At 41.0% G+C, this 114,006-nt stretch carries 131 protein-coding genes, 24 tRNA genes, 2 rRNA genes, 1 pseudogene and 2 riboswitches (1 of these 160 only partly in view); of the genes and pseudogenes, 22 read left to right on the top strand and 136 right to left on the bottom strand.

Annotated elements, in window-relative coordinates; all coding sequences use genetic code 11:
• The 5 genes in view from tenI to tenA are tightly spaced (at most 12 nt apart) and all read right to left on the bottom strand, a layout consistent with a single transcriptional unit that may run on beyond the window.
• Nucleotides 1-101: the beginning of a thiazole tautomerase TenI gene (gene tenI, locus AT864_RS07885; RefSeq protein WP_066148024.1), read on the bottom strand. It extends 529 nt beyond the left edge of the window; only the first 101 of its 630 coding nucleotides appear in the window; its start codon is at nt 99-101; the stop codon falls past the left edge of the window.
• A 12-nt stretch (nt 102-113) separates the two neighbouring features.
• Entirely contained in the window at nt 114-899 is a 786-nt protein-coding gene (locus AT864_RS07880) for an energy-coupling factor transporter transmembrane protein EcfT (RefSeq protein WP_066148021.1), read from the bottom strand.
• Complete coding sequence (locus AT864_RS07875) at nt 874-2,364, bottom strand: ABC transporter ATP-binding protein (protein WP_066148018.1); 1,491 nt, start codon at nt 2,362-2,364, stop codon at nt 874-876. The genes AT864_RS07880 and AT864_RS07875 overlap by 26 nt, the downstream gene beginning before the upstream one ends.
• Nucleotides 2,365-2,376: 12 nt before the next feature.
• Entirely contained in the window at nt 2,377-2,964 is a 588-nt protein-coding gene (locus AT864_RS07870; protein WP_044745759.1) for an ECF transporter S component, read from the bottom strand.
• Entirely contained in the window at nt 2,933-3,646 is a 714-nt protein-coding gene (gene tenA, locus AT864_RS07865; RefSeq protein ID WP_066148015.1) for a thiaminase II, read from the bottom strand. The genes AT864_RS07870 and tenA overlap by 32 nt, the downstream gene beginning before the upstream one ends.
• A 103-nt stretch (nt 3,647-3,749) precedes the next feature.
• Nucleotides 3,750-3,857: riboswitch (TPP riboswitch) on the bottom strand.
• A 142-nt stretch (nt 3,858-3,999) separates the two neighbouring features.
• Between tenA and AT864_RS07860 the strand changes: the two genes are divergently transcribed.
• Nucleotides 4,000-5,184 (top strand): class I SAM-dependent rRNA methyltransferase, encoded by a 1,185-nt coding sequence (locus AT864_RS07860; protein ID WP_066148012.1) that lies wholly within the window; start codon nt 4,000-4,002, stop codon nt 5,182-5,184.
• A 27-nt stretch (nt 5,185-5,211) separates the two neighbouring features.
• Here AT864_RS07860 and AT864_RS07855 read toward each other — a convergent pair whose 3' ends face one another.
• The 5 genes from AT864_RS07855 to AT864_RS07835 form a co-directional block, all read right to left on the bottom strand.
• The gene (locus tag AT864_RS07855; RefSeq protein WP_066148009.1) at nt 5,212-5,739 is read right to left on the bottom strand and encodes a YfiT family bacillithiol transferase; all 528 of its coding nucleotides are present in this window, start codon (nt 5,737-5,739) and stop codon (nt 5,212-5,214) included.
• A 369-nt stretch (nt 5,740-6,108) separates the two neighbouring features.
• Nucleotides 6,109-7,776: an alpha-glucosidase gene (locus tag AT864_RS07850; protein ID WP_066148006.1), complete on the bottom strand. Its 1,668-nt coding sequence runs from the start codon at nt 7,774-7,776 to the stop codon at nt 6,109-6,111.
• A 476-nt stretch (nt 7,777-8,252) separates the two neighbouring features.
• Nucleotides 8,253-9,170, bottom strand: coding sequence for a ketopantoate reductase family protein (locus AT864_RS07845; protein WP_066148003.1), 918 nt, complete (start codon nt 9,168-9,170; stop codon nt 8,253-8,255).
• A 157-nt stretch (nt 9,171-9,327) separates the two neighbouring features.
• On the bottom strand, nt 9,328-9,531 hold the full coding sequence (locus AT864_RS07840) for a YbdD/YjiX family protein (protein WP_044745604.1): 204 nt from the start codon (nt 9,529-9,531) through the stop codon (nt 9,328-9,330).
• Complete coding sequence (locus tag AT864_RS07835; protein WP_066148000.1) at nt 9,524-11,602, bottom strand: carbon starvation CstA family protein; 2,079 nt, start codon at nt 11,600-11,602, stop codon at nt 9,524-9,526. The genes AT864_RS07840 and AT864_RS07835 overlap by 8 nt, the downstream gene beginning before the upstream one ends.
• 319 nt (nt 11,603-11,921) lie before the next feature.
• On the opposite strand from AT864_RS07835, the gene AT864_RS07830 reads away from it, so the two are divergent.
• From AT864_RS07830 to AT864_RS07820, 3 genes are all read left to right on the top strand, one after another.
• Entirely contained in the window at nt 11,922-12,383 is a 462-nt protein-coding gene (locus tag AT864_RS07830) for a hypothetical protein (RefSeq protein ID WP_044745602.1), read from the top strand.
• A 146-nt stretch (nt 12,384-12,529) separates the two neighbouring features.
• A riboswitch (cobalamin riboswitch) is annotated at nt 12,530-12,726 on the top strand.
• A 124-nt stretch (nt 12,727-12,850) separates the two neighbouring features.
• Entirely contained in the window at nt 12,851-15,091 is a 2,241-nt protein-coding gene (locus tag AT864_RS07825; protein WP_066147997.1) for a ribonucleoside-diphosphate reductase subunit alpha, read from the top strand.
• Nucleotides 15,092-15,108: 17 nt separating this feature from the next.
• Nucleotides 15,109-16,149, top strand: a complete 1,041-nt coding sequence (locus tag AT864_RS07820) for a ribonucleotide-diphosphate reductase subunit beta (protein WP_044745600.1) — start codon at nt 15,109-15,111, stop codon at nt 16,147-16,149.
• 217 nt (nt 16,150-16,366) lie between these two features.
• On the opposite strand, the gene AT864_RS07810 is transcribed toward AT864_RS07820, so the two are convergent.
• The 3 genes from AT864_RS07810 to AT864_RS07800 form a co-directional block, all read right to left on the bottom strand.
• Nucleotides 16,367-17,056, bottom strand: coding sequence for a TerC family protein (locus AT864_RS07810; protein ID WP_066147992.1), 690 nt, complete (start codon nt 17,054-17,056; stop codon nt 16,367-16,369).
• A gap of 19 nt (nt 17,057-17,075) precedes the next feature.
• Nucleotides 17,076-17,348, bottom strand: coding sequence for a YkvA family protein (locus tag AT864_RS07805; protein ID WP_066147989.1), 273 nt, complete (start codon nt 17,346-17,348; stop codon nt 17,076-17,078).
• A gap of 240 nt (nt 17,349-17,588) precedes the next feature.
• Nucleotides 17,589-18,038 carry a flavodoxin gene (locus AT864_RS07800; RefSeq protein WP_369815512.1) on the bottom strand — a complete coding sequence of 150 codons (450 nt, stop codon included), beginning with the start codon at nt 18,036-18,038 and terminating at the stop codon, nt 17,589-17,591.
• Between AT864_RS07800 and AT864_RS18670 the strand changes: the two genes are divergently transcribed.
• Nucleotides 18,019-18,078 carry a hypothetical protein gene (locus tag AT864_RS18670; RefSeq protein ID WP_369815511.1) on the top strand — a complete coding sequence of 20 codons (60 nt, stop codon included), beginning with the start codon at nt 18,019-18,021 and terminating at the stop codon, nt 18,076-18,078. The two genes, AT864_RS07800 and AT864_RS18670, sit on opposite strands and share 20 nt — an antisense overlap.
• 262 nt (nt 18,079-18,340) lie before the next feature.
• Here AT864_RS18670 and AT864_RS07795 read toward each other — a convergent pair whose 3' ends face one another.
• The 17 genes from AT864_RS07795 to AT864_RS07715 all read right to left on the bottom strand — a co-directional run bounded on the left by AT864_RS07795 (nt 18,341) and on the right by AT864_RS07715 (nt 29,749).
• Nucleotides 18,341-19,204 carry a VOC family protein gene (locus AT864_RS07795; protein WP_066147986.1) on the bottom strand — a complete coding sequence of 288 codons (864 nt, stop codon included), beginning with the start codon at nt 19,202-19,204 and terminating at the stop codon, nt 18,341-18,343.
• Between the two features lie 284 nt (nt 19,205-19,488).
• Nucleotides 19,489-20,271 carry a sulfite exporter TauE/SafE family protein gene (locus AT864_RS07790; protein WP_044745594.1) on the bottom strand — a complete coding sequence of 261 codons (783 nt, stop codon included), beginning with the start codon at nt 20,269-20,271 and terminating at the stop codon, nt 19,489-19,491.
• Between the two features lie 67 nt (nt 20,272-20,338).
• Nucleotides 20,339-21,469, bottom strand: coding sequence for an MBL fold metallo-hydrolase (locus tag AT864_RS07785; RefSeq protein ID WP_082741657.1), 1,131 nt, complete (start codon nt 21,467-21,469; stop codon nt 20,339-20,341).
• Nucleotides 21,470-21,519: 50 nt separating this feature from the next.
• Nucleotides 21,520-22,089, bottom strand: a complete 570-nt coding sequence (locus AT864_RS07780) for a sulfurtransferase TusA family protein (protein WP_066147980.1) — start codon at nt 22,087-22,089, stop codon at nt 21,520-21,522.
• On the bottom strand, nt 22,086-22,400 hold the full coding sequence (locus AT864_RS07775; RefSeq protein ID WP_066147977.1) for a rhodanese-like domain-containing protein: 315 nt from the start codon (nt 22,398-22,400) through the stop codon (nt 22,086-22,088). The genes AT864_RS07780 and AT864_RS07775 overlap by 4 nt, the downstream gene beginning before the upstream one ends.
• A gap of 21 nt (nt 22,401-22,421) precedes the next feature.
• Nucleotides 22,422-22,787 (bottom strand): rhodanese-like domain-containing protein, encoded by a 366-nt coding sequence (locus tag AT864_RS07770; protein ID WP_066147975.1) that lies wholly within the window; start codon nt 22,785-22,787, stop codon nt 22,422-22,424.
• Between the two features lie 10 nt (nt 22,788-22,797).
• Nucleotides 22,798-23,280, bottom strand: a complete 483-nt coding sequence (locus tag AT864_RS07765; protein WP_066147970.1) for a DsrE/DsrF/DrsH-like family protein — start codon at nt 23,278-23,280, stop codon at nt 22,798-22,800.
• A gap of 56 nt (nt 23,281-23,336) precedes the next feature.
• On the bottom strand, nt 23,337-23,564 hold the full coding sequence (locus AT864_RS07760) for a sulfurtransferase TusA family protein (protein ID WP_066147968.1): 228 nt from the start codon (nt 23,562-23,564) through the stop codon (nt 23,337-23,339).
• Nucleotides 23,565-23,668: 104 nt separating this feature from the next.
• Nucleotides 23,669-23,929, bottom strand: a complete 261-nt coding sequence (locus AT864_RS07755) for a metal-sensitive transcriptional regulator (protein ID WP_066147965.1) — start codon at nt 23,927-23,929, stop codon at nt 23,669-23,671.
• A gap of 201 nt (nt 23,930-24,130) precedes the next feature.
• Nucleotides 24,131-24,367 (bottom strand): glutaredoxin family protein, encoded by a 237-nt coding sequence (locus AT864_RS07750; protein WP_044745587.1) that lies wholly within the window; start codon nt 24,365-24,367, stop codon nt 24,131-24,133.
• A 589-nt stretch (nt 24,368-24,956) separates the two neighbouring features.
• Nucleotides 24,957-25,331 (bottom strand): YidH family protein, encoded by a 375-nt coding sequence (locus AT864_RS07745; RefSeq protein WP_044745586.1) that lies wholly within the window; start codon nt 25,329-25,331, stop codon nt 24,957-24,959.
• A 133-nt stretch (nt 25,332-25,464) separates the two neighbouring features.
• Complete coding sequence (locus tag AT864_RS07740) at nt 25,465-25,689, bottom strand: hypothetical protein (protein ID WP_066147962.1); 225 nt, start codon at nt 25,687-25,689, stop codon at nt 25,465-25,467.
• Nucleotides 25,690-25,757: 68 nt separating this feature from the next.
• Complete coding sequence (locus AT864_RS07735) at nt 25,758-27,176, bottom strand: SpoVR family protein (protein ID WP_066147960.1); 1,419 nt, start codon at nt 27,174-27,176, stop codon at nt 25,758-25,760.
• Nucleotides 27,177-27,297: 121 nt separating this feature from the next.
• Nucleotides 27,298-28,149 (bottom strand): hypothetical protein, encoded by an 852-nt coding sequence (locus AT864_RS07730; protein ID WP_066147957.1) that lies wholly within the window; start codon nt 28,147-28,149, stop codon nt 27,298-27,300.
• 17 nt (nt 28,150-28,166) lie between these two features.
• Nucleotides 28,167-29,045 (bottom strand): M56 family metallopeptidase, encoded by an 879-nt coding sequence (locus tag AT864_RS07725; RefSeq protein ID WP_066147953.1) that lies wholly within the window; start codon nt 29,043-29,045, stop codon nt 28,167-28,169.
• Nucleotides 29,042-29,461, bottom strand: a complete 420-nt coding sequence (locus tag AT864_RS07720; RefSeq protein WP_066147952.1) for a BlaI/MecI/CopY family transcriptional regulator — start codon at nt 29,459-29,461, stop codon at nt 29,042-29,044. Before AT864_RS07720 ends, AT864_RS07725 begins: the two co-directional genes overlap by 4 nt.
• A 108-nt stretch (nt 29,462-29,569) precedes the next feature.
• Nucleotides 29,570-29,749, bottom strand: a complete 180-nt coding sequence (locus AT864_RS07715) for a small acid-soluble spore protein H (RefSeq protein ID WP_044745583.1) — start codon at nt 29,747-29,749, stop codon at nt 29,570-29,572.
• Nucleotides 29,750-29,995: 246 nt separating this feature from the next.
• Between AT864_RS07715 and AT864_RS07710 the strand changes: the two genes are divergently transcribed.
• Both AT864_RS07710 and AT864_RS07705 read left to right on the top strand, forming a co-directional pair.
• Nucleotides 29,996-30,457 (top strand): ferritin-like domain-containing protein, encoded by a 462-nt coding sequence (locus AT864_RS07710; protein WP_044745582.1) that lies wholly within the window; start codon nt 29,996-29,998, stop codon nt 30,455-30,457.
• 439 nt (nt 30,458-30,896) lie between these two features.
• Nucleotides 30,897-31,505 (top strand): DedA family protein, encoded by a 609-nt coding sequence (locus AT864_RS07705; protein WP_066147948.1) that lies wholly within the window; start codon nt 30,897-30,899, stop codon nt 31,503-31,505.
• An 81-nt stretch (nt 31,506-31,586) separates the two neighbouring features.
• Here the strand turns inward: AT864_RS07705 and AT864_RS07700 are convergent, their stop codons facing one another.
• Complete coding sequence (locus AT864_RS07700) at nt 31,587-31,826, bottom strand: hypothetical protein (protein ID WP_044745580.1); 240 nt, start codon at nt 31,824-31,826, stop codon at nt 31,587-31,589.
• A 182-nt stretch (nt 31,827-32,008) separates the two neighbouring features.
• Here AT864_RS07700 and AT864_RS07695 point away from each other — a divergent pair, with 182 nt between their 5' ends.
• Nucleotides 32,009-32,272: a YhdB family protein gene (locus AT864_RS07695; RefSeq protein ID WP_044745579.1), complete on the top strand. Its 264-nt coding sequence runs from the start codon at nt 32,009-32,011 to the stop codon at nt 32,270-32,272.
• 202 nt (nt 32,273-32,474) lie between these two features.
• Here the strand turns inward: AT864_RS07695 and AT864_RS07690 are convergent, their stop codons facing one another.
• From AT864_RS07690 to AT864_RS07655, 8 genes are all read right to left on the bottom strand, one after another.
• Nucleotides 32,475-33,689 carry an MFS transporter gene (locus AT864_RS07690; RefSeq protein WP_066147945.1) on the bottom strand — a complete coding sequence of 405 codons (1,215 nt, stop codon included), beginning with the start codon at nt 33,687-33,689 and terminating at the stop codon, nt 32,475-32,477.
• Nucleotides 33,682-34,212 carry an NADPH-dependent FMN reductase gene (locus tag AT864_RS07685; protein WP_066147943.1) on the bottom strand — a complete coding sequence of 177 codons (531 nt, stop codon included), beginning with the start codon at nt 34,210-34,212 and terminating at the stop codon, nt 33,682-33,684. Before AT864_RS07685 ends, AT864_RS07690 begins: the two co-directional genes overlap by 8 nt.
• 113 nt (nt 34,213-34,325) lie before the next feature.
• Complete coding sequence (locus AT864_RS07680) at nt 34,326-34,958, bottom strand: response regulator transcription factor (RefSeq protein WP_066147941.1); 633 nt, start codon at nt 34,956-34,958, stop codon at nt 34,326-34,328.
• Nucleotides 34,955-36,091 (bottom strand): GAF domain-containing sensor histidine kinase, encoded by a 1,137-nt coding sequence (locus tag AT864_RS07675; protein WP_066147939.1) that lies wholly within the window; start codon nt 36,089-36,091, stop codon nt 34,955-34,957. Before AT864_RS07675 ends, AT864_RS07680 begins: the two co-directional genes overlap by 4 nt.
• 447 nt (nt 36,092-36,538) lie before the next feature.
• The gene (locus tag AT864_RS07670; protein ID WP_066147937.1) at nt 36,539-37,261 is read right to left on the bottom strand and encodes an SDR family oxidoreductase; all 723 of its coding nucleotides are present in this window, start codon (nt 37,259-37,261) and stop codon (nt 36,539-36,541) included.
• 55 nt (nt 37,262-37,316) lie between these two features.
• Entirely contained in the window at nt 37,317-39,065 is a 1,749-nt protein-coding gene (locus AT864_RS07665) for a phospho-sugar mutase (protein ID WP_066147934.1), read from the bottom strand.
• Nucleotides 39,066-39,196: 131 nt separating this feature from the next.
• Nucleotides 39,197-39,637: a CBS domain-containing protein gene (locus AT864_RS07660; RefSeq protein WP_044745572.1), complete on the bottom strand. Its 441-nt coding sequence runs from the start codon at nt 39,635-39,637 to the stop codon at nt 39,197-39,199.
• A gap of 349 nt (nt 39,638-39,986) precedes the next feature.
• Nucleotides 39,987-41,669, bottom strand: a complete 1,683-nt coding sequence (locus AT864_RS07655) for an alpha-glucosidase (RefSeq protein WP_066147930.1) — start codon at nt 41,667-41,669, stop codon at nt 39,987-39,989.
• A 401-nt stretch (nt 41,670-42,070) separates the two neighbouring features.
• Here AT864_RS07655 and AT864_RS07650 point away from each other — a divergent pair, with 401 nt between their 5' ends.
• Nucleotides 42,071-42,511: a disulfide oxidoreductase gene (locus tag AT864_RS07650; RefSeq protein WP_066147927.1), complete on the top strand. Its 441-nt coding sequence runs from the start codon at nt 42,071-42,073 to the stop codon at nt 42,509-42,511.
• Nucleotides 42,508-42,972, top strand: coding sequence for a co-chaperone YbbN (locus AT864_RS07645; protein ID WP_066147924.1), 465 nt, complete (start codon nt 42,508-42,510; stop codon nt 42,970-42,972). Before AT864_RS07650 ends, AT864_RS07645 begins: the two co-directional genes overlap by 4 nt.
• A 28-nt stretch (nt 42,973-43,000) precedes the next feature.
• Here AT864_RS07645 and AT864_RS07640 read toward each other — a convergent pair whose 3' ends face one another.
• Nucleotides 43,001-43,384 carry a DUF5365 family protein gene (locus tag AT864_RS07640; RefSeq protein WP_311975544.1) on the bottom strand — a complete coding sequence of 128 codons (384 nt, stop codon included), beginning with the start codon at nt 43,382-43,384 and terminating at the stop codon, nt 43,001-43,003.
• 397 nt (nt 43,385-43,781) lie between these two features.
• Here AT864_RS07640 and AT864_RS07635 point away from each other — a divergent pair, with 397 nt between their 5' ends.
• Entirely contained in the window at nt 43,782-44,705 is a 924-nt protein-coding gene (locus AT864_RS07635) for an RluA family pseudouridine synthase (RefSeq protein ID WP_066147918.1), read from the top strand.
• Nucleotides 44,706-44,867: 162 nt separating this feature from the next.
• Here AT864_RS07635 and AT864_RS07630 read toward each other — a convergent pair whose 3' ends face one another.
• From AT864_RS07630 to AT864_RS07600, 7 genes are all read right to left on the bottom strand, one after another.
• On the bottom strand, nt 44,868-46,214 hold the full coding sequence (locus AT864_RS07630) for a hemolysin family protein (RefSeq protein WP_066147915.1): 1,347 nt from the start codon (nt 46,212-46,214) through the stop codon (nt 44,868-44,870).
• Between the two features lie 59 nt (nt 46,215-46,273).
• Entirely contained in the window at nt 46,274-46,963 is a 690-nt protein-coding gene (locus AT864_RS07625; protein WP_044745564.1) for a zinc metallopeptidase, read from the bottom strand.
• A 750-nt stretch (nt 46,964-47,713) separates the two neighbouring features.
• Entirely contained in the window at nt 47,714-48,541 is an 828-nt protein-coding gene (locus AT864_RS07620) for an aldo/keto reductase (protein ID WP_044745561.1), read from the bottom strand.
• Nucleotides 48,542-48,684: 143 nt separating this feature from the next.
• Nucleotides 48,685-49,299 (bottom strand): NAD(P)H:quinone oxidoreductase, encoded by a 615-nt coding sequence (gene wrbA / locus AT864_RS07615; protein WP_066147913.1) that lies wholly within the window; start codon nt 49,297-49,299, stop codon nt 48,685-48,687.
• 42 nt (nt 49,300-49,341) lie between these two features.
• Nucleotides 49,342-50,046 (bottom strand): pirin-like bicupin family protein, encoded by a 705-nt coding sequence (locus tag AT864_RS07610; RefSeq protein WP_066147910.1) that lies wholly within the window; start codon nt 50,044-50,046, stop codon nt 49,342-49,344.
• 361 nt (nt 50,047-50,407) lie between these two features.
• Complete coding sequence (locus AT864_RS07605; protein WP_044745222.1) at nt 50,408-51,670, bottom strand: dicarboxylate/amino acid:cation symporter; 1,263 nt, start codon at nt 51,668-51,670, stop codon at nt 50,408-50,410.
• 152 nt (nt 51,671-51,822) lie between these two features.
• Entirely contained in the window at nt 51,823-52,854 is a 1,032-nt protein-coding gene (locus tag AT864_RS07600) for a TRAP transporter substrate-binding protein (RefSeq protein ID WP_066147907.1), read from the bottom strand.
• Nucleotides 52,855-53,095: 241 nt separating this feature from the next.
• Between AT864_RS07600 and AT864_RS07595 the strand changes: the two genes are divergently transcribed.
• From AT864_RS07595 to AT864_RS07585, 3 genes are all read left to right on the top strand, one after another.
• On the top strand, nt 53,096-54,673 hold the full coding sequence (locus AT864_RS07595) for a sensor histidine kinase (protein ID WP_066147904.1): 1,578 nt from the start codon (nt 53,096-53,098) through the stop codon (nt 54,671-54,673).
• 19 nt (nt 54,674-54,692) lie between these two features.
• The gene (locus tag AT864_RS07590) at nt 54,693-55,364 is read left to right on the top strand and encodes a response regulator (RefSeq protein ID WP_066147901.1); all 672 of its coding nucleotides are present in this window, start codon (nt 54,693-54,695) and stop codon (nt 55,362-55,364) included.
• Between the two features lie 652 nt (nt 55,365-56,016).
• Entirely contained in the window at nt 56,017-56,742 is a 726-nt protein-coding gene (locus AT864_RS07585) for a hypothetical protein (protein ID WP_044745218.1), read from the top strand.
• 48 nt (nt 56,743-56,790) lie between these two features.
• On the opposite strand, the gene AT864_RS07580 is transcribed toward AT864_RS07585, so the two are convergent.
• From AT864_RS07580 to AT864_RS18305, 12 genes and pseudogenes are all read right to left on the bottom strand, one after another.
• On the bottom strand, nt 56,791-58,014 hold the full coding sequence (locus AT864_RS07580) for a cell wall metabolism sensor histidine kinase WalK (protein ID WP_066147898.1): 1,224 nt from the start codon (nt 58,012-58,014) through the stop codon (nt 56,791-56,793).
• An 11-nt stretch (nt 58,015-58,025) separates the two neighbouring features.
• Complete coding sequence (locus tag AT864_RS07575; RefSeq protein ID WP_066148364.1) at nt 58,026-58,697, bottom strand: response regulator transcription factor; 672 nt, start codon at nt 58,695-58,697, stop codon at nt 58,026-58,028.
• Nucleotides 58,698-58,770: 73 nt separating this feature from the next.
• Complete coding sequence (locus AT864_RS07570; RefSeq protein WP_231734612.1) at nt 58,771-59,940, bottom strand: ABC transporter permease; 1,170 nt, start codon at nt 59,938-59,940, stop codon at nt 58,771-58,773.
• The gene (locus tag AT864_RS07565; RefSeq protein ID WP_066147892.1) at nt 59,918-60,628 is read right to left on the bottom strand and encodes an ABC transporter ATP-binding protein; all 711 of its coding nucleotides are present in this window, start codon (nt 60,626-60,628) and stop codon (nt 59,918-59,920) included. Before AT864_RS07565 ends, AT864_RS07570 begins: the two co-directional genes overlap by 23 nt.
• Before the next feature lie 4 nt (nt 60,629-60,632).
• Nucleotides 60,633-61,577: an efflux RND transporter periplasmic adaptor subunit gene (locus tag AT864_RS07560; protein ID WP_231734611.1), complete on the bottom strand. Its 945-nt coding sequence runs from the start codon at nt 61,575-61,577 to the stop codon at nt 60,633-60,635.
• Nucleotides 61,578-61,936: 359 nt separating this feature from the next.
• Nucleotides 61,937-62,491 carry a signal peptidase I gene (gene lepB / locus AT864_RS07555; RefSeq protein WP_066147887.1) on the bottom strand — a complete coding sequence of 185 codons (555 nt, stop codon included), beginning with the start codon at nt 62,489-62,491 and terminating at the stop codon, nt 61,937-61,939.
• Between the two features lie 454 nt (nt 62,492-62,945).
• A pseudogene (locus AT864_RS18310) lies at nt 62,946-63,092 on the bottom strand (sporulation protein YhbH); the annotation flags it as partial.
• Nucleotides 63,093-63,204: 112 nt separating this feature from the next.
• Nucleotides 63,205-63,429: an HTH domain-containing protein gene (locus AT864_RS07550; RefSeq protein ID WP_066147885.1), complete on the bottom strand. Its 225-nt coding sequence runs from the start codon at nt 63,427-63,429 to the stop codon at nt 63,205-63,207.
• A complete protein-coding gene (locus tag AT864_RS07545; protein ID WP_066147882.1) occupies nt 63,417-63,644 on the bottom strand; it encodes a hypothetical protein in 228 nt (75 codons plus the stop codon). The genes AT864_RS07550 and AT864_RS07545 overlap by 13 nt, the downstream gene beginning before the upstream one ends.
• Before the next feature lie 80 nt (nt 63,645-63,724).
• Nucleotides 63,725-64,240 carry a replication-relaxation family protein gene (locus AT864_RS07540; protein ID WP_231734617.1) on the bottom strand — a complete coding sequence of 172 codons (516 nt, stop codon included), beginning with the start codon at nt 64,238-64,240 and terminating at the stop codon, nt 63,725-63,727.
• A gap of 34 nt (nt 64,241-64,274) precedes the next feature.
• Nucleotides 64,275-65,447: an FtsK/SpoIIIE domain-containing protein gene (locus AT864_RS07535; protein WP_066147878.1), complete on the bottom strand. Its 1,173-nt coding sequence runs from the start codon at nt 65,445-65,447 to the stop codon at nt 64,275-64,277.
• A 133-nt stretch (nt 65,448-65,580) separates the two neighbouring features.
• Nucleotides 65,581-66,144 (bottom strand): hypothetical protein, encoded by a 564-nt coding sequence (locus tag AT864_RS18305; protein WP_231734610.1) that lies wholly within the window; start codon nt 66,142-66,144, stop codon nt 65,581-65,583.
• Between the two features lie 219 nt (nt 66,145-66,363).
• On the opposite strand from AT864_RS18305, the gene AT864_RS07525 reads away from it, so the two are divergent.
• Nucleotides 66,364-66,576, top strand: a complete 213-nt coding sequence (locus tag AT864_RS07525) for a helix-turn-helix transcriptional regulator (RefSeq protein WP_369815510.1) — start codon at nt 66,364-66,366, stop codon at nt 66,574-66,576.
• 53 nt (nt 66,577-66,629) lie between these two features.
• The gene (locus tag AT864_RS07520; protein ID WP_066147873.1) at nt 66,630-67,181 is read left to right on the top strand and encodes a hypothetical protein; all 552 of its coding nucleotides are present in this window, start codon (nt 66,630-66,632) and stop codon (nt 67,179-67,181) included.
• 80 nt (nt 67,182-67,261) lie between these two features.
• Here AT864_RS07520 and AT864_RS07515 read toward each other — a convergent pair whose 3' ends face one another.
• The 46 genes from AT864_RS07515 to AT864_RS07315 all read right to left on the bottom strand — a co-directional run bounded on the left by AT864_RS07515 (nt 67,262) and on the right by AT864_RS07315 (nt 98,289).
• The gene (locus AT864_RS07515) at nt 67,262-67,951 is read right to left on the bottom strand and encodes an N-acetylmuramoyl-L-alanine amidase (protein ID WP_066147871.1); all 690 of its coding nucleotides are present in this window, start codon (nt 67,949-67,951) and stop codon (nt 67,262-67,264) included.
• A complete protein-coding gene (locus AT864_RS07510) occupies nt 67,948-68,205 on the bottom strand; it encodes a hypothetical protein (protein ID WP_066147869.1) in 258 nt (85 codons plus the stop codon). The genes AT864_RS07515 and AT864_RS07510 overlap by 4 nt, the downstream gene beginning before the upstream one ends.
• Nucleotides 68,206-68,219: 14 nt before the next feature.
• The gene (locus tag AT864_RS07505) at nt 68,220-68,486 is read right to left on the bottom strand and encodes a hypothetical protein (RefSeq protein WP_066147865.1); all 267 of its coding nucleotides are present in this window, start codon (nt 68,484-68,486) and stop codon (nt 68,220-68,222) included.
• Between the two features lie 21 nt (nt 68,487-68,507).
• The gene (locus AT864_RS07500; protein WP_066147862.1) at nt 68,508-69,653 is read right to left on the bottom strand and encodes a siphovirus ReqiPepy6 Gp37-like family protein; all 1,146 of its coding nucleotides are present in this window, start codon (nt 69,651-69,653) and stop codon (nt 68,508-68,510) included.
• 41 nt (nt 69,654-69,694) lie between these two features.
• Nucleotides 69,695-70,360 (bottom strand): hypothetical protein, encoded by a 666-nt coding sequence (locus AT864_RS07495; protein ID WP_066147859.1) that lies wholly within the window; start codon nt 70,358-70,360, stop codon nt 69,695-69,697.
• 14 nt (nt 70,361-70,374) lie between these two features.
• The gene (locus AT864_RS07490; protein WP_066147858.1) at nt 70,375-71,322 is read right to left on the bottom strand and encodes a hypothetical protein; all 948 of its coding nucleotides are present in this window, start codon (nt 71,320-71,322) and stop codon (nt 70,375-70,377) included.
• Nucleotides 71,323-71,503: 181 nt separating this feature from the next.
• A complete protein-coding gene (locus AT864_RS18130; protein ID WP_197431008.1) occupies nt 71,504-71,641 on the bottom strand; it encodes a hypothetical protein in 138 nt (45 codons plus the stop codon).
• A gap of 1 nt (nt 71,642) precedes the next feature.
• Nucleotides 71,643-71,963: a hypothetical protein gene (locus AT864_RS07485; protein ID WP_066147857.1), complete on the bottom strand. Its 321-nt coding sequence runs from the start codon at nt 71,961-71,963 to the stop codon at nt 71,643-71,645.
• A 20-nt stretch (nt 71,964-71,983) separates the two neighbouring features.
• On the bottom strand, nt 71,984-73,078 hold the full coding sequence (locus tag AT864_RS07480) for a hypothetical protein (protein WP_066147854.1): 1,095 nt from the start codon (nt 73,076-73,078) through the stop codon (nt 71,984-71,986).
• Nucleotides 73,078-74,028, bottom strand: coding sequence for a hypothetical protein (locus tag AT864_RS07475; RefSeq protein ID WP_066147851.1), 951 nt, complete (start codon nt 74,026-74,028; stop codon nt 73,078-73,080). Before AT864_RS07475 ends, AT864_RS07480 begins: the two co-directional genes overlap by 1 nt.
• Before the next feature lie 11 nt (nt 74,029-74,039).
• Entirely contained in the window at nt 74,040-74,903 is an 864-nt protein-coding gene (locus tag AT864_RS07470) for a phage tail family protein (protein WP_066147847.1), read from the bottom strand.
• 1 nt (nt 74,904) lies between these two features.
• The gene (locus tag AT864_RS07465; RefSeq protein WP_066147843.1) at nt 74,905-80,514 is read right to left on the bottom strand and encodes a phage tail tape measure protein; all 5,610 of its coding nucleotides are present in this window, start codon (nt 80,512-80,514) and stop codon (nt 74,905-74,907) included.
• A gap of 19 nt (nt 80,515-80,533) precedes the next feature.
• Nucleotides 80,534-80,698: a hypothetical protein gene (locus AT864_RS18125; RefSeq protein WP_197431007.1), complete on the bottom strand. Its 165-nt coding sequence runs from the start codon at nt 80,696-80,698 to the stop codon at nt 80,534-80,536.
• Nucleotides 80,699-80,700: 2 nt separating this feature from the next.
• On the bottom strand, nt 80,701-81,030 hold the full coding sequence (gene gpG / locus AT864_RS07460; protein WP_066147841.1) for a phage tail assembly chaperone G: 330 nt from the start codon (nt 81,028-81,030) through the stop codon (nt 80,701-80,703).
• A 68-nt stretch (nt 81,031-81,098) separates the two neighbouring features.
• Nucleotides 81,099-81,677: a major tail protein gene (locus tag AT864_RS07455; protein ID WP_066147838.1), complete on the bottom strand. Its 579-nt coding sequence runs from the start codon at nt 81,675-81,677 to the stop codon at nt 81,099-81,101.
• 11 nt (nt 81,678-81,688) lie between these two features.
• Entirely contained in the window at nt 81,689-82,057 is a 369-nt protein-coding gene (locus AT864_RS07450; RefSeq protein WP_066147836.1) for a DUF3168 domain-containing protein, read from the bottom strand.
• 14 nt (nt 82,058-82,071) lie between these two features.
• Nucleotides 82,072-82,458 (bottom strand): HK97-gp10 family putative phage morphogenesis protein, encoded by a 387-nt coding sequence (locus tag AT864_RS07445; protein ID WP_066147834.1) that lies wholly within the window; start codon nt 82,456-82,458, stop codon nt 82,072-82,074.
• Nucleotides 82,451-82,792: a phage head closure protein gene (locus AT864_RS07440; RefSeq protein ID WP_066147831.1), complete on the bottom strand. Its 342-nt coding sequence runs from the start codon at nt 82,790-82,792 to the stop codon at nt 82,451-82,453. Before AT864_RS07440 ends, AT864_RS07445 begins: the two co-directional genes overlap by 8 nt.
• Entirely contained in the window at nt 82,764-82,967 is a 204-nt protein-coding gene (locus AT864_RS07435) for a hypothetical protein (protein WP_066147828.1), read from the bottom strand. The genes AT864_RS07440 and AT864_RS07435 overlap by 29 nt, the downstream gene beginning before the upstream one ends.
• The gene (locus tag AT864_RS07430; protein WP_066147824.1) at nt 82,964-83,236 is read right to left on the bottom strand and encodes a head-tail connector protein; all 273 of its coding nucleotides are present in this window, start codon (nt 83,234-83,236) and stop codon (nt 82,964-82,966) included. The genes AT864_RS07435 and AT864_RS07430 overlap by 4 nt, the downstream gene beginning before the upstream one ends.
• A gap of 17 nt (nt 83,237-83,253) precedes the next feature.
• Nucleotides 83,254-84,387 carry a phage major capsid protein gene (locus AT864_RS07425; protein ID WP_066147820.1) on the bottom strand — a complete coding sequence of 378 codons (1,134 nt, stop codon included), beginning with the start codon at nt 84,385-84,387 and terminating at the stop codon, nt 83,254-83,256.
• Nucleotide 84,388: 1 nt separating this feature from the next.
• Nucleotides 84,389-85,111 carry a head maturation protease, ClpP-related gene (locus AT864_RS07420; RefSeq protein ID WP_066148362.1) on the bottom strand — a complete coding sequence of 241 codons (723 nt, stop codon included), beginning with the start codon at nt 85,109-85,111 and terminating at the stop codon, nt 84,389-84,391.
• A 16-nt stretch (nt 85,112-85,127) separates the two neighbouring features.
• Nucleotides 85,128-86,348: a phage portal protein gene (locus AT864_RS07415; protein WP_066147817.1), complete on the bottom strand. Its 1,221-nt coding sequence runs from the start codon at nt 86,346-86,348 to the stop codon at nt 85,128-85,130.
• A gap of 17 nt (nt 86,349-86,365) precedes the next feature.
• Nucleotides 86,366-88,096 carry a terminase large subunit gene (locus AT864_RS07410; protein ID WP_369815509.1) on the bottom strand — a complete coding sequence of 577 codons (1,731 nt, stop codon included), beginning with the start codon at nt 88,094-88,096 and terminating at the stop codon, nt 86,366-86,368.
• Nucleotides 88,071-88,385 (bottom strand): phage terminase small subunit P27 family, encoded by a 315-nt coding sequence (locus tag AT864_RS07405; protein WP_066147814.1) that lies wholly within the window; start codon nt 88,383-88,385, stop codon nt 88,071-88,073. The genes AT864_RS07410 and AT864_RS07405 overlap by 26 nt, the downstream gene beginning before the upstream one ends.
• Nucleotides 88,386-88,492: 107 nt before the next feature.
• Nucleotides 88,493-88,939, bottom strand: coding sequence for an HNH endonuclease (locus AT864_RS07400; protein ID WP_066147811.1), 447 nt, complete (start codon nt 88,937-88,939; stop codon nt 88,493-88,495).
• A 39-nt stretch (nt 88,940-88,978) separates the two neighbouring features.
• Entirely contained in the window at nt 88,979-89,401 is a 423-nt protein-coding gene (locus AT864_RS07395; RefSeq protein ID WP_066147809.1) for a hypothetical protein, read from the bottom strand.
• 315 nt (nt 89,402-89,716) lie between these two features.
• Complete coding sequence (locus AT864_RS07390; protein WP_066147807.1) at nt 89,717-90,490, bottom strand: hypothetical protein; 774 nt, start codon at nt 90,488-90,490, stop codon at nt 89,717-89,719.
• A 229-nt stretch (nt 90,491-90,719) separates the two neighbouring features.
• Nucleotides 90,720-91,262 carry a site-specific integrase gene (locus AT864_RS07385; RefSeq protein ID WP_066147805.1) on the bottom strand — a complete coding sequence of 181 codons (543 nt, stop codon included), beginning with the start codon at nt 91,260-91,262 and terminating at the stop codon, nt 90,720-90,722.
• A complete protein-coding gene (locus tag AT864_RS07380) occupies nt 91,259-91,726 on the bottom strand; it encodes an ArpU family phage packaging/lysis transcriptional regulator (protein ID WP_066147802.1) in 468 nt (155 codons plus the stop codon). The genes AT864_RS07385 and AT864_RS07380 overlap by 4 nt, the downstream gene beginning before the upstream one ends.
• 13 nt (nt 91,727-91,739) lie before the next feature.
• Entirely contained in the window at nt 91,740-91,931 is a 192-nt protein-coding gene (locus AT864_RS07375) for a hypothetical protein (protein WP_066147800.1), read from the bottom strand.
• 343 nt (nt 91,932-92,274) lie between these two features.
• Nucleotides 92,275-92,418, bottom strand: a complete 144-nt coding sequence (locus AT864_RS17880; RefSeq protein ID WP_156450510.1) for a hypothetical protein — start codon at nt 92,416-92,418, stop codon at nt 92,275-92,277.
• A 76-nt stretch (nt 92,419-92,494) separates the two neighbouring features.
• On the bottom strand, nt 92,495-92,617 hold the full coding sequence (locus AT864_RS18500; RefSeq protein ID WP_255357499.1) for a hypothetical protein: 123 nt from the start codon (nt 92,615-92,617) through the stop codon (nt 92,495-92,497).
• 1 nt (nt 92,618) lies between these two features.
• Nucleotides 92,619-92,828, bottom strand: a complete 210-nt coding sequence (locus AT864_RS07370; protein WP_066147797.1) for an XtrA/YqaO family protein — start codon at nt 92,826-92,828, stop codon at nt 92,619-92,621.
• A gap of 96 nt (nt 92,829-92,924) precedes the next feature.
• Nucleotides 92,925-93,146, bottom strand: a complete 222-nt coding sequence (locus AT864_RS07365) for an ASCH domain-containing protein (RefSeq protein WP_369815502.1) — start codon at nt 93,144-93,146, stop codon at nt 92,925-92,927.
• A 16-nt stretch (nt 93,147-93,162) separates the two neighbouring features.
• Nucleotides 93,163-93,978 carry a DNA adenine methylase gene (locus AT864_RS07360; protein WP_066147794.1) on the bottom strand — a complete coding sequence of 272 codons (816 nt, stop codon included), beginning with the start codon at nt 93,976-93,978 and terminating at the stop codon, nt 93,163-93,165.
• Nucleotides 93,979-94,031: 53 nt separating this feature from the next.
• The gene (locus AT864_RS18120) at nt 94,032-94,199 is read right to left on the bottom strand and encodes a hypothetical protein (RefSeq protein ID WP_197431006.1); all 168 of its coding nucleotides are present in this window, start codon (nt 94,197-94,199) and stop codon (nt 94,032-94,034) included.
• Between the two features lie 68 nt (nt 94,200-94,267).
• Nucleotides 94,268-94,459, bottom strand: a complete 192-nt coding sequence (locus AT864_RS17520; RefSeq protein ID WP_082741656.1) for a Fur-regulated basic protein FbpA — start codon at nt 94,457-94,459, stop codon at nt 94,268-94,270.
• A 14-nt stretch (nt 94,460-94,473) separates the two neighbouring features.
• A complete protein-coding gene (locus AT864_RS07350; protein ID WP_066147790.1) occupies nt 94,474-94,677 on the bottom strand; it encodes a hypothetical protein in 204 nt (67 codons plus the stop codon).
• Between the two features lie 5 nt (nt 94,678-94,682).
• Entirely contained in the window at nt 94,683-95,654 is a 972-nt protein-coding gene (locus tag AT864_RS07345) for a DnaD domain-containing protein (protein WP_066147788.1), read from the bottom strand.
• 222 nt (nt 95,655-95,876) lie between these two features.
• The gene (locus AT864_RS07340) at nt 95,877-96,263 is read right to left on the bottom strand and encodes a zinc-finger domain-containing protein (protein WP_066147787.1); all 387 of its coding nucleotides are present in this window, start codon (nt 96,261-96,263) and stop codon (nt 95,877-95,879) included.
• Entirely contained in the window at nt 96,256-96,522 is a 267-nt protein-coding gene (locus AT864_RS07335) for a hypothetical protein (protein ID WP_066147784.1), read from the bottom strand. Before AT864_RS07335 ends, AT864_RS07340 begins: the two co-directional genes overlap by 8 nt.
• Before the next feature lie 245 nt (nt 96,523-96,767).
• Nucleotides 96,768-97,046: a hypothetical protein gene (locus tag AT864_RS07330; protein WP_066147781.1), complete on the bottom strand. Its 279-nt coding sequence runs from the start codon at nt 97,044-97,046 to the stop codon at nt 96,768-96,770.
• A gap of 191 nt (nt 97,047-97,237) precedes the next feature.
• Nucleotides 97,238-97,759: a helix-turn-helix transcriptional regulator gene (locus tag AT864_RS07325; protein ID WP_156450508.1), complete on the bottom strand. Its 522-nt coding sequence runs from the start codon at nt 97,757-97,759 to the stop codon at nt 97,238-97,240.
• 42 nt (nt 97,760-97,801) lie between these two features.
• On the bottom strand, nt 97,802-97,969 hold the full coding sequence (locus AT864_RS18115; protein WP_197431005.1) for a hypothetical protein: 168 nt from the start codon (nt 97,967-97,969) through the stop codon (nt 97,802-97,804).
• A gap of 122 nt (nt 97,970-98,091) precedes the next feature.
• A complete protein-coding gene (locus AT864_RS07315) occupies nt 98,092-98,289 on the bottom strand; it encodes a helix-turn-helix transcriptional regulator (protein WP_066147776.1) in 198 nt (65 codons plus the stop codon).
• A gap of 152 nt (nt 98,290-98,441) precedes the next feature.
• On the opposite strand from AT864_RS07315, the gene AT864_RS07310 reads away from it, so the two are divergent.
• From AT864_RS07310 to AT864_RS07290, 5 genes are all read left to right on the top strand, one after another.
• Entirely contained in the window at nt 98,442-98,855 is a 414-nt protein-coding gene (locus AT864_RS07310) for a helix-turn-helix domain-containing protein (protein ID WP_066147774.1), read from the top strand.
• Nucleotides 98,856-99,106: 251 nt separating this feature from the next.
• Entirely contained in the window at nt 99,107-100,654 is a 1,548-nt protein-coding gene (locus tag AT864_RS07305) for an HIRAN domain-containing protein (RefSeq protein WP_066147771.1), read from the top strand.
• 81 nt (nt 100,655-100,735) lie between these two features.
• Entirely contained in the window at nt 100,736-101,221 is a 486-nt protein-coding gene (locus AT864_RS07300; RefSeq protein ID WP_066147768.1) for an ImmA/IrrE family metallo-endopeptidase, read from the top strand.
• Between the two features lie 26 nt (nt 101,222-101,247).
• Nucleotides 101,248-102,123 (top strand): hypothetical protein, encoded by an 876-nt coding sequence (locus AT864_RS07295; protein ID WP_066147761.1) that lies wholly within the window; start codon nt 101,248-101,250, stop codon nt 102,121-102,123.
• Nucleotides 102,124-102,213: 90 nt separating this feature from the next.
• On the top strand, nt 102,214-103,767 hold the full coding sequence (locus tag AT864_RS07290; protein WP_066147758.1) for a recombinase family protein: 1,554 nt from the start codon (nt 102,214-102,216) through the stop codon (nt 103,765-103,767).
• Here AT864_RS07290 and yhbH read toward each other — a convergent pair.
• The 5 genes from yhbH to queG form a co-directional block, all read right to left on the bottom strand.
• A complete protein-coding gene (gene yhbH / locus AT864_RS07285) occupies nt 103,757-104,929 on the bottom strand; it encodes a sporulation protein YhbH (protein ID WP_066147755.1) in 1,173 nt (390 codons plus the stop codon). The two genes, AT864_RS07290 and yhbH, sit on opposite strands and share 11 nt — an antisense overlap.
• Nucleotides 104,930-105,136: 207 nt before the next feature.
• Entirely contained in the window at nt 105,137-107,032 is a 1,896-nt protein-coding gene (locus AT864_RS07280; protein WP_044745212.1) for a PrkA family serine protein kinase, read from the bottom strand.
• Between the two features lie 306 nt (nt 107,033-107,338).
• Nucleotides 107,339-107,812: a tRNA (uridine(34)/cytosine(34)/5-carboxymethylaminomethyluridine(34)-2'-O)-methyltransferase TrmL gene (gene trmL, locus AT864_RS07275; RefSeq protein WP_044745211.1), complete on the bottom strand. Its 474-nt coding sequence runs from the start codon at nt 107,810-107,812 to the stop codon at nt 107,339-107,341.
• Nucleotides 107,813-107,852: 40 nt separating this feature from the next.
• Nucleotides 107,853-108,716, bottom strand: coding sequence for an amidase domain-containing protein (locus AT864_RS07270; RefSeq protein ID WP_044745210.1), 864 nt, complete (start codon nt 108,714-108,716; stop codon nt 107,853-107,855).
• A 32-nt stretch (nt 108,717-108,748) separates the two neighbouring features.
• Nucleotides 108,749-109,918, bottom strand: a complete 1,170-nt coding sequence (gene queG, locus AT864_RS07265; RefSeq protein ID WP_066147752.1) for a tRNA epoxyqueuosine(34) reductase QueG — start codon at nt 109,916-109,918, stop codon at nt 108,749-108,751.
• A gap of 68 nt (nt 109,919-109,986) precedes the next feature.
• Between queG and AT864_RS07260 the strand changes: the two genes are divergently transcribed.
• Nucleotides 109,987-110,652: a B3/4 domain-containing protein gene (locus AT864_RS07260; protein ID WP_066147749.1), complete on the top strand. Its 666-nt coding sequence runs from the start codon at nt 109,987-109,989 to the stop codon at nt 110,650-110,652.
• Between the two features lie 81 nt (nt 110,653-110,733).
• Here the strand turns inward: AT864_RS07260 and AT864_RS07255 are convergent.
• The 26 genes from AT864_RS07255 to AT864_RS07130 all read right to left on the bottom strand — a co-directional run.
• Nucleotides 110,734-110,807, bottom strand: a tRNA-Gly gene (locus tag AT864_RS07255).
• Between the two features lie 277 nt (nt 110,808-111,084).
• Nucleotides 111,085-111,171 (bottom strand) — tRNA-Leu (locus AT864_RS07250).
• A gap of 95 nt (nt 111,172-111,266) precedes the next feature.
• Nucleotides 111,267-111,337: transfer RNA gene (locus AT864_RS07245), tRNA-Cys, on the bottom strand.
• Between the two features lie 5 nt (nt 111,338-111,342).
• Nucleotides 111,343-111,414, bottom strand: a tRNA-Gly gene (locus tag AT864_RS07240).
• Nucleotides 111,415-111,417: 3 nt separating this feature from the next.
• Nucleotides 111,418-111,492: transfer RNA gene (locus tag AT864_RS07235), tRNA-Gln, on the bottom strand.
• 21 nt (nt 111,493-111,513) lie between these two features.
• Nucleotides 111,514-111,586, bottom strand: a tRNA-His gene (locus tag AT864_RS07230).
• A gap of 12 nt (nt 111,587-111,598) precedes the next feature.
• Nucleotides 111,599-111,672, bottom strand: a tRNA-Trp gene (locus tag AT864_RS07225).
• Between the two features lie 3 nt (nt 111,673-111,675).
• Nucleotides 111,676-111,760, bottom strand: a tRNA-Tyr gene (locus tag AT864_RS07220).
• Nucleotides 111,761-111,780: 20 nt separating this feature from the next.
• Nucleotides 111,781-111,853 (bottom strand) — tRNA-Thr (locus AT864_RS07215).
• Between the two features lie 265 nt (nt 111,854-112,118).
• Nucleotides 112,119-112,194: transfer RNA gene (locus AT864_RS07210), tRNA-Phe, on the bottom strand.
• 11 nt (nt 112,195-112,205) lie between these two features.
• Nucleotides 112,206-112,281 (bottom strand) — tRNA-Asp (locus AT864_RS07205).
• Between the two features lie 8 nt (nt 112,282-112,289).
• A tRNA-Met gene (locus AT864_RS07200) sits at nt 112,290-112,366 on the bottom strand.
• Between the two features lie 25 nt (nt 112,367-112,391).
• Nucleotides 112,392-112,484 (bottom strand) — tRNA-Ser (locus tag AT864_RS07195).
• Between the two features lie 14 nt (nt 112,485-112,498).
• Nucleotides 112,499-112,575: transfer RNA gene (locus AT864_RS07190), tRNA-Ile, on the bottom strand.
• A gap of 13 nt (nt 112,576-112,588) precedes the next feature.
• Nucleotides 112,589-112,662: transfer RNA gene (locus tag AT864_RS07185), tRNA-Met, on the bottom strand.
• Between the two features lie 13 nt (nt 112,663-112,675).
• Nucleotides 112,676-112,751, bottom strand: a tRNA-Ala gene (locus AT864_RS07180).
• 11 nt (nt 112,752-112,762) lie between these two features.
• Nucleotides 112,763-112,839: transfer RNA gene (locus AT864_RS07175), tRNA-Pro, on the bottom strand.
• A gap of 2 nt (nt 112,840-112,841) precedes the next feature.
• A tRNA-Arg gene (locus tag AT864_RS07170) sits at nt 112,842-112,918 on the bottom strand.
• Between the two features lie 3 nt (nt 112,919-112,921).
• Nucleotides 112,922-113,007 (bottom strand) — tRNA-Leu (locus tag AT864_RS07165).
• A 5-nt stretch (nt 113,008-113,012) separates the two neighbouring features.
• A tRNA-Gly gene (locus AT864_RS07160) sits at nt 113,013-113,087 on the bottom strand.
• Between the two features lie 22 nt (nt 113,088-113,109).
• Nucleotides 113,110-113,194, bottom strand: a tRNA-Leu gene (locus AT864_RS07155).
• A 7-nt stretch (nt 113,195-113,201) separates the two neighbouring features.
• Nucleotides 113,202-113,274: transfer RNA gene (locus AT864_RS07150), tRNA-Lys, on the bottom strand.
• Between the two features lie 19 nt (nt 113,275-113,293).
• A tRNA-Thr gene (locus tag AT864_RS07145) sits at nt 113,294-113,369 on the bottom strand.
• Nucleotides 113,370-113,543: 174 nt separating this feature from the next.
• Nucleotides 113,544-113,619: transfer RNA gene (locus tag AT864_RS07140), tRNA-Val, on the bottom strand.
• 10 nt (nt 113,620-113,629) lie between these two features.
• Nucleotides 113,630-113,746 (bottom strand): 5S ribosomal RNA (rrf, locus tag AT864_RS07135).
• A 141-nt stretch (nt 113,747-113,887) separates the two neighbouring features.
• Nucleotides 113,888-114,006, bottom strand: a 23S ribosomal RNA gene (locus AT864_RS07130); the annotation flags it as partial.

Below are 114,006 nucleotides of genomic sequence, written 5' to 3'. Positions count from 1 at the left end.
ATATGAATCGCATCCACATGCGAATGAATGAGCGAAGAAATGGCAGCAAACTCTTCAAGCGACTGAGTTCCCGTTGAGATGACATGAAGCGCTTTCTTCATCAAAATCCCTCACTAACGCACATCTGTTACTGGAATATACGGCAAAACGATTCCTGTATAGCAGGCAAGGGCCGTTATGCCAATGATGATCAGCAAAAAGATAACATCATATTTGCTAAAGCCAATTTGATAATAAAACGTTCGATTGGTCTGATTAGAAAACCTCTTCGCCTCCATTGCCACCGCAATGCGCTGTGCTCGGCGAATGCTTTGCGATAAAAGCGGAATCGCGTATCGCTTTAGCTTGGTGTTGAGCCCGCGCTCCGCATCCGCTCCACGTACTTTTAAAGCATTACGCACGGTCTGAAATTCCTCCAGCATAATCGGCAGCAAGCGAATTCCTGCCAAAAAGCTGTACGCATATTTGGGCTTCAGCTTTAACTGCTGCATCAGCGAATAAAACAAGTAAACAGGACGCGTGGTTAAGGAAAAAAGCAAGCCTAAAAGCGCAAATGATAAAGCGCGAAAACCGAGATGCATTCCCCTTAAAAAGCTTTCTTTCGTAACATGCACAAGTCCCCATTGAAACCAAGTCGTTGTTCCCTCCCCAAACATCGTCATGGAAGAGGCGGTCGAAACAAAAATCACGAAAAAAGGGACAAAGAAAAGCAACAAGTATTTAAGCGGATAACCAGTATAAAGGAAAAACAACAGCAAAAAGCCAAGCGAAAAATTCATTAATACATTTGGGTTATGCACGAATAACACAGCCACAAATAATGCCAGCATCACGAGCAATTTTAAGCTCGGATTCGTTCGGTGAAGCCATGTTTCACGATAGCTTATATTCCATCTCATGGCTCGCATCCTCCTTGCCTAATTCTTCATCAGCTGTCGTTTTCCTAATGATCGGTTCATCATGAACGAGCTTTCCTTCAGCAATGGTCCATCTTCTTGTGGCAAAATGCTGCACAATTTGTTCATCATGAGTGACCATCATAATCGTTGCTCCTTGCTCCCGGTATGATTCAAGCAATTCTAATAGCGCGAACGTATTTTTGGCATCTTGTCCAAAAGTCGGCTCGTCCAATAAAAACACTTTTTGGCCGCCAATGATGGAGGCCGCAACACTCAAGCGACGCTTCTGCCCCATAGACAGCTGATAGGGGTGCTGATCTCGTTGTTTTTCCAAGTGAAAGGTCGCCAACAGCTGTTCAACCTTTCTAGAAATTTCTTCTTCCGTGCGCTTTTCTAAGCGAAGAGAATAAGCCATCTCTTCCCAGACGGAATGGGTCACAAACTGAAACTCTGGGTTTTGGAAAACAAAAGCCATATGGCGAGCGATTTGTTTCGTTTTTTGCAGCTGTTTGCCATAGAGTTCATATGTGCCCTCGGTTGGAATCAACTTCATGAGCGCATGCAGCAGCGTGCTTTTGCCCGCTCCGTTTTTCCCCGTTACCGCAATCCACTCTCCTTCGCAGACACTTGCTTGGTCGATGTGAATTTTGGCTTCTTTTTTGCGATATCCTTTCATTTCTTTTAGATAAATGATTTCATGATCTGATGCAGAAGCTGGCTGTTCATTTCTCCGCTTTTTCCTATAATCCTCCCAAACTCCCGGATACCAAATTCCTTGTGAAGCAATCACAGATTTATAGGTTTGAAAGATCGAAGCCGCATCGCCGTCCGCGATCATGTCTCCGCTTTCATTAAATAAAATGATGCGGTCCACGAAATCCAGCACATGTTCAATTTTATGTTCGACGACAATCACCGTTTTATCATGAGCAATTTGTTTTACCGTCTTCCAAATTTCTGCGGTTCCCTCTTCATCAATCATCGCTGTCGGCTCATCAAGAAACAGTACATCAGGCTCAAGCGCAAGAACCGAAGCAAGCGCCAGACGTTGCTTCATTCCTCCCGATAGCTCATGAATATTTGTATGTGGCTGGATTGATAATCCAACCATTTGCAGCAATTCACAAATGCGATCATCCATTTGTTCACGGGGCACCCTGATATTTTCTAACGCAAAAGCAATTTCTTCATCCGCAAACGGCATGCAAAATTGCGAATCAGGATCTTGAAACACATATCCCCAGTTATCAGGCACCTGAATATGTTTCGCCTTCATAGGAATGTCCACTGAATGCGGAATTAATCCGCAAAGCACTTGCAACAGCGTCGATTTGCCGCATCCAGATGGACCTAACAGCAATACTTTCTCCCCTCTTGAAAAAGAAACTGACAAGTCTTTAAACAGCAAGCCTTCTTTTCCGGGGAATTTGAGCCGCAGCTGGTCAACAAAAGCTACGAGTTCCATTTTCTTCACCCTTTAACGGTCTAGCTGATCATAATCTTCTTTTGATGCGGAACGAACCATTTGCGTCACTCCAGTGGCTTCAAGTGCTTTCACTAAAGAGGAAGCAAACACGCCGGAAATTAAAATCGCGCCAACAAACCGCGCAACAAAGAACAATGTTAAATTCCATGGAGCCAGCGCTTCAATGTATCCTTTATAATAGTCCATAATTAACGAACCAATGGTTGAGCCAATCGCCGCAAGCGACACAACAAACACATCAAATCGCTTATAGCGGAACGCAGCGAAAGCAAGCTCTGCAAACAATCCTTGTACGACACCGTAAATCAATACTTCAAGTCCCCACTCAGAGCCGGTCACAAATTCGCTTGATGAAGCAGCAATTTCCGCCAAAAGGGCAATACCAGGCTTGCGAATAATTAAAAAGGCAACAGTAGCGGCAATGAACCACATTCCATAAATGAGTTGATCAAGATGGAAGCCAAACGGCTTAACAAAATAGTAGAATGGTCCCCATAGCTTATACACAATTCCAAATACAATGGAAATGACAATTGTAATTAAAATATCAGCTAATTTCAATCCCTTGGTTGTCTGCATCCTTTACTTTCTCCTTTCCTTGAATTGGCCATGTTTCTAAACGGTACGCCATTTCCCAAAATGAATATTCGTATTGGCTGCTAATGATAAAATGCTGTTCCATTCGCTTGCGATCCGCTTCCGACACGTTTTCTGCTACCGTATCTAATCGCTGAATTTGTTCTTCCACTAACTGACGGAACCATTCCGATCCATAAGCGGCAATCCATTCTTGATAAATCGGCTCCTGCGGCGTACAATGCTTTAATCTCTCACCAATTTCGTAATAAAGCCAATAGCATGGTAAAATAGCAGCAATCACATCGCCTAAATGACCTTCATACGCTGCCCTGTACAAATGAGAAGTATAGGCGTAAGCCGTCGGTGCCGGAACGAACGAAGCTTTTTCCTCCTCCGTGATTCCGAGCTGCTTTGCAAACTTCTCATGCAAAGATAGTTCCGCTTGCTGAGTATTTTGCGCATGATGCGCCATGCGCGCTGTTGTTGCCAAATCAACCGCTCGTGCAGCTCCAAGCGCTTGTACTCTAGCAAAATGGCTTAAATAATAGGAATCTTGCAAAACATAATAGCGAAAGCACGCCAGATTGAGCGTTCCCTCACCAAGCTCCTTGACGAATGGATGATGAAAGCTTGCCTCCCAAATAGCGTCTACCTTTTGACGCAATAACTGTGAAAATGACATGTCAATCCCTCCTTTATTTGGAAACACATCCATGCTTGAATCAATAAAAAACCACTTTCTTTCGCAAGCGCAAAGAAAGTGGTTTACAAACATTTATAAAGCGAGTACGCCACTTCCACTTCCCTACGCTGGCATAATCCAGATCAGGTTCTAAGGGTCTCAAAGGCACACTTTGATCTCAGCCTATCTAAAGGCACCCCTAGTGGATGATTAAAAGCATGGATATAAAGTTATTTAAATTTATCATATCACTGTTCATATGATTGTCAAGTCTCCCCTCCTATCATTGCTTCCTGATCGTCAATTCTGTATGATAGAGAAGGCAAATAACTTAATTTAATGGAGTGAAGAATGTGGCAAACGTTTTTTTGAAGCGAAAGCGCAAAAAGCGGCTGGAGCAAGGCCATCCTTGGATTTTTCAAAGTGAAGTAGACTACATTGAAGGTGATTTTGAACCAGGCGATTTTGTGAACGTCTATAACCATCAGCGTTACTTTCTCGCAAAGGGATCTATTAATCCTCGCTCACAAATGATTGTGCGCGTCTTAACTCACCATGCAGACGAAGAATTGAACGAAACATTTTTCGTGGAAAGGATTCGTCAAGCATGGGCATATCGGGAACGAATGATTCCGGGTGTCCGTTCTTGTCGCGCCATTTATGGTGAAGCCGATTTTTTGCCGGGGCTTATTGTTGATAAATACGAAGATGTACTTGTTGTGCAAATTCTTTCCCTTGGAATGGAAAAGCGAAAAGACTGGATTTTAAAAGGCTTGCTTGAAGTATTTCAACCAAAAGCGATTTACTTGCGCAATGATGTATATGTCCGCGAGTTAGAAGGACTTGAGCAAGAAAAAGGATTTTGGTACGGCACATGCGATACAGAAGTGATCATTGAAGAAAACGGGGTAAAATACATCGTTGATATTGAAAACGGGCAAAAAACAGGGTTTTTCTTTGACCAACGGCAAAACCGCGCCGCCATTCGTCCGCTCATCGACACGGATACAACCGTTTTGGATTGTTTCACCCATACAGGCTCGTTTATGCTCAATGCTTGTTTATACGGAGCAAAGCATGTCACCGCTGTCGATATTTCCGAGCACGCGATTGAGACAGCGAAACGAAACGCAGCACTAAACGGTTTTATGAACGTTGATTTCGTTGTCGCCAATGCGTTCGATTATTTGCGAGAAGCCGTTCACGAAGGAAAGCAGTGGGATGTCGTGATTGTTGATCCTCCGGCATTCGCCAAATCGGCCCACGCTGTTCCAAAGGCCTTGGGCGGATATAAGGACATTAACTTAAACGGTTTAAAATTAGTAAAGGATGGGGGATTTTTTGTTACAGCCAGCTGCTCCTACCATGTCCATGCTGATATGTTTCAAGCGATGGTGGAAGAAGCAGCGTTTGATGCAAAAAAAATTTTGCGCCAAGTCCATTGGAGCGGAGCCGGCTATGATCATCCGAAGTTGCTTGCTGCCGATGAAGGCGATTATTTAAAATTTGCCATCTACGAAGTGCATTCACGCAAATGACGGACATCAAGCACGATGTCCGTCATTTCACCATCCTTTTTTCTGGCGCAATTGTTGAATATGTGCAGTATGATGCTTCCCATGCCAAGCATACATAGCCACAAATGTATATAAATCGATTTTCGTTTTGGTCCCTTCATGATAGAACGTTTTTTGAAAATCTTCTGTTGCCAACGATTCAAGCAGCTGTGTCCAACGTCCATGAACCCCTTCAAGCAAACGCAAAGAAAGCTCGACTGACACCGAACGGGCATCGGCCGTTTCGGCCCAAGCATTTTCATCAAATGGTTTAATGGAAGGAGCCGCTTCGGTAAGCGTCCATTTTGTGCGCAAAAACGCATTCATGCTGGCATCCGCCATATGATGGACCACTTGCGCTACCGTCCAGCCCCCCTCACGATAAGGTGTGTTCAACTGCTCTTCATTTAATCCACTGACAGCTTCACGCATCGCTGTTGGCAATTGACGAATATCAGCGATCCATCCCTTTATCTTCTCTTCTTGAAACAAAGCTGGCTTTTCAAATTTTCCAATCGGATAGCGAATATCATTCATTTCTTCATCCCTCCCACTTAACCATTCGCTCTATCACTAAGTAAATCCTTTGTTTGTTACTAACAAAAAATACACCGTATCTATAAAGTATAGATCTTCCCCCCTCCCCTTTGTTTAGAGATGGGAGACTTCTCCATAGATCTGTTATTGACCATTGAAAAAATAGCGCTTCTTCTTTCCAATCAGCTATCAATTCCATTTTCTATATCAAACATAAATGCAAGCGATGAACAACCAACCGCTTCCAGAGAATTTCGTTCGTCTGAAAGCGGTGCTGTTCGGTTGGACGGACTGAAATCGATGATCAACCGCCCACTTTGAGCAAATGTTGACTCATCAAACGATAGATCATTGCGTATGATCTAAATGCTAAATTTGATTTATATAAACACGCGCTTCGTACGGCCGCAGCTTAAAACGGGTCGCGTTTTTATGCGGCTTGACCTCATAGTTTTGCAGCGCTAAATGGTCTGAAGATAGTTTGATGGCATCATAGCGATAAAGAACCGATTTAGCGCTCAAATTGACAATCACAACCGCTTGTTCATGCCCAAGTGTCCGCGTATAAGCGTAAATCGCTTGATCATTTTCTAAAATTAGATCATACGCGCCGTAAACCAATACTTCATGTTCCTTGCGCAGACGAATCATTTTTTTATAAAAGTGAAAAACCGAATGAGGATCGTTTTGCTGCCTTTTTACATTGATCGTTTTATAGTTTTCATTGACTCCTAACCATGGCGTTCCTGTAGTAAAGCCGGCATGAAGCTCGTCAGACCATTGCATCGGCGTGCGGGAATTATCGCGTCCTTTTTGCCAAATCGACGGCATGATTTCTTCATGTGAACGTCCCTTTTCCCGCTCGATCCGATAAAGGTTTTTAATCGCAATATCACGATATTCATCAATCGATTGAAAACGGACATTGGTCATCCCGATTTCTTGTCCTTGATAAATGAACGGAGTTCCTTGCATGAAAAAGTAGAGCGCCCCCAGCGCCTTGGCACTTTCGTTAAGATATTCCTTATCGTTTCCCCATGTTGAAACAGAGCGAGGCTGATCGTGATTTTCAAGGAACAAAGCATTCCAGCCGCCATTTTCAAGCCCTTTTTGCCATTTCGTCAACACACGCTTCAATTGGCGGACATCCACTTGATGATTGATGGTTTTCTCCCATAATCCCAGATGTTCAAATTGAAAGATCATATTAAAAATGCCTTCTTTTTCTCCTACCCATTCCCCCGCCTGCTCCACCTTTACGCCATTCGCTTCTCCGACAGTCATAATATCGTATTGCGCAAACGTTTGCATTTTCAACTCTTTTAAATATTCCATAATGCCTTCTTGATTCATATGGCCCGCAAAGGAAGGAACGTAATCCAACCCCTTGGGATTCGGCAAGTCTGGCAGCCCAGGCTTTTTCTTAATATGAGAAATCGCATCAACACGAAAACCGTCAATCCCTTTATTCAGCCACCACTTAATCATTTCATACAACGCGCGGCGCACCTCATCATTTTCCCAATTTAAATCAGGCTGCTTCGCCGCGAAAACATGCAAGTAATACTGTTTTGTCAACGGATCATATTCCCAAGCCGATCCGCCAAAAATACTTTCCCAGTTATTCGGCTCTTTTCCATTTTTACCATCGCGCCAAATATACCAATCGCGTTTCGGGCTATCTTTTGCAGAACGTGACTCTACAAACCACGGATGTTCATCGCTTGTGTGATTAATCACCAAATCTAAAATGACTTTCATGCCGCGGTTATGCGCTTGCTGCAACAGTTCGTCAAAATCGTTCATATCTCCAAACTCTTCAGCAATGGCATAATAATCACTTATATCATATCCATTGTCGGCATTTGGCGATGGATAAATCGGACAAATCCATATGATATCGATTCCAAGATCGTGCAAATAATCAAGCTTTGAAAGAATGCCGCGAAGATCCCCGATTCCATCTCCATTGGAATCCATAAAGCTTCGCGGATAAATTTGATACACAACCCCTTCTTTCCACCATGCTTTATTCAAAGTAGTACCTCCTCTATTCATCGACATGCAATATCCTAATTATTAAGTTACATGATCCGCTATCGAGATACAATACACTTTGAGAAAAAAGTAAAAACGCTCCTGAATGATCCCCAATCATAAGCATACTCAAGACGGACAATAGCCTTTTTCGTAGCGCCATCGGATACCAGGATTTTTCACAGGAAGTAACAGCCATCATCAAACAAAGGAATACTTGCCGATGATAAACCGAAAAGCAAATAATCCCACCATTCATAACTTAAAGCCTGTAAAAAACATGGGCGGAGACAAGTCGGTGAACTTGCCTCCGCCGCACCAAAACGCAACCAAGCGGCGAACAACTAGCTGCTTTCGACTGCTCCCTTTTCAATTATTCATTCCGTCCACTGAAACGTTCTTGCTTCTCGCTTCTGTCCATTTTTTCCATTTGAAGCTATCCATATCAAGCAAATCAAACATCGTCCCTTCTCAATCTATCCTCTTTGCCGCTCATATAACTTTAAATGATGATACACAGCTTTAAGCAACGGGGTAGTGATTTGATGCTGCTTCGCTAGTTGAAGCAAATATCCTTGCAAATGATCGACTTCGACCATTTGCCCTTTTTCCATATCGCGCTGCATGGAAGATTTCATTTGCGGCGGCATGCTATTCATTTGCGCCCATTGTTTTTCCTCAATGCCGTCTTCAATTGGGGCCCCGTGCGCTCTCATAATGGCTCCGATTTCTTTCAATAAAGCTAAAAGAATTTCTTGCCCGTATTCTCCTGAGCACACCAGACCCATCGGAACACGGAATAATGTCGTCACACCAGACATCGCTGCAATAAATAAATATTTGTGCCACATATCAGTGACAATTTGTTCACTCAACTCAAATCGTGCATTGCATGATGAAAACAGATCATCAAGTCTTTTCACCCGTTGGGTAATCTCACCTGACCATTCACCGAACTTGACAGTGTGAGTAGGACTTGATTGAATAATCGTTCCATCTTCTGCAAGGGTTGTTTCAATAAAACAAAGTCCTCCCAATACGTTCTCTTTTCCAAACTCCTGCCAAAGCAAGTCCATGTGCGCAATACCATTTAATAGCGGTAAAATAAGCGTTCCTTCTCCTACATATGGCTTGACATCGCGAATGGCTTCAGGCAAATGATACGCTTTGTTAGAAAAAATGACAACATCAAACGGTACTGCTTCCTCTGCGGCAACAAGCAGCTTGGGAGTTAGCTGTGCGTCACCATGGACACTGCGAATGACAAGCCCTCGTTTTTCTAATTGCTGTTTTCTTTTTTCGCGAACAAGAAACGTGACATCTACTCCTTTTTCCAGCAGACGACCGCCAAAATAACCGCCGACTGCTCCAGCCCCCACTACTAATATACGCATCTTTGATTCCTCCTTAGCAGATTGGATGAAACGTCCCTAAACCGACAATCCTTCACCGATAAAACAAAATAAAGGCTCCATAAAAAAATCCTATCATGTTCTCTGGCATTTCTAAACAGCAAAGAAAGAGAAAAGGGAGATCAGAATCCCCCTTTTTTCAGCAACACCGAGATACTTTTCCACCTTTGGCGTTATATCTTGCATCTTGTGCCTCGCAAAAAAACTCCTTTCGCGACTTAATCGGTTCTCCCGGGTGATGCGTTTTCATATGTTCAACATAACGTTCATAATTCGGCACCCCAACAAGCAAATCGAAAAATTGCCGCCGATATTTGATCATATTTGCTAGAAGCTTACGCATAATGCTTAACCCCATTTCCATCATCCCGTGGAATATAAGGAGCTTCTTTAAGAGGTGTTGCTTTATTATTCAATACTTTAATCCAAATGTTAATCGACGAAATGAGCACAGCTAAAACGACGAGCATAAAAATGCCGCATAACGCTGCATCTACATAATCATTCATAATAATTTGCCGCATTTGCGCTTCTGTCGTCGCTGGTGCTAAAATATTGCCTTCGTTTAGCGCATTTCTGAATACTTTCGCATGTGATAAAAATCCAATTTTAGCATCCGGATGGAACAATTTTTGAAATCCAGCTGTCATCGTTACAACTAATAGCCACACTGTTGGCACTAACGTTACCCATGCGTATGCCTTTTTCCCCATCTTAAATAAAAGAGTCGTTCCTAATAAAAGGGCGATACCAGCAAGCATTTGGTTGGCAATACCAAACAGCGGCCATAATGTATTGATTCCGCCAAGCGGATCAATGACTCCTTGATAGAGGAAATATCCCCATCCGAGTACACATAAAGCCGTTGCAATAATATTGGCCGGCAATGAATCGGTTTTAGCAAATGGTTTATAAAAATGTCCGATAATATCTTGAATCATGAAGCGGCCAACACGCGTTCCCGCATCAATCGTCGTTAAAATAAATAGCGCTTCAAATAAAATCGCAAAATGGTACCAAAAAGCCATAAATGCTTTTCCACCAATCACTTTTGAAAGGATCACTGCCATCCCAATAGCCAAAGTCGGTGCACCGCCTGTACGCGATAAAATCGTTTGCTCCCCTACATCTTTGGCCAACTCTGTCAATGCGTCTGGGGTAACGACAAATCCCCAAGATGAAACCGTTTGGGCAGCCTGGACTACATCTGTGCCAATAGCAGCTGCTGGACTATTAATCGCAAAATAAACCCCTGGTGTTAGCACGCATGCTGCGACAAGAGCCATTACCGCTACAAACGACTCCATAAGCATCGCCCCATATCCGATTGGGCGGGCATGACTTTCGAGTTCGATCATTTTTGGCGTCGTTCCGGAAGAAACAAGAGCATGGAATCCAGAAACAGCTCCGCACGCAATGGTGATAAATAAAAATGGGAATAAATTTCCTGAAAATACAGGTCCTGTTCCATCCACGAATTTGGTCACAGCAGGCATTTGCAAATCAGGTGCAACAACAAGAATACCAAGCGCTAGACCAACGATCGTTCCGATTTTAAGAAAAGTGCTTAAATAATCGCGCGGCGCTAGCAATAGCCATACAGGCAACGCCGAAGCCACAAATCCATAAGCAATCATTAAAAGAGCAATTGTCTCCCCTTTAAATGTAAACATATTGGCTAATGTCGGATGTTCAGCCACATGCTGTCCCGCAATAAGGGAAACAATCAGCAGAACAAAACCGATCAATGAAGCTTCCCCTACGCGGCCTGGCCGCAGATAGCGCATGTAAATTCCCATAAAAATCGCAATCGGAATCGTTGCCGCAATGGTAAACATTCCCCACGGGCTTCCTACAAGCGCTTTCACAACCACCAACGCTAACACGGCTAATAAAATAATCATGATACCTAAAATCCCAAGCATAGCAACAAGCCCTGTGAAGGAGCCCATTTCTTCTTTAATCATTTCACCAAGTGACTTTCCGTTGCGGCGCATTGAAGCAAACAAAATGACAAAATCCTGTACCGCACCTGCTAGTACCACACCGACTACAATCCAAAGCGTGCCCGGCAAATATCCCATCTGTGATGCCAAAATAGGGCCAACAAGCGGGCCAGCTCCTGCAATAGCAGCAAAATGATGTCCGAATAACACCCATTTATTCGTCGGCACATAGTCTTTTCCATCATTCATCACTTCAGCTGGTGTTTTGCGATTATCATCCAGCTCAAATACTTTCTGCGCAATAAATTTGCTATAAAAACGATAAGCCACTGCATATACACACACCGCTGCCACAATGAGCCAAATCGCATTAATCGTTTCGCCGCGGTGCAGAGCCAATACCGCAAAGCCAATGGCTCCAATGATCGAAATCAATCCCCAAATCACGATTGATTTAACCGCTTTCAAAATCCTCTCCCCCTTTGCACTAAAAAATTATACTCTACTCACAGCGATTATACTAACTATTCTGAAAAGTTACCCAAATATTTTCTTAACATGAACAAAACTAGACATAACATGTCAAATTACACACCTAACATGCACCATTTTCAAATTCCCGATCTCAATAGGAACAAAATGTATATTTTCAATAAAATGTAATTATATAAACTGTAAAAAGCGGAAATGATAAAAATAAGGCAGGGCTCTTTTTCTATATACGAGGCGATATAGGATATAGTCGATGATCAACAAATAAAATCCATTAGTAAAGGGTTAAGAAAACGTGAAAGCAATTGAACGGTTGTTATGGAGTATTGCTTTACCAGGATTCGGACAGCTTTTGAATCAAAAGTATTTCAAAGGAACCATCTTTATTTTATTAGAATTTATTGTAAACTCTCAATCCCGATTTAATGAAGCCATTCGCCTGAGCTTTTTGGGAAAAACAATCGAAGCAACCCAAGTCATTGATTTTCAATGGCTTATGTTTTATCCGTGTTTGTATTTTTTTGCAATGTGGGATGCTTATAAAGATGCTGACGGTGGTCGCTCTCCTTACGCTTTTCTTCCATTCGTTTTTTCAGCTTATTTTGTCACAGTTGGACTGATGTACTCTTCCCGCGTTACCATCTTCGGCATTTTTTTTGGACCAATTTGGCTGCCAATGCTCTCAGTTATTCCTGGTGTGCTCACCGGTTTACTGATTCGCTCGCTGCTTATTAAATTTCTCCCACTTCAAAAATAAACGCGCCGATCGAGCGCGTTTTTTATTTTTCCACTTCAGAAATATTATAGTTGAATTTTCCATTGATTTATTATATGATGATACCAGTGCAACTAACAAACACAATATATTGTATCGAAGAATAAAAACAAAAACTATATATAGTAGAACAAACCACAAGTAAAGGTGTCCCTTAGGACTTAATAGGGAATCTGGTGTAAATCCAGAACTGCCCCCGCAACTGTATGTGCGGACGAAATGGAAGCTCCACTGTATACGAAAGCTTATACGGCGCGTATACGGGAAGGATCCAAAGTAGGAAGAAGCACAAGTCAGGAGACCTGCCTTGCTTGTTTCGTTTCACATTCTTCGGGGAGGGAGAAGATGAAGCGATGGTTTAAGAAGGGAAGTTTTATTCCTTTTTATACTATCGTTTCATCCACTCAATCCGGAGTGGATTTTTTTATTGGAAAGAGGAGGAGCCGATAATGACGTTTACTTTTCAAACCGTTTCTCAAGAAGAATTGATTGCCTGGATTCATGATCTTACAAATGAATTTCCTCATCTAGACACATCCGAATATATCAAGCGTGTGCTTCGCATGATTCAAAACAAAGACACTGCGTCCTTCGAACAAATGGCAAATGATTGCATTCTTGAGGGACTTTCATATATTAGCGAAGCAGAACCAGACTGGACCTTTGTTTGCGCCCGCATTTATTTACAGAAGCTTTATCACGAAGCAGCTCAAAATCGCGGTTATCATCCAAAAGAACGCTACGGTGATTTTTACGAGCTGGTCGCTTCTCTCGTTTCCAAGGGAGTTTACAACCATTCTTTGCTTGATGATTATGAAAAAGAAGAAATTAAAGAGATTGGAGCGATCATCAATCCAGAAAAAGACAAGCTATTTACCTATATCGGTCTCCGCACGCTTGCAGATCGCTATCTTGCCCGTGATTATGAAAGAAATTTATATGAACTGCCGCAAGAGCGCTTTCTCATCATCGCGATGACATTGATGGCCAAAGAGCCAAAAACGCAGCGACTTGCCTTTATCCGAGAAGCATACTGGGCATTAAGCAATTTATATATGACGGTTGCCACTCCGACTTTAGCCAATGCAGGAAAAAACTATGGTCAGCTATCAAGCTGCTTTATCGATACGATTGATGACAGCCTGCAAGGTATTTACGACAGCAATACCGATATTGCTAACCTTTCCAAGGCAGGGGGCGGCATTGGCGTCTATCTCGGAAAGATTCGCAGCCGCGGCAGCGATATTAAAGGATTTAAAGGGATTTCATCCGGCGTGATTCCATGGATGAAGCAATTGAATAACACCGCTGTCAGCGTCGATCAGCTTGGCCAAAGAAAAGGAGCCATCTCTGTCTACTTAGACGTGTGGCATAAAGATATTTTTGCTTTTTTAGATGCCAAATTAAACAATGGCGATGAACGGATGAGGACACACGATTTATTCACAGGCGTTTGCATCCCTGATTTATTTATGGAGCAAGTAGAAAAACGCGGAGATTGGTATTTATTTGATCCACACGAAATACGACAAATCATGGGATTCAGTCTAGAAGACTTTTATGATGAAGAAAAAGGGGACGGCAGTTTTCGTCAAAAATATTGGGAATGCGTTCAAGAAAAGCGCCTTTCAAAAGAGAGAGTTCCAGCTATTGAAATTATGAAAAGCATTATGCGCAGCCAGCTAGAATCAGGCACACCATTTATGTTTTATCGCGATGAAGTGAATCGAAAAAATCCGAACTCACATCTCGGCATGATTTATTGTAGCAACCTTTGCACTGAAATTGCCCAAAATCAAAGCCCGACCGTGATGGAAAAACAATATGTAAAAGATGGGAAAATCATCATTGAAAAAATCCCTGGCGATTTTGTCGTCTGCAACCTATCATCGATCAATTTAGCTAAAGCCGTTATGGACGATGTGCTTGAACGGCTCGTCCCTATTCAAATGCGCATGCTTGATAACGTGATTGACTTAAACCAAATCCCTGTTTTGCAGGCACAGTTGACAAATCAAAAATATCGGGCTGTCGGACTAGGCACATTTGGATGGCATCATTTGCTCGCTTTAAAAGGCATTCGCTGGGAATCAGAAGAGGCCGTTTATTATGCGGACGAGCTTTATGAACAAATTGCTTATCTCACTATTCAAGCAAGCATGGAGCTTGCTCAAGAAAAAGGCAGTTACCCAGCGTTTTCTGGATCTGATTGGCAGACAGGGGCCTATTTCGATAAACGTGGCTACAACACTTCCAAATGGATTCATCTGAAAGAAAACGTAGCTAAACATGGAATGCGCAACGGCTATGTGATGGCGATTGCTCCCAATGCTTCGACATCGATTATTGCCGGCAGTACCGCCAGCATTGATCCGATCTTTTTGAAGATGTATGCCGAAGAAAAAAAAGATTATAAGATTCCAGTTACAGCGCCAGACTTAAACGAAAAAACAACTTGGTACTATAAATCAGCCTATCATATTGACCAGTATTGGAGCATTCAACAAAACGCGATGCGACAGCGCCATATTGACCAATCCATCTCATTCAATTTTTACGTAATGAACACCATTAAAGCAAAGGATTTATTAGCCCTTCATCTTGCCGCTTGGAAATCCGGTTTAAAAACAACCTATTATGTTCGTTCAACATCAAGCAACATTGAAGAATGTGAATCATGCGCAAGTTAATATAAGGAGGAGTTATGATGACATCTGCTTTAACGAAACGAATCATTATGGACCCTGAAGCGCCCAACCGTTCCACGCGAATCATCAACGGACGATGCTCGAATGTGCTCAATTGGGACGATATTGCCTATCCTTGGGCATATGCTAAATATAAACGAATGCTCGCCAATTTTTGGACACCATTTGAAATTAATATGTCCCAAGATGTCAAGCAATTTCCATTATTAACCGCACGTGAACAGGATGCTTTTTTAAAAATTATCGGCCTGCTAGCCTTACTTGACAGCATCCAAACAGATTATGCAGGAAAGGTTGCTGATTACATTACCGACTCAAGCATCAACGCGCTGATGATCATGCTGGCTCAACAGGAGGTCATTCATAATCATTCTTATTCTTACGTACTTTCTAGCCTCGTTCCAAAACAAAAGCAAGATGAGGTATTTGAATTTTGGCGAAATGAGCCTATATTGCGGAAAAGAAACGATTTTGTCACAAACGGATATAAAGAATTTGCCGAGCAGCCAAATGTAGAAAATTTATTAAAATCCATTGTCTATGATGTCATTTTAGAAGGCTTATTCTTCTATTCCGGCTTTGCTTTCTTTTATAACTTGGCACGCAATCAAAAAATGGTGGCCACAAGCACTATGATTAATTATATTAATCGCGATGAACATATCCATGTCGACTTATTCGCAAAAATATTCCAAGAGGTTCTGCGCGAATATCCAGAATATCGGACAGATGACTTAGCGGCATTTGTTCAGCAAACCTTTATTCAAGCGGCCGAATTAGAAATCGAATGGGCGAGCTTCATGATCGGCCATGATATTGAAGGCATTCATCTTGAGGATTTACATGATTACATTAAATTTTATGCGAATGTCCGCTGCCACCAGCTTGGCTTCGAGCGTCCATTTGAAGGCTATCGGACAAATCCGCTCCGCTGGATTAAAGCCTATGAAGAAGTAGATCTAGGCAAATCCGACTTTTTTGAACAAAAATCGCGACAATATACAAAAGTGAATGTCGATAATGGCTTCGATGAGCTCTAACAAAGCATCCGCCAATCATTCATGGCCGATGAGCCGGCAAACAAAATCCATTAAACATCCCGTCATTTCTATTTCTGCATCAGAAGGACTGAAAAACGCTTGGCAGACAAGAAACACAGCCGAACGCAAACACAAATCAAACCAAGGCGTTCACGAATAGACAAATAAAGCCTCCCTGCCGGATAAAAGCGTTTCGGCAACAGTCTAAAGCCGCCAATCATTGATTGGCGGCTTTAGCTTCCCCTTTATTATTTTCTTTTCCCTTTTTGATCATGCCAGCGCAAACGACTCCAGCAACGACAAGCAGCTCAAAACCATATTTAATCACAGGATTAGCAAAGTATCCTTTTAAAAACGGCTCATCAACAATCATCTTTGAAGCGGTCCACGCAAGAATGGCACCACCGATTGTAATAATGATTGGAAAACGCTCCACCCATTTCAAAATAAGGGTACTGCCCCACACAACGACTGGAACCGAAATGAGCAATCCCAAAACGACTAATAAAAAGCTACCATGCGCAGCTCCTGCTACTGCTAATACGTTGTCTAAACCCATTAACGCATCAGCGATAATAATGGTTCGAATCGCCTCCCACATGCTTTTCCCTGCCTGCACTTCATGCCCTTTTTCTTCCACCAATAGCTTATAGGCAATCCAGATGAGTAAAACTCCACCGACTAGCAGCAAACCTGGAATTTTTAATAACCATACAACAGCCAGGGTTGCCACGGCGCGAATGACAATCGCTCCAACCGTCCCCCATAGAATCGTTTGCTTTTGTTGCTGTTTTGGCAAATTGCGTGCCGCCAGCCCGATTACAATCGCATTATCTCCAGCTAATACTAAGTCGATAATGATAATAGATAAAAGAGCGGACCAAAACTCCATTGAAAATAACTCCATTTAGCATTTCCTCCTTCCATTACACTCCGTATTTACGCTTTAAGTGATGTGGCGATGCTTCTATCATTTTCTGCAAAATCCACATAAAAATTGCCACATCATCAAAAATACCAAAAATACCTAACCAATCAGGGAGCAGATCAAACGGAAAAACAAAGTAGGCAAATATGATCAGCACATATGTCATCTTTTTAGAAAGCGGTATTTCATGAGAACAAAAAAATCCAACTAAAAATGGGATCAAGCGATAAGTGTGAAAAAGCAATCTCGCTTTTTTCCAGGCTTTTCTCATTCTCTTCCTCCTTTCTTCATGTAATGAAAAAAGACCTTTACCGTTATGGTAAAGGCCTTCTATCAAAACAGACCTTTACCATCGTTCGGTAAAGGTCTTGCTAACAACATCACCGTTGCCAACAAAGCCGAGGGTATATGCCACCCTGAACTGACGACTTTGCTGTAAAAGCTACTCCCCTTTTACGCGCATTTTTCCTATATGCTTACACCCTTATAATAGTCGATTGGCTATAGACTGTCAATATGTACTTGGCTCAGTTAGCATTTTTTGGACAAATTGCTTGCCAAACTGTTTGCAACTCTCCCTTTCTTCACTAGTCGGTGCCAATTCAATCTTTAATCCTTCCAGCACAACAGCTGCCCCTAATTCCTGTAATTTTTCCACTAAAATATCAACCGCGGCTCCGTATTTTTCATAGCCGGAATCACACGAGCCAAATACAGCTGCTTTTTTTCCTGATAAATGAATGGAATCCATTTCATCATAAAAATCAAGAAAATCGTCCGGCAGCTCTCCATCTCCCCATGTATATGCTCCCAATAAAATGCCATCATACGCTTCCAGCTCATCTGCGCTCGCATCCAGCACCTCTTTTACCTCCACTTCTATTCCCTCTTCTTGAATTCCTTCTAAGATGGCATTTGCTATTTCCTCTGTATTTCCTGTCATGCTTGTATACACCATGATTACCTTCATCATGACAATCTCCTTTTCTAAAAACGAATGATAATCATTATCAATAATCATTCTATTTGATAAAGATTATCATTGTCAATTATATTTTTTTATTTCGGTTCAATGAAAATTCGTTTCCACAAAGTAAGGGAGGCTCTATCAATAAATCCATGCTGGTTTTCCGATATTCACTAACCGTTTCGATGATTCTTTCGGTTCATTAAAACGGCTTTCTTATAGCAATTTTTCAACCCGAACGCCTTAACAAAATAAAAAAGCAGGTAGCCTCTGCTTTTTTATTCCTATTTTCAACATCATGCTTTCTGGACTCTTAATTGAATTCGATTTCCAAACGGATCGACTGTTACTGCTTCTGTTCCTGTCCATTCAACTTTAGCCCCTATTGCTTTCAAGCTTTCAATCGCCTTTTCAAGCTCCTTTTCATGCGGAAAAACGATAGAAAACAAGCGCAAACCAAGCGCGTTTTCCGGCGGTTTCGGAGCTCCTACACCTATCCATGTATTCAATCCAATATGGTGATGGTACCCTCCAGCTGAAACGAATAATGCATGATTGTCCATGCGAATTGTAATATCAAATCCTAAACCTTGGTGATAAAATTGTTCTGCTTCATGCATATGGGCAACATGTAAATGAATATGACCCATTTTCGTTTTTGGCGGCAATCCTGTCCAAGGAGCGTGATCTGCCTCTGCTAGCAATCCCTCTACATCAAGTGACTCGGTCACCCCTTTGTATTCGCCGTTTTCTGCTTTTTCCCATTGCTCTCTTGGCCTATCAGCATAAATTTCAATGCCATTTCCATCTGGATCAGCCAAATACACCGCCTCGCTGAATTGATGATCTGATGCGCCTTGCAGCGGATAACCTACCTTCAGCAAATGAAGCAGCACACGTGCTAGGGTAGAACGATCGGGAACTAAAATGGCAAAATGATATAAGCCCGTCGTTCGCGGCGGTTTCCTTACTGTATCGCTGCTTTCCTCCAATACAATAAGCCGCGTGATCCCGTCAGCTGTTAGCACCGCTAAGTTTCCTTTCTGCTCTAATAGTTGAAGCCCTATCCATTTCGTATAGAAATGAATGGAGCGATCGAGCTTTGCGACACGTAAATGAACATGGCCAATCTCTACTTTCGGATGAATCGTAGATCTCATGAATGAAGACTCCTTTGATTTATTTTAATTTAATAATATTTAAATTCGAGATAAATAAGCAAGTGGTTAAATAAAAATATTTTACTTTTTATCATAAATATCAAATAATAATTAATATAAAAAATATAAAAAAAGAAATAAAATGGATATTTATCCATTTTATAAAAAATGAACAAAGAGGCAATCTCATTGTCCCGTTATAAAGGGAAAATCCTTTTAATTGTTAATACGGCAAGCTGTTGTCATTTACGCTTCAAAGCATCCACCTTATCCAACTGCCTTTTTTACAAAATTTCTCCCCAAATTTTAATAGCTGTTCCTAAAATTAAAACCGCTAAAATGATTTGAAGCGCTTTTGTATTCATCTTTTGCCCTGCTTTTGCCCCCAGCGGAGAGGCGATTATACTTGCTATAACCATAATCAGCGCCGGGATAAAGTCAACTTGTCCTGTCACAATTTTACCAAATGTGGATCCAATCGAAGAAATAAAAGTAATCGCCAACGAAGAAGCGATCGTCATTCTTGTTGGAATCTTGAGCACAACAAGCATAATGGGAACTAGCAAAAACGCACCAGCTGCCCCTACAATGCCTGACCCGATTCCAACCATCAATGCAAGACCCGCTGCAAGCCATTGATGAAAAGTAACCTGATCTAGCGGAACATCATCAATTCCTTTTTTAGGAATAAACATCATCATTGCAGCAAGCGCTGCAAGCACTCCATAAACAAGATTAATGCTTGCGCCTGTCATAAATTTTGAGCCGTATCCACCAATAAAGCTGCCAATTAAAATGCTAACACCCATATATAGAATAAGCTTTTTATTTAAATAACCACCTTTTCGATAGGCCCATACACCGCCAATGGTGGCAAAAAACACCTGCACCGCACTTACTCCAGATACTTCATGAGCGCTGAACGCGGCCAACCCAAAAAGCGGCGGAAGGTAAAGCAGCATTGGATACTTAATAATCGAACCGCCGATCCCCACCATTCCTGAAATAAAAGAACCGATAAAGCCAATGAGAAAAATAACAATAATAAAATTAAGCGTAATGTCCACTTGATAAATCCCCCTTTATCAAAGAAAGAAAGGGTACTTTATGCGTACCCCCATGCGTTTTTACCGCTTAATGTGTATGGTGTAGCGCGCAGCGATTAGGTCCGATCTCAAGTTCTTGCTGTTGTTCAGCATCCGCTTCCTTTAAACCACGATTAATGGCTACAATTTCCTCGAAGTTTGGCGGTGTTTCATTATTGGCGTTTTGTACTACCATTTCCACAAACTCTTCTTTTGATTGATTCTGCATCATCTCATTGCGGGCACGAATATTCCCAAGTGTATCTCCTACAAAGCCGGCACCATTCATCTCATCATCCAAACTCGCATAATGGCCTGGCAACACCACAACATCATCCGCAATAGCCGCTACTTTTTCGTAAACCGTATCATATAAATCAAGCGCCCATTCCGCGGCTTTTCCTCCTAAATCCGGTCGTCCCAATCCGCCTACGAAAATCGTATCTCCTGAAAAGAGCAGCTTATGATTGACAAAAAACGAAACACTCCCTGGAGTATGTCCCGGTGTTTTCACCGCCAGCACTTCTAATTGAACCTGTTCAAAATCAATCGTGTCGTGCATTTCTAACGGTTCAAAATGATAGACCGCTCCTTCGCTTTTCATTAAATAGTATTTCGCCCCTGTCCGCTCTGCTAGCTCTCTACCTCCAGAAATGTGATCGGCATGCAAATGTGAATCGACAATATGGGTAATATTCACTCCTTCTTCCCTCGCTACATCCTCGTACACATCAATAAAACGAGAAGGATCGACAACTAAAGCTTCTTTTCCAGAAATAACCATATATGACAAACAACCTTTACCGACTCGAATAAATTGATACACCTTCATGTTTTCATCTTCATATACCATCGCTTTATGCAAATGCTCGCTCCATGCTTGCATCCCATCGACAAGTGTAAAGACATTTTGGAATCCAGCCTCCTCAAGCTGTTCTGCTACAAACTCAGATGAACCACCTTTCGCGCAAACCACGATGACTTCCTGATCTTTTGGAATGCGATCCACTACTGCTTCGATCCCGTCTATTAATTCAAAATAAGGAACGTTTAAATACGCAAAATTTTTCCCTTCAATTTTCCAATCCTTAAAGTCACTTTCGTTGCGAACATCAAAGATAAAGACGTGCTCCTTCTTTAACACTTTACTTGTTAATTCTTTTACAGTCATTTGCTTCATAACCAAAATCCTCCCTTATCGTATGATGAAATCCCCCAAATCCCTCTCGCTTACATCTGTTCCTTCTCTAACGGTCCTGTCCACTGCGACATGCCAGGAATTACATTCCATACATGTAAAAATCCATATTCCATCAGCTTCTGCGCCGCTAGATCGCTGCGGTTTCCTGTTCGACAGATCACATACACATGGCTCTCTTTTGATATTTGGTCCATTTTTTGCTCCAATTCTCCAAGCGGAAGCGAAAGCGCACCAGGAATATGTCCAAATGCATATTCTGCCTGTTCCCGAACATCTAAAACAGTCGTGTTCGCTTCATTTAACCGTGCAAGCAACTCTTCGTTCGAAATAATATGAGGAAATTGTGGTTGCTCTTTTTCCTCATTTTCACCTGCCTTACGAATATAATGTTTTAGCACGTTCCCCTCTTCCATCGTTCCAATATACTGGTGTCCTGTGCTTTCTGCCCACGCTTTAATATCAGCTTTAGAACCTTTATCTGTAGCTTGAATCTCTAATACTTGACCCGGCTGTAATTCGTTGATGGCCTTTTTGCTTTTTACAATCGGCATTGGACATGATAGTCCTTTCGCATCAACCGTCATGTTTACATGAATCATCTGCTCTCCTCCCATTGCTTGACAGGCCCCTCCCATGCCAGCATGCCACCTGTCATGTTTGCTGCCTTATATCCATAGCGTTCTAACAATTGTACAGCTTTTGCACTTCTTCCTCCTGAACGGCAAACGATCACGTATTCTCGATCTTTTGATAACTCGTTCATCCGAAACTCAAGAAGTCCGAGCGGAATATTCAGTGCGCCTGGAATGGCCCCCGCTGCTACCTCTTCTGTTTCGCGAACATCAATAATATGCAGGCGATGCCCGCCTTTAAGCCGTTGCTCCACTTCTTTTGCTGTTATTTCCTTCATGTTTTTTCCTCCCCATGCTTTCTAGCGCCATGCATTCATGCCGCCTCTCACATTCGTCACTTGCTGAAATCCTAGCTTCTTTAACAGCCTGTTTGCTTTCGTGCTTCTCATGCCACTTTGGCAAATTACAATCACTTCCTGCTCCTTTGACAGCTCATGAGCACGCTTTTTCAATTCGTGAAGCGGAATATTTTTAAATCCATGAATATGATGAGCGTGAAACTCCAACGGTGTTCGAACGTCAATGTACTGCACTTTTTTATTGCCTAATTCTTTTTTTAAATCAGCCGCAGCGATCGTTCGCACACCTCTAGCCGGAAGAAAGCGGCTTGCGAAAAACCATGCGATCAGTAAGAAAAGAATGGTATTAATGATCGTTTGTGCCATGATTCTCACCTTAAATAAATAAATTCACATTTCCTTCTGAAGCATCTGCCAAGTAAGCAGCTACCCCAGCAAACTCAACACCTTCAATCAACTCTTCTTGCGTAAGCCCTAGAAGGTCGACGGTCATTTGACAAGCAACAAGTTTGACTCCTTGCTCTTGCGCCATTTCTATCAGCTGCGGAAGAGGCATCGTGTGATGCTTTTTCATAACACTTTTAATAAGCCTTGGTCCAACTCCCGCAAAATTCATTCGGGAAAGTCCCATTTTATCTGCCCCTCGCGGCATCATTTTCGCAAACATCTTTTCTAAAAAGCTCTTCTGGACAGGGATTGCTTCATCTTTTCTAAGCGCGTTGAGCCCCCAAAATGTATGAAAAATGGTGACTTCATGATCGTACGCCGCAGCGCCATTGGCAATAATATAGGCCGCCATGGCTTTGTCGTAATCACCGCTGAATAAAACGATCGTCGTTTTTTTCTTGTTATCCGCCATCTAACTCCTCCTTTTCACAAATACATGTATAGGTATATTTTTTTACAAAAAAATAATTATGCTTTTTTGATCCAAAATGTAAATACGCCATTTTCCTCTTTCATATCCATCAGCTGATGTCCGCTTGCTTGTGCCCATGCGGCTAAATCTTTTTTCGCACCTTTGTCCGTTGTTTTCACCTCTATTACCTCACCAGAAGCAAGCTGATCGATAGCTTTTTTTGATTTCACAAGAGGCATTGGACATGACAATCCTTTGGCATCAACGACTTTTGCAATATTCATTAGTTAGTTCCTCCTTATTTTCATTTTTACCATTACCCCTATATGTATATTATTGCGCTGCAAAAAATTTGTCAACTCCTATTTTAAAGAGTTGACACCTTATTTTATCGGCTCTTTACTAACAACTCTACTGCTTCTTTTACAAGCTGCTCCGTCTGTTCTCCTTTTTCAATATTTTCTCGAATACAATGCTCTAAATTCGTGCTCACAATAACTGCCATGGCCCGGTCGATCGCATTTCTGGCAGCGGCTAGCTGAGAAACTACACTTTTGCAATCTTTTCCTTGCTCCATCATGCTGATCACACCTTTTACTTGTCCTTCGATTCGCTTAAGGCGATTTTTGATTTCTTTGCTATAGTCCATTTTGATTCACCTCTTTTTAGCCCTTGATTAGCCTGCTGATCTTCATTTATCTTCAAAAGCATTGCTTTCTTTACATTATAACATGTATATCTTTAATTATATACCTATAAAGGTATATATTCAAGCACTTGCATCGCGTTGCTCCATATATCATCATTTAAGCGGAACAACCGATGAGGCTGTCCCGCTTCTTTGCATGACCTATGGCTGACTAATCAGCGACATAATGGTTTCTGGATCAAAACCTAGTACCCATTTTCCATTGATTTCTGTTTGTGGGACTCCTGTATGTCCTGTTGTCTCCACAAGCCGCTTCGCCGCTATTGGATCAAGTTGGACATTCACTTCTTTAAATGGAACCCCCTGCTCCTGCAAAAAATTTTTGAGCATCACACAATAAGGACATGTCGTCGTCGTATACACGGTTACATGATTCATGTTTTTCCCTCCATCCATTTACTAAAGTAATGTCTGCGTCTTGCGCAAAATTTAAGAATGTTGTTGTTCCAACAACACCAGTGCCATCAACCAAATACTCTTTTTAAGGACCAGCTCATCCATTGTCACTTGATATGCAAGACATTGGATGTCTCATTCTTGTACTGTTCCTTTTCAAAAATAAATACCCATACATGTATATTACCTATATAGGTATATAGTAAAATAAATATTGTGCGATGTCAATGTTGTTTTCCCTCAGTTATCAACAACAAACTAGGGGCCTGATCTGAAAACAACAATGTGTCAGCGTATGAACGTCTAAAATCTTATGCACTAAAAGACGGAAATCAGCAACAAATGAATAAGCACAACATTTGACATTGTATTTTTCTGCTGATTAAGACTTCGGACGATTCACAACAATGGACAGATTTCTTTAGCTTTAACAGCTAAATAATAAATGCGGGATCTATTTTTCGCTACAGTATCCCTTTCATAACCTTCTTTCTAGAAAGCTAACTGCGCCAAATCATACGAGGCCCATCATCCAAAAAATCGGTTACATCCATATAAAAAGGATCGCTGATTATAAAAGAACAGCAAAAAAATACAGTCCAAACATGGCCACAACTGCAAACATTAAAGTTGATAAAAAGAGAATCAACGGTCTTGATGTCCGAAAGGTTTGTTCATTAATTTGTTTCGCTTTTTGAAAATAGCTGACAGTTGAAAAAATGATGGTGCTGACTCCAGCCAGTACCGACAGTATGCCGATCCATTGCACAGCTGCATTCGGCAACGTATGGAAAGAAGATTTGATATGTAAATTAATGATTAAAAAACCGATACCGGTAATAGCAATCGCCGTTCGAATCCACGCTAAATAGGTTCGTTCGTTTGCCAAATGCTGCTGAATATATTTTGAGTCAATAGTAGCGACTCGTTCTTTCTCCGCTTGCATATTGCGCACCTCCCGCTCTTTCCTGTACTATACATGAGAAAAAAATAGGGTTCAATCCTAAGATCATTTTACCAATTTTCGATTGCGTTTTAACGAAAGTTCTCACGGGAATATGGCTAGAATCTCGTATATACTAATGTCCCTTGCACCAGCCCCTAATATAGATGCATAGATAAGCTTGCATTTTTTTCACGATCAGATGGCCGCACAAAACCGGAAAATGGGCTGAAACAGTACTTTTTAGATTTTTGTCATACACTTCAATAAATAACGAAGTCAAATCTATAACCGCCTCGTCTTCAACCTCGATGTTCCTCATCCCTCCTTCCACGGTTAAGCCTGATTGATATTTTCCCATAAAAATTGCACCCTAATTGCTAGATCTATCTAACAATTAGGGTGCCCAACTGCCAGTAGCTTTGTTCATTATATAAATTTCCGATGCACCGTCTTCCCTTCATATGTGAACAGTACCGGTTTATTTTCAACAATTGTTTCCATATGAACGGTTCGTCCCCAAAGCTGATAAATATAAGGAAGCACCTTTTCTAAATATTTAATATCAAGTTCAATTCCTTCATACCAATGCTTTAAATACAATTCGCCATTGCGCATATAATCTCCGTCATTAACGGTAATGTATGGAAATCCCCCATTCACACGAGTACTGACTAGCTGATCGCGAACATGCTCCCAGTCTTTGTCAACAATTTTATAATCCTTGCCTTGTTTTTGGAATAAGTACATATCCTCACGCATCACTAGCTCTTTCGTTAAATAGTTGCGGAGAAAGGAAATATCTGAATCAAGCTCGCGCACCTCAAAAATTTTGGCACGCCCTGATCCCGGCTGAACGCCCCTTCTTTTCATCTCCTCTGTTGGATTATTCCATCGTTCTTCGATATCTTCAAATATTTTCAACCCTAAATAATACGGATTTATGCTTGTGCGCGACGGCTGGACAACTCCCGCATTGAGCTTAGCAAACTCAATCGCTTCATCGCTCGTCAAATCCATCTCCCGCAAAATGCGCTGGTGCCAATAGGACGCCCAGCCTTCATTCATAATTTTTGTTTCAAGCTGCGGCCAAAAATAGAGCATTTCTTCCCGCATCATTGTTAAAATATCGCGTTGCCATTCTTCCAGCTCGCGGCTGTATTCTTCAATAAACAAAAGCACATCCTTCTCCGGCTGCGGCGGAATTTTTCGCCGTTTTTTACGCGGGGGAGCGGTGGATTTATTTCGTTCATCGAGCAACCATAAATCATCATATGGAGTCGGCTTTACGCCCTCTTCCTCTTCTTCAATTTCTGTATCCGCAAGCGTCCACGACAGCTTCGACCGAAGCAGAGATGGATCAATATGCTCCTGAATAGCCAAGACTGCATCTAAAAATTTTTCCACCTCTAATTTTCCATACTGGTGTTCATAATGTTTAATCCGCTCTGCCGTCGCAGCCATGCTTTCGACCATATCTCGTTTTGTGTTGCTAAAGCGGACATTATTTTTGAAAAAGTCGCTATGGGCCAAGACATGAGCGACAATCAATTTATTTTGAATTAATGAATTCGAATCTAACAAAAATGCATAGCATGGATCGGAATTAATAACTAGCTCATAAATTTTACTCAGCCCTAAATCATAATGAAGCTTCATCTTGTAAAATTGTTTCCCAAAGCTCCAGTGAGAAAAACGTGTCGGCATTCCATAGGCGCCAAATGTATAAATAATGTCAGCAGGACAAATCTCATATCGCATCGGATAAAAGTCTAAGCCAAAGCCTTCAGCAATCTCCGTAATCTCCGCAATCGCCCGTTCTAGCTCTTTCAACTCGCCTTGCCTCATGCGCATCTCCTCCTTTTTCTCTTATCCTAAATGTATGAGAAAAAAGAGCATTTGATACGTGTAGATCGCTTGTTTATCCACCCAAGCTTTTAGAAACAAGGCATGCCTATAAACTGTCCTCTTATGAAGAAACGCTCACCGTAAACGGAACAGTAATCACCTTTCCTTCGTGTTGAAACTGTGCCCAAACTTGATAAATTCCGTCTTTAGGAAACTGGACCATAAATGAAGCTTCTGATCCTTCGGTCTGTTCGTCAATCGGATGCGCGTGCAAATAATCATAGCTTCCTTTTCGGATAATGACAACATGTCCCATGGCACCTAAATATGGCTGTAAATGAATAGGCTTGCCGCTCTTTTCATCTTTTAAACGAAATGTCAATGTCGCCTCTTGTCCAGCTACGAGCTTATCAAAAGACAGCATAATTTCTTTTCCCTCTGCCACTTTAGTTAAATGCTCGTCCGGTTGAAGCGGAACAGCCTTTGCCTTTTCTCCTTGAACGACAACATCATCATTTTTAACTGTAGGATCTCCCCCTTTTGGAACATAATCAGCATACAGCTGATATTCGCCACCGCTTGGGAACGTGACGGCCGTTGTAAATAAGCCGTTACCTTTATATTTAGGATGCAGATGATCAAAATACGATAAATCGCTGCTTACGATAATCAGATGCATCTGTTTTTCATGCTGAATTTCAAAATCTTGAACGGGATTCCCTTTTTGATCCTGAATTTGTATCGTTAAATGGGCTTGTTCATTGCTTTTCAGAGGCTTTTCCGCAAACTTCCAAACCATTTGCGTAGCCGCATGATTTTCTTTACTCATGTGCTCGTGCATTTCGTTATGAGCCACGCCCTGCTGCTGATCTCCGTGATGCATTTGCTCGCTTTCATGGCTGTTGTTTGATTGGCTGCAGCCACTGGCTGATATAAAAATCGCCATAAGAGTGAAACATATTTTTTTTCTCATTTCGCTTCTTTCTCCCCTCAAATAAAGAATGTATGGCAAAATGCTAAACTGACGGCACACTCCAAAAAAATATACACATTAGCCGCCGACAGTGCCAAAGAAACAGGCCATAACTTTTTATGGAAAAAAGAGAACGCAATATCCTTTTGTGGTTCCAACATTTGCATAATGCGATAATTCAGCGGTGATTTAGCAAAATGCGCCGCTCCTTCATTTAACAATTCATGTTCTCCCATTTCCGCTACTTTTAAGAGGACGTTTCCAAGCGGAGTGCTGTTCTTCATTTTTCTCATCGCGTGTTGATCAGCAAGCAATTCTCGTGAAATGCGGTAATATTGTGCAAGGTGCTTGATAAGAGGAATGTAACCTAGTTGTTCAGAAACCGTCTTTATCAGCATAAGTTTTAACGGATCTCGCTGCATCGCGTGAAATTGTTCATGAAACAAGATGGCGCGCAGTTCCGCCTCTGAAAAATGTTCGATAACAAAAGTGGATAGCACGATTTTAGGCTTTATGAAACCAATCGTCAGTGCAATAAACTCTTCATTCTTAATCACTAAAATTCGATTGCCCAATTCCGGGTACTTAACGTTCATATGCTGAGTACGAACTTCATCTGCCAAAAGCAAAAACGCCGTGTACCACTTTTTAGATAGAAACAGTTGCTTCCCCATATTCCCAATCATTTTTATTAATAAAAAAATAAAAAACAGACTTAGAGCTGTTGCAAATACAACATTCTTATCGTTGGCTGTCATGGAAAATGGGTATTTTAACCACTCAAGCACAATGGCCGCAAAATGATGAAATAAAAATAGCGCTATTTCGGCTAGAGTTAATGCCGCAAACAAAACCACACTAGCAAATACAAGAGTTGATTTGCTTTTTAAAGTCATTCATTCTTCCCTCTTTTAGATTCGTTTAATTTTTCCTTTAATTTTTCCAGCAAAGAAGGATCTAAATCACGAATTGCATCCACCATATGCGCTACAGCCAGTCCGCCAAACTCTTCAATTAAACCGTATGCGACTGATTTCGTTTGCTCGGACAAAAACTGCTCTTTCGTTTGAATGGAAGTAAAATAGGCTATTCTTCCCCTCATTTCTTTACGAAGATGGCCTTTATCCGCTAGCCTGTTCATGACGGTCATCACCGCATTGATCGAGATTGGCTTTTCCCGGCAAATATGCTGTTGAACATCTTTAGCCGTAACCTCTCCTGCTGTCCAAATATAATTCATGACCTGTGACTCCAATGCTCCAAAGAAACGTTTTAAACCTTCTTCATTCATCTTAAAATGATTGATTTTCAATCTTTATCCTCCTCTCAACTACAATATGTAGTTATATCCTACATACTGTAGTTGAAAAAGTCAAACAAAAAACACCACTGTGAATGTGGTGTTTTTCTAGCTTGCTTTTTAATGTTCGTGTAAGCTTGATACGGATACCCGTTGTTTATGATTTGGATTTCCTAACGGATAAACAACCGCCATTTCATTTTGTTCATCTACTTGTTCAATATAAATGCGTTCTCCGTTATAAGTGACGTCGGCCATGATCGGAGATGCAGCAATTTCTCGCGCCCTTCTTACATCCATTGCACTTGTCCTCCCTTTTGAAATTGATAACGATTTTAATATGGGCCATTGTTTCAATGAATATACGCATAAAAATCAACAAAAACACCAGCATAAATAAAGGAGCGGTCTTCATGACACACAATCTAAGCGGCAAAAAAATAGACAATGAGCCATGTGCAAACATACACAAAATCTGCCGCTCAAAAATACACTCTCCTCTTTCTCCGCGCATATCATAAAGCGAAGAGAAAGGGGGGAAAGCTATTGTACTACTATGATCCATATGCTACTTATTATCGTGAACAGCCTAAAACAGGCAGTATCCGAAAATTAGCAAACGATTTATTAAATGGAATGAAAGGAGAAGCTACCGCTATTCATTTTTATACCCAGCTCATGCAGCTGGCAAAGACAAACGAAGAAAAGTTATACATCTCTCATGCGTTGAAAGATGAACAAGCGCATTTACAACAATTTGTTCATTTGTACATCTCCTTGTTTGGTGCACAACCTGTTTATCAAGCTGAGTCGAAAACCTTTTCGTCATTTGCTGAAGGATTAAAAATAGCTCGAGAAGACGAATTTGAAGCATATGAACAATATCGAAACACCTATCTTTCGACCCATGATCAGCATATCCGCGATGTGTTCTTTCGCGCAATGACCGATGAAATCGAGCACGCGCTTCGTTTTTCCATCTTAGCCCTTGAGCAAGCAAGAAGCTGATGCTAAAAGCGTCAGCTTCCATCTTATGCCCCCGCCTACACTCTGTTTAGAGAGGGTGGATCATCCATATATCTGGATATAAGCTGCAATAAAGAATTTGGCGGTTTTGCTCATGGACAAGCCTTCTTGATATAGAAGTTCAAGATGTTGGTTCTTTAACGAACAGATAATGACCGATTTTGGCGGACAGGCAACAGCCAAAAAATAGACCCCTCGTTTCTTTTTGTAATCCAATGGTGGATATATCACCTAAAATAGACGAATGACCCTCTCCCACCCATGATCCGTTAAGAGGCGGGAGACTTCTTGGTGGAGTATGTTAAACATTCCACTCCACACAAGGAAAAGTTAACATTGTCACTCGTATATTTCTTTTGCTTGTTGAAATCGTTTATAATTGGGAAGGGACAAATTTAAAAATAAAAAGTGCGGTGATTAGATGGAGCAGCATTTACATCATTTTATCGAGCAATTCGGCTACATTGGCATTATGGTTGCTTTAGCAGGAGGAGTCATTGGCCTCCCTGTTCCTGATGAAGTACTATTAACATATGTTGGATATAACGTTTTTACAGGTGCCATGTCATATCCGGCAGCACTAGGCTGCAGCTTCATCGGTGCGCTCCTCGGCATCTCAGTCAGCTATTACTTAGGTATACGCTTAGGAACCTCGTTTTTGCACAAATTCGGTCCAAAAATGCATATGTCAGAGAAGAGGATTGAGCAAGCAAAAGTTCTCTTCGCTAAAATGGGACCTTTCCTCTTATTTATCGGCTATTTTGTTCCCGGGATTCGGCATGTTTCAGCATTTCTGGCCGGAACGAATGAATACCGTTTTAAAAAATTTGCCGCTTACGCTTATACAGGCGCTTTTTTTTGGGTATTTACCTTTACCACTTTTGGAAGGATATTAGGGAGAGATTGGAGAAATATACGGCATTATATGGAGCATTACAGCCTCTACCTTCTTGGCATCCTCATGATTGGTTTATTGATTGCCGGTTATGTTTACTACCAGCGCATAACAACAAAGGAAAATGCATCATAAAAGCACAAGGGTATCCCGCTTAATATTGGGCACCCTTGTGCTTTTGGCGTGCTATCGTGAAAATCATCTCAGCAGAATCGCTTAAGGCTTCGCTTCTCCTTTTTGAAAGGTGTCGGTTAAAATCCCCATAAATGTTCCAAATCCAAACATAAACATGGACGATCCCATAATCCCTAAGCTAATAATGGTGAGAAAGAAATCTTTATTGTAATTGTTTGCAATGAAGCTTAGTAAAAATAGTGCAAATCCAACGATCAACCCTACTGAAGCCATCATTTTACACATTTGTGTAATCGCTTTCCCTTCGTACCGTGTATTCATATTTATCATCCCCTTTCTTTAAGGATAATATTTTTGTCACAAAATTGCAACATTTCTAACAACTATTTTATACCATTTTCGTTTATAATTATTTTTTACCTCATTGAACAACATTTACACCACAACAAATACGCTGTACATCATAAACTAACAATAGCTCCTCGATGAAGGAGGCATGCACATTGAACACAATGGATTATGATAAAGCGTTATACTACACCCACCGTTCCGAATGGGATCATCTGCTTATTTTAATGGTACGTACACAAGATGATTTGCTTTCCAAAAAAATTGAACATTTTCTTCATGCTTATAATTTTGAGTATGATTATTCTGTCATTCAGCGACGACTCACCTCCTTGCTGCGATACATTGACCATGCTTTAGAGATGAGCGAGAGGGAGTACGATATTGGAGATGAGCCATATATACATTATTCTCCATAAAAACAAGGAAGGGATTTCCCTTCCTTGTTAGCATGTTTTATACCAGATAAAATTACTCGATTTACCGCGCATTTTTGATAAAAAGTTTGCGGCCAAACATGCCGCTTTTAATTTTATTGATCGTTTTATAAAGCGGTGTTGTTTCATCAAAAACGGCCCACACTCCATATTGATGCAAATCCTAGTGTGTGAAGTTCCCTCTCTAAATAGACAGATGATGCTCTTTTTTTACTGGAGAGGAAAACTTTATCACAGCCAAAGTAGAAATGATTAATAAGATGCTTAATATGGCATACGGAAGCAAAATATGCTGAGCCGCAACAGCGCCTGTAAACACACTTAACAATAGAGTCCGGATCATAAATCCTAAAGCGCGGAACAAACTGTCCACTCGACCCATTTTATCATTGGGGATGCTTTCCATCATCAATGAACTGCGCGCTACTCTTGCCCCCGCATTGGCAAATGCCGTAAGAACCACAAGTACATAAAAGATCGCCGTCTGTTGACATAAAAGAAACATCGTGATACTAACTGCATAAATACCGACGCTTAAAGCGACACTTCTTTCTATCGCCATGCGTTTCAATAAAATAGGAGTCACCAGTCCGGCTATAGCGGCTCCAATTCCATACACCATACTTTGGATGCCATATACGGAACTGCCTTGCTTCAGCACATCGGCAATATAAATGGGATGAAGATAATTGGTCATCATGACTCCAATAAACGGCATAAATGAAGCGAGAAGGAACCAAAATAACGATGGTCTCTCCTTCATGTAGCGATATGCTTCGAGCATCTTTTCGCGGAACAATGATTGATCCTTGCTCTCAACAAAAGAACGTTTGTACGGAATCAGCCATATGCACAAAAAGGCCAGTACATAGGTCAGTGCATCAAGCGATAAAATCCATGAAAATGGAATGTGGTCAATCATTACGCTTGCCGCTCCTCCAGATATGACCGTCGCCAACTGACCTTGAATTTCCATCATTCCATTTAACTGTTTATATTGCTCCTTAACAAATAATTCTTGATTGAAAGCAAACAAGGTTGGATAAATAAGAAAATAATAAAGGGAGCCACTTGCAAACAAAACGGCTAAATGCCAAACTTTATATTCTCCTGCTCTTCCAAGCAAAGCAAAGAGTAACGAGATGGAAAATCCTATTACCTCCCCAGCAAGCAATATTTTCTTCCGAGAAAAACGGTCGATCCACATCCCGATATATGGCGTCAACAAAAACATCATGATCGTTATCGCAGTTGTCATATATCCGAACGCCGTTTCGCCGCCGCTTTTTTGAACGAAAAGCCAAGGAATAGCTGTCATCGTAATCCCTGTTCCAATAGATGAAAAGGTATTGGCTAGTAACAAATAGTGCAATCGGCGATCCCGATAGAGGCTATTCATGATCTATCTTTAGCCATTTGGAGGCCTTCATATAACGAGTCAGAGTCGCTATAATCACATCAACCTGTTCCGCTGCTGTGGCTGTCAAACTTTTCTCTGCAAAGCTTACCGGATCCAGCACAAGCTGATTAGGAATTACATTGGCATATACACCACGCATAACCGTTCGCATGTTATTGAGAGCATTTATGCCTCCTTTTCCTCCTCCACCAACAGCAATTAATGCAACTGGTTTATGCTCAAATTCGTTTTTTCCTAAGAAATCAAGCGCATTTTTTAGAGCCCCGCTCATCGCACTATGATACTCCGGAGAACAAAGAACAACACCATCAGCTTGTTGAACGAGCTGACGCAGGCGAATAACAGCCGGTAACAGATTTTGGCTTTCTTCCCCGTTGTATAGCGGCAATGCGGGCTTGCTTAAATCAATTAGCTCAGCTCCATAATTCTTCGCAATATATTCTGCAACGATTCCAGTTCTCCCCATTTGACGCGGACTTCCATTGATTACTACTAGTTTCATGCTCATCTCTCCTTATGATTTTTCCTATTTTTAATATAAGCTACATAAATGATCGCTAACTCCTTCAATAAACTGATTTTCTTTTACGAAAATGGACGGAAAGGACACTACAACTAAAGTCCGAGATGTTTGACAGCGTACAAAGCGGCTTGCGTGCGATCAGCAAGTCCTAGTTTTGCCAAAATATTTGATACATGTGTCTTGACTGTTTTTTCTGTAATCATTAAAGAGGCGGCAATTTCTTTATTACTTTTTCCTTTCGCAATTTCAGCCAATACTTCTTTTTCGCGCTTCGTCAGTTCCTCTATCTTATTTGCTGGCTCTTGATAATGCAAATGATTCATAACATGCGGAATCACTTTAGTGTGGAGTTCGCTTTCTCCTCTATGTATAGAACGGATAACAGCAACGAGATGATCAGGCTCAATATCCTTTAATTGATAACCAGATGCGCCAGCACGAATAGCTGGAATCACATGGTCTTGATCAGCAAAGCTTGTTAAAATGAGAATCTTCGTCTTTGGAGATCGTTCCTTCATTTTCTTCGTCGCTTCAATTCCATCCATGACCGGCATAACAAGATCCATGATAACAAGATCTGGCTGATGCTCCATAACAAGTTGAACGGCTTCCGCGCCATTTGCCGCCTCTCCAACAACCTCAATGTCTTTTTGAGTTTTTAAAAAAAACACTAACCCTCTTCGTACGATATGATGATCATCGACAATTAACACTTTTATACTCACAATTTCCCCTCCTTCTTTAGTGGGATCGATAATTCAATTGCTGTTCCCTTTCCAATGGAGCTTTTCATACTAAAAACGCCGTTTACTGCTTCTACCCGTTCTTTCATGCTCTTCAATCCCAGCGATAACGTTTCTGCTCCTGTATAATGAAATCCGCACCCTTTATCGCTAATTTTTACAGCCACGCGTTCGTTTTGCACGGACAGCATGATCTCCACTTCGGAAACACCAGCATGCTTTTTACAGTTATTTAACGCTTCTTGTCCGACCCGCCATAAGCATTGTTCGATTTCATTGGGTAAATCAAGCACTCCTTCAATATCAAGCTTTACATTTAATCCAAGCATTTTGCTATAGTTCATCAATGCGCTGGCAACACCATTTTCTAAACCTTGGGGACGAAGCTGCCAAATTAAGGCTCGCATTTCATGAAGCGCCTCTTGTGCTAATGTTTGCATATGCTCTAGCGCTTCTTTTATGTTTTCTTCTGTCGCTATTTCCTTGGCACCGCTCGCTGTCAGCAGCAATGAAAACAGCAATTGGCTGACCGAGTCATGCAAATCGCGCGCCAGTCGATTTCGCTCCGCAAGCAAGGCAAGCTTTTGTTCATTTTCCACAAGCTTTATACGTTTAATAGCCGTTCCGATCTGATAAGCAACTGACTCTAAAAGAGCTAGTTCCTCTTTGGAAAAACGCTGTTTATGAGGAGAAGCAACATTTAAAATCCCAAACTGCTCGTCTCCGGCACGCAAAGGAACGGTCGCATGATGAGTAATTCCGTTTGTTTCTCCTCGATTTTTTACTATCGCTTCTTTTAGCCGTTTGCACTCGATAATATTGACGGCGTTTTTCAGTCTGCCATCCTGATAACGTTCTAAACACCAGCATATCCCTTCACACATCGGTTTTTTATTTTCTCTCATTAAAGCAGGCGGCAATTCATAATCAGCCATTAAAGTATAGGTTCCATCTTCTTCAACCAAAAAAATCCATCCGCATTCCAGTCCTGTAACATCGATTAGTTGTCTTAACACCGTCGGCAGCATTTCTTGCAAATCATTGGCCTCATTTAATGTTTCAGCGATCGTTTTCATCGTCTGCAATGCTTGAACACGCTTCATCTCTTTTACCATTTTCTTCCTTCTTTCTGTTAGGATTCAAGCTTCCTCTTATGAATCTCCTGATAACCATTCGCCAAAAGTGAATCCACGCAACGAACGATCAATGACTGGTGGAAAATGAGCTTGCCTTCGTTCATATATTCGTGTGACCAAGCTTGAACCATGCTGCCTTCGATGCAAACGTGTGAAATAGCTCATTGTTTTGGTTTAATCGTTGAAAACAAAAATAATATTTATCATTAAAATCCCCATGCTAAAAGATGCGATTCCAGCTGCTATAAAAAAAGACAATGCCGAAATAGGCATTGGCACAGACTGTTGGACAAACGCTTTCAAGACAGTCTGAGATGGAAGAAAAAGAACTCAATAGAGGCTTAAAATGATTGTAGACAAAGTCAAAATTGACTTTGTCTACAATCTGAAAGCATGCCGCAATAGGGATGGTCCTTTCCTTACCCGCTAAACAACTGGATATGTCTGTATAAACGGATGAAGCACAATCTCATCAATAAGCATATGCTTAGGAGCGCTAGCCATGTAAATCACGGCATTGGCCACATCACGCGCCTGTAGCCATTTTTGCTTTTCCGGTGCTCCTTGCACCGAATTCGCAAAATATGTATCCACCATTCCCGGGTTGATCGTACCAACGCGAATGCCATATTCTCTCGCTTCCTGTGCAAGCGAACCAGAAAAACCTTGTACCGCATATTTTGTCGCCGTATAAGCCGCTCCATTAGGGATCGTATAGCGCCCCACATCCGAAGAAATAGTAATAATCGTTCCTGTTCTCCGCTCTTTCATATGAGGAAGGACCGCTTTTGTTCCAATAAATACGCCTTGGACATTGACTTCAAAAATCTTTTTCCATTCTTCGAGCGTTGTTTCCTCTATTGGCTTAAAAAATCCGATTCCTGCGTTATTAACTAGGATATCAATTTGTCCAAACTGCTTCAGCGTTTGGGCAACCAATTCACTCATTTGCTGTTCATTTGCTACATCAGCTTGAAATGTTTCCACAAATGGCGCTCCCTGCTCCTTCAGTTCCTTTCCTGTCTGATGAATCGTCTCTGAGCTTCCAACGAGCGCCAGTTTTGCCCCATGCTGAGCCAGTTGAAAAGCAATTTCCTTTCCGATTCCGCGTGAAGCACCTGTGACAATCGCTACTTGATCTTTTAACACGGTCAACATCCTTTCTGCTGCTATATCCTTTTTTTAAACATACGAGACTTCATGCTTAGCGGTTAGCGGATTCATTTAAATAAGCATGCACCTGTTTCATAACAGCTTCAGACAATTCGTGTAAACGCTGTTCACTATCATCCATCGAACGGCCTTTCACTCCAAAATAAACTTTGGCTTTTGGCTCAGTTCCTGACGGGCGCAAGCAAAACCAAGATCCATCCTCCAGATAGTATTTTAACACATTAGATTTAGGCAGCGTAATGGCCGTGACCTCTCCGGTTGCTGTTTCTACGCGCTCACGGGCTTCATAGTCTTCGATCATCACAATTTTCTTTCCAGCGACCTCCGTTGGCTGATGCTGTCGGAAAGAAGCCAACAGAGCTTGAATTTGCTCCGCCCCTTCTTTTCCTTTCAATGTGAGCGATTCCAATCCTTCGCGATAATATCCATACTGCTCAAATAACTGCATTAAAGCATCATATAAAGACAGCCCTTGCTTTTTATAGAAGGCGCATACTTCAACTGCCAATGCAGCTGCTTGAATCGCGTCTTTATCGCGCGCGAAATCGCCAATTAAGTAACCGTAGCTTTCCTCATAGCCAAACAGAAAAACATATTGCTTTGTCCGTTCATACTCTTTAATTTTTTCCCCAATAAATTTAAAGCCTGTTAACGTATCGACTGTTTCGATTCCAAATGATGCAGCAATATCGCGGCCAAATTCCGATGTCACAATCGTTTTTAAAGCGACTCCGTTTTCAGGAAGGATTCCTTTTTTCTTTTTTTGCGACAAAATATAATGAAGCAGTAAACCGCCTGTTTGATTTCCTGTTAATACAACATATTCACCCGTTTCGTTTTTTACGGCAATCCCAAGCCGATCCGCATCTGGGTCTGTAGCGATGAGCAAATCTGCTTCCATCTCTTTCCCGAGTTGAATGGCCCGTTCAAATGCTGCATGCTCCTCTGGGTTTGGAGAAGAAACAGTTGAAAAATTCGGATCGGGAAGCTCCTGCTCTTTTACCACAGCAACGTGCTTATAACCAAACGCTTCAAGAGCGCGGCGCAACGGCTTATTAGCTGTGCCGTGAAGCGGCGTAAAGACCACTTTCACATCAATTTCTTTAGGAAGCTCTGGATTAAGGGAAATTGTCTTTATCTGATCGATATAGGCTTGATCGATCTCTTCTCCAATGATTTGAATAAGTCCTTTTTCTTTTAATACTGCTTCTTCTTCCACATGGAGAGCTAATTCATTTTCCACTTTATTCACATAATGAATCACTTGATCAGCGGCATCGGGCGGAAGCTGTCCACCATCAGGGCCATATACCTTATACCCATTGTATTCTGGCGGGTTATGGCTTGCAGTAATCACAATGCCTGAAAATGCCTTTAAATAGCGCACGGCAAATGAAAGCTCTGGTGTCGGACGGAGCTCATTGAATACGTATGTTTGAATTCCATGTGTAGCCAAAGTTCGCGCCGCTTGCATCGCAAATTCTGGCGATTTATGCCGAGAATCGTAAGCGATAACAACCCCTCTTTTTTTCGCTTCTTCTCCGAACGACTCTATGTATCTTGCTAACCCTTCAGATGCTTTACGAACTGTATATATGTTCATACGGTTAACCCCTGGGCCAATTTCTCCGCGCATCCCGCCCGTGCCAAATTCCAAATTTTTATAAAAGCAATCCTCCAGCCATTTCTCATTCCTGCTTTTTTGCTGAAGTTCCTGCTTTATCTCTTTTTCTAAATGCTCATAAGTCATCCATTGCTCATACTTGCTTTTCCAGTTCATTGCCATATCCCTCCCTGCAAAATTCCCTTACTTTTGTATTCGTCACCATCATACGATATTCCTGTTCTAAAAAAAAGCAAATGTTTATTTAGCACAAAAAGGATGCCCCTTGATTAGAGGCATCCTTTTTGTTATTCTTGTGGCTGGGAAGGCTCAGAAATATTGGTAAGGGCTTGTTCTGCAGCATTGTCATACTGCTGATTAGTAGCAATATCCCCTAGAGCCACAATCCCGCGAAGCTGGTTGTTTTCAACAATCGGCAAACGGCGAATTTGATGCTGAGCCATCACATTTGCGGCTTCTCCCACGCTCATATTTGGCGTTCCTGTCACAAGGTTCGTTGACATTACTTGGGACACCGGAATGGAAGCGCCTTTTCCATCTGCCGTTGTACGCAATGTAATATCACGGTCTGTAATGATTCCTCTTACTTGACCGTTTTCTACAACCGGAAGAGCGCCAACATTTTTCTGGCTCATAAGCTCGGCGGCTTCTTGAACCGTTTGATTCGGAGAAACTGTCGCTACATTTTTTGTCATAATGCCTTCAACAGTGTTGTTATTCAATGTCATCCTCTCCTTTCATCGATTATTGTCACCACTTTGTTCGGATATATAGATAGAAAATAATGTTTGCACACGTATGCTCATGATCCAATAAACACCAATGAAAAAACTGAATCCCTCGGTTTTTTGTCGCGAACTAAGCATGATTATAGGATATCGTTCTTGAACAACGAATGCTTTGCCAACAAATGAATTTGCCGCTGGCGTTCTTGTTTAGGGAAAAGCCAGAAAGGGTTGTGCTTAGCCATTTCGCATGTTAATAATGGATCATCAACATTTTTAATGTTTGCATATTTTTATCTCGTCATCGTCAAAATAAAAACGGGCGCTGTACATCAGGCCGCCCGTTTTCCTTTTATTGTATTTTATAAACGCGTGCTTCCCATGGACGCAAGCGAATTTCATGAAGCTCTTCGCTTTCCACGACAGGATAATTGTGAATAAGCAGCTCTTTTGCAGTATATACAATATCCTCAGGCAAGCGAAAAACAGGGGTCTCGTTCGAAAAGTTCGTGATCACCACCAATTTTTCGTTTTCAAGGGTTCGCGTATAAGCATAAATCAATGGATGGTCTTCTAAAATTAAATGGTACGTTCCATATACAATAACAGGATGCTGCTTGCGGAGCTGTATCAGTTTTTTGTAATAATGAAAAACCGAATCCGGATCTTGAAGTGCCGCTTTTGCATTGATTTCTTTATAATTTGGATTGACCTGAATCCAAGGCGTTCCATCGGTAAAACCGGCGTGTTTGCTATCATCCCATTGCATCGGCGTTCGTGCATTGTCACGCCCTTTATAATAAATTTTTTCAAGCACGGCTTGCGGGTTCTCACCGTACTTTTCAACATATTCTTTATACATATTAAGTGTTTCAATATCGCGGTAGTCTTCGATCGATGAAAAACGGACATTGGTCATTCCAAGTTCTTCCCCTTGATAAATATACGGCGTTCCCTGCATCATATGAAGAAAGGTCGCCAGCATTTTGGCAGACTCCACGCGATATTGCTTATCATCTCCAAAACGAGATACGGCGCGGGGCTGATCGTGGTTATTTAAATAAAGGCTATTCCATCCTTTTCCTTCTAACTCTTTCTGCCATTTTGTCATTGTTTTTTTCAAATCAGCCAACTTCCACGGCCGAATATCCCATTTTCCTCCAGGTCCAGAATCTAAATCAACATGCTCAAATTGAAATACCATATTTAGCTCGCATCGAGCCGGATCGGTATATAAAATTCCTTCTTTTGGAGTCACACCTGGTGTTTCGCCGACCGTCATAATATCGTAATGGGATAACACCTCCCGATTCATTTCCTGCAAAAATTCATGCACACGCGGTCCATTCATAAAATATCGGCTGCCCGATGCGTATTTCTTCCCATCGTATACTTCTCCATCCGGCAGTTCGGGCACTTTCGAAATCATATTGATAACATCCATTCGAAAGCCATCGACCCCTTTGTCGAGCCAAAACCGCATCATTTCATAAATTTCTTTCCGGACATTTGGATTTTCCCAATTCAAATCTGGCTGCTTTTTTGAAAACAAATGCAAATAATACTCTCCAGTTGCTTCATCATACTCCCATGCCGAACCGCTAAAAAACGACTCCCAATTGTTTGGTTCCTTCCCTTCCTTTCCCGGGCGCCAAATATAATAGTCTCGATAGGCATTATCCTTTGATTTCCGCGATTCGATAAACCATGGATGTTCATCCGATGTGTGATTGACCACTAAATCCATCACCAATTTAATACCACGCTTATGCATTTCTGACACCATTTCTTCCCAATCTTCCATCGTTCCGAATTCATCCATAATATTTCGGTAATCGCTAATATCATATCCATTATCATCATTAGGCGATTGATATACAGGAGATAGCCAAACCACATCAATTCCGAGTTCTTTTAAATAATCAAGCTTAGAAATAATCCCGCGAAGATCGCCAATTCCGTCACCGTCAGCATCCTTAAAGCTGCGCGGATAAATTTGATACACAACCGCCTCTTTCCACCACTTCTTCTCCATTTTCATCACTCCCATCTATGTCTATATGAAAACGATTTCATATATATGTATTTTACTACAAGATCCTACCTGTGCCTACTAATTTTACATTTTTCCTATCCTCCGCTATAATGAAACTATTCAAAATACATAACAGTAGATCCCATCGCATGCACGGCCACACGTGTATATGGAATGTAGCTTGCCATGCTCATTTTCGACGATCGGGCGGCCAAACAATGGCGTTATATGCCCCTGATGAAAGCAAGTCCACACGCTTGCTTCTGGTCGTCCGCTTCTTCTGCCTTTCTGTTTATATGGATAATCCATCATTGGAAGATTCAAGCTTGCCATAGACGGCAAACCGTAATAGGCATCACACACATCGTGCAAAAATTAAAAAAGATAGTAGGGAGCATGATATGAGTCGAAAGGAAAAAATGCTAGAAAATTTATTGCTGGGTGCATGGGGAACTGCTCTAATCGCCACATTAGGAAGTCTTTATTTTTCGGAAGTGATGAAATTCATACCGTGTGATCTTTGCTGGTTTCAGCGCATTTTTATGTATCCGCAGGTCATTCTTTTAGGACTAGCAGCTATTCGCAAGGAATATAGCATGGCACGATATAGCTTGGCGCTGTCTGTGATCGGCGGCACGACTTCACTTTACCATTACTTAATCCAAAAAGTGCCTCTACTCCAAGAGCATGCGATTACTTGCGGCCGCGTTCCATGCACAGGCCAATACATTAATTGGTTAGGCTTTATCACCATTCCATTTTTAGCGCTCACAGCGTTCTCCATCATTAGTCTACTAAGCACGTTCATCATCCGAACAGTGAAGGAAGGGAATTTCAATTGAAAAAAATCTTGATTTTCGGGACCGTTATCCTCGCTTTATTCTTAGCAATCTCTTGGATCACGTCTTATCAGCAAACTGAAAAAGCAAAAGACAATCCTTATAAAAAAGAAAAGTTAGATCCCGCCACCATTGAACAGCTGGATGATCCAAACTACAAAAACCTCATCCTACCAGATGAGCTTGCTAAAAAGCTCGATAATCATGAAACGGTGACAGTATATTTCTATAGTCCTACTTGCCCACACTGCGAAAAAACAACACCGATCGTCGTTCCACTTGCCAAAAAAATGGGCATTGACTTGAAATTGTTCAATTTGCTTGAGTTTGAAGACGGCTGGGATACGTATCATATCGATGGGACACCGACCATTGTCCACTTTGAAAATGGCAAAGAAGTAAAGCGAATTGACGGATACCGTGAGGAAAACGTTTTTCGCGATTGGTTCGAATCGATTAAGTAAAAAGGGCTCTCATCAGCAAGAGTCCTTTTTACATGACCCAATCATTTTGCGGCCGCGAATACATGCTAAAAATACGGCGGCGTTTTTTCCGGAACTGGTCAATAGTAAACGGAAAGGATATTCCAAACTTCTCAAGCAACTGAACATTCCGTTCAAATAAATGATGATATCCTTCTTGGATACCATGATGTTCAATGCACTCAATGACTGTAAGGAGCGATTGCAAGGCCGAAATCAATTGGAATGCTTCTTTCATCGTGCCGTTATATCGCAAACCTTCCATAGAGAGAATTTGCAACTGTTCAAATTTTTGAATCTGCTCATCGTCAAAATAACACGGAAATACTTCGCTATAAAAACAATGAATTAAATCGCCGATATGTTCCTCATGCTCTTTTGTCGCTGCATTCACTACCTTCAATGCTACATACCACCTTTTTCTACTACATTCTACTCTTGCATGTTCAGATCGTTCAACGATACTATGAGTGTATCATACATGCTGAATCAATAGTGAAAGAAATTATTTCCACAATGCAAGAATCTCCCATCGGTTTCTTACTGCTATTGTTTCATGACTCTATTAGCGGTAGTGGACGTTACATGCAAAAATGATCGATATAACTCGATCCCTTGGGAGGACGATCCGTTTTTGACGGTCAGGCGACCAAATAAGGAATGTTCTAAAAGCTATATGGTTTGTCCCAATCGCCTAACTCTTGTTGAATTTAGAGCGTAATAGGCCAAAACGGGGCGCACGCTGTTGGCTATCTCTCTGCACTACTTATTCAGTTTATAAATGATAGAAAATGAAGGTGAAAAATGTGCTAACAATTCGCAAAGGAGAATGGCTAGAATTTACTGTACCGTCCGACTGGCACGGACAAACGATCGAATCTTTATTAAGGACCATGTGGAATTCACCAAAAAAATGGCTTCATCAACTCCGAATGGAAAAAGGAGTGAGAGTAAACGGAGAAACAGTGTCTTGGCAAACCCGTCTGCAAAAAAACGACCGATTCCAGATATGGGTGTATAAACCTGAGACGTCCGACATTTTACCAAACTATCAGGAGCTTGATATTTTGTGGGAAGACGAGCATCTTATCGTCGTAAATAAGGCTGCTGGAATGGAGGTCCATCCAACCTCTCCCAATCAAACAAACACATTATCCAACATTGTAGCAGCCTATTTTCAAACAAAGGGGATTTTTACAAAGGTTCGGCATATCCATCGCTTGGATCGGGATACATCAGGAGCTATTTTATTTGCTAAACACGCTTTGGCAGGTGCCATATTGGACCGTATGCTGGAACAGCGGCAAATCAAACGAACCTATGTAGCTCTTGTTCATGGAATTTTAAAGGAGAAAAGCGGAAGCATTGACGCACCAATCGGACGGGATCGCCATCATCCGACAAGGCGAAGGGTATCAAAAACCGGCCTGGCCGCTGTAACCCATTATCGGGTTCTCGATACGGACTTTAAAAAGCAAACTTCATTGGTCGAACTTACGTTAGAGACAGGACGCACACATCAAATCCGCGTGCATATGAGCTATATTGGTCATCCTTTAGTCGGCGATCGTTTATATGAGGGAAGCGCCCAACCATTGTCAAGACAGGCGCTTCATGCATTCAAGCTCGATTTCCCGCACCCTTTTACCAATGAATTCATTCGCTGCGTAGCTCCTTGCAATGATAAATGGCTGCCTAATACCCTCTGGTCATAAAGCTTGCCTTGCAGACGCTTTTATCATGCACCATTAGTCTCGCTCGGCTGCATTGATCGTCTGCAAGCGTTTTTCAATCGCCATCCATAGATGAGGATGAAAATAGCTGTAGACAAAGTCCAAATGGACTTTGTCTACAGCTTAGCTTTGTACACTTTGCTATCAATAATGAAATTGGGCCTCTCCATCACCATGTAGCGAATGATCTTCCTCTTGAGCTTCCTTTCTCGTGACTTCAATCGTTTTTACATGATGACCATCCATCTCCAGCACCTTCAACAAGTAATGATCCACCTCGATGCTGTCGCCTTCTTTGATATCATAGTGTTCTGTTAAAATCCAGCCGCCGATCGTATCAACGTCACTATCATCAATTGACAGACCAAATAAATCATTGACCTCGCTAATCAACACTTTTCCATCAACCACTGTATGCAGATCATCAATTTTTTGGATTAACGGAAGCTCATCAACGTCAAACTCATCTTGAATTTCACCAACAATTTCCTCCAAGATATCTTCAACCGTAACAAGTCCTGACGTTCCGCCATATTCGTCCACTAAAATCGCCATGTGAATACGTTCTTTTTGCATTTTTACAAGCAAATCATGAATGGCAATCGATTCAATCACTTGAATGATTGGACGAATATAATCCTTTAGCTCCTTCGTTTGTGAGCGATTAGCGACGAGATCTGTAAATACTTCCTTTACATTAATTAAACCGAGAACGTGGTCTTTATCTCCATCAATCACCGGATAACGTGTATACTTTTCTTCTTTAATGATCTCGAGATTTTCTTGAATCGAATGATTCATATCAAGAGCTACAATCTCTTTGCGCGGTACCATGATCTCCTTTGCCACCCGGTCATCAAAACGGAAAATGTTATTGACGTATTTATATTCAGATTGGTTAATTTCCCCGCTTTTATAGCTCTCTGATAAAATAAGCCGCAATTCCTCTTCAGAATGCGCAAGCTCATGCTCTGACGCAGGCTTCAAGCCAAACAAATTGGTTACAAGGCGTGCGGATGTATTCAGTGTCCAAATAAATGGATACATGAGCTTATAAAACAAAATAAGCGGCTTTGCTGTAAATAATGTAATAGCTTCAGCTTTTTGAATTGCGAATGTCTTCGGCGCCAGTTCACCAACAACCACATGCAAAAACGTAATGCTAGCAAAGGCAATAATAAAAGACAAAACATGCGAGAGAGATTCGGATAAATCCAATCCTTCAAATACCGGCAGGAGCATTCGCTCAACAGTCGGCTCCCCTAGCCAACCTAATCCTAACGATGTAATCGTAATCCCAAGCTGGTTAGCTGATAAATACTCATCCAAATTTGAAATAACATTTTTCGCGGCAATCGCATGTTTATTTCCTTCGCTAATCAATTGATCGATTCTTGATGTCCGCACCTTGACGATAGCGAATTCCGAGGCAACGAAAAAGCCGGTAATCGCAATTAATAAAGCCACTATCACTAAATTAAATATGTCCAATTAGTTTCCGCACACGTTGACCGTGTGCGGATTACACCTCCTACAAAACGAATTGTATGTTACTCTTCATCGTTATTGCTTTGGGTAAAGATAAGTATATATTTCAACAGCTCAAGCACCGAAATAAGCGCAGCGGCCACATAAGTCAAAGCGGCTGCCCCCAGCACCTTGTTCACTCCACGCTCCTCTTCACGCTGGATAATTCCTTCAGCAAGCATAAATTTCTTCGCTCTTGAGCTTGCATTAAATTCAACGGGCAGCGTGACTAGCTGAAACGCTACAGCAAAGGAAAAGAAAATAATGCCTAGCCCAATAAGGGAAAGCTGCTTAAAAAGAAATCCCGCTATTAATAAGAACGGAGCGGCTCCAGATGTGAAATTAACAATCGGGAACATGCGGTGGCGAAGCACTAGCGCTCCATATGATTGCTTATGCTGGACAGCATGGCCGACCTCATGCGCTGCCACAGAAACGGCGGCGATGGAACGTCCGTAATATACTGGTTCTGATAGGCGAACAGCACGGGAAATCGGATCATAATGGTCCGTTAATCTTCCTCGAACTGGCTCAACAGGCACATGATAAAGACCATTGCGGTCTAAAATCATTCTGGCCACTTCCGCTCCCGTTAATCCGGAAGAAGCTAATACTCTTGACCATCTTTCAAAGTTTCCCGAAACTTTAAATTGCGCCCACAGAGAAATGCCAAATGCAATCATAATTAAAAAATCCATCGGATGAAAAAACATTCATAAACCCTCCGTTAATGGTCGCATAACATCATGAAAAACATGTTATACTATTTAATATTTTACTGTACCTCGCATTTTTTCGTCAAACAAAGTCCTCTTTACCCTTTAGTATGGAAAAAATGAATACATATACAAATTCCTTTTTATTCTTGTCCGCTTTTTCAAGATGATTCGCTCCATCTTTTTTATCATGCTCATAGCTTATTCTCTTCTCCCCTTCAGCCGTGTTTTCGCCATATCAAATTGAGGGAACCTTTCGATCTTTTCGTTTTATTGGATCTCCATGATTCGCAAATGGAGCCAATGCCGAAGTCATGTATATATAGACGTAGCTCTTGTTCTATTTCATCGTTGGGTTTCAGAACAAGAAGCTTCTCCCCCCCCTATAAAATTAAAAAGGCTTCCATCATGAAGCCTTAAATTGATGATAAACATTTTTATCCTCCATCAATGGCGATCGCTCTTCCGCTTATGAGCTTCTTTCGTGCGATTTGCACCTCCCAGCTGCATTCTTTATTTGTGTTTTCAAGCCAGTTTGATGTGGAAGCATCGCTACAAATGGAGGCTATTAAAATGGTTGTAGCCAAAATCCATGTTCACTTTGACTACAACCTGAAAACCTTCTCTTATGACACCTTTTTACAGCAAGCAACCTTTTTTCTCACAGTACGACGTCTTAGAGATGAAAGGATACATGAATCTCTCCCAACTCCACTTTATAAGGTGCGAAACTTCTTAGTGAATATGTTAAAAATTAAAATTATCTGGATCGGGACCGATCCGCTCATTTTTATTGAGGGAATTAATTTTCTCCATGTCCTCTGCCGTTAATTCAAAATCAAAAATGTTTGCATTTTCTTTAATACGATGTGGAGTGACTGATTTTGGAATAGTCACCACTTCGTTTTGCAAATCCCAGCGAAGAATCACTTGTGCCGGTGATTTTCCATATTTCTTTCCGATTTCAATTAAAGTGGAATCATGAAGCAATTCCCCTTGCATAAGCGGCGACCAAGCCTCCAACTGAATTCCATGCTGTTTGCAGAAGGATCGAAGCTCTTCTTGAGTAAGGCGCGGATGATACTCCACTTGGTTTACCATCGGCTTAATTTGACAATCCGCAAGCAAATCTTCTAAATGATGAATCTGAAAATTACATACTCCAATAGCGCGCACGCGGCCATCTTTGTATAGCTGTTCAAGCGCACGATACGTATCCTTATACTTCCCCTTTACAGGCCAATGAACCAAATAAAGGTCCACATAATCAAGACCAAGCTTTTGCAAACTGTCCTCAAACGCTTTTAATGTAGTATCATATCCTTGATCTGAATTCCACACTTTTGTAGTAATAAAAAGCTCTTGTCGCGGCACGCCAGATTCCTTTATAGCCTGGCCGACTCCTTGTTCATTTTTATAGACTGCGGCTGTATCAATATGACGGTATCCTACTTCAATCGCTGTTTTCACCGCTTGAACTACTTCCTCGCCATCCTTTACTTTCCAAACACCAAATCCAAGCCACGGCATTTTGACACCATTATGTAAGATCGCTCCATCATGTAAGCTGTTCATTGCTTCTCCTCCTTCCAAATTTTACGTTTTCATTATCGCTTTTTTTGCTTTTAAAAAGCAAAAGATATGCTTGATCAAAAAACCGGCTTCTTATCGCCCTGTGGCGATGTTAGAAGCCGGTTTCATCTGATCTCATGAATTTTTTATTTTTGTAAACCGTTTTTCACCCATTGGGCGACTTGCACCGTGCGTTTTGCTTGATGTTTGACAGCCGCCTCAGCATCTTCAGCAATATTGCCGTTTTGATCTACTGTTACACTTGTACCATACGGATTTCCTCCGCCAGCAAAAATCGCCGAATCGGTATATCCTGGCGCTGCCACAATGGCTCCCCAATGATACATCGTTGTGTACAATTGCAAAATGGTTTGCTCTTGACCACCATGAGGATTTTGAGCGCTTGACATAGCACTTACCACTTTGTTGACAAGCTTCCCTTGGAACCAAAGCCCCCCTGTTGTGTCTAAAAATTGTTTAAGCTGCCCTGGAACATTGCCAAATCGGGTTGGTACGCTGAAAATAATCGCATCTGCCCATTCCAAGTCATCTAGCGTAACCGTTGGAACATCTTTTGTTGCTTCCACATTTGCCTTCCAAGCAGGGTTAGATTCAATGGCTGCCGCTGGAGCAAGCTCAGGAACTTTTAATACCTTTACGTCTGCCCCTGCGTCTTTCGCTGCTTCTTCCGCCCATTTCGCTAATTTGTAATTGGTTCCGGTAGAACTGTAATAGATGATCGCTAAGTTGACATTGGTCATATCCATTCTCTCCTTTATAAATATATAATCTCATTCCGCCTTTTAAGGCAGATCAATGAGCATTACCCGCGTATCGGTCTCAGCGGCTATTTTTAATTGAGGGGTTTGAGCCATTCGTGCAGAATCTCGTTTATATAGATTAACCTCCTCGTTAACCTTCAATTCTCCATCAATCACAAACAGGAAAATGCGACGGCCGCTCTCCTGCTCAAATATGATCTCATTTCCCGCTTCGATATCTGACAAATAGATGGTTAAATCCTGATGAATGTGCGCCACATTAGGAGATTGTGGATTTTTCGCTACAACAGGAAGCCATTGGTTTTTCAATTGGCTTATATCAAAGTCGGTTCTCTCATAAGACGGAGCAAGGCCTTGACGTTCTGGCAAAAACCAAAGCTGCAGCAAATTCACATCCTCTGTCGCTGATGGATTCACCTCAGAATGAACAATTCCAGTTCCAGCCGACATTCGCTGAATGCCGCCAAATGTAGTAACGGCCTCATTGCCTAAACTATCTTTATGTTTCAGCTGACCGCTAAGCACAATCGACACAATCTCCATTTCTTGATGGGGATGTGCACCAAATCCACGAAGTGGTTTGATCACATCATCATTTAATACACGCAAGGGGCCAAAATTTACGTTAGTTGGGTCAAAATACTCAGCAAAAGAAAAACTAAAGTGCGTATCTAGCCAACCATGAGTTGCATGATATCTTTCATCTGCCGGATATATTTGAATCAACCTAGCTCACATCCTCCCAAAAGTCAAAAATCTCGAAATCGAGATAATAAATTTTGATCTAATAAATTTTTAATTCGAGATTTATTATACAAACAATAAATGCCATTGTCAACCTATTTTGAATAAAAAAGCATACACTTCCTTTTTTACTTTTTTGTATGAGCATGGAGCCTATATAGTGTAACGACGGCTGAAGGAAAATCTACTTCTTTGCCTTCGACCGCCGATTTTTCTGAAGATATTGGTTCATGCTGAACCACGCTCTTTCAAAAGCAATATAGTCAGCATGTCCAAGAATTCATTTGCCGAAATCTTGCGCTAGCTATATTCCATGATCTTTTCTGTCATCCTCCACCGTCCATTACTGGGCGATGGTCATCTTTTGATTCATCTCAGGATTGCCCTCAGTATGAAATTCCTTTTCCATTTTTGAAACAACAACTGTAGCTACCCCGTTTCCGATGAGATTCGTGATAGCGCGCGCTTCCGACATAAAGCGATCCACTCCAAGAAGCAATGCAATTCCCTCTACTGGAATCATCGGAAATGCTGTGAGCGTTGCCGCCAGCGTAATAAACCCTGATCCCGTTACTCCTGCCGCTCCTTTCGAAGTCAGCATTAACACACCTAACAATGTGAGTTCTTGCCATATGGTCAGATCAATCCCGTACGCTTGTGCAATAAACATGGCTGCCATGGAAAGATAAATCGATGTTCCATCTAAATTGAAAGAATATCCTGTCGGAACCACAAGACCAACGACCGATTTAGAGCACCCGTACTTTTCAAGTTTTTCCATCATTTTTGGCAAGGCTGATTCTGAAGAAGATGTTCCGAGTACAAGCAAAATTTCGTCTTTAATGTATGCAATAAATTTAAAAATGCTAAATCGATAAAATTTAGCAATCGCCCCCAACACAAGCACGATAAATAAAAACATTGTCATATAAACAGATCCCATTAGCTTTCCAAGGGCCACTAAAGAGCTTAATCCAAATGTACCGATCGTATAAGCCATAGCGCCAAAAGCGGCAAGAGGAGATACCTTCATTACCATGTTAACAATACGGAAGAAAATATCAGCTAATCTTTCAAATAAATCTACTACTGGCTTTGCTTTTTCTCCCATTGCCGCTGTCGCTAATCCAAACAGTACAGCAAAGAAAAGAATCGGAAGCAGGTCTCCCTTCGCCATCGCCCCAACCACATTATCAGGAATAATACTTAATAAAAACTCGACAATCCCGTGGTCCGTTGCTTCTGCCTGCTTCGTATACTGGGAAACATCGCCCCCCTTTATCGCGTCTATATTAACTCCTGCACCAGGCTTGATAAGATTGACAACGATGATCCCGATAGCTAAAGCAAACGTCGTCACAATTTCAAAATAAATGAGCGCTTTACCGCCAATTCGTCCTACCTTTTTCAAATCCCCCATGTTTCCAATACCGATGACAACAGTAAAGAAAATAATGGGTGCGATCAGCATTTTAATCAACTTAATAAATCCATCGGCTAGCACCTTTAGCTGCGTTCCAAAATCGGGAAATAAAAAACCTACCAAAATACCAAGCACAATTCCCGTGAGCACTTGAACCGTTAAATTTTTAAAATGAATCCTCATCCTTCTGTCCCCCTCTATTTGATAACGCTTTCATTTATCATCGCCTTTATCTTAACAAACGACAGAAGAGTATGAATATTATGGTAATATTGTTCATTTTGTTCATTTTGTTCTTCAAACCAAATCCATAAAAAATACTGAGCCAATGAGGCTCAGTGCTGAATCTTCCGCAAAAGATCGTTGCCAAATTCTCTCTGAAATTCTTCATATAATGGTCTAAATGACTGTTTCCATTTTTCTCTTTCTGTTTCTGTAAGTTCATAAATATGCATTTGCTGATTTTGTTTCATTCGTTCCAATTCTTCTTGATTTTGTTGTTTAGACTGCTGTAAATTCCATCTCGTTGTCTCCTGCATGGCTTCGGTAATTTTTTCTTGAATATCTTTTGGTAAATTATTCCATAAACTGCCGTTGACTATAACAGCATAGCCAAGATAGCCATGATTACTGATTGTTAAGTATGGTTGAAATTGATAAAACCCTTTTGAATAAATATTGGAGATCGTATTTTCTTGCCCATCAAATTCATGCTTCTCTAACGATTCATAAACACGGTCAAAAGAAACTACGATCGGATTGGCCCCTAAAACCTGAAACTGTTTGCTAATGACTTCACTCGGCATCACCCGAAACCTTAATCCTGAAAAATCGTTTGGTTCAATCAATAGCCGGCGATTGCTCATCATCTGTTTAAAACCATTGCTCCATAACGCAAGCCCTTTCATCCCTTCGCGGTCAAGCATCGCTAATAATTGCTTTCCGACCTCTCCTGTAAATGTTCTTTCGACATCGCTATAATCTTGAAAAATAAACGGCAAATCCAGAACCTGCCACTCTGGAATCAACTGTGTGACCTTTGACAATGATGGGGCAATCATTTGCACATCACCGCGCAATAAGGCATCGATTTCTTCCCCGTCTGAGTATAAAGATCCATTTGGAAATACTTCTACCTTCACCCGGCCATTTGTCTTCTTCTCCACCAATTGAGCGAATTTCTGCGCTGCTAATCCTTTTGGTGTATTTTCAGCGACAACGTGGCTAAAATAAATCACAATTTGCTTGTTTAACCCTTGCTGTTCATCATCATAAACAAGCTGCTCCGGCTTTTGAATTTGTATCATCCATACGATTACAGCAGCTAAAATAGCCAATAAGCCGGTGATCATCCATTTTCTTCTCATGCTTCTCTCCCGTCACCTGTTTTCTGCTTTGAGAAAATTCTAACATATACAGAGAGAAATGATAAAATAGATAGAAGAAAAGTTTTATGCTTTATGATCAAGACACAATGGAGGATCTGTTTTGGGAACCCATCGCTTCAATCTTTCTCCTGTTTTTTCTGCTGCCTCTCACGGTCAAAAAACAGAGAGGCAACAGGCAAAACAACTGGCATGCTTTGTCTTTCTGAGAAGGAGTTGACAGATGAAAAGACTATCGATTCGTTGGAAAATTACAGCCCTTATCTTTTTTATTGTGAGCTTCTCTTTACTGTTAGGCGGCATTGTGATTGTCGGAAATTTCGTTCACACAAAGGAAGAAGAGCTGAAACAACGCGCTCTTTTAACTGCGCGCACGGTCTCTGAACTTCCAGAGATCAAGCAAAATATAATAGGAACACCAGCTGGGCGACACTCTATTAATGCTGTGGTGGAACGTTTACGAATCATTCATGGAGCGACCTATATCGTCGTATTAGATCAACATCGTATTCGATTATCCCATCCTGTGCAAGAAATGATTGGCAAGCCGTCATTTGGAAAAGATGAAGGCCCTGCCTTCGCTGAACATACATACACATCTAAAGCTCGCGGTGAAATTGGCACGGTTATTCGCGCATTTGTTCCGATTATGAACAACGATCACCAGCAGATTGGCGTCGTTATCGCCGCTTATCAGCTTCCGAGCGTCCTAGAAGCATTATTATCCTTAAAAATAGAAATTTTGCTTACCGCTGGCCTTTCTTTATTGTTTGGGGGAATCGGATCTTGGCTGCTTGCTTCTCATATTAAGCGGCAAATGTTTCAACTGGAGCCGCATGAAATTGCGAAGCTGCTTGTTGAGCGAACAGAGACATTTAATGCGATGCATGAAGGGGTTATTGCCATTGATAAAGATGAAAAAATTACGATTTTTAACGACAAAGCGAAACAAATGTTAGGAATTTATGAAGATGTCATTGGCAAACCGATTCGTTTGATCCTTCCCGATACACACTTACCGGAAATCCTGCAAATCAATGAGCCAATCTATAATAAAGAACTGCAAATTCGGCATTTAAATATTTTAAGCAACCGAATTCCTATTAAAGTAAATGGTCAAATTGTCGGAGCCGTCGCTATTTTTCAAGATCAAACAGAAGTCAAAAAGCTGGCGGAGGAATTGACAGGAGTGAAAGCCTTCGTCAGCGCCTTGCGGGTTCAAAATCACGAATATATGAATAAGCTTCATACCATTGCTGGCCTTATTCAGCTCGGCCATAAAGAAAAAGCGCTTGAATACGTATTTAAGATAACTGAAGAACAGGCCGAACTGACTAAATTTTTAAGCCAAAAGATTAAAGATGATAGTATTTCCGGACTGCTGCTTAGCAAAATCCGCCGCGGAAAAGAGCTCGGCATTCAAGTCATCATCGACCGCCATAGTAAGCTCAAAAAACTCCCAAGTGCGTTAGACCATCATGATTTCGTGGTTATACTTGGAAATTTAATCGAAAACGCCTTCGACTCTTTTCAAACGATGATTGAGCGAAAGAAAGAAATTTATATTAGCATTGAACAGAATGATGAACTCTTATGCCTTTCAGTAGAGGATAACGGTTGCGGTATCGATCAGCGCCATCTCCCTTATATTTTTGATGAAGGATTTTCAACAAAGGATAAAAAGAACCGGGGCATCGGCTTATATCTCCTTCAACAAATCGTCAGGAAAGGGAACGGAAAAATCCATGTAGAATCAGAGATGGGCAAGGGAACCATTTTTACTATTACATTCGACATGTAAGAAAAGGGGAAAATAAAGAATGTACAAAGTGCTATTAATCGAAGATGACCCGATGGTGCAAGAAGTCAATCGACAATTTATTGAGCAAGTTCCGCACTTTAAAGTGATCGGTATATCCTCAAATGGAATCCAAGGAATCGAAATGGTGCGCCGTCTTCATCCTGATTTAGTCATCGTTGATATTTATATGCCGCACCAAGATGGACTGGAAACATTGCAGAAGATTCGAACAGAGGGGCACGCCGTTGATGTCATTGCCATTACCGCTGCCAGCGATATAGAGACGGTAAGACGTGTACTGCAAAACGGCGCATTTGATTATATTATGAAGCCATTCAAATTTGAACGATTAAAACAGGCATTAGAAAATTATCATACTTTCCGACAAAAGCTGACTATTAAAACCACATTAACACAGCAAGAATTGGACGGGCTTTTGCAAATGCCGCAGATCGAAAGAAATGGCGGACTTCCAAAAGGATTGAATGAGATTACACTTCAAAAAATCATCAATTACCTTCAGCAACAGGCAATCCCTGTTTCAGCAGAAGAGGTAGCTGAGGGAGTCGGAATTGCCCGCGTCACTGCCCGACGTTATTTAGAATATCTAGAAAAGCAACAAAAAGTGCAAATCGATATTCAATATGGCGGAGTCGGCCGGCCTATTAACCGCTATATGTTAAAACATTAGCTTTTCTATATAAGTGATGAATGACTTTAGCAATTGGCCCCATTTGCGAATGATCGAGGCCCTGCGAAAAAAGGGAATAGACGGCCCATCCAAAAGCAGAATTCTATTTTCTTCGATGGCCGGAGACAAATCTACGACTTGCCTTTTCGTCACAAGAAGGTAAGATAAAGATCTGAAAGCAGCGCTGCTCGACCGCCCACGCCCAGACCATCGCAAAACCGGCCAAATTCTATCTTACAAATACAATCATGCCATGTAGCTTATGATTGTGATAGAATGATGAATAATCCATCCTTTTCACATGATTCATTCAAAATCAAGAATATCCATGCCCTGCTTGTGGGAGAACAAGCAACAAAGTAGTTTGATTCTAAATGATTTTCTATCCATTTTTCAGAAAGCGATTAGCGTTAAGGTAATAAGCGTCATTTGAACTTCTATTTTCATCCATTTTCTAGCGCCCCCTCCACCTACACTTCGTTAAGAGATGAGGAGCTTCTCGATGGATGATGTTAAAAGGTTATAGTAAAAAAATAGGCAGAAAGCCTCTATTTCGCATATTGCGGCACATTTTTAGTAAAATAATGGATAATTCGTACTCTTCATATGATATAATAATGATATTCTTCCATTTATTTAAGGAGGGCTTTTTATGAAATCACTATACAAAATATTGACACTGTTTGTAGCAGGAACTGTTCTTCTAGCTGGTTGTGGCACAAAGCAGGAAACTGAAAAAACGGCAACAACTCCAAACGCTAACACTGCCAGCACTCAAGACAACAGTAGCACAGACAACAGCAACAAAGACAGCAGCGTCAGCACGAATAATAACAATTCGACAGATCATCATAACATAGGCACTGACAGCCCGAATACGGACAATGCATCTCAAACAGAGGCCAAACCTCCCACTAAGAAAAAGCTATCTTATACTAAAGATGGAAAAACATATGAAGAAACAGGAAAATTAGAAACAAGTGAAAACCAATCCTTCTCTCTTTATGTTTTAGGGAACTGGAAGCTTGAAGCAGAAGAACCGAATTCTGATGTTCTCCTAAAAGATCGTTCATTTGTCAGAATCCGCCTAGTGCAGCCAGACGACAACGAAACGGACTATGCCAAAATGGTCGAAGATCAAGCCAAGGCAGTGACCTCCGACGCTGTCCAGCAAGAAACCAATAACCTGCAAGGAATGCTTCATCAAGCGGTCTGGTACAAAGCTTATACAAACGATACGGCCGTAAATGTGCTTTGGATCAAAGGAAACGTTCCAATGATTGTTAATATCCAGACACCGCGTAACCAAGAAGTACTGGAACCTATTTTTGCAATGCTAGAGACGATTCAAAAACTGGATACTTCCCAAACGAATTAATTCGCTTGATTTGGCAATGGGAAGGTGGGAGATTTCTCGGTGGATCTGTTAAATTTTTTGATTTTTAGGAAAGGTAATTTCAAAACAGGTCCCTTCACCTAGCTTACTTTTCACTTTCACCTTCCCATAATGCTGGTCGATAATCCATTTCGCAATGGAAAGCCCCAAACCTGCTCCATCTGATGCGGCGCGAGCTTTATCGCTTTGGTAGAAGCGATCAAAAATTTTCGGAATGTCCTCTTCTGCAATACCGATTCCATTATCCTGTACTTTTAGTATAATAGAAGATGCGCTTTGATGGCAGGAAAGATGGATTTTTCCTCCTTCCTTTGTATATTTCATGGCATTATCTAATAAAATCACAATCAGCTGATGAATCCTTTCTCTATCTCCCGCAAATAAAAGAGAAGGTTCACTATCTAGCGTCATTTCTTTTTGCTGATAGGAAGCAATTTCATCATAATGATTGACAATTTCCCGCAGCAACTCATCGATTCGAAATGGCTCCTTTTTCATCTCGATCTGATTTGAATCCGAACGGGCCAATGTTAATAAATTCGCTACCAGCTTAGAAAGACGTCTGCATTCTTTAGCAATGACGGAGATATCGACAATTTTTTCTTCGATGGTCGCCGAAGGAGAGCGAAACAATAAATCCGTTTTCGCCTGTATAACCGCTAAAGGTGTTCTAAGCTCATGAGAGGCATCGGAAACAAACTGCTGCTGCTTTTGCCAAGCGCTTTTAATGGGCACCAGCGCTCGTTCAGCAAGAAAATATCCCGCTGCCACCGAGCAAAGAAGAGCGACGCCGCCTCCTGCTATCATCAGCAGCAACAGACGATTTAAAATTTCTTTTTCCGAATTGATATTCCGCAATATTTGCACAGTTATTTTACCAAACGCCGTATCTATAGAGACAGCCATTGTTCGAAAATATAAATGGTCAATTTGGATATCATATAGCTCATTTAACTGTTGGGGATAAATGGTGAGCTCGTTCTGTTGAAACAATGTTGTGTTCGCATTCGGATCAATGATTTTTCCTTGTTCGTTCCAAGCAATAATAAAAAGGCGAGGATCCCGCAGCGGAGCGATTCTTTCTCCCGCCTCCCCATATTGAACTCGCTCCATCGCACGAATAATGGTCTCATCCACATCTTTATATAAGCGCGTTTGCAAATACGAATATAAAAAAACACCAAGCATGCTAATAAGAATGAAAAAAACAAATGAGTTTAAAATCGTCAGTCGAATATGGGTACGTCGAAACATAGAGGTCTCTCCTATGATTCCGCAAGCATGTATCCCACGCCGCGAATCGTTTTAATATCTGTATGATAGCCAAACGGCTCCAGTTTTTTGCGCAAATGATGAATAAATACCTCGACAATCGCAATCGTCGTATCTGAATCAAATCCCCATACACGATCATAAATTTGTTCTTTCGTTAAAATCGTTCCTTTATTATTGATCAGATATTCCAGCAACTCATATTGCTTCGCAGTCAAGCGAATGAAATGATCATCGACTTTAATATCCTTTTCTTTTCCTAGCAATTCAATCCCGCGATAGCGAAGGGTTTGATTCGTCGTTAAGCTGCCGCTTCTCCTTAATAAAGCACGCAGGCGCGCCTTTAGCTCCGCAGCCTGAAACGGCTTTACCAAGTAATCATCCCCGCCAAAATCAAGTCCCTTTACCCGGTCCTCAAGCGAATCTTTTGCCGTTAAAAATAGAACTGGCGTTTGAATCTCTTCTGCTCTCATTTTCTGAACAATCGCAAAGCCGTCGATTTCAGGAAGCATCACATCCAATATGATTGCATCATAAATATTTTGCCGTGCCAAAAATAGCCCTTCCTCGCCGTTTGTCGCACTGTCTACTGTAAACTCATCATTTAAAATTTGAATAATCGATTGCAATAAATCCACATTGTCTTCTACGATTAATAGCCGCACCCAGTTCCCCTCCTTCTTTCCAATATACAACAAAACGAAGCGGTCGCAAAAGGCGATCGCTTCATTTCCAAAATCAATCATAACGGAGTGCTTGAATCGGATCGAGCTTTGCCGCTTTGCTAGCCGGAAAGACCCCAAAGACAATACCGACAATTAACGAGAACAAGAATGCAATGAGCACGACAGACACAGAATAAGACACAGATAACTTCAGCGTCACAGAGAGTATTTGGCCAATTCCTAAACCAAGTCCAATGCCGATTATCCCTCCAAAAGCACTTAACACAGCGGCCTCAATTAAAAATTGCAGTAAAATATCTCTTCGTTTGGCACCAATGGCTTTACGAATTCCAATCTCTTTCGTTCGTTCTGAAACGGATACGAGCATAATATTCATAATCCCGATTCCGCCGACTAAAAGTGAAATACCTGCAATTCCTCCAAGCATCATGGTCATCGTATTTGTCACCGAACTCATTGTATCCATTAAATCTTGCTGATTAAAAACACTATAGCTATCTTGATGGTCTGGGAACATGCGCATCAAAGTTCGTTCGATTTCTGCCATTATCCAGTTTAATTGTTCAGCACTTTTTGCTTGAATATACATGGTTTGTACATTGGTATTCTTCGTGATACGCTGTGCCGTTGAAAGCGGCAGCAAAATAACATCATCGCCGCTTTGTCCCATGGAACCTCCTTTGGATGCAAGCACCCCTACTACTTTAAAAGATATTCCATCCACCTGAATATATTTTCCGACCGGATTTTCCATTCCAAACAGCGTTTGCGCAGTATTAGCTCCTAAAACAGCTATTTTTTGGCGATATTCTACATCGATATCTGACAAAAAGCGCCCTTGGCTAACTTGAGCCTCTCGCACAGTCTGGTAGGAAGCAGTCGTCCCGATCAACGATACTTGCGTAGCGGTCGTGCCATTTTTAACACTTACACGCCCTGATACAACTGGAGCGATCTCCTTCACCCCGTCCAGTTTACGAAATTTTTCGGTATCTTCTACCGTCAGTTTTACAATATCTGAATTCATCACATTGACCGTTAATAAATTGGTTCCTAATTGATTAATTTGCTCTGCTACAGCTTTACTTGATCCTTGGCCAATCGAAATTAAAACAATGACAGAAGACACGCCAATAATAATTCCAAGCATTGTTAAAAAAGAACGTAGCTTATTGCCGCGAATGCTGCGCATCGCCATTTTAATCGACTGAAGAAGCCTCAATGAAATCACCTCTGCTTTCAAATAAACGACCATCTTGAATACGTACGATGCGCTTCGCCTGTTTGGCCACTTCCCAATCATGGGTAATGATAATAATCGTATGCCCTTGTTCATTTAGTCCTTTCATAATGTTAATAATCTCTTGACTCGTTTTACTATCAAGTGCTCCCGTCGGCTCATCTGCCAGCAAAATAGGAGGATTGCCCACAAGCGCTCGCGCGATTGCCACACGCTGCTGTTGCCCGCCTGATAGTTGGCTTGGCAAATGATGAGCACGTTCTATTAATCCGACTTTTTTAAGGCATTCTTGCGCTATTTGCTGCCTTTCTTTTATTTTCATTCCTCTATACAATAGAGGGAGTTCGACATTTTCCAGCGCAGTTAGGCGCGGCAATAAGAAAAAATTTTGAAAAATAAAACCGATTTTCTCATTTCGAATGGCTGCTAGTTCATTGTCATTCAATCTGGCAATTTCTTTTCCATCAAGAAAATAGCTGCCAGCATCTGGTCGATCCAGGCATCCGATCATATTCATAAAAGTCGACTTTCCTGAACCAGAGGGTCCAACAATCGCCAGGAAATCGCCACTGTGAATCTGCAAAGAAATTCCTTGTAAGGCTTGGACCACCTCACCGCCTAGGCGGTATGTTTTCGTCATATTTTGTATTTCAATAATTGACTTGGCCATTTGCCTACTCCCCTCCTCGGTAGCTTCTGCCACCCATACCGCCTGCCCCATTCATTCGCGGCATACGGTTCATCATTCCGCCAAACTCCATTCTGTTATTCATATTTGAGCTTGTAACTGCCGTTCTCGGCAATTGAACAATCTCTCCCTCTTCTAATCCTTCAGTGATTTCTACGTAATCTTCATTATTGATCCCTGTTTTTATGATCTGTCGTCTAGTAGCTTCGCCATTTTCCGAAGAAGATGGGTCAGTGACAACAACAAACTTTTGTCCATTGATCGTATTAACAGCTTCAATCGGCACGTATAACACGTTATCCTTGCTTTCTACTAAAATACTTGCTTCTGCTGTCATGCCAACCTTCACATTGGTTGATTTATCAAGATGCACTGTCACATCAAATGTTGAAACACCATTAGAGACGGTTCCCTCATTTGCAATAGAGGTCACCTTGCCGCTGTATGTTGTATTGGGAAATGCATTGATTTTCACGCTTGCGGTCTGGCCTGCTTTTATTTTCGGAATATCTAATTCATCGATTTGTACCGTCACTTGTAAATCATCATAATTAGTAAGATGAGCAACAACTTGACCTATTGTTACTCGCTGTCCTGGCTCTACTGCTACTGATGTCACCGTTCCAGCTGCCGGCGCCGTAATTGGATCGCTGCCATCTGTAAAAGTTATCAGCTCTTGCCCTTCTGTCACTTTCTCGCCTTCAGAAACAAGGACTTCGTCTACTTCCTTGTTGGCTTTTGCTTTGAGATCTTCGCTTGTAACAGGCTGGATCGTTCCATTGCCACTTACCTTCACTTCCAACTTTCCTTTTTGCACAGAGGCTGTAGGTGTTTGCGCTACAACAGTATCTTTTTTGCCCATTGACCAAATCCAAACACCTCCGCCAATCACCACAATGGCAACAATGAATATAACTATCCATTTTTTCAATACAGACTCCTCCTTATTGAAACTATTTAAATTGGCTAGTCCTATTATGCAAATCATTTCTTAATTTTTTCTTAATAAAATGGCTTCCTTCTGAGGGAGGAGCTTGAATCTTTCACTTTCCTAGCGTTTCACTAACCCATTCTTTATGTCAGACTGATAAGACAGGAGCGCTTTATCTTACAGGATCCTATTTACACAAAAAAGCATTCGCGGCGATCGCCCGCGAATGCTTAAAACGAAAAACGATGGGAGGGTTATTTATAAAAGAAATGATCTTTAATGAACCGCCCCACTTCCACTCCGTTAAGAAGTGGGAGACTCCTCGATGGATTATGTTAAAAGGTATAAAAACAGTTGCTTTATTTCACTAATCCTGCCTCATCCACTGGCCATATCCGTAATACAGCCTTACCTACAATATCCTTCATTGGCACAAGTCCAAAATAACGGCTATCCTTGCTGACTAAACGGTTATCCCCTAACACAAAAACGTACCCTTTTGGAATGACTTTTTTATTTGTAATTTCCTGCAAAGTAAAATCTCCTGTCACAAGGCCTTCCGTCTCATTTTTCTCCTTCCATGTTTTTAAATATGGTTCATTATAGGCTTTACCATTAATGTATAAAGTATCATGCTTCATTTCAACGGTATCTCCGGGTAAGCCGATAATTCTTTTGATATACTTTTCTTTTGAATCAGGAGCATTGAATACAATGATATCAAAGTGCTTGTATCCCTCCCATTTGCTGAACTTGCTCACGATCAGGCGATTATCATTTTGCAGAGTCGGCAGCATGGACTCCCCTTTCACAATATAAGGAGCAAAAATTAGATTTCTAACTACGACTGCAATAATAACGGCAATTCCAACCGCCTTTCCCCATGATACGATCTCTTCTTTCCAATTTGACATGATCCATTCCCTCTCTTTCTTCTCTGCATTTATCCTTTTGTCGTTTCATTCCCCATATTGATCAATCTTTACAGGTCTGGCTTCTGCTGCGAATTCAGGCCACGCCATCTTCTTAAATAAACATCTATGTATGATCATCCTCACTATTCCAATTATTACTATATGAGTTTATCATATCATCGAGAGAGAGGAGCTAGCAACACCTCGATGGCCTGCTTCGTAAGAAAAGGGCAAAACATCCACCTACTGGCGAAGATCGTACAAGCCCCACTGAGGAGAGCTCGAACCAAGCCAAGTTTGGTCCTGCGCCGTCGCTGAATGAAGGAACCGCCGCAATACGGAGAGGAGCGATTCGAGCCGATGGCGCTTGAAGCTAGACAGCGCCTCACTTCTTTTAAAAAAGGCAAGATCATAAATTCTGATATGATAAAAAAACCCCTGCATCACGCAAGGGCTATACAAGTGTTTTATTTTCCTCTTTTCTAAAAAATGTGGTCATCGCGTGAAACACATCCGATTTTTGCTTGAGAATATAGTAACGAAATTTCTCATCTTTAATGTTTTTATAAGCAGACATGAGAGTCGAATGGCGATTGTACTGATACAACTATACACCCTATACACTTCAGTGTATCAAATTTAATTTATAATATCCTAATAAATATTATACAATACAGATTGAGCTTTAGGAGCATTTAAAAAAGGCATCATAATTAATTGATGCCTAATTTTAAGATTCTTAGTGTTCTTGGTTTACCGAGTTCCCATGTAATATAACCTTCTCTTCGTAATTTTTCTAGATGAGCAAAAATAGTTGAAGTTGAGGAGATGTTTAGCATTTCACCAATCTCCTTCATCGTCGGTGGGTAATGATGTTTTTCTAGATATTGAACAATGACCATCAAAACTTCATTTTGTCTCTTTGTTAACTTGCCCATGCTTTTCTTCCTTTCTTCCTTGCAATGCTAATGGATAAAATATTTTCAATTTTAAATGTCCTATACTGGTTTCTAAGCTTACAAAAAGCTACAACTTTATTTTTCTGAATTTCCTCAACGATAATAACTCTCTGGCTGATCACACCTTTGTCAGACAAATAGATCATTTCTAATGGTTGTTGCGTAGATAATGAATGTAATAATAAACCTTTCACAACAATCACTCCCCCTTATTTACATTGTACACGAACATTAGTTCTGTAATCAACAGAAAAAAACAAACATTCGTTCCTGTTTAAAAGTCCTGTTTACACAACACTTCATACGTAATACCATATTCCTTACACCATTTCTCCAGCTTCTCTTTTCTTGTCTGCGAAACCGTGTACCAGAGTAGAATAGGTTCGCCGATCTGCTGGCGCTGAATGACACGAAACAAGGAAGCGTATAGCTCGATCTTTTGTTTGTTTTTCGGCATCTGTTGCTGTAGATCAACCTCGAGGAAATACAACTGGTCATGATAGGTGAAACGTGCGTCGGAAATGATTCGATATTCTTTTCCGTCCTCTTTCCATTCTGTTTTGCATTCGCTTTTCCAAGTTTTTGGGTAATGATAAAAGATATAAATGTCGTTCCTCATCAGTGTGTGTTCGAGCTGACCATTTTTTCTAAACTCTTTTTTTGCTCCGACCAACTCACGTCCTCTCTTGTTCAAATAGTAAATGTTCTCGTTCAATCGGACATGATGAAGATACTCGCCCATTTGTTGTAAAATCCTGTTTGCGTTCCGTTTGCTGCCCAACTCAAACATATGCTGCAGCTGTGAGCGACTCAATGCCCCTAACTCACTCAAAGCGTACAAAATCTTCTCTTGTCTCTCCCCCATCTTTTGATTTTTGAGGCTTTGCAACTCGGTACACCTCCATCCTTTTCATCATTTCATCATCAGTGATGTATGGCACTTGAACGATTTTTTTCTCATGTGTTTTTACGATCGCGCGGCCTTTTATGTCCGATGGCAGTTCCTCTGCCCCGTAATCGTCAATCGCAACCATCGAAGCGTACCCAGCTGGCAAACGAAATGTGATTTTTAAATCCGCATTCTGTTTGATCTGACGCGGTAAGGTGTCGCTAGTCGGATACTGTGTGCAAAAGATGAGCCGCATACCTAAAGCCCCTGCAACTCGTGCCGCTTCTGCAAGAGTGTATTGACACGCTGCCAACATATCCTTTTGTGCTTTGGTCATGAATTTGTCTGGCGCTAGTTGAGCCCCTTCGTCGACAATGATAAAAAGACGTTTCTGCAAAGGTGTATCAACAATATTGGTCCATCCATTTTTCCTGAATTCCGCCATACGCTGCTCCATAAGCATATGAACGATGCGTAACGCTTCGAATGCTTCTACCGGATCACTGGCAACCTCAATAACTTGCTTTAAATCCCTGTATTTTTCGAACTCCAATCCTCCTTTTAAATCAATGATAATAAATTCCGCATCATCCGGATGATGTTCAATTAGATACGTCATCATGTTTTTGAGCATAACGGTTTTTCCGAACCTTGCCGTTCCGCTGAGTGTGCAATGTGGCGTTTTGTCAAAGTCATGGAAGTGCCATCCCCTCTCATTAAACCCGAGTGGCACGACCCAGCCTGCCATGTCTGGAACATCACGATAGAGGACTTTTTTCGGGATGTCGTTGTGAAAAACGTCGATGTACAGCCACTTCTTGAATGTGACTTCAACAGGCTTGTCGAGTGTAGATGAAAGTATTTCCTCAATAGGTTCCAACACTTTTTTTGGCAACCCTAACGGCACACGATAGACATATCGGACACCGTAATCTTTTTGCTCCGTAGCAATCAACTTCGGATAGACAAAATCTTTCCCTTCCACCGCGCCCACTTTGAGGTTTTTGAAAACTTTCCGTATGGCCATTTCGTCAACATCACGCTTTTTCATACCGACGTACAACGCCGACGCACCCGAAAGGACAGGAATAGCAAGAAGTTCAAGCAAGAAAAAACACCTCCGAAAAAAGAGATACTATCCTAAGAAACGGGCATATTCCCGATAGCTTGAACATATATGAGAAATAAGAAACACAGGTCTGCCCGCCCGTGTTCTGTATGGGAATATGCGTGGGAACATGTCACAAGAACAAAACGGACAACTTGTGCATGAGGTAGAACATGCTCGCGCATATTCCCGCCTGCATACCCACGTTCAAGACAAGGGACACGCTATCTTTGTCCACCCAGCCACGATTTTCCGCATAGGCAATTCCAATCAACACAAGCCCGCCGACAATCACTTCGATCATTTTTTTGTTCCCCCTCGGATGTTTGTAAAAATTCCGTTGATACCACTCGCTTCCGTCGTCTTCGATCATCTCCGCTACGTAATCCAAAATGAGCGACTTCGGTATGCTGATATATTCCTCATCCTCAATGTGCCCCAACTCCTTGCCGATCTGTTCGTACAATGAGTAGTAGCCTTTGTATTGTTTGTCACCGACTTCGAACCTCTTGATGTAGTCGAATAGCTTCTGTTTCTTCCTCTTTGTGTCCGCTCCTCGATATAACTCACGAAGATAGTCCGAACTGTGTAGATAAGGTGTGTGGTCAAGATACTCAAACTCGCTCATTTTCCTGTGTTTCTTTCGGTGTTCCGCATAGGCTTGAAAAATGCTATGCAATACCCCTTCGTGTTCCAATCTACATTCCTCCCTTTATTCCCTGTTTTTCTAAAAGACTTTGAGATTACTAGCTTTGAAGGAAATCGGGTATGTTATGAGGAATTTTATCGAGTATGGTAAAGAGTATGAAAGATGGTTTGTCCAATATATCTTGTCCTTTTGATTTTTTCTAAAAAAAGTTTTGATCTTTTTTAAAAGAACAAGAAGTGAAGTATTATGAGGTGAATAACAATGGGAATAAAGTGCAGGTTAAAAATCATAATGGCCGAATTAGGGATTAAACAAAAATGGCTGGCCCAAAAAGCTGAAATAAGCCACGCGCAGTTGAGTGCATTAGCAAACAATAAGAATTTACCCACACTCCCTGTTGCTTTTCGGATCGCTAAAGCATTAGGGATGAGAATTGAAGACATATGGTATGAGGAGGAAACAAGAAAAGAATCTACTTAAAGCGAGTAGTATAATAAAAAGTATTAAAACATACACCTAAGGAGGAAAAACGAGTGAAAAAATTTTTTATGAGTGTACTGATATTGTTGGTGTTTTTATTCGCTGGATGTAGTGTTGATAAAACGGAAACGAAAGCGAAAGACGAATCTACACAGACAAAAATTGATAATAGCTTGGATAAGCTCCCCTTCTTTCCGATTACTTTAGATAAATTTATATCTGGCTACAACTCAACCTCTGGAGCTGTACCAATCCAAGAAGGTAAGTTAATGAAACTTGATAATAAGGGATACTATAAAGATTTACTTTATGAGGAAACCAAAGATTCTCAATTAATACTTCGTGCTATTTATGGACACGACAAAAAATTAAGACGAATATCTTTCCTTCAAAAACTACCTGACGATCAGATACTGAATGATCGAGGTATAGCTATTTTGAATGGAACAATTCACAGCCTAGGAATAAGAGCCAATCAACTAACGGATTTTTTGAATAGCGAAGAAACAACAGGATTCTTTAACGAAAACGGCTATTATGTACAAATTACAAAAATATCTCCAGGACTATTTACTCTTATAATTGATAAAGCTGCTAAAAATTAATTTAGGCCCCTCTCGAATGAGAGGGGCTTTTTGCATTATGCTGACTTATAAAAACAAAAAGCCCCGCCAAACGGCAGGGACTATACGATAATCGCTGGGTATCCTTTTTTCTTCAGTTCTTCTGCTAGATTCTCAGCATTCCGGCGGTCGCTGAAGGCGCCGACTTGCACACGATATAGTTTTCCGTCAGGCACTTGTTGCGATGGCATTGGTTTTGATTTTTGTGACAATCCCAAGAATTTTGCGATGCCGCGTGCGTGTGCTTCTCCGACAGCTTTGAGGAACGCCTCGTTTTTCAATAGTTTGGCATCGTTGGAATCGATAAATAAATTCTCGGTTAGGACAGCTGGCATTTTCGTTTCACGCAACACCGCATAGTTAGCTCTTTTTTTGCCTCGGTCCGTGATATTTCCAAACTGACGCATCGTGGACAAAATTTCACCATGCAGCACGTTTTGCAACGCGACTGTTTGAGAGGAAACGCCGCCGTTGTAAACGTAGCTTTCGAATCCAGCTCCTTTCCCAGCGTTGATATGCACGCTGACAAATACGTCTGCTCCCCAATCGTTCGCCATTTTGGCACGCTGGCTCAATGTCAGCGTTTGATCTCCTGCACGGCTGACACGTTGCTCAAATCCAGTGTAATTCTCAAATAGGTGATCTACAGCATACTCAACGATTTGATGTGTCAAGGTCTTTTCCTGCAACCCATTTGCAACCGCTCCTGGATCACTGCCGCCGTGCCCTTTGTCCCAAAAGATTTTTTTCATTTTCGGTCCTCCCCTTTCTCCAAAGCATATTTCACTGTCGCCACCGAACCGATACCATACAGCGCATATTTCAATCCAGCAACGAGAACTTCAAACGAAAAGGCGCGGTTTTCAAAGCCTGCAAAAGCAACGCCTAGAAATACTGCAACAATCGGAATATAGCGATTTGAAAGGTTGGTAGCTTGACGAATAGCATACAACAATACGGCCAACGCCACATACGCCGTGAATTCAATTGAAAAAATTGCTTCCATATCTTTCATCCTTTCTAGCTCTTCAGATAATTTAAAAGTGCAAAAATAAAAGTGACCGCCAAGGCACTGACGCTCACAAGCAAAGAAATATTTTCCCTTTTGTTCTTTTCTTGTTTGTCCAGACGTATTTCGATTTGCCCAAAACGCAGTTCAGCTTCGTTTCGTGTCAAAAAGTTCGCACTATACGCATCTAACTTCGATTCAATTCTTTCAAGCCCTTTTGACAATGCTGCCAGTTGGGTCTCGAGTGTGGCAATTCGTTCGTAGTCTTTTTGCTCCAATAGAAGAACCTCCTTAAAGCCCTATTTTCGGACTTCTCCACTAATTTGATTCAATTCCTGTTTCAACTTTTTCACGAGCGTCGGCCTGCTCTCGCCAAACGTCGCCTCGATTTGAAAGCCGCTTGGTTCGTATATTTCTTTGATTTCGGTGATGCGCGTATCCCGCGTCACGCCCCATTCCCGGCTTTGAATAGTCACAATATCTCCGAGATCATAATCCTTTTCATATACAAAAGGCGAATTCGTGAGAATTTGTCCCTCGAGGAAAAATTCCTCGGCAAACTCCGAAAGCTTTTGCTGGCCACGCTCCCGAAGTTTCGCAATGACTTGCTCTTCTGGCAACGACTGCTGATCTCCATCTTGTTCCGATATATCTCTGGCATCAATGAATGTTTCAATCCTTGAAAGTCCTTCAGCTTCTCCAACCGTGACAACACGGCGATCAGTTCCTTCTCCTTGGCCAGCGATGTAGCCATAGTTGCGATAGTTGAAGTCAGACTCAACAAAACTCAATTGTTTCAGCGATTCAAACTGCGGGCTAAAAATAACAGGCGGATTCTCTGTCTGATTGACTGTGAGATTCCGCCCTTCAAATACATCGAATATCCATTTTTTCTGTTGGAAGTCGAGGAACACATCCCATCCAAGCCCGCTAGCTTTGGAAATCTCGATCAATTCATCGGCAAGGTTTTTGAAGCGTGATTCCCAATTGATTTGTGAACCACGCTGCTGGTCAGAAGCAAGAACGAGCATGTCAATTTTTCGTTTCACATCGGCAGGATTGACAGTGTGATTGTCGATATAGCGCTTCATGACCGTTTCGGCAGCTCCATTTGCTCGGTCATGGCTATCGCCATCAGGAGGAACCGTAATCCGTTGCGCCACGACTCCTTTCAACGCAATACCTTTCACGAGCCAGTTTTCCGATGCTTTTCCGTTTTCATCAAGCACAATTTCACGATGTTTGATGATACCAACCTTGTTTCGATGTGAGCCGAGCATAATCAAATTGCCGCGCTGCAGCAATTCTGTATGCCGTTTATGCCGGTTGATACGCAGCTCAAATTCCCCCACTCCGTGCCATCGCCTTGTGAATAGCAACGATTCATAGTCATCAATTTCTACGAGTAAATCGAGTGCCGGTGTCAAAATCCGAATCGGTTTCATGTGTCACCTCCTTAAAAAGGTATTCATCTAACATTTTTATCTTATTTCTTTGTTTCCTCCGGCTCTTTTAAATAATTTATTGTCTCAGATGCTGCATTAATGTTAAAACATTGATATAAGTTATATATAAAACTTTTCAATTCGATAATGGCATTTATTATAAACGTCAAGTAAAAAGCTATCAAAAGAGATGCTAAAGCGTTATTAGCCTCAATTGACAAAGATTTTATACACCATTCTTTCGGAATATTTTTAAAAATTATAAACAATACTAAATTCAATAGCATGATAAACAGATATAGGATACTGACTCCTAGAAAAAACAAGTTATATTCTTCGAATTTACTCCCTTTTTTACCATTAACTATTATTAGATTGATTAAAGTAGAGCCATTAGCAAGCGCTTGAAAAATGGCATATCCAGTTATAACTACAGCAAAAGTCGGGATTACTATCTCGCTGACTTCTTTAACAATATCCATAAAATTACTAATAACGCGCCCGTTTTTTATTAATACAAAAAAATACAAAAGGAATAAACCAATAAATACTAATAATAAAAGTTTTTTTCTTCGCTTAGATGGTGCTAAAAATTTAATGCTTTCTATAATCAAGACATCAGAAGGGTTCTTACTTGTAGGAGAAGAATGTTCACTAAGCAATCTTTCTGTATTTTCTTTTAACTTTTCCCTTCTTTTTTGATTCATTACAACCTCCTGCTTTATCGTAATAATTTATTATACAAGCTCATCAATCCATCGAAAAACCTCTCATATATTTTCTGATTCTCTTCGCTTGTTTCATCAAATTCCTCTCTATTGATAGCCTTAGCAGCAATATTATTGATATTTTCTTGAAAAGTCTCTTGATCATCTAAAGGGATTTTCATTTCCTCAGTGAACTCTTCATCTCTTAGTGTTTTCAAAGAACCATTTTTATAAACCACCTGAACAGAAGGTTTTACAAGTCCTTTTGTATCGTCAAGGAGCTCAGCTATCTTTTCACGATTTTTTGGTGTATTAAATTGTGTATATCCACTATTGCTGTCAACTTCCCCTAACATTTCCCTCAAGTAGTTAAATGTTTCATTAGTTGAAACATCCCCATTAAGTGGGTAGAACCTCAGAGTAACCCTCTTAATTTTTTTTACCCTTTTGAGTTCCTCTTTGATTACACCTGCAAATGGTATTGCAACAACATTCAAATTCGCTTTAGGAAGTTTAGCATCTTTTTCTTCTATCTCCCTGTTTGTTTCTTTTACATATAAAGAAAGAACATGTTTTGCGGTAGACGAAAAATTCGAGAGACTTGGACTACCTTTTTGGTTTTTAACTAAAACAAGTCGATGATTTTTTAAATTAATCAAGAAATATGAATAAGGATCTGATGGTACTACTTTATTAGTTCTCACTAACCCCTTTTCTTCCTCATATAAGGATTTAATCTCTAGCTTAGTTCTTTTTATAATTAAACCGACTAACATAAATTGTCCATTTACCATTGTCAATTTCACACTATCAAAAAAATATTTATTTCCATCGTGTTCACGTATATAGTTGCTTTGAAAAGCCGGAAGTATAATATCTTCAAAATGTTCTAACATAGGTTTGTTATCTTTCCCAAAAGTACAATTAAAATTAGCAATGTACATGGATTTATTCTCTAACATTCCAAACTGATCCCCCTAATCTTTTTATACTATCGAAAACTATTTTATCACTTTTAATATAGATTTTTCGGTTCAAATTTACACATTTTGATAAATTTATACATAAAAATATTTCTGGGGGATATTACACATATTCGTAAAATACAAAAATTGTATAAAATGAATTTTGATTAATCTTTTCTTATTGTTTTATTAATTCCTCTCTACCTTTAGAAATTAAATAAGCGTCAATCCCCTCCTTTAAGTCCGGTCGACGCTGGATCACAAATTCGTATGTGTATGCTCCGTCAAGGATTCTTTGAGCGAGATAGTTTGCCATGTTACATACCTCCTAAAATAAGATCATCTAATGCTTGTTGCGTGATTTCAATTCGCTCCTTTAAGTCTTGATTCTCCTGTTTCAGTAGCTGCAATTTTTCTTCCGGTGTTAACGGACGGTCAACGTATTCATAAAACAGTTCATTGGTTTCTAAATTATACATAAGTATAGGCATTTTTCCTGCTATTACTTCCGATGTTGGTATTTCTCCAACCTCAATATAATTTTCAAGTTCATTTTCAGGAAGAATACTTGGGTCAAAAACTTGAACATCAACCGAAGCAACGTTATTCGTTATTTTACCTAATTTAATCAATGCCATTTCACTTATCCCTCGCTTTATTATTTAATTATTAATCCATCTCTAAACCTTTTTACTTTCCAAACGCCATCTCCCAAACTGTAAATAATTTGACTTTTTTCTTTGTTATAACACAAAACATTTGAACTATAATCAAATTTTAATCCGTATGGCAACTCGACGAACGTTAACAAATCCGATTTTTTTAGCAAACGCAATACTCTTGGCGCTGACGAACTGCTTTGATAAAAAACGCCAAAATATTGACTATCATAATCAATTATTCCTGCTAAAGTATTACCAGTGCCGTTAATGACCCTTACTTCTTGTTCTTTGAACATATCACTAATTCTATATTTGTGAATATATTGCCCCCTAATTTTCCAAATATATGTTCCGTCAGTATAATTGAACAACGGATTGTCAGCTCCATTCGTCACGCCTTCATTTTGGTTTTGTCCCTGCTTCCAAATTGGTCCGGTCATTGTTTCCATATCGTACAAAACTGTTTTATAAGGATAACTACCGCCTTCTAAACTGTTATAGTTATGCATGATGAAATATCTATTGCCGACAAATGCATAATCACTATTCCATCTATTTACGGTTGTCATTTGACCGGCTACGCTCAAATCGGGATTTAACTTATAAAGAGTTAGCGTACTTTCATCATAACCATAAATATACTGTCCGTCCCTTGATACAGTAACAATATTAAGATACCTTGAAAAGGAATTAATAAGCGCTCCTGTGTTTTTATTCCATCTTCTAAATACTTGGTCGTTCATATATACATAAGGTTGACCGGGCATGATTAATAAATTACTTGGGTATGCCGACTGGTTAAGTCCACTAATACTTAAAACGTTTTTGTACTGCATATAGTTATAACTTCCATCATAGACGAGTTTATAACAATAACGGTTGCCCGATGCTGTTGAATAACCTGCAATCCATAATGATTCGTCGGTATCATCCATAACCAAAGCGTCAATACGGTTATCTGTACTTCCTAGATATAATTCCTCTATCGGTGAAAACAATAAACCTAACTCGTTAGGTTTGAATTTATACCCTTTTCTGTATTTAGTTCCTCCAAATACGCCGCCATGCGCCCGAATATCAATCATCGGCATTATTGTTTCACCTCGCTGATTAAATCCCCATCTGCATCATAAACAAGTGTATATGTGTCCGCTCGCAATACTGTTGTACCGTCGGTGTCGTAATAAGTAATTGTTCGCGTCGTGTATTGCGGACTCGTTCCTCCGGTCAGCACAGATTTTGCATATAATGTGCCATTGGGACGCTTGTACTCAACCGTCGTAAAAATTCCATTTGCGTCTTTTCCACTTTTGTAAACATTGAAGTTTGCTAGGTTCCGTTGCATCGCTTCCGGTGCGGTATCGGTGTATGCTTTTGCGTTTGCTTCGGCTTGATTGGCTTTTTGTTGGGCGCCAGAAGGAGTCTCAAAACCGCTATTTTGAACATTCGCAAACCAATCTTCCCAGTCTTGTTGATATTCATTTTTTTTCGTTTCTAGCCATGAATAAAATTCATTAAAAATTTCCGTAGTGTCAGCTTGAATAAGCGAATTTACAAGACCGCACACATTGGTATCAAGGCGTTCATCTGTGATTTGAAACGCCTCAATATACGATTTCCCTGCAATAATTCGTACTTGCGCTAGAGAAAGGTCAAAGATATTGTTTTCACGTACGATTGAAGGCGCAACGGGATTCGCAGCAGGCTCCCCCTTCAAAACAACAGCTCTAATGCTACGCACTTCAAGAGATGTATCCAAACGCAAAACAATACGGTCAATCCGGTCAAGTTGTGCATCTGGAAGGTCGTGCTGCAAATACAAAGGCTCATCATAGACCTTGTACATATATCCTTGTATCCAAGCGTATCCCGGTAAAATATGAGTTTTCATATCCGTGCCAGTGGCTTCTACTTTCAGATTTGTGCCGCCATTGAAAATGCCGTCAGTCAATAGCCGTCTAAAATACTCGGCGAATTCATCGGCTGTGTATTCTCTTGGGTCTTCTGCTGTTGAATCAAAAAAACCGCTTTTTTCTGGCATGTTCCCACCTCCTAGACTGATAGATAGCGATTTTTATAAGAAATAACTACACGGGATTTTGTGGAATCGCTGTCCGAACCAAATTCAATAAGGTTTTCTCCCGGAACGAGTTGCCAAAAGGAACTCTCAAGGTCAATCCAGTTGAACACGTTTGTGGTCGTTCCGTCTGCGTTTTCAACGACAACACTTTTGTTTCCAAATTCCGTAGAAATAACAAGTTTGTCCTGTTCGCCAAGAGAACGATTGACCCGTACAAACTCCCCTGTTGTTCGGTTCCATACGACTGGATTCGTAGCCGGTCCGTAGAACTCAATCGTGACAGGCGTTGAAACATCTCCTTTGTTGTGCAGAACCTTTTTAAACCCACGTTGAGCAAACTTGGTTCCGAGTCGCAACGGAAAAGACAACCCTCCCAGGATATACGACATTTTTTCACTCGTACTAAATTCATCGAGCCAAAACGGTTCAGGGCAAAGAAGATTCACCATCGCCTTTTGGAAGATTGGCCCTCGATTTTCTCTCCCACTCGGAAAAACCGGAACTCCATCCGGAACGGCTTCTATTTCGCGAATGGTTTCGCCGTTTTCGTAACGAAGCTTTCCAGGGCCAAGCTTCGGGTTGAATACAGAAGCGAGGTATTGACGCTGTTGCAGCAATGTCGTGGTGTCCCTTGTAAGAATGGCGATTTCTATTGAAATGGCTCGCTCTTGCAAAACTGAATCAATATATGTGCTTCCATCTTGAAACGGAGCCTTCTGCATTTGAATATCAGCGTCAACATCACCAAGCCCATCGACGCTTTGCAAAAGAAAAGGAGCTGATGATTTCAGCTCCACGGATTGACCTCTTGCATTGGTGAAAATGATTCGTTGCATGCTACCACCCCATTTCCATTGCGAGTTGACGGGAAACTTGAAGATTTTTACGAGCAGTCTCGCTTGGTGATAATTCTTTAGGGCTGTTAAATGTTAGATACTGATTAACAGTAGGACTTTGGGCGTTTTTGCTTAGCAATGATTTTTCCAGAAGTAATAAAAGCCTATCTAATTTATTTTCTAAATTCGGCATTTGATTTTTTACAACCAACACATCGCTGTTCATTCGTATTGCATTGGCCGCACTACCTATGGTGAATGCCATTTTATTTATTCTGTCTGAGATTCCGTCCGAAATAGATGAAAAATCCGGTATAGTAGCAAGCGCCAATTGCTTTGCAGCTGACATGACGTTTCCAATGTTTTGTTCCATCCCTTCTATGATACCGGCAGGAATCCAACGTCCTACCTCATCCCTCATGACACGGGAAGGTGATTTGATTTTGAGCGTGTTTTTCATCGTACTCTCGACGATAGCAGCGATTTCTTTCGCTTTCTTTTGGAGTGGGCCGATCATAGAGTTCAAACCATCGATGAGCCCTTGTACGGTATTTTTCCCAATGTCAGCCATCGATGCAGTCATGAGATTGAGTTCTGTTTTTGCTCCCTCGCTGATTTCTTTGACTTTAGCAATCCATTCGATTTTGTGTTGCTCAAGTTCAGCAGTTGCCTGAGCTCGGAGTTGGGCGATTTTGTTGACGTATTCTGCTCTCACTTGTTCCAGTTCAGCGTTCGCCGTTGCTCGAAGTTGTTGAATTTTCGTCTGTGTATCCAGCCTCATACCTTCGAGTTCGTTGATAGCTTGAGTGCGGGCCAATGTGTTTTTTTCTTTCCAAAGAGCTACGTATTGTTGCAGCTCTTCATCAGAAAGTGAATTGAGTGCCGCGATTTCATCAACGGCTTTCGGCCCCATGTCTCGAAGCTCTTGAAGCAATCCTTCATCAATGCCTCGTGTAGCAAGCGAAGAAATATTGCTTTGCCAATCTTTGAACGCGCTAACTTGGTCTGTGAGATTCTTCAACAATCCTTGTCCAGTCACATCGTTCTTCCGTTTGATTTCATCGAACAGCCCTGCGAAGCTGTACAGTGATTTCGTTCGATCATCTACTGCTTTTTGATATTCTTCCGTCAGCTTGCGTTCATCTTCCGCAAGACGTTCATTGATTTGTTTGATTTTCGCTTCGTATTCTTCACGAGCTTTGATTTCGTCCTGCTGCAATCGGTCGTTGATTTCCTTCACTTGCTTAGCGTAGTCATCGTTCGCTGTTTTGAGTTGGTTGAAAATTTCCTGACGAACCCGCAGTACATTCTGCTCTGCCTCAATGCGCTTTTGCGAACCTTCTGCCCAGCGAGAAGCGACTTGTTCCCACATCTCCAATTCGTCTGTCAAAGACAATTGATTGAGCTGTTTTCTCTCTTCGATATATTTTTTCTCATTTTCAAATATTTCTTGGTCCACTTTCCGTTTGGCATCACGCATTTTGAGAGAAACTTGTTTTCGTTCCTCTGCGTTCAACTTGAATGTTTTTAATACATAGTTCCATATCGCAACTTCATCTTTTGCTTGTATATTCTCCAGTTCATACTGCTTAGAAAGCCATTGCTCAACTGTTTGTATGCGTTCGGCAGCGCCAAGTTTTGCGATTCTTCCCATTTCTTTTCGTTGCCATTCGGAAATTTGAATCGGTTTGCGGAAGTCCGGAATAAGAGTATCTATCATGTTTGCGGTGACTTTTTTCACGTCATCTGCCATTTTTTGAGCAGCACTTGTAACAATGTTTGAATTTTTTTCAATTCCAATCGCAAAACCATCCGTATAGTTTTTTCCTTCTTTCTCAGTTTCTTTTGACGGAGAATGCGAATCGATAGCTTTTTTCAACGCAGAAAGCGCAGCTTTCCCGAGATTCCACGCCGCACTCCAAACACTTCCATTTTTTGAAAGAATCGCATTAATGAATCCAGAAACAAAGCCCTCGCCTGCATCTCTTCCATCATGGCTCTTGAGACCCTTCTCCGCTGCACTCGACACACTGCTACCGACAGACAGGGCGGTTCCTCTTTGCGAAGCCAAACCACTCGTGAAAAGTGATCCCGCTTTCTTTCCTCCGTCACCATCTGTAGTTTTACCCAAAATATACGAAACCGCAGAACTTAATAAGTTGGTTGTATTTTTGTTTTTTGGAATTGTAGAGCTTATACCTTGTTCATAGCGTTCTCCTTTCTCTTTACCGTGCTTTTGCGCATCGCCTTTTCTTTGTGCCAATCCTTCATCTGTTGATTTAGCTACAGTTACACCCGCATTTTGGTTTACTCCAGAGGTACTTTCTACACCTTTCCTATGACTATCACCCTTATCTTTACCATGTTTCTGAGCATTCGGTTTGTTTTGTGATAAACCATCGTCCGTATTCTTTGATACCTTCTCGCCAGCTTTTTTATTGTCTGCAACTGTACTCTCTATACCTTTTTTATGCGAATCCCCTTTGTCTTTTCCTGCTTTTTCTGCTTCTTTGTTTCCTTTTTTCATCTCAGCAAGCGTCTCATTGACCATTTGTTCAGCCATTTTCACTGCTTGCTGTTTAGTCATACCCGTTGTTTGCAGAAAAGCAGCAAGGTCTTTCTGATATTGTGACTTCGTTTTTTCAGAGAAATCAGCCGTTTTCTTGAGAACTTCTTCAGTATGAGCTTTCCAACGTTCGATATACTCTTTGTCCGATTCCTCTACTTGAACGACAAAGCCATTCATATCTGTTAAAAACTTCTTTTGTCGTTCAAATATTTTCCCAGTTGCGATGTCGATAAGTTTGCCACGCTGATCAAGGTGAGAAGCAAGGCTGGCTAACGCTTGTTCGCGCTCTTGAGCCGCTTGAGCTAGCATCTGATTTGTCTGTGCCTCTAGTCCAAGCATTAAACTATCGTATTCTTTTTTCCATTTAGGATGATCTGCTAAATATTGGTCAAATGTTTTTTTATGCTCGGTATAATATTTATTAGCCGCTTCCACGGACTTCTTATAAGTGTCATTGATTTGTTTGGTATAAGCCTGTGCCTCGTCAAAAAGAATCTTTCCTTGTTTATCCGTGATGGATTTTTGAATCGCTTGGAGTTCTTCTTGAGATTTGGCAAACTCTCTTGCTCCACCTTCCATTACTTTGAGCGCTTCTTGATATTTTGCTGCAAATTCTGCTGGCATTTTGGAAAGATCATTGTTGTATTTTTCGTGAGCTTCCTTTATGGTGTCTAGTGCCTTTTTGTATTCTGCAATATCTTTATCTATTTCCTCAATGACATCATTAGTCATTTCTTGCGCTTTCTTTTTACCCGCATCACCAGCAATGCCATAAACATCATTAATCGCATTAGTTAGTTTTTCCTTTTGTGTTTGCAGAGCCGCAATGACTTGATCCGCCATTTTTGAGAACGCGTCAACAACCTCTTTTGAAGTTGCTCTCGCTTTCTCACCAGACATCGTTTGCAGCTCAACCATTTTTAGCTTTGCACCTTCATACAGATCGGTATACCCTTGAACAGCTTTTTTCGTTCCAGAGCTCAATCCTTCGCCGTACCGAAGCGCTTGTCTTTCTGCTTCTTCTTGTTTCTGACGTAGCTGCTCCGTCTTTTCATGTGCAGCAAAAAGCCCAAGACCTAAAGCCCCAAGTGATGCTGTTACGCCAACAATCGCAAGACCGATTGGTCCAGAAAATGCTAAAAGTGCTCCAACAGCTGCGGTCAAGGTTCCGACAACTCCGACAACACCCATAATGGCCACGCTAAGCGCTCCTGTTTTAGCAATCACTTCTTGGGTATCGGAATCAAGCGAATTCCATTTTTCAAGGAGACGAGTCACAGAGGTAGCTGCTCCTTCCAGTGCTGGCGTAAGAGCATCTGTCAGTTTGATTTTAGCTGTTTCAAGAGCACCGTTCATATTTTCTACAGCACCAGCTAGGTTATCTTTCATCGCACTGGCCGCTTTTTGTGAGGCCCCGTCAGATTCTCTTAAGGCTTGTGTTAACTCGGCAATTTGTTGTGGCCCTGCATCAACCAAGTTTAAAAAGCCCGTCATTGCTTCCGTACCAAATATAGTTTGGAAGGCATTCATTTTCTGTTCTTGTGAGAGGTTTTTCGTAGAATCTCGCAGGACTCTGATCACTTGGTCTAAAGAGAGCATGTTGCCGTGAGCATCTTTTATGTTGATGCCCAATTTTTGCATGACTTCGCTACCTTCTTTAGTTGGGGCAATTAATCTTGTTAGTCCCATGCGGAGCGTGGTCCCAATCTGTTCAGCCGCCATTCCCCGATCTCGCATAACCGCAGTTGCTGTAGCTAAATCTTCGACAGACATTCCTAACTGTTTCGCAATAGGCGCAGCATATTTAAAGGAATAACCCATGTCTAAAATGGATGCATTCGAACGGTTTGCAGCCATCGCAAACACGTCGGCAATATGAGTAGACTGAGAAGCTTCTAGTCCAAATCCACGAATGGCCGCTGCCATAATTTCAGATACCTCCGCCATGTCCTCACCAGATGCTTCTGCTGCGGAAATGACTCCAGGCATCGCTCCTAAAATCTCATTCACTTTAAAACCGGATGCCGCTAATTGTTCTTGACCTTTGGCCACTTCGCTGGCTGATTTGGTTGTCTTAGCTCCAAGATCCAAAGCTTGGTCCTTCAACTGCTTGATTTGATCGGCAGTCGCCTCACTGATCGCCCCTACTCGGCTCACTTGCTTCCCGAACTCCATGCCAATTTCAACAGCATTTTTCATGGCAAACGACATAGTCGTAAAACCAGCGCCGGCCGTAATGGCAACAGAACCACCGATATGTTGCATTTTGTTGCCGATGGTATCCATGTTGGAAGTGAATTTTCCCCAAATGGTGCTTTGTTTGGCGACTTCCCTTTCCATCTGGTTTAGCTTTTTGATAGTCTGCGTAAGCTCATTCTGTAGACCGTTCAGTCCGGCTTTTGCCTCATCCAATCGAATAGCAAGTTGCTTTGTTTCATTGGCGTCTTGTCCTTTAGCTTGGGCAAGCCTTCTATATTCATCTTCCAACCTGTTTACAACTTGTTGTTGCAGTTCAATTTTTTGATTCAAAGATTGTATTTGTAACCCAGCTTGCTTCAATTCATTTCCGAAATTTCCAGCAGCACTGGATACCACTTTAAACTCTGAATCTACTTTTTTCATTGCCAACGACAACGTATTAATATCATTTTCAAACTGTCGGATACTCTGATTTTCTTTGAACTGATTGATCTTCTGGTTGGTCTGCGTCAGCTCGTTTTGCATTTTGTTTAGCTCGGCGGTAGCGTAATTGAGACGCTTAGCTAAATTTTGAGTCTCGGTGGCATCCTGTCCCTTTTTTGAAGCCGCATCTTCATATGCCTTTTGTAGCTGCTCGACTTTTTGTTTTTGAAGATCAATTTGCTTAGTCAAAAAAGAAATTTTTGTTTCCGATTGTTTGAGCGCATCCCCCCAAACTCCTACGCTTGTCCGAGTTGCCTCAAACTCAGATTTCACTACTTTCATCTGCTTAGAGAGAGCGCTCATTTCTCTTGTGAATTCCTTAGAGTTTGAATACAGACGCACTCGTATATCTTTTGACATTCTGGGTCTCACCTCCCTCTTAACCAAGCAATTGATCGATGAAAATCACTTCATCTTGCTTTCCTTCTTGCTTCCTGCGCGCTAAAAGTTGCAAATGGTAGACAATATCCATCTCATCTATCTGATTTTGAGTGAAGCCAATATCAATTAATGCGTTATACAGGTCTTGAACGGCTTCACTCATGGTCAGTTTTTTCCTTGTCCTCCTTGATCTTGAGCCAACAACATACTCGCGTGTTCAATGTTGCCGATTACATAATTCACCACGGCAAAAATGGTTTTCATCATCATTCTTGCATCCAGCCCCTCTTCGAGCTGATCCACATCAAATTTGTTTCCGAAAGCATCACAAACAAACTGAAGATATTTATCAAGATCAAAATTCTCACTATTGGCAGATTCAATTTCTTCTGCAATTTCCGATGCTAGTCTGAACAGTTTTCCAGAAATGAAAGCAGGTGTTACAAAACGTTTGTCTTTTCCATCGATTTTCAACGTGATTGATATGGTTTGCATGATTCCATCCTCCTCAAACTCAAAATTTTAGATAAATCAAAAAGAGAGAGAAAATAAATCTCCCCCTCTTATGATCCCGTTCCACTTAGAACAGAGCCTTCATATACAACTTGATCAAACCACTTATTCCCATTCGCAAACTCCAGACTATCTTCTGCTTGTGCTTTCCAACGGCCGTTATACTGAAGTGGCATGAACTTCAATTTTAGTTTTGCTGTTTGCGGTGATGGCTTTCCTTCTTCTGTTTTCCCCTCAATTGGCAACAATTCCGGCTTCCCTTTTAGCAACCAATAGTATCGATAACCACCTGTAGAAACTTTCGCGCGGAAACCAAGAGCCAGTTCCATTGTTTCGTCATTGATACTAGCAAACTGCACGCCGTTCTCGATTGTATGACCAAAGAGTTTTTGTTGAATGTCAAGTGGGAGATCTGTAGCTTCCATCTCCACATCGATGTCCCCCAGAGTATTTAGCACCGCATATGCGCTATTATCGGCATATATAGTTTCACTTTCTGTTTTCGGATCCACTTTGATACTCACTGCCCCCGGGACAGCTTCTGGAGTTTCATATTGAACCCCAGTTGAATTATCACTTATTAGCTCAGCAATATGAAACATATCAAGACCGCTAATGATTTTACCCATGTTCAACACTCCTAACTAAAAATTTTTTGATATCGCATTGCTTTATGGTAAACACTTGTATCTTCTTCATATAAATCAACTGAACTGTATCTTGAATATCCTAGAGACTTCATCACCTTATCGACTTCTTTTGCAATTGGCGTTTCTTTTGAAACAGTTGATTCGTTAGTAAAAATACTGATCTGAAATCGTGCTTCTGACGTAATCGCTTGGTTATCTGCAAACGAATCATCAGCATTATTAATTTCGTAATACACAATTCTTGGAAAAGCGTTGACATCTTTCGCTTTTCTATTGTGAAATCCTCCTGTACAAAGAGAAACTAAGGCTTGATTCGCCTTTAGACCTGCTAATAATTCTGATTTTGCGTCAAAACTCATGGGGATGCCCCCTTTTAAGCCTTATCAATCATATCCGTATACACCTTTTCCATCGCCTCTAAAACCTCTGCTTCACCTTCGTCAGCCCCTTTCTCTATGAAAGGATACGGGGGCATTTTGGACGTGCCGTATTCCAAAAATTTCGCTCTCCAAGCTACCTTTTTATTTGGCCCCACCGTAACAAATTTTCCTTCATCAGTCTCTTGGGGCCTCGAAACAGTGATATTGTCCTGAATATGGGGTTGATTCTTACTGCTACGGTTGACGTTCTCGCGCTGGTGCTTGGCAATGATCTTTCCACCCACTTTCAACGCCTGATTATCCACTTTGTCTATGTCATCAGAAAGCTTCTCAAAAAACTGCTCCAATTCATCGATCCCATCAAATTCAAAGTTAGCCATTGATATCAACCTCATTGCAAATTATCTCAATATATGACTTGGAATTTCTTGTATATCCAAAGTCCAATATGTCAAAAATACGACCATCGCATATAGCTCTCATATCATGCTTCAACTGCTTATTTTCTCGAATGACGATTTTCCTAGGCGCTTGAATACCACGTGCTCCCGCGATCGTAACCTCTGGATTTCTCATGCTGCCGACTCCTTCAATCGATCCCCACACCGTGAATGCATCCTCATATCCTTCCACCCAGTTGCCTTCGTTGTCCTGAACTTGGTTTTTTCGTTGGAAAGTGATGCGCTTATTCAGTTTCGCTATTTTCATTTTCATTGGCGTTTTTACCCCTACCTTTTCTTGCAGGCTGCTTTATCTCATCGCCGAGAAATCCATTCTGCTGCAATTCTTCTGCACGCTCTGTATCATTCGTGACATACATCGATCCTTTTGGAAAATATCCTTTTGTAAACCTGTCGATAAAATCATTTAAAACGGGATACTGTTTCATGATGCATCACCTCCATAATCCTTCAATTGCAGTACGATACTTTCAAAAGCAAAATTCAATTTATCCATTTTGACGCCCGGATCGCGATTTTCATAATAAAGCGCCACATGCAACATGACAGCTAATTTGTATAGATCACTGTCTGTTTCAGGGACACCAGCCTTCTTAAGAGCTTCTTTTGCAGCATTAACAAGAAAAGTGAGGATATCATCGTCCTCACTCCCGTCAATACGAAGAAATTTTTTCAATTCTTCTAATGATAGATTCATTTCCTATACCTTCAATCTTAAGCTTCTGGAGCCACTTTTGCGATACGGAAGGCCGATTTTAACTTAATTTGATGGTCAAACCATGTTGTTACAACGAATGCCTGTACTCCGGTTTTAACATCTTTATCTGTTTCGTAAAGAGCGTTTAGATCATAGTTGAAATGAGAATAAGAGAAATCACCAACAATCGGGTGAATTGCTGCATCACAAAAGACAACCGGTTTACCAAGAATTTGCTCCGGTTGTGCTGTATAAAGAGTTGCATTTCCGTTCGCCAAAGTTTCAATAATATCTGAATAATCTTGGTAAGTCATTACAATTTTTGAATTTTCACGGTAATCTTCGTGTAAATCTGCAATTGCAGCTTTAATGGCTTTGTATAAGTTTTCTCCTGTCATTTCTTTAATTCCGCTAGCATAGAAGGACATATGTTCTTCACCGGGTTTTGGGGTTGTAGCAAAAGCTACTTTCTTTTCTTTTGCAGCAACACCGGATTGAAGAGCTTGTTCTACTTTTGCTACTAAGTTTGTATCTGTGCCGTTTAATACTGTTTCAGATACACCAGCAAACACTTTAAATTTGTGTCGCCCGAATTGTACGTTAGAACCAGTTGCTTTTAACTCTTTTGCTGTTTCTGTATCCGCAATAAAATCGTCATCATCAAGCGTAAAATCAATTTTTGGTACTTCAAGATTTGTAATTTGAGTAAATGTAGAGAGTTCACGTAATGGGTTTTTTACAAATGGTTCAGATAAAATTTCGGTTGAAACAGTTTTGGGTAAGAACTTATTACCACCTGTTGTGTCATTATCCCCAAGCGCTTGGCGAACATCAACAGAAACAGGACGTTGGTTAATTGTCGCCCGAATTAATTCTGCCTTCGCTTTAATGATACGTTCTTTTGGATCATCAACTGAATTTAAACCATTATTTGCTGCAAATTTCGCTTTTTGCTCCTCTTCTAATGCGTCATGTTGCTGTTTTACGACATCAAAACGCATTTTTAAATCATCACGAGACTTTTGTAGCGCCTGAATTTCCTCCATTGTGGCGTTTGGATCCACTGCCTTTTCCGCTAATTGATTTTCAACTTTTTGAAGCTGTTGGCCAATTGTAGCCAAGTTTTGCTTTAACTCATAAAGTGTTTTCATTTTACATTCCTCCTAAAATAGTGTTGATATAGACCAAATTCACCTTGGATTCTTCGGCAATTTGCCGCCTTTTGGCCATTTCCTCAGCTGAAACGACCGTTTTTTGACTATTTTTCGCATGATTTTTCAGTTGATTTGGTACATTTTTGTATCTGCTGAACCATTCGTCATCGATTGAGGCAGCCGCCTGACTCGCTTCAAGAACAACGTCGCACAAGCCATATTGATAGGCCTCGTCAGCTGAAAGCCATGTTTCAGCATCCAGCATTTCTTGCAACTTTTCACTGTCAAGCTTGTCACCGGCTTTTTGGAGATACGTTTGCTTCACGGATTGACCAATACGGTCCAAATCATCTGCAATTTTTCGCAGTTCTGTGGCGTTTCCAGCCGCCCAAGTCCACGGATTATGGATCATCAGCATCGCATTTTTAGGCATATGAATCGTATCCCCGGCCATTGCGATGACGCTCGCAATCGAAGCAGCCAATGCGTCAACATGGACATTGATTTTTGCTTTATGCCTTTTCAGCATGTTGTGAATAGCGACTCCCTCGAACACGTTCCCACCGGGACTATTGATGTAGAGGTTAATCGTGCTGACATCGCCTAGCGCATCTAAATCCTTTTTAAAACTAGAGGCCGATGTGTCGGTCTCATCCCACTGATAACTGACGATATCCCCGTAAATAAAAATATCTGCCGAATTTGAGTCACCAGCAGACATCCTTATTTCCCAATATCTATCCTTTTGATTCGATTTCTTTCCCACTTTTATCACCTCCTTTACGGTGCCTTGGATCCATATCAATCGGGTAAAGATCACCCGAAATCCATAATTGATCAGCTGCACCACCTCGGGGCGGAACGTCTTCTAAACGCCTAACTTCATCTGGTGTAAGGGCACCGCTCCGCAACATCACTTGATAAAACTGCGTTCTCGCAGCAGTATCACCACGTAACAAGCCGCCTAGGTTAAATTTGAAGTAATAACCAGCTTTTCTTTCCTCAGTAGTAAGCAATTTTCGGTTCAATTCATGCTCATATTGTCTAACGATAGGCATTAAAGTCATTTGAACAAACTGAATCATCATTTGTTCGTTTGAAGAATAGCTTTGCCCCTCGGTGTCGTTTAAAAAAGATACTGGCACATTAAAAACGTTGGCTACACGTGAACGGGTAATCCGTTCAGAGGCCAACGTGTCAGAAGCGAAATATTTCCTCTCGATATCTTTCACAGTTACACCAGGTTCTTGGAACAAAATACCACCATTTTCCTTATAGAAACGTCTGAAATCTTCAATAATTCGTTGTCTTTTTTCCGTATCCACATTCACTCCATATTCGAGAATAAAACTATCCTTTTTTTGCATTTCAGACAAACTAAACTCCTGAACGGCTTTGTCATATTCTAGGGTATTTTTTAATACGTTAAGAGGATTAAGCCCAACCCAGCGAGATGCACCAGTAATATGCTTGACATGAATCATATTCATGTTGTGGAAGTAATAAGTTCCAGTCGTTCCACGCACTTCATACCACAAATTGTTGTCATCCGTATTAATAAAAGGTACGACATAGCTTGAATCAATAGGAACAATTTGTTCTGGTTGCATTCGAATATCCCTTATAATAACTGCATAACCGTTACCTGTTTCGTTTCTAGATACTTCTAATTTATTTATTAATTCAAACCCCGACATGTTTGAATTCGGATTATTGATCACAATATCGGCAGCCTGATTAATAACAGAATCATAATTCTTATAAAGTTTTAACGGCAAGGAAGACAAAGTATTTGCCAAACGACTTATCACGCTAAAAATTGTCTCATTTGTAGCTAATTTTGAATTGTCTATGCCCCAAAATCGACGCCCAAACCATGATGAAAAATCAAATGTTTGTCCTTTCCAGCCAGCAACAGCCGCCTTAATTGAATATTTCAATCGATTATACCATTTCAAATTCCCACCACCCTTCATTATCTAAATAAATCTTTAACTGAAATAAATTCAATGTTCCCATTACCTTGAGCGGTAACCATTTTTTTCATGACTTCTGTATGGGCATTTAAAAAAGCCGCGAATCCGTCAATTTTACGGTAGCGACCTTGTTTTGTTGGTAACCAGTTTCCGTTTCTATCTTCTACCAACTTCACGTTATTGATATACCAACGAAATAGTTTATTTTTATTGAAAATTACTTTTTTATCCAAGAATAATTCTTTTACATCTTTTAATGCTGGGCTTAGCGTGAGATATCCTTGTCTAACAGGCAACGTATTAAACCCGTAAGATTTTAGGTCTTCGACTAAACGATACGCATTTGCCGGATCAAAAGTGACTAACTCAATGTTGTATTTCTTTGATTGGTTAATAAACCAGTCAAAAACAGATTGATAATCAACATAATCACCTTGAGATATCGAAAGAAGACCTTCTTTTTCCCACTCTTGATATGGAATTTTCTCATTGTCAGCTATTACCTTCTTTCGCGGAATCCACGAATGAGATAAAACAAAAATCTCCCCTGTATCCAACCAAAATTCAAGGCAGGCGCTGGTAAAGTCCTCTGTTTGAGATAAATCAAATCCACCAACACAGGGGTTTCCCTCTAGTATCTTTAGATCGATAACCTTATCATTGGATAAGATTGTTTCAAAATCCAAAAAGGATTGTTCATCGGACTTGACAAAAATGTTAAACCGCTTTGTAATAAAATCGTTTCTTTCAGCAGGAATTCTTTTCGCCTTTTCCCATTCCTCGATCATATCTTCCAGTTTAATCGAAACGCCAAGGTTAGGATTCGCCTTCACCCACATTTCTGGCTTATCAAATTCACTCGGATCATCCAATTCAGCTAGGAAATAAAATGTTCTTTCATCCGTCACGGCACCATTTAAAACGTCAGTACCCAGTTCATAATAATCCACCAACGGGCCGTCAAGTTGATATCCGGCTGTCGTAATATAAATGAGCAACGGTTGTTCCCTAGACCCGCGCGAATTTTTAATGACGTTAATCAATTTATAGTCTTTATACTCGTGAATTTCGTCAAATATCCCGATATGTGTATTTAAACCATCCAATTTTTCTGAATCAGAAGCCTGCGGTTCAATTTTTGAAAAAGTTTTATCATAATGAATAGCATCCCGCAATGTTCGAAAATGTTTTTTTAATTTTGGAGAAGATTTCACCATCGCTTTTGCTTCATCAAATAAAATCCGAGCTTGTTTCATTGAGTTTGCAAGCAACGGTATCTCAGCTCCATTTTCCCCATCTTTGCTTACTCCATACAATGCAACACCTGAAATTTTAGTAGTTTTCCCGTTTTTTCGGCCAACAAAAATAAGGCCCTCTTTAAAGCGCCTTAATCTTGTTTCTTTATGAACCCACCCAAACAGGCTGCCTAATATGAAATGCTGCCATGGTTGAAGGATGAGCTGTTTGAAATTTCCTTTAGACGGTTTACAAAACTTTTCTATAAAACGAATCGGTCTATGTCCTAATTCTTGATCAAAAACATAAGGAAATTTATCTGTTCTCGCTCTTTTTAGGTCATTTAAATGACGTTTACAAGCCAAAATTACATTTTTTGAAGCAATGATATTCCCCTTAACTACCTGTTCAGCATACCAAGTTGTTAGTAAAGTCAGTGAAGGTTTTGAAAGTACGTGAATTACTCCATTAGAAGTCTTCGAAGTCATCTTCATCTTCATTCACTACTTTCTTACGCTGAGCAGGCGTCAAACCGAGTGATTTTAACAAATTGTTCAATGTCTGAACAGTTTTTGTAAGCTCGATAGCCAATGGATTTTTCACCAAATTGGTTGCTCCAGCCTTATTTGTATGCTCCATCAACAAGTCAGTCTTTTTGATTTCATTTCTTAAACGCCTATAAAATTGATGAGTCTCAACGTACAATTTTATTAATTGTTCATCAGATTCTTGATAAGAGTCTCCAAGATACTCACGTATCAATTTTTCCGTTGGAACTGCCATTCTTTCGTTACCCCCTTTCATGAAAAAAATATCCGCGTTGTAAACGAAGGGCCGCGGCCGGTCTGGCGCCCCCCTTCCTCAACTTTTTAGGGTAGGGGGGATATCCTTTAAGTTATCAACGGATTGGCTTTAGACTTGATTACCCTTACTTTCCTTGTCTTCTCTTCCGCTTTTACTTTCTGTCCTTTTTCTGGATGCTCCTCATTGTGACAGGCATTGCAAAGGCTCTCTAAGTTTTCCGGATCCAATGCCTTCGCCGGATTGTCTTGGAGATGTTCTTTATGGTGAACTACATCAGCAGGATTAATGATTCCTTTTCTTAGACAGCATTGGCACAGATAGTTGTCCCTCTTGAGGACATATTCTCTACATTTACGCCATGCTGTACTGTTGTAAAATTTCTTTGCTTCCTTATTCCGTTTGTGTTTATCGTAATAGCGATTCCGTTCCGTCTTATCTTGTTGTTTTTTGTGCTTATGCTGTTCACAGTATCGTCCTTGTGTTAAGTTCGGGCAACTAGGAACAGAGCAAGGTTTCTTTGGTCTGCTCGGCATAAAATCACTCCAAATAAAAAAGCACCCCAAATGGGATGCTTATACACCAAATTGATTCAACTCTTTTTCAAACGCCTTTCGTAAATACAAATCCAATAGCTCATAACTCAATGGAACTGAATAAGAAACGCTAATATATTCGTTGTTTTTATAAGTAATTCTGTCTATTAGTTTTTCTACTTTTTCATTTCCGTCATATGAAATTAACCTTACTTCAATATCAGCTGTTTCTAATTCAAAAAATAACTCGCTCAGATCTAAATTGACACGAACAAATTCTCTTTCTGCAATATCAATATCTAATTCACCTGATGAAATTTCAATTTCCTCTTTAAGTTCTTTTTTTAATGAATCGAAATACTTATATATCATCTCCTCGGCGGATCTTCTTGCTCTATTATGCATCACATCTTCTAAATAAATTTTTTTCGTACGTCTAATAAATTCTTCTCTAAAACTCATTCTCATCCTCTCCTTCCGCCTACTTCATTCGACAAAAGGAGGCAAATTTCCTATATCAATCATTCGTCAAATTCCGACAAAAGATTCGAATGTGCTATTTATATAGGTGATAATACCTTTTCACTTTTCCCCCTTTGGTATGGATGTCCCCTACACCAAAGGGCTTTTTTGTGTCCAAAGAAAAACGCCACCCAAACGGGTGACGCATGAAAGAGAGACGTACCCTACTTCAACAAAATATCCACGATACAATCATAGCATGTCTAAAACCAAATATCCTGCCGCTTTTCTGCCAAAATTCTGCCACTCTTTAAATTATGTATTTGTAATTGCAACTTTAGAAAATCTCATCGTGTAACCACTAAATAGTTTTTCTGTTGGAACTAACACAGTGAAGCTTGAGATGTCACCAATATCAATATTCAAAGGCTCTTCAATATATTTATTTAAAATAACCAGCCTGTATTCTCTTTGATATTTAAACTGTTCATCTTTCCAGAAATAAAGATCAGACTTAAATTGTACAAAATCCTCAAAGCGTTCTTGATTATTAACTGTATAATCATCATATTTTACAAACTTAGCTTTATATGAATATCCGAGTTCATCTAATTTTTTCGTTACTGTATCCATGAAATGCTTAGGAGAAATCACTAATGCATAGTCCCCAAATTCCTCAATTATGGTCTTTTTCTCTTCCTCTGAATAGTTTAGAGAAACTTCTATATAATCTTCGCCCTCATCAACCAATTTTAAAGCTGATGCGTTAATTCCTGTTAAACAAAACACCGGTTTGTAAATTAAGTCATCGAATATAAGAGTGAGTCTTGCAGCAATTCCTTCAAGCAGTACTTCTTCAGTTTCAGGATGAAGCATTTTGATATCCATATTACTCATAACATGAGTAGCCTCAAGAACATCTCCAATGCCTTTCTTCCCATGTTGTTTCTCCCAATCAATATACGCCTTGAAATTTTTCATATGTAGTGTACCTGACTGAAGCATTTCTAAATACTTTTTCTTTGAGAACTTCACAAACAGATAAGCATGATCATTACTTAAGCCATAATCAAGTAGATTCTTTTCCATAATAAAACTCCCCCCCTTCTTAGATAAATTATAAATTCCACTATGTCTAAGCTAATTCCTTCTAATTACCCATATCTTATATTGTGTGTAATTGGGTAATTTGCTGGATCCGTTGTTATTATTGGATTTAGCAGATATGTATAAATGAATTACACACTCCATATTTTATGGTGAATTAAGAGAGAAAAAAAGAAAAAAGTACTCATTTCTTCCAAAAAAAATGAGTACTTTAAATCTTGAATTTCGTCATTGCTCGGTCCATCGAATCTTGATTCACTCCAATGTACTTGAGCGTAATTTCCGGCGATGAATGGTTGAAAATCTCTTGCAACATGGCTACGTCCTTCGTTTGTTGGTAAAAATGGTACCCAAACGTTTTGCGCAGGGTGTGCGTGCCGATTTCATTCAGACGAAAATGTTCGGCCGCCTTGCGCAAGATTTTGTAGGCCATGCTGCGACCAATAGGTTTATTGCGTCCATTGCGGCTTTTAATTAAGTATTCATCATCATTTTTACCATCAATATATCGATTCAGTTCCCTCTTTAAAGATGGAGTAATACGCAAACGTTTTCGCTTGCCGGTTTTCTTTTCTTTAATGATAATATGAGTGCCCTTCACATCCCCAACTTTCAACTTCAAAATGTCTGAAATACGTAATCCTGTATTAATACCGACTAAAAACAGTAAGTAATTGCGCTGGCTCTGCTCTTTCAAGTATTGCTTAATAGCTTCGATCTTTTCTGGATCTCGAATCGGCTGAACTAGATTCATAACGATACCGCCTCACTTTCTTCTTTTTTATAAACCTCGATTCTTAAAGCAAAAGCAAGTTTATAGAATGCTCTTGATTTCAGTCGATAATATTTTCGTTCGCTCATACCCAATTCATTGTAAATTTCATAATCAAATACATCTTCTTCCGTCATATAGCGTCGAATCAAAATCGCACGTTCCCAGTAACTTAAACGATTGACTGCCATCGCCACCCGTTTAATATATTCGCTGCGCTCTCGCTCGTAGTCCACATTACGAATGGCAGTTTCTTCTGTTGAGGAATGATACTTGTTTGTATTGGAAATGGGAACATCCAGTGAATATTGTTGAGTGACTTTGGGCAACTTGTCTAATGACTGAGTAAGAAGAAACATACGATATTTCTCCAGTGCTGCTTCCACCGATTTTTTCGTAGCGTCACGATCAATTTCAGCTAATACAAATTCTAATTGCTTTTCCATTATCTCAACCTCCTTATCGTTGTCTAAAAGCTCCGCCTTTGCCGCGGCGATAAACCGGCCGATCCATTCCCATGAGTTCCCTCAGTTCACGCTCCGAAAAATCTTTCCTTGCCCGCTTGGGTTTTGGTTCCTTTTGATTTCTTGCTGGGCGATGCATTTTGTTCACTTTCATCCATTTATGTAGTTGCTGTTGCATCGTTCTCATTATGCATTCCTCCTAATTTAAAAAATAAAAAAGGACACCAATCATACAGAAATAGCCATGCCATTCTGCACAATCAGTGTCCTCACGCTCTCGGTCTCGGACATATTTGGTTCTGTTTCCATTATATCAAGCTGAATGTATGCGATGTCAATTCAAAACATTAGAAGGTGCGACAACCCATTCAGCATCTTCGATAGGCGGCATTTCTCCTAAACGTTCAACCGACTGTCTCCGTATATCTTGAATCTTTTCGACAAAACCATCCGTTTGCGTTCTACTTTGGTTTTCAAAACAGTCACCTTCATCATTCACATTATCTTCGTACTACGCATTAAAAAGAGGCTTACTTATAGTTAAAATTAAAATAGTCAGGATTAAAATTTCGCTTTTTCAATTCTTCTATTGCTTGTAAAATAAGTTCTTCTGTTTCGTGTTCCTCTATCCAGATTATTTTCCCTGTTGCTTTATCAACAACCTCTAGTTTCAATTTTGATCCTCCTTTCGTTACACAATTTGTGTCTTGAGCGATGCAAAGAAGCATCGCTCTATCGTCGTACTGTTCACTAAACAAAAGTTACCGTATCTTCTTCCTCGTCATAAACAGCAATCCAAGGAACTGTTTTCAGCAATTCGGCTTTCATCGCAGCAATTTTTTCTACGTCCCTAATGGGCTGGACTGTGCGCATCCTAAAACAACTCACTTTCCTCGAATTTGATTCTTGCTGTTTTTCCCTTTGCTGTTTCAATGATCGTAAAACCGTGTTCGACGGCTTCTGCTACCTTTGCTTTCCCTTGCACACCGTCAATCACAACGACAAGCACTTTTCCTGGAACAACCGGATGCGAGACTGTCATGTTATCTATATCAATCTGCAATTCTTGCGCTCTTTTACTCACCGGAATCCCTCCGCTATGTTATAATGTTAGTAGGCTGTCGGGAGAAATCCCGGTTTTTTATTTGTTCTTCCCATTTAGCTCAGTAGTCAAAGACCTTCATCTTTCTGCCCATTCCCACAGACCAACAGGATTCCCTATTCCATGTTTGTTCATTACTCGGATTATTTCAGATTCATAAAAAGCTTCATAATCAATCGTTTTTCCTGCATGTATAGCAATTTTTCCTCGATAATTTGTTTTCCATGAGCGTGTTTCAAATTTCTTTTCGCCAAGAGCAATTAAGGTTGCCCAAGGTTGTTTAATAGTAATAGCCTTCATTCCTTTACCTTCTTTCCTACCAATATCCCACCTCAAACAAGTTAATTTGTCCAGCCTGTTCAGCAGCTATTCGATTGATCCATAAACATTCTTTCTTTTTTGAACCTGCTTCTGCAGTTACAATACGTTCTTCACGATGCCAATTCTTTAAATATTTTTGATAAAGAGCATTTTCGTACCCAGATAGTAAAACTGGCCCTTGATGATCCATTAACACTTCCAATAAATCCATATGAGCTTGTTCATTCATTTCATACGCATAATGCCGATTAGTTCTTGTCGATCTAACATAAGGTGGGTCAGCATAAATAAGTACGTTCTCTCGGTTATATCTTTGAATAAGTTGTACAGCATCTTGATTTTCAATTTGTGCATTTTTCAAGCGATTGGTTACCTTTAGGATTACATCCGGTATCTCTGCCCATTGTTTGGTATTATTTGGGCTATTCGCAGAAATCGAAGATCTCCATCCAGTTCTGTCACTTGTCTTTGCTCCAATAGCTTGCCAACAACGAACTAAAAAACGCCTCGCATCTTCTAATGGATCCGGAGAAAGTTCGTAGCTTGCTTGATATTCCTCTCTTGAAAATGGGGTAAAAGCGACAAGTCTTGCTAATTCATATGGGTGGGCTCGAATAACTTTAAATAGATTAACGACCCTACTGTCAATGTCGTTAATTGTTTCTATTTTTGCTGGTTCTTTATTAAAAAAAATCGCTCCCGAGCCGAAATAAGGTTCCAAATAGACTTCATGCGCTGGCATATGATCAATTATCCAATTGACCATACTCCATTTACTCCCGGGATAGTTCAGAACTCTAGGTACACCCAATTATTTCAACCTCCTTTTTCACTTCAAAACAACTCGCTTTCCCCTGCACACCATCAATTACAAGATTTTGTCCGCTTGCGATTCTGCGGCCAGCGCCAGTCAATGAGCCGGCGATTGTCATGATCGTACTGCTTTGGCCGCGGCCGATTCCGATAAGCTTCCAACTCCTCGGGTGTCAAATAGCTGACGGTCACCGGGCCATTGAATGACTTTTGTTTCATGTGTTTTCCCTCCTAATCGGCGTTTCATTTCGTCACGCGCCCGCTGTTTGTAGCAATCAGGGCATTTTTCATAGTGAAGAATGACGTGCAGCTGTTTGAACGTTGCCTTTGACCAATCCACGGCGCTCCTCCCTTTCCAATCGCTCGTATTCCCGCTGAATTTCCTCAAGAGTCAACTTCGAGAGAGAACGGCCATCACTACCTGAAAAAATACCTTTTCGCCGCAGCCGTTGAATCAGTACATGCTTGAGTAAAAGCAACTGTTTCACCTCCGCTATGTTTGTTTGAAAAAGCGATCCAACTTTGATGGCGGATAACCTCTCCCATTCACTTGAACCGACACAAGCCGCTCTCTCGTAATCTCGTATCGTTCCAAAATCTCGGACAAAACCGCATCGGATTGAATACTGCCGGTGAAGCCAACGACTCGTCCAATGTCGTTTCGATATTCCAAACGGATCCATAATGGGTAGCCCATCAACATCACCCGTCAGGATTGTTTTTATATTTTTTCAGCCGTTCTTCTAGCTCACGCCGCTTGCGTTCCAACTCTTCTTCACTAGGTTGCTTTTCGTCTTCATGTTGTGAGTAGTCGGGATTGAGCCAATCCGGGATCATTTCCGTGCGAGTCCGCTTTCTCGATCCGTTAGAGCCATTGCGTTTTTTCGCTTGCTGCTCTTTGAACGCTAGTTGAGCAGCACGAACCTGCTCGACCGTTCGATATCCTTTCGAAGCCCAGTCGCGCAAAATGGTTTCGACGTAGCTCCATGCTTTCGCGCCGTTCTCCACCGCCGTTTTCATAGCCTCTATGACAATTTCCTTAGACATATCATCAATCCAAGCGGCCATTCTCTCGCCTATATACCCACCAACTGCTCCAAAACAGTTTTGTTCAAAAAAACTGACAACCTCTCGAAAATCACGCGCGCGCTCTTCTTCTACTTCTTCTTTTTTCTCTGTAGTATTCTCTGTAGTATTCTCTGGTATTGGTCTGTTCAAATTGAGCAGCTCGTCTGTGCAATTTGAACAGATGGACTGTTCATTTTGAGCAGATGGACTGTCGATTTCGTCAGTCGACTGCTCATTTTGAACAGTCGAAGTATCAACTTGAGCAGTCGATTGTTCATCTTGAAGTTGCTGCAACTTTTCGTAGTTGATTCGATACCATTTTGTTTTATCGATTTTGGAACGGTTGAAATTCCCAGCGACAATCAATCCTTGTTTTTCAAGCTTTGTAATAATGCGACGAATCGTGCTCTCCGACCAGAACGGGAATTGCTCTTGCCATTCCTCATAGGTGTTATAAACCCATTTATGCCCTTCATGAACGTTAGTGCTACGCTCCAGCCAATAATGAAGTTGCTGTAAAATAATACTTTCGTTAAGCCCTACTGTAGCCGCTAACGATGGTAAAATCACTAACGGTTCATCGTCTAAAAGAAGCCTTGTTGCCATTGGTATCCCCCCCTTGCTTAAAGATGCGGCTTGTGCTAGAATTCTGAAATATCCACCTGTATCTGATTTGTTCCAAGTTCACCGGCTATTTCTAAAGCAATCCGCCGGCACTCCGAAACGGTAAGCGCGTGAATGAGTGCCGTATGGATCGTTTTTAAATAGCCATTTTCTTTTATTACAAATTCCACTTCAAAAAGCATATTTGAGATTATGAAGCATACATTATAGTGGATGCTTCATATCCTCCTTTCTACTGTTTGAAATTCCACCTTTTTTGATGAGCTGACGAAGCTTCAAATATACTGCATTCCTGTCTCTCTCCAGCCTCGCTGCAAGCTGAGAAATAGACAGGATTTGACGGTGATTCCACAAATACAGCTCCTCTTCTGCCGTCCATCTCCCTTTCTTCGACGGCGGCTCTACATTTGGATTAGTGTGTGTCTCGTGTTGCTCCAATTGGGATGAGAGTGCTTGCATTCGCTTTCCAATCGGACAAGTTGTCAAGCATTTGCTATCCTTTCCGTCATTACGTTCATCGCATAGAGCGCAATGCGTATCAAGCAATTGCGAGATTTGCAGACGAATGTGTTTTTTCTCCCTCCTATTCATGAATCATCATCCTTTCAGAGGACACAAAATCAATCCGAATTCCACGTCTACGCAGGTCCTTTACCACTTCCATCAATTTGGCACGACGAACTCTTTTTTCTTCAATTTCCTGTAGTCGTTTCGCTAAAAACTGCAGCTCAGAGATTTCAATTTTCATCGATTCATAGTCCCGATTCTGTACAGCATCCTGGATGTACTCGATGCATTGCAATGTTTTCTCTAGCAGAATCACTTCCTGTAAAAGATCGTTTTCTTGCATCTGCTATCCTCCTTTCAACTTGATGCCAGACGTCGTTGCAATGACCATACATGTATTGTGGCGCGGCTCCCCTTTCGGATCGTCGCTCGCTCTCGCTCGGTCTGGGCGCTTATGCGCATCGACCGGAGCACAAACCGATCATAGGCAGGGGGCACCCGTCGGCTTGCGCTGCCGTCGACAAGCATAAGCTTGCCGAACTTGCTTTCTATTGAAAGTAATGATATTTTAAATGTAGACCTTGATTTTTAAATGGCAGTGAGCGTGTCGCTTGCTGCTTTTTCTTTTTGCATGTATGAACGATAAAATTGATACTGGAATTTTTGCCGTTCTCTATCAATCTCGTTGGCCAGCTCTAAATAAATGCCTCGTTCTGTCTCTTTTCCCAACAGAAGAAACAAGTTGGCTCTTCTCCGCAGCGCCTTCACGATTAAAATCATTTCCATGCCGTCCAGTTCCGGCTTGTTGGTCGCAAGCACTTTGTTGTAGGCAATGTCAAACATCTTTTTTTGGTCTTCGGCCACCAATGCACGGTATCCCCTCATTGCACTTAGAACCACACCATATACAGGAAGTTCGAAGCAAAGTGAGTGTTTCATCGCATCACCAATTCCTTAAAGCGTCCTTTTCCGTCTTGCCATTCCTCGTTTAGTTCCTGTAACTCGATACGCAAAAATCCTTTTAAGTGTTCAATTGCATGATCCATAACTTTACCTCCTCATTGCTTAATGAACCCTTTTGTTTTGAGCTTCAGCCGATGCTTTTGCCACATCTTGAACCATGAAAAACCGTAATCCACACATATCACAGCCACATATTGCGTGAGCGCCACAATCGCATCAATCGCTTGTAAAATCGCTTCTTCAAGCTGTTTCCTGTCAAACTCTTTGATAGATCTTGGGTGGTTGGCGACACAGACACTTTCAATCGCTTCAATTGCTTCAGTAAGCTCCTCTCTCGTCTTCATCGCCACACTGGCCCGATGGAGATCCACAGCCTCGCCATCCAGCTTCACCGGCCCCCATCCGGTGTACTCGGCCGCCGCCTCCATAGCGACCCACGGATTGTTGTGCTGCTCAGCGAAATACTTGGATATGTTAGGCTGCACTCGATACCGCCCGTTCTCCTGATGCGATACCGATTCGCGAGATTCATAAATTTCAAATGAAAGCTGCTGCTGGGTCATGTTGGCTTCCTTTCGTGCTTCTTTTACTGCATCTGCACTTCTACCATTTGTCACTTTTTTCTTTCTCCTTTCTACCGACAACAACGGGAATCAATGTTATGATTTTCTTGAATAGCAATCCAGAACGGCTTGGGCAATTTGTTTTAAAACCGGATTGCCCTTTTCCCATTCCTTTTCAAACCATTCCTTCCGTTCGTCCGCGCTCATGTGGACGAGTGGGGAGTGAATAATCACCGTGGTGTTTCCGTATTTGAATTTCTTCATGTCCGCATTCCCCCTTTGTTCATGTGTATGCGGAGCATGAGGAGGACTTGATGACATTTGTTTCACCTCCCGTTATTTAATAAATAAGGCTCTTAGTTAGAAAAACACAAATCGTGCGGTTTCTAACTAAAAAAAATTGACTCGACAGAAACCCCATAATAATTTGCGATTCTTAGCTTAATTTCGTCTTTTGGCACTCGTTGAGCATTTTCATACATTTGCAAAGCACTTACACTTATCTTTAATGCTCTAGCTACTTCTTCACGTGATCGACTACCACGTAGAGTTACTAAAGTTTCTGCGATCTTTTCTTTATTCAATTCTAATAACACCTCACAACTGCACATATTGTGTTCTTGTTTTAAATATTAAAACAACACATTGTGTGTTGTCAACACTTTTTGTGTCCTTTTCCATTATTATATTTTATTTAACACATTATGTGTTAAAATTTATAAGTAGGTGAGAATATATGACTTTTGGAAAAAGATTACGATTCCTTAGAAAAAAGCGAAAGTTAACACAGAAAGATTTAGCTGAGCAGTTTAAACTTGGAGAAAGTACAATCGGAATGTATGAAAGAGATGAGAGAGAACCATCCTTTGAATTTGTTAAACAACTCGCCGACTTTTTCGATGTCACCACTGACTACTTGCTCGGTCGCACGGACGATCCAAATCCGCAAGAAAGCCAGACTGATGTAGGTTTAGGTACGCTTGCAAAAATCAACCAACTCATCAAAGAATACGGCATTGAACAAATGGGCTTCTTCGATATCGAAAAGTGGAAGCATCTATCAGAAGAAGAAATCGAGGAAATAATCAGGCACTTTGAGTGGGTTGTGCATAAGGCGAGGGAGAAGAATAGAGAAGGCAATAATTATTAAGTGTTACTAAAATAAACTATATAAACACTGATGGTATGACAGCATTGAACGTCTTCTCAGGTATTTCACTAGGTGGTTAGCAAAATAACATGCTTATCCCCATCTTGATCCTTTTTAAACGAATAAACCACTATAAAAAATAATTATCTAAACATTACATACTGCTGGTATGTAATGTTTTTATATTTACATAAAACCAACTCTTACTTCTCTCAACACTAAAATATTATCCGAACAAAGGACTGATCCTCATGACATATCCAATAATTGATGTAACAAAATGGCTGATTGATTATACTAAAGGTCCTGGTAAAGGCAATCGAGAAAAAGAATGGATTTTAAATCCTGAGAATTTGATCTCTGGAATGTTTAAAATTCCAAGAGCAGATAGAGGCGAACATTGGGCAGAAAAATTATGTAGCGAAATTGCTAAATTAATTGGATTTCCTTGTGCTCGGGTAGATTTAGCTATCAGAAACGAAGTTTACGGTTGCCTAAGCTATTTTTTCGTAGACAAAGATAATGGGTATGTTCATCATGACGGGGGTACATTCTTTCCATTTTATTATGATGATGAAAAGAACAGAGGATATAATATACAATTAATAATGGAAGTTCTCAAACAACAAGGGATACCATTCGAACAGTTTTTATTCATCATTATATTTGATGCGTTGGTAGCCAATGGAGATCGGCACCAAGATAATTGGGGAATTACACGTCATGATAATCGAAGTGAAGTATTCATCTCTCCACTTTATGACAATAGTGCCTGTTTAGGTAGGGATTTAACACAAGAGCGCTTAATTAAATATAATAGTTCCGAGGAACAGCTTCTTCGATACATCTATAAAGGCAAATCAAAAATTGGATGGGATGAGATTAGGAATGAAAATCACTTCCGTTTGGTTAGACGACTTGGAAAGCTTTATCCAAGTGAGATAAGGCAGCTGATTTATCAATTAAGAAAACTAGACGATTATTCCATTGAAAACATTGTTAATAAATTGCCAGCCGAAGTAATTTCATGTGAACACAAAGAATTCGTAAAAAAGTTTCTCAAAAAGAGACGTGATATTCTAATTAGAATAGGTGAGAATATGAATCATAAGGTAGAAAATGTACTCTTAATTTGGAAAGACCCTAAAACAAGAAGACGTTTTATCGTAGGACGACTATCTTACAACGAACCAGCTGATACCTACAAATTTTCTTATGACTCTCCTGAGTTAGAGGAAGCTTTAGAACACGGTTTTATTAACTTTCCAAACTTTCCTGATTTAGATATGTCCTATGAAATTAAAGGTAAGTTGTTCCAGAGCATAAAAAACCGCCTACCTAATCCTAAACGTCCAGATTTTGCAACCATTCTCGAGCGATATGGGTTAGACATATCTAATTCTGATATGGAAATATTAGTTGCGACTAAAGGAAGACTAGCAACTGATAACTTTGAGTTTGTAAAAGAGATAAATTACGCGTTTGGTACACCATTTTCAGTGACTTTTGATTTAGCAGGGGCTAGGCACTGCGAATTTCCCCAGGTTTCTTCACAACTGAAGATTAATGACCCTATCTTTCTTGAAGCTGAGACGGATAATCTCTACGATCAAAATGCTGTTAAAGTGTTGACTGCACAACGAGTGCATATCGGATATGTTCCGAGATATTATTCTAGGCACTTCATAAATCTAATAAACAGCAATGTAGACTATATAGCAAAAATAGCTAAACTAGATGTTACAAATCAATCACCTGATGAATGGGCATCGATAAAAGTAACTGTTATATCCTCCTAAGAAAAAAGCCTTCCTTGGCTTTTTTCTTTTTCTTGCCAAAACAAACATAAGTTCGTATAATCTCCTTAAGGAGGGGATTTTATGCAATTATGCCACTACTATACTACAGCCCTTGAAGATTGGGTTACGAAATTGTACACACGATTAGGGATCTTCCATCCCACCCACATTGACATCTTCTTTATCGCACAGAAAATGAATATCTTCCTTCGCGAAAAACCATTCCCGTCAACTCATCAAGTCGTCGGTCGTTTTCGCTGCATTACGATTGACTCACGCTTGTCAAACGAAGAAAAGCGTGAGGCATTCTTTCATGAGTTATGCCATATCCTTCGCCATGTCGGCTTACAAAGTATGATGCCAGAAGCGTTTCGCGAGTTACAAGAACGGGATGCTCGAAATTTTACAAAATATGCAGCAATTCCAGCGCATATGCTTACATACATTGAATGGGATGCCCCTTACATAGTTGAGCAGATGACTAATATATTTAGGATAACACCTGAATTATGTATGGCTAGACTATATCAAATTGAAAACCGAATAATGGTAACACAGGAAATTTAAATTTTATTGATTGGAGTGGCATACAAATGGAATTAAATATTGATGTAATATTAAAATACGGAGCTACCTTGATTTCCTTATTTTGCACATTATTCATATTTAAACCTAATATCATTACTTTTTTTACATCCTCCAAAAGTGAAAGAATGTTGCTCAACAAAGAATTGAGGAAGCTTTATGACATATCTGTTTTTATTTTTTTCTTTGTTACAATCCCTTTTGTTATCACACATGATACAGTCAAACAAAAAGGGATCATCTATTCCTTTGTAGACACAAACATACAATATTTTCTTTATATCATTTTAGTCGGATTTATCTTTTCAATATTCTTTAATATTAGATTTAAACGATATAAACATATTAGATTCAAACTCTATAATTTCAAAGATGTGAGTAACAATCGTTTAAGAATAGAATTTATTTTTATGTATCTATTTTTATGGTTTGTTTTTTTGACTTCTTCCACTATAGTTTTCGGAATAATCTTAAATCTTGCGTGCGTAGAAAAATCAGTTCCAAGCATTGCTACTGTAATCGCTTATACTCCTCTGTACATTCTTCAACTATATCCTTTTAGAAGAATATTAAACAAATTGATTTATGAGGAAGTTAAAGCAAAAATCATCCTCACCAATGGACAGGTAATATGCAATGCTTTTGTATTACATCCTACCTACGGAAGCAAAATTCTTATTGGTGATAAGCCAGAGCAGGTCTATTGTACACAGTTAATCGCTATTCCTAAGGACAAAATAGAGTATATTGAATTTCTTGTTACCCCAAAAGCATATTATGATCCTAAGGATTATAAAAACAGCAAAATTATAATTTCTTCTTATGAAACCAGACAGCAAATCTTAAAAAACGTTGAGGATATACAAAAGAATTTGAAACTATAACCAAACCGAACACGGATAATCTAGTCCGTGTTTTTTCATGCAATTGATAAATGTGTATAGATATTTATATAATTGTGTAGAGGTGATGTTATGTACAGGCCAACTAACTTGGATGTTTTCATATACCTTCGAAAAAGCCGGAAAGACATCGAGGAAGAGAAAAAAGCAGCCGAATCTGGCACGTTATACGACACATTGCAACGTCATAGGGATAACTTGCTGGCTGTGGCACGCAAGGAAGGACATAATATCCTCGGGATCTTCGAGGAGATTGTTTCCGGTGAATCGATCGCTGAACGTACTGAAATACAGAAGCTACTGCGTGAGCTAGAAACAGGAATTGCCGATGCCGTGCTTGTGATGGATATTGACCGTCTCGGCCGCGGTGATATGCTCGATCAAGGGATTCTAGACCGGGCATTTCGCTACTCCGGAGCCAAAATCATTACTCCGACGGAAGTTTACGATCCTGAAAGCGAAAACTGGGAGCTTGTTTTTGGCGTGAAGTCTATTGTGTCGCGCGAAGAGCTCAAAGTCATCACCAAACGTTTGCAAGGCGGCCGGCGTGATGCAGCAGCCAAAGGGAAATCGATTACCAAAAAGCCACCGTATGGCTATCTTCGTGACGAGAAGCTCAAACTATACCCCGATCCCGATACTGCATGGGTAGTAGTGAAAATTTTTGAAATGATGCGAGATGGACATGGGCGTCAAGCGATTGCTGCAGAATTGGACAAATTGGGAGTGAAGCCACCCGATGAAAAGCGTACTTTTTGGTCTCCATCCAGTATCACAGCAATCATCAAGAATGAAGTCTATATGGGGCATATCATTTGGGGGAAAGTAAAATACATAAAACAAAATGGAACGTATCGACGTAAGAAAATGCCGCCGGAACGCTGGTATGTGAAAGAGAATGCTCATGAGCCACTTGTATCGAAAGAACTTTGGGAAGCAGCCAATAAAGCTCATACAGGGCGCTGGCGTCCGTCTACGATTGAAAATAAATCGCTGTCCAATCCTTTGGCCGGATTGCTGAAATGCGAAATTTGCGGCTATACTATGTGGTACCAACCGCGAAAAGATCGACCGAATCCTATCATTCGATGTGCCAGTCCTCGATGCAAAGGAGTTCAAAAAGGAGCGTTGCTTCCTCTTGTTGAAGAACGGATACTACAATCACTCGCTGAATTCGTCGATCAGTTTGAAGTGCAAGAGCAAATGCTAGAGAAAAGAGAACGACAATCTGTCATCCCTCTCAAACAAAAGGCACTTGAAAAAAAAGAGAAGGAACTCAAAGAACTGACCACGCAAAAGGACAACCTTCACGACTTGTTGGAACGCGGAATCTATACCGTGGAAGTGTTCTTGGAACGTCAACAAAGCGTGGCGGAGCGCATCAAAAAGACACAGGAAGAAATGGCTCAGCTGCAGCAAGAAATCGAAAAAGAACAGCTCAAAGAAAAAAACATCAACGAATACATTCCAACAGTGAAAAAAGTGTTAGAAGCATACCTCCAGACGGATGACGTAGAAAAGAAAAATCGCCTTCTCAAATCGGTACTTGAGAAAGCGACATACTTAAGAAAACCCGAATGGACGAAGAAAGATCAATTTTTGATACAGTTATACCCTAAAATCTAGAGGCCATGGCCTCCTTTTTTTGTGGCGAAAAGAAGTGTTTCAACGCTTGGAACACATCTGATTTTTGTTTTAAAATGTAGTAGTTAAAGCGTTCGTCTTTAATATTTTGATACGCCCTCATAAGTGTAGAGGGTGTACGATTGTACTGGTTCACCTCTCCATATCCAAACATATTGGACACCTTCATTAATTCATTCACAAGCTTTACACATCGGGCGTTATCGGAGGTGAGATTGTCTCCGTCTGAGAAATGAAACGGATAAATGTTATAGCGCGAAGGTGAATATTTAGTTTCCACCAATTCAAGCGCTTTTCTGTAGGCTGATGAACAAATGGTTCCTCCGCTCTCCCCTTTTGTGAAAAATTCCTCTTCTGTTACCACCTTCGCTTCTGTATGATGAGCGATAAAAGCAATTTCCACCGTTTCATATTTTGTACGCAAAAACCGTGTCATCCAGAAGAAAAAGCTGCGAGCCATATACTTTTCCCATAGACCCATAGAGCCACTCGTGTCCATCATCGCAAGAACAACCGCTTTCGAATCTGGCTTGACGACTTCATTCCATGTTTTAAATTTTAAATCTTCCGGATAAATTGGATAAAAGCTTGGATTTCCGCTCATCGCATTTCGCTTAAATGCGGACATCATCGTTCGTTTTTTATCAATATTTCCCATCAATCCGGTTCGGCGAATGTCGTTAAACTCAATGTGTTGAACAGTATTTTGATCTGCTTCCTTTCGTTTTAGATCCGGAAGCTCTAACTGGCTAAATAAAGCCTCTTGCAGCTCTAATAGTGAAACTTCGGCCTCATAGTAATCGTCTCCTGCTTGATCACCAGCTCCTTGCCCCTTACCTGGTCCTTTTTGTCCTTCTCCAGAACCATCACGAGCAACCACGTCACCTACTTGACTGTCCCCATCTCCTTGGCCGACATGTTTATTTTTATCGTAGTTATAACGAATTTTATACTCATCTAAAGAACGAATTGGAATTTTAATCACATCGCGACCATTTGACATAATGATGCTTTCTTCAGTAATTAAGTCAGCTAAGTTATTTTTTATCGCTTCTTTTACTTTTTCCTGATGCCTTTTTTGATCATCATGTCCTTTCCGATGGAGGGACCAGTCTTCTTTTGATACAATAAAATTTCCACTCATTGTTTCCCCTCCTAATCACATTTTTTACCCTTTCATCATATACTGGTGTTGGCGTCTACAAACATACAATAATGGCGGTTGTTTACTCTATCCTATGCAAAAACCAAAAATAATTGACAAATAATTAAGAAAATTAGTCCCCATTTCTCCGTAAGACAAGCCTAAAATCCCAATGGATGAAAAAAGCATGCCTGATGCTGAGGCATGCTAGCGATTCAATAAGCTTCCGACATAACGGAGCAAATCATTGGCAGACGTTGAATTATATCCATATTCATCGATAAGGCGGGCAACCACCTCGTTAATTCTTTTAAGTTGTTGCTCATCCGGCGTTTTTGTGGATGTTGTAATTTTTACGATGTCCTTCAAATCAGCGAATAATTTCTTTTGAATCGCTTCCCGCAATCGTTCATGGGAGTTGTAATCAAATCGTTGCCCTTTTCGCGCATATGCTGAAATACGAATTAAAATTTCTTCACGAAATGCTTTCTTTGCATTTTCCGAAATGCCAATTTGTTCCTCGATCGAACGCATGAGTTTTTCATCCGGATTCATTTCTTCTCCTGTTAACGGATCCCGCAATTTTGTTTTATTGCAATACGCTTCTACATTGTCTAGATAATTATCCATTAATGTTTTAGCGGATTCTTCGTACGAGTAGACAAATGCTTTTTGCACCTCTTGCTTTGCAATTTCATCATACTCTTTTCGCGCCAAGGAAATGAAATTTAAATATCGCTCGCGATCTTCTTTTGAAATAGATGGATGTTGGTTCAGCCCTTCTTTTAATGAACGAAGCACATCTAATGCATTAATGGATGGCACTTCCTTGCGAATAATGCATGAAGAAATGCGGTTAATCACATAACGCGGATCAATTCCGCTCATTCCTTCATCGGTATATTCCTTCTTCAATTCCTCTACATCGACTTCATTAAACCCTTCTACGGTTTCACCGTCATATAAACGCATTTTCTTCAGCAAATCAATATCTGGACGCTTTGGCTCCTTCAATCTCGTCAGAATCGTAAACATGGCTGCGACACGAAGTGTGTGCGGTGCAATATGCACATCTGCAACATCGCTTTCCCGAATCATTTTCTCATAAATTCGTTCTTCCTCAGACACCTTTAAATTATATGGAATCGGCATCACAATAATCCGTGAATGAAGCGCCTCATTCTTTTTGTTAGAGATAAAAGAGCGGTATTCCGTTTCGTTTGTGTGAGCGACAATTAATTCATCTGCGCTAATTAATGCGAATCTGCCAGCTTTGAAATTTCCTTCTTGTGTTAGTGAAAGCAAATGCCATAAAAATTTTTCATCACACTTTAACATTTCTTGAAATTCCATCATTCCGCGATTCGCTTTGTTCAATTCACCATCAAATCGATAGGCGCGAGGATCAGACTCTGAACCATACTGAGCAATCGTTGAAAAATCAATGCTTCCTGTTAAATCGGCAATATCTTGTGATTTAGGATCGGATGGACTAAATGTACCAATTCCGACGCGCTTATTTTCTGAAAAGAAAATTCTTTCGACCATTACATCTTCAATTCGACCGCCATATTCTTTTTCCACTCTCATCATGTTAAGTGGCGAAAGCTCTCCTTCAATCCGTATTCCATACTCTTTGTAAAAATCATCACGCAGGTGATGGGGGATAAGATGGAGCGGGTCCTCATGCATTGGGCAGCCTTTAATGGCGTATACAGCCCCTCGTTCTGTTAGTGAATAAGCTTCCAATCCCCTCTTTAACATCGTAACAAGTGTTGACTTCCCTCCGCCGACCGGTCCCATCAATAACAAAATACGCTTCCGAACATCCAATCGTTTCGCGGCAGGGTGAAAATATTCTTCTACTAGGCGCTCAAGTGCTTCTTCTAAGCCAAACAACTGCCCGCTAAAAAAATTGTATCGTTTTTTTCCATCTACTTCCTCCACCCCGGCATCTTTAATCATATTATAGACACGCGAATGAGCGGACTGGGCAACCCATGGCTTTTCCTTTAAAACCTGCAAATATTCGGCGAAGGTTCCTTCCCACTTTAATCGTTGCTCATCTTCCCTGTATCTTTCGATTTTTTTTAAAATATCCATAAAGAACCTCCTTAATACTTGATGACTAACAACGAGATTATTACAATGTATGCGAGGATGTCCTTGATCATTCACTATAAAACAAAAATTTACTTGTTCCTCTAAACAATACTTGTCCCATGGGCTATAATAATAAGGAGAAGCGACTATTTATCACATAAGGAGGAAATTCACGATGAGAACATTACTCGTGCTCGGGGTCATCATTGCCTTTTTATCTGCCATTTTTACAGCTGGATATGACGACAAGCCAAGTGTAAAAAACTAAGCAATAAAAAACGACCTCCTCATGAAGGTCGTTTTTTGTTAATATAAGCCTTTAAATCCTTGCTGCCTGAGGGCTTCATACACCAGAATGGCAGCCGTATTGGATAAGTTTAATGAACGAACTTTATCGTTCATCGGGATGCGCAAGCAACGATCCATATTGTTTTCAATCAATTCTTTTGGAAGACCGCTTGTTTCACGTCCAAATACAAAGAAATAGTCCTTTTCGCGATCGCTAAAATCAAAAGAATCGTAATGCTTTTGACCAAATTTTGTAATAAAATAAAACTCCCCATCTTGATACTGATCAAATAACTCTTGTAACGAGTCATAGTAAAAAATATTGACATACTCCCAATAATCCAATCCTGCCCGCTTTAACATTTTATCATCCGTAGAAAATCCTAACGGCCGGATCAAATGCAATACTGTGTCCGTTGCTGCGCATGTACGTGCAATATTTCCAGTATTCGCTGGAATTTCTGGTTGATACAATACTACATGTAAAGCCACGTTTACTCACCTCAGATTTGATCTTTCTCGTTTTATTATACTATCCCTTATCCTCAATATGAAAAAATTTATACTGAATACTTGGAGTGTAGGCACTCGAATCTTCATACGACCAATATCTCATCCGGCTATTCGTTGTATGAGCATTTACGAGCGGCATGCCTTTTTGGTCTTTCGCGACTACAATCGTCGAGTGGTCAAAACGTCCGTCTCCTTGAAAATCATAACAAATAATATCGCCAGGCAACAACTGCTCTGGAGAGGTAACCTCTACTGCGTTCCACCCGGTATGCGCTCCTCCCAAATACCACCGAAAGGCATGAGCGACGGTCCAGCTATAGCTCCAATTGTTATTTTGCATCCACCATCCCTTGCCGCGCTCCGGATAGCCAACCATCGGCATTCCTCCCGCGTACAAGCATTGAGAAACAAAATTTGTACAATCAACGGAAAATTTAGGGAAACGGGGATTATAGCTGTTCCACCATGTTTCTGCATATTGAACAGCCTTGATTCGATCATATACATAAGCCTTTTTTTCTCCTTTTGCCATTCGTTCAACTGTATGTTCAGGCTCTATTCTATCTAAAATCGTCAGCTTATGATCTTCCACTAATTGTTTTTGCTCAAAACAAGCGCGCCTTGGCTCTGTCATTTCCTCTATATACATCCATTCACGTTGCTTTACTAAAAATTGATAATGCACGATATAATCAAGATCGATCTTCTCCCTGAGCTTCTGTTTTCGCCAAACCGTTCCCTTTATGCTACATTTTACGATTTCCGCATCCCGTTTCTGGAATAATTGCAGTTTTCTTTCAATCATTGGATCGTCTTTGCATCTCGATAATGAAACAAAGGATTGTGCCCGTTTTCTAAGCAGCTCTTCTAACTCTTTTTTCACATTGCCCACCACTTTTTCTTTTTTATTTTACATTATGTGATGGTCGGCTGATTTTTTCCATCTTTCCTTCTATTCATCAACAACTGCAATCCTTTTTTTATTTCTCGCAATACTTCTTCATCTTTTTCAATTTGTAAGGCCTCTTCTAAAATGGGCATAACATTTTCATCACCAATTTTCCCTAATGCCCAAGCTGCTGTTCCCCGGATGACTGGCCGACTATCTTCCTTTAGCAATTTTAACAAATCAGGAATGGCTGTCCGATCTTGAAAATGAGCTAATGCCAAAATAGCATTTCTTTGAATCGGCTTTTTCCCCCTCCATGCACCCGAAAGAGTCCCAAACTTTTCTCTAAACTCTCGATTCGTCATATGGAGAAGTGGCTTAAGTAATGGCTTCACCACCTCTGGATCCGGTTCCATTTCTTCGTGAAAATGAAAGTCCTTTCCTTTGTTTTCTGGGCACACTGTTTGGCAAGTATCACATCCGTATAAACGGTTGCCAATTTTTTCACGAAATTCATCTGCGATAAAACCTTTTGTCTGCGTTAAAAAAGCAATGCACCGTTGAGCGTTGAGCTGTCCCCCTTGGACAAGCGCTCCTGTCGGGCAAGCATCGAGGCATTTTGTACATGAACCACACCGATTTTCTATAGGATTATCTGGAGGAAACGGTATATTCGTGATCATTTCTCCCAAATACACATATGATCCAAACTCTGGAGTAATAATCGCACAGTTTTTGCCGCTCCAACCGATCCCGGCTCTCTCAGCCACAGCCCGATCCGCTAATTCTCCCGTATCTACCATTGATTTAACCTTTGCATTTGGCACTCTTTCTAAAATAAACTCCTTTAGCTTTAACAGACGCTCTTGCAAAATAATATGATAATCCGTTCCCCACGACGCCCTGCAAAAAATTCCGCGTTTTTCCTCTTTTGTGCTTCGAGGCGCATTTTTCATTTTCGAAGGATAAGCAAGCGCGATAGAAATAATGGATTTCGCTTCATCCAACAGCAGAGCGGGATCGGTTCTTTTTTCAATATCCGGCTCCTCAAATCCTGATTGATATCCAAGCTGTTGCTGAAGACGAAGGCGTTCCTTTAGTTCCACAAACGGATCAGCACTTGCAAAGCCAATTTTATCAATTCCGATGGTTTGGCTGTATTGAATAATATCTTCTTTCAATTTTTTCACATCCATGCTAATCCCTCCTTTCGCTAAAATATTAAATTCATGGTAAAATGAAATTAAAAACTAGAGGTGAACATATGAACATCAATATATCACAAACACTCAAGCATATCATTCCAACATTCAAAGTAGGAGTCATCACTTACAACAATATCGTAGTAGACGATTCTCCGCAAATGTTGAAGGGAAGATTGCAGCTTTTTCAAGAATCCATTTATTTTGAATGGCACGAGAAGCCTATTATTGAAATGAAAGAAATCAATGAATGGCGGCAAATTTTTAAAGCCATTGGAACTGATCCAAGTCGATATCGTCCTTCTTCAGAAAGCTTATATCGGCGTATACAAAAACAGCAATTTATTCCTTCCATTCACTCAGCTGCCGACATCAATAACTTCTTTTCCCTTTATTATAAAATACCGATCGGAATTTATGACGCCGACCAAATAAAGGGAGATATTTCGATTGAAGTCGGTACAGAGGAAGATCAATATCAGGCGATCAATGGCCGCCATGTTCAATTAGCTAAAAAACTGATTGCCAAAGATGAGCTTGGTCCATTTGGAAGCCCTATTGTAGATTCTGAACGCACGGCCGTTACATACAGTACCAAACAAGCCATACAAATCGTATACTTATCTCCAGCAATGGAGCAAACCGAGTGTGCAAAAATGATTAGCTCCATTCAAAGCATGTTCACACAGATTCATGGAGGAGAATCGACAATGAAAATCATACAATAAACGTGCATGTAAAAACAAAAAACGCAATGCCCCGTTCTCCTAAGAAACGAAACACTGCGTTGTCCCCTATGTATGTATAAATGGAGCGGGTGATGGGAATCGAACCCACGACATCAGCTTGGAAGGCTGAGGTTTTACCACTAAACTACACCCGCATAATTATCAAATTTTTCATTACAAATTTCTAGTGTCCCGATATGCCATGCCTCTTCCTCTACCAGTTCATTCTAAGATGCTTTGTGCGTCGAGGCAACTCGTCGTCTATACAATGATGTATCGCTCGCGGCTGAGGTTTTACCATTAAACTACACCCGTGCATATACTATAATAGCAACCACAGCTAAACAAAATTGTAATTTTTTGAAGCAAAAAAAGTAAAATTTTGTCGAAGCAAATTTAAAATAAAAAACAGGTCATCCCTGTTAAAATAAATGGTGCCGATGGTGGGAGTCGAACCCACACTCCCTCACGGGAACACGATTTTGAGTCGTGCGCGTCTGCCAATTCCGCCACATCGGCAAATCACAAACATCAGAACATGATATATTATACCACAAAACAAACTATTAGTCAACTAATTAAACAATAACAATTATATTCATTACATTTGATAAAGGCGGCACCCGGATTCGAACCGGGGGTAAAGGTTTTGCAGACCTCTGCCTTACCACTTGGCTATGCCGCCATCAAAGCGGAAGACGGGACTCGAACCCGCGACCCCCACCTTGGCAAGGTGGTGTTCTACCACTGAACTACTTCCGCATTTGGCTGGGGTAGCTGGATTCGAACCAACGCATCACGGAGTCAAAGTCCGTTGCCTTACCGCTTGGCTATACCCCAATCCTCTTCATATTCAAAAGGGGCGACTAGTGGGAATCGAACCCACGAATGCCAGAGCCACAATCTGGTGCGTTAACCACTTCGCCATAGCCGCCATGCTGTAAAATGGCAGGGGCAGTAGGAATCGAACCCACACCGGAGGTTTTGGAGACCTCTGTTCTACCATTAAACTATGCCCCTAACTGGTGGAGGGGGACGGATTCGAACCGCCGAACCCACAGGGAGCGGATTTACAGTCCGCCGCGTTTGGCCACTTCGCTACCCCTCCATTACTCAAAAAAGTTAAAATGCCGACTGCAGGACTTGAACCCGCAACCTACTGATTACGATTCAGTTGCTCTACCAATTGAGCTAAGTCGGCTTCATCCATAGAACTAACCATAAAAGCATATGTGTCCTGTGCCTCTTCCTCTTCAAGATATTTCAAGATGTCCAATGCGTCGAGGCAACTCGCAGTCATTTCACCGATGCTTCGCTCGTCTCTACCAATTGAGGTAGGCCGGCTTATTTCTATGAAAAATCAGCCATGACATAAGCTTTTTTGCGCTATTCTTCTAAATTATTCACCAAAGACAGCACTTTTCTCAGCAACTCATTCGCTTTATTTACAAACATTCACACAAAAATGGTGGCTCGGGACGGAATCGAACCGCCGACACAAGGATTTTCAGTCCTTTGCTCTACCGACTGAGCTACCGAGCCATACGCATTTATGGCGGTCCCGACGGGACTCGAACCCGCGATCTCCTGCGTGACAGGCAGGCATGTTAACCACTACACTACGGGACCATTTTGTTTGGTTGCGGGGGCAGGATTTGAACCTGCGACCTTCGGGTTATGAGCCCGACGAGCTACCTGGCTGCTCCACCCCGCGATGATCATTAGCTTATTAATATTGATGGCGGAGGAGGAGGGATTCGAACCCCCGCGCGCCTCTCGACGCCTCTCGGTTTTCAAGACCGACCCCTTCAGCCAGACTTGGGTACTCCTCCAAACAATTTCAAAATGGTGGACCTTGTAGGACTCGAACCTACGACCGGACGGTTATGAGCCGTCTGCTCTAACCAGCTGAGCTAAAGGTCCAAAATTCATAATATGGCGGTGGAGGGGATCGAACCCCCGACCTCACGGGTATGAACCGTACGCTCTAGCCAGCTGAGCTACACCGCCATACGTTAAATCATGGTGGAGCCTATCGGGATCGAACCGATGACCTCCTGCGTGCAAAGCAGGCGCTCTCCCAGCTGAGCTAAGGCCCCTTCGTTCCAAATGGTCGGGAAGACAGGATTCGAACCTGCGACCCCATGGTCCCAAACCATGTGCTCTACCAAGCTGAGCTACTTCCCGTATGGCGCGCTCGAGAGGATTCGAACCCCTAACCTTCTGATCCGTAGTCAGATGCTCTATCCAATTGAGCTACGAGCGCAGATGCCGAGGGCCGGACTCGAACCGGCACGGTAGTCACCTACCGCAGGATTTTAAGTCCTGTGCGTCTGCCAATTCCGCCACCCCGGCGTGGCTGGAGCGGAAGACGGGACTCGAACCCGCGACCCCCACCTTGGCAAGGTGGTGTTCTACCACTGAACTACTTCCGCATTGGCTCCTTATTCTTTATCATGGTGCGGGTGGAGGGACTTGAACCCCCACGCCGTGAGGCGCCAGATCCTAAGTCTGGTGCGTCTGCCAATTCCGCCACACCCGCAAAAAAGTGAGCCATGGAGGACTCGAACCTCCGACCCTCTGATTAAAAGTCAGATGCTCTACCTGCTGAGCTAATGGCTCCTGCTCCTATATTCTGTTATGGTGCCGGCTGCAGGACTTGAACCCGCAACCTACTGATTACAAGTCAGTTGCTCTACCAATTGAGCTAAGCCGGCATGATAGATAGTAATGGAACTATAAAAAGGATCAGGTTTTGTGCCTCTTCCTCTCCAAGACATTCCAAGATGTCCAATGCGTCGAGGCAACTCGTAGTCATTTCACCGATGCTTCGCTCGTCTCTACCAATTGAGCTAAGCCGGCGTCATCTATACTAGTTTTCATTGAAATAATGGTGGAGGATGACGGGATCGAACCGCCGACCCCTTGCTTGTAAGGCAAGTGCTCTCCCAGCTGAGCTAATCCTCCGATATGTAGCGCCTAGCAACGTCCTACTCTTGCAGGGGCGTTAGCCCCAACTACCATCGGCGCTGGAGAGCTTAACTTCCGTGTTCGGGATGGGAACGGGTGTGACCTCTCCGCCATCGTCACTAGGCTTGTTATTTCAAACAGACAAGTATTATTATAACGAGCATTTCGCCCATGTCAAGAACTTTTTGGTTCTTTCAAAACTAGATAACAGATCAGGGAAGAAAGGAGGCAGTGCTTTTCTTGGTGTCTAGCTCCCCTTTTCGTATTGGTTAAGTCCTCGATCGATTAGTATCCGTCAGCTACACGTGTCGCCACGCTTCCACCTCGGACCTATCTACCTCGTCATCTTCGAGGGATCTTACTTGCTTATGCAATGGGAAATCT

Origin of the sequence: Anoxybacillus sp. P3H1B, assembly GCF_001560855.1 — a bacterium.
Classification (GTDB): domain Bacteria; phylum Bacillota; class Bacilli; order Bacillales; family Anoxybacillaceae; genus Anoxybacteroides; species Anoxybacteroides rupiense.
This window is presented reverse-complemented; position numbering and strand designations above follow the sequence as displayed.

Excerpts from the sequence above, each read along its gene's own strand:
- AT864_RS07880 (WP_066148021.1), bottom strand. The coding sequence starts at position 899 with ATGAGATGGAATATAAGCTATCGTGAAACATGGCTTCACCGAACGAAT.
- AT864_RS07875 (WP_066148018.1), bottom strand. The coding sequence starts at position 2,364 with ATGGAACTCGTAGCTTTTGTTGACCAGCTGCGGCTCAAATTCCCCGGA.
- AT864_RS07870 (WP_044745759.1), bottom strand. The coding sequence starts at position 2,964 with ATGCAGACAACCAAGGGATTGAAATTAGCTGATATTTTAATTACAATT.
- tenA (WP_066148015.1), bottom strand. The coding sequence starts at position 3,646 with ATGTCATTTTCACAGTTATTGCGTCAAAAGGTAGACGCTATTTGGGAG.
- AT864_RS07855 (WP_066148009.1), bottom strand. The coding sequence starts at position 5,739 with ATGAATGATATTCGCTATCCGATTGGAAAATTTGAAAAGCCAGCTTTG.
- AT864_RS07845 (WP_066148003.1), bottom strand. The coding sequence starts at position 9,170 with ATGCGTATATTAGTAGTGGGGGCTGGAGCAGTCGGCGGTTATTTTGGC.
- AT864_RS07840 (WP_044745604.1), bottom strand. The coding sequence starts at position 9,531 with ATGCGTAAGCTTCTAGCAAATATGATCAAATATCGGCGGCAATTTTTC.
- AT864_RS07825 (WP_066147997.1), top strand. The coding sequence starts at position 12,851 with ATGACGTTTACTTTTCAAACCGTTTCTCAAGAAGAATTGATTGCCTGG.
- AT864_RS07820 (WP_044745600.1), top strand. The coding sequence starts at position 15,109 with ATGACATCTGCTTTAACGAAACGAATCATTATGGACCCTGAAGCGCCC.
- AT864_RS07810 (WP_066147992.1), bottom strand. The coding sequence starts at position 17,056 with ATGGAGTTATTTTCAATGGAGTTTTGGTCCGCTCTTTTATCTATTATC.
- AT864_RS07805 (WP_066147989.1), bottom strand. The coding sequence starts at position 17,348 with ATGAGAAAAGCCTGGAAAAAAGCGAGATTGCTTTTTCACACTTATCGC.
- AT864_RS07795 (WP_066147986.1), bottom strand. The coding sequence starts at position 19,204 with ATGAGATCTACGATTCATCCGAAAGTAGAGATTGGCCATGTTCATTTA.
- AT864_RS07785 (WP_082741657.1), bottom strand. The coding sequence starts at position 21,469 with ATGAAGCAAATGACTGTAAAAGAATTAACAAGTAAAGTGTTAAAGAAG.
- AT864_RS07780 (WP_066147980.1), bottom strand. The coding sequence starts at position 22,089 with ATGATTCATGTAAACATGACGGTTGATGCGAAAGGACTATCATGTCCA.
- AT864_RS07775 (WP_066147977.1), bottom strand. The coding sequence starts at position 22,400 with ATGAAGGAAATAACAGCAAAAGAAGTGGAGCAACGGCTTAAAGGCGGG.
- AT864_RS07770 (WP_066147975.1), bottom strand. The coding sequence starts at position 22,787 with ATGGCACAAACGATCATTAATACCATTCTTTTCTTACTGATCGCATGG.
- AT864_RS07765 (WP_066147970.1), bottom strand. The coding sequence starts at position 23,280 with ATGGCGGATAACAAGAAAAAAACGACGATCGTTTTATTCAGCGGTGAT.
- AT864_RS07760 (WP_066147968.1), bottom strand. The coding sequence starts at position 23,564 with ATGAATATTGCAAAAGTCGTTGATGCCAAAGGATTGTCATGTCCAATG.
- AT864_RS07755 (WP_066147965.1), bottom strand. The coding sequence starts at position 23,929 with ATGGACTATAGCAAAGAAATCAAAAATCGCCTTAAGCGAATCGAAGGA.
- AT864_RS07750 (WP_044745587.1), bottom strand. The coding sequence starts at position 24,367 with ATGAATCATGTAACCGTGTATACGACGACGACATGTCCTTATTGTGTG.
- AT864_RS07745 (WP_044745586.1), bottom strand. The coding sequence starts at position 25,331 with ATGCAAGCGGAGAAAGAACGAGTCGCTACTATTGACTCAAAATATATT.
- AT864_RS07740 (WP_066147962.1), bottom strand. The coding sequence starts at position 25,689 with ATGGGAAAATATCAATCAGGCTTAACCGTGGAAGGAGGGATGAGGAAC.
- AT864_RS07735 (WP_066147960.1), bottom strand. The coding sequence starts at position 27,176 with ATGAGGCAAGGCGAGTTGAAAGAGCTAGAACGGGCGATTGCGGAGATT.
- AT864_RS07730 (WP_066147957.1), bottom strand. The coding sequence starts at position 28,149 with ATGAGAAAAAAAATATGTTTCACTCTTATGGCGATTTTTATATCAGCC.
- AT864_RS07725 (WP_066147953.1), bottom strand. The coding sequence starts at position 29,045 with ATGACTTTAAAAAGCAAATCAACTCTTGTATTTGCTAGTGTGGTTTTG.
- AT864_RS07715 (WP_044745583.1), bottom strand. The coding sequence starts at position 29,749 with ATGGATGTAAGAAGGGCGCGAGAAATTGCTGCATCTCCGATCATGGCC.
- AT864_RS07705 (WP_066147948.1), top strand. The coding sequence starts at position 30,897 with ATGGAGCAGCATTTACATCATTTTATCGAGCAATTCGGCTACATTGGC.
- AT864_RS07700 (WP_044745580.1), bottom strand. The coding sequence starts at position 31,826 with ATGAATACACGGTACGAAGGGAAAGCGATTACACAAATGTGTAAAATG.
- AT864_RS07690 (WP_066147945.1), bottom strand. The coding sequence starts at position 33,689 with ATGAATAGCCTCTATCGGGATCGCCGATTGCACTATTTGTTACTAGCC.
- AT864_RS07685 (WP_066147943.1), bottom strand. The coding sequence starts at position 34,212 with ATGAAACTAGTAGTAATCAATGGAAGTCCGCGTCAAATGGGGAGAACT.
- AT864_RS07675 (WP_066147939.1), bottom strand. The coding sequence starts at position 36,091 with ATGGTAAAAGAGATGAAGCGTGTTCAAGCATTGCAGACGATGAAAACG.
- AT864_RS07665 (WP_066147934.1), bottom strand. The coding sequence starts at position 39,065 with ATGAACTGGAAAAGCAAGTATGAGCAATGGATGACTTATGAGCATTTA.
- AT864_RS07660 (WP_044745572.1), bottom strand. The coding sequence starts at position 39,637 with ATGACATTGAATAACAACACTGTTGAAGGCATTATGACAAAAAATGTA.
- AT864_RS07655 (WP_066147930.1), bottom strand. The coding sequence starts at position 41,669 with ATGGAGAAGAAGTGGTGGAAAGAGGCGGTTGTGTATCAAATTTATCCG.
- AT864_RS07650 (WP_066147927.1), top strand. The coding sequence starts at position 42,071 with ATGAGTCGAAAGGAAAAAATGCTAGAAAATTTATTGCTGGGTGCATGG.
- AT864_RS07635 (WP_066147918.1), top strand. The coding sequence starts at position 43,782 with ATGAAGGTGAAAAATGTGCTAACAATTCGCAAAGGAGAATGGCTAGAA.
- AT864_RS07625 (WP_044745564.1), bottom strand. The coding sequence starts at position 46,963 with ATGTTTTTTCATCCGATGGATTTTTTAATTATGATTGCATTTGGCATT.
- AT864_RS07620 (WP_044745561.1), bottom strand. The coding sequence starts at position 48,541 with ATGAACAGCTTACATGATGGAGCGATCTTACATAATGGTGTCAAAATG.
- wrbA (WP_066147913.1), bottom strand. The coding sequence starts at position 49,299 with ATGACCAATGTCAACTTAGCGATCATCTATTACAGTTCTACCGGAACC.
- AT864_RS07605 (WP_044745222.1), bottom strand. The coding sequence starts at position 51,670 with ATGAGGATTCATTTTAAAAATTTAACGGTTCAAGTGCTCACGGGAATT.
- AT864_RS07600 (WP_066147907.1), bottom strand. The coding sequence starts at position 52,854 with ATGAGAAGAAAATGGATGATCACCGGCTTATTGGCTATTTTAGCTGCT.
- AT864_RS07595 (WP_066147904.1), top strand. The coding sequence starts at position 53,096 with ATGAAAAGACTATCGATTCGTTGGAAAATTACAGCCCTTATCTTTTTT.
- AT864_RS07590 (WP_066147901.1), top strand. The coding sequence starts at position 54,693 with ATGTACAAAGTGCTATTAATCGAAGATGACCCGATGGTGCAAGAAGTC.
- AT864_RS07585 (WP_044745218.1), top strand. The coding sequence starts at position 56,017 with ATGAAATCACTATACAAAATATTGACACTGTTTGTAGCAGGAACTGTT.
- AT864_RS07580 (WP_066147898.1), bottom strand. The coding sequence starts at position 58,014 with ATGTTTCGACGTACCCATATTCGACTGACGATTTTAAACTCATTTGTT.
- AT864_RS07565 (WP_066147892.1), bottom strand. The coding sequence starts at position 60,628 with ATGGCCAAGTCAATTATTGAAATACAAAATATGACGAAAACATACCGC.
- lepB (WP_066147887.1), bottom strand. The coding sequence starts at position 62,491 with ATGTCAAATTGGAAAGAAGAGATCGTATCATGGGGAAAGGCGGTTGGA.
- AT864_RS07550 (WP_066147885.1), bottom strand. The coding sequence starts at position 63,429 with ATGGGCAAGTTAACAAAGAGACAAAATGAAGTTTTGATGGTCATTGTT.
- AT864_RS07540 (WP_231734617.1), bottom strand. The coding sequence starts at position 64,240 with ATGTTTGAGTTGGGCAGCAAACGGAACGCAAACAGGATTTTACAACAA.
- AT864_RS07515 (WP_066147871.1), bottom strand. The coding sequence starts at position 67,951 with ATGAAAAAAATCTTTTGGGACAAAGGGCACGGCGGCAGTGATCCAGGA.
- AT864_RS07510 (WP_066147869.1), bottom strand. The coding sequence starts at position 68,205 with ATGGAAGCAATTTTTTCAATTGAATTCACGGCGTATGTGGCGTTGGCC.
- AT864_RS07500 (WP_066147862.1), bottom strand. The coding sequence starts at position 69,653 with ATGAAACCGATTCGGATTTTGACACCGGCACTCGATTTACTCGTAGAA.
- AT864_RS07495 (WP_066147859.1), bottom strand. The coding sequence starts at position 70,360 with ATGAATCAAAAAAGAAGGGAAAAGTTAAAAGAAAATACAGAAAGATTG.
- AT864_RS07490 (WP_066147858.1), bottom strand. The coding sequence starts at position 71,322 with ATGTTAGAGAATAAATCCATGTACATTGCTAATTTTAATTGTACTTTT.
- AT864_RS18130 (WP_197431008.1), bottom strand. The coding sequence starts at position 71,641 with ATGGCAAACTATCTCGCTCAAAGAATCCTTGACGGAGCATACACATAC.
- AT864_RS07485 (WP_066147857.1), bottom strand. The coding sequence starts at position 71,963 with ATGGCATTGATTAAATTAGGTAAAATAACGAATAACGTTGCTTCGGTT.
- AT864_RS07480 (WP_066147854.1), bottom strand. The coding sequence starts at position 73,078 with ATGCCGATGATTGATATTCGGGCGCATGGCGGCGTATTTGGAGGAACT.
- AT864_RS07475 (WP_066147851.1), bottom strand. The coding sequence starts at position 74,028 with ATGCCAGAAAAAAGCGGTTTTTTTGATTCAACAGCAGAAGACCCAAGA.
- AT864_RS07470 (WP_066147847.1), bottom strand. The coding sequence starts at position 74,903 with ATGCAACGAATCATTTTCACCAATGCAAGAGGTCAATCCGTGGAGCTG.
- AT864_RS07465 (WP_066147843.1), bottom strand. The coding sequence starts at position 80,514 with ATGTCAAAAGATATACGAGTGCGTCTGTATTCAAACTCTAAGGAATTC.
- AT864_RS18125 (WP_197431007.1), bottom strand. The coding sequence starts at position 80,698 with ATGAGTGAAGCCGTTCAAGACCTGTATAACGCATTAATTGATATTGGC.
- gpG (WP_066147841.1), bottom strand. The coding sequence starts at position 81,030 with ATGCAAACCATATCAATCACGTTGAAAATCGATGGAAAAGACAAACGT.
- AT864_RS07455 (WP_066147838.1), bottom strand. The coding sequence starts at position 81,677 with ATGGGTAAAATCATTAGCGGTCTTGATATGTTTCATATTGCTGAGCTA.
- AT864_RS07450 (WP_066147836.1), bottom strand. The coding sequence starts at position 82,057 with ATGAGTTTTGACGCAAAATCAGAATTATTAGCAGGTCTAAAGGCGAAT.
- AT864_RS07445 (WP_066147834.1), bottom strand. The coding sequence starts at position 82,458 with ATGGCTAACTTTGAATTTGATGGGATCGATGAATTGGAGCAGTTTTTT.
- AT864_RS07440 (WP_066147831.1), bottom strand. The coding sequence starts at position 82,792 with ATGAAAATGAAAATAGCGAAACTGAATAAGCGCATCACTTTCCAACGA.
- AT864_RS07435 (WP_066147828.1), bottom strand. The coding sequence starts at position 82,967 with ATGAAACAGTATCCCGTTTTAAATGATTTTATCGACAGGTTTACAAAA.
- AT864_RS07430 (WP_066147824.1), bottom strand. The coding sequence starts at position 83,236 with ATGAATCTATCATTAGAAGAATTGAAAAAATTTCTTCGTATTGACGGG.
- AT864_RS07425 (WP_066147820.1), bottom strand. The coding sequence starts at position 84,387 with ATGAAAACACTTTATGAGTTAAAGCAAAACTTGGCTACAATTGGCCAA.
- AT864_RS07420 (WP_066148362.1), bottom strand. The coding sequence starts at position 85,111 with ATGTCTGCTGGTGACTCAAATTCGGCAGATATTTTTATTTACGGGGAT.
- AT864_RS07410 (WP_369815509.1), bottom strand. The coding sequence starts at position 88,096 with ATGAAGATGACTTCGAAGACTTCTAATGGAGTAATTCACGTACTTTCA.
- AT864_RS07405 (WP_066147814.1), bottom strand. The coding sequence starts at position 88,385 with ATGGCAGTTCCAACGGAAAAATTGATACGTGAGTATCTTGGAGACTCT.
- AT864_RS07400 (WP_066147811.1), bottom strand. The coding sequence starts at position 88,939 with ATGCCGAGCAGACCAAAGAAACCTTGCTCTGTTCCTAGTTGCCCGAAC.
- AT864_RS07395 (WP_066147809.1), bottom strand. The coding sequence starts at position 89,401 with ATGAGTTTTAGAGAAGAATTTATTAGACGTACGAAAAAAATTTATTTA.
- AT864_RS07390 (WP_066147807.1), bottom strand. The coding sequence starts at position 90,490 with ATGGAAAAGAATCTACTTGATTATGGCTTAAGTAATGATCATGCTTAT.
- AT864_RS07385 (WP_066147805.1), bottom strand. The coding sequence starts at position 91,262 with ATGAATCTAGTTCAGCCGATTCGAGATCCAGAAAAGATCGAAGCTATT.
- AT864_RS07380 (WP_066147802.1), bottom strand. The coding sequence starts at position 91,726 with ATGGAAAAGCAATTAGAATTTGTATTAGCTGAAATTGATCGTGACGCT.
- AT864_RS07375 (WP_066147800.1), bottom strand. The coding sequence starts at position 91,931 with ATGAGAACGATGCAACAGCAACTACATAAATGGATGAAAGTGAACAAA.
- AT864_RS18500 (WP_255357499.1), bottom strand. The coding sequence starts at position 92,617 with ATGCGCACAGTCCAGCCCATTAGGGACGTAGAAAAAATTGCTGCGATG.
- AT864_RS07365 (WP_369815502.1), bottom strand. The coding sequence starts at position 93,146 with ATGAAGGCTATTACTATTAAACAACCTTGGGCAACCTTAATTGCTCTT.
- AT864_RS18120 (WP_197431006.1), bottom strand. The coding sequence starts at position 94,199 with ATGAAACAAAAGTCATTCAATGGCCCGGTGACCGTCAGCTATTTGACA.
- AT864_RS07350 (WP_066147790.1), bottom strand. The coding sequence starts at position 94,677 with ATGGGCTACCCATTATGGATCCGTTTGGAATATCGAAACGACATTGGA.
- AT864_RS07345 (WP_066147788.1), bottom strand. The coding sequence starts at position 95,654 with ATGGCAACAAGGCTTCTTTTAGACGATGAACCGTTAGTGATTTTACCA.
- AT864_RS07340 (WP_066147787.1), bottom strand. The coding sequence starts at position 96,263 with ATGAATAGGAGGGAGAAAAAACACATTCGTCTGCAAATCTCGCAATTG.
- AT864_RS07335 (WP_066147784.1), bottom strand. The coding sequence starts at position 96,522 with ATGCAAGAAAACGATCTTTTACAGGAAGTGATTCTGCTAGAGAAAACA.
- AT864_RS18115 (WP_197431005.1), bottom strand. The coding sequence starts at position 97,969 with ATGAAGAAATTCAAATACGGAAACACCACGGTGATTATTCACTCCCCA.
- AT864_RS07310 (WP_066147774.1), top strand. The coding sequence starts at position 98,442 with ATGACTTTTGGAAAAAGATTACGATTCCTTAGAAAAAAGCGAAAGTTA.
- AT864_RS07305 (WP_066147771.1), top strand. The coding sequence starts at position 99,107 with ATGACATATCCAATAATTGATGTAACAAAATGGCTGATTGATTATACT.
- AT864_RS07300 (WP_066147768.1), top strand. The coding sequence starts at position 100,736 with ATGCAATTATGCCACTACTATACTACAGCCCTTGAAGATTGGGTTACG.
- AT864_RS07295 (WP_066147761.1), top strand. The coding sequence starts at position 101,248 with ATGGAATTAAATATTGATGTAATATTAAAATACGGAGCTACCTTGATT.
- AT864_RS07290 (WP_066147758.1), top strand. The coding sequence starts at position 102,214 with ATGTACAGGCCAACTAACTTGGATGTTTTCATATACCTTCGAAAAAGC.
- yhbH (WP_066147755.1), bottom strand. The coding sequence starts at position 104,929 with ATGAGTGGAAATTTTATTGTATCAAAAGAAGACTGGTCCCTCCATCGG.
- AT864_RS07280 (WP_044745212.1), bottom strand. The coding sequence starts at position 107,032 with ATGGATATTTTAAAAAAAATCGAAAGATACAGGGAAGATGAGCAACGA.
- queG (WP_066147752.1), bottom strand. The coding sequence starts at position 109,918 with ATGGATGTGAAAAAATTGAAAGAAGATATTATTCAATACAGCCAAACC.
- AT864_RS07260 (WP_066147749.1), top strand. The coding sequence starts at position 109,987 with ATGAACATCAATATATCACAAACACTCAAGCATATCATTCCAACATTC.